Here is a 98,153-nt window from a genome sequence, read left to right on the forward strand (position 1 = left end):
GCCCCGTTCATCGTCTGCGCCGACGCCGACATCGACCGCGCCGTCGAGGGCGCGATGGTGGCCAAGATGCGCAACATGGGCGAGGCCTGCACCGCCGCCAACCGGATCTTCGTCGACCGTTCCGTCGCCGCGGAATTCGGCACCAAACTGGCCGAGCGCATGGGCGCGCTCGTGGTGGGTGACGGTGTCGCCGAGGGCACGCAGGTCGGCCCGCTCGTGGAGGACAAGGCCCTGGCCAAGGTGCGCGATCTCGTCGCCGACGCCGTCGAGCGCGGGGCGACGGTCATGTGCGGTGGTACCGCACCCGAGGGCCCCGGTCACTTCTACCCGCCCACCGTGCTCAGTGGCGTGAGCCCCGAATCGGACCTGATGGCGACCGAGATCTTCGGTCCGGTGGCGCCGCTCATCCCGTTCGACAGCGAGGACGAGCTGATCGCCATGGCCAACGACACCCCCTGGGGGCTGGTGGGATACCTCTTCAGTCAGGACATCGACCGCGCGCTGCGACTGTCGGCGGCACTCGAGGTCGGCATGGTGGGTCTCAACACCGGCCTGGTCTCGAACCCGGCGGCGCCGTTCGGCGGCGTGAAGGAGTCGGGCCTGGGCCGTGAGGGCGGCCGGGTCGGCATCGAGGAGTTCCTCGAGACCAAGTACCTGGCCATCCCCAAATCTGCTCCTGTGTCGGGCACCTGAGAGGCGAGAACCCGTGTACCTCGGATCCCAGCTCTTCACCGACGACGAATACGCCACCCGGCTCCATCGTGTGCGCGAACTGATGGAACAGCAGGGACTCTCGGCCGTCATCGTGACCGACCCTGCGAACATCTTCTACCTCATCGGCTACAACGCGTGGTCGTTCTACACCCCGCAGATGTTGTTCGTCCCCATCGAGGGCGAGATGGTGTTCTTCCTGCGCGACATGGATGCCCATGGGGCGCATCGCACCACGTGGCTCCCGGCCGACCAGATCGTCGGCTACCCGGAGAGTTACGTGCACCGGCCGCACGTCCACCCGTTCGACTGGGTGGCATGGGCTCTGCGGCAACGACATCAGATCGCCCCGGCGTCGCGGCAGGGCTCGGTGGGCCTCGAGATGGACTCGCACTTCTTCTCACCCAAGGCCTACCGGGCGCTGTACAACGCGATCCCCGAGTGGAAGCTCGTCGACAGTTTCGAGCTCGTCAACTGGGTGCGGTCGGTGAAGTCCGACGCCGAGATCCAGCTGATGCGGCAGGCCGGCATGGTCTGCTCGCAGGCCATGCGTGCCGCGATCGACACCATCGACGTCGGTGTGCGGCAATGTGATGCGGCGGCGGCGATCTCGCAGGCACAGATCACCGGCACCGACGACTTCGGCGGCGACTACCCGGCCATCGTGCCGATGATGCCGACCGGCGCCGCGGCCGACACCCCGCACCTCACCTGGCACCAGGGCACGTTCAACGACGACGAGGCCGTCGTGATCGAGCTGACCGGCGCGCACAACCGCTACCACTGTCCGCTGGCCCGCACGGTGTCGCTGGGGACGCCGAACAAGGATGTCGACTACGTGGCGGGCGCCACCGCCGAGGGCCTGAACAACGTTCTCGACGCCATCCGTCCCGGCGTGCCCACCCGTGAGCTCGCCTCCACGTGGAACTGGACGCTGGCGAAGTACGGGCTCGAGAAGCCCTCGCGTCTGGGCTATTCCATCGGGATTGGCTACCCGCCCGACTGGGGCGAGCGCACCATCAGCATCCGCACCGAGGACGAGACGATCCTCGCCGAGAACATGACGTTCCACATCGTGTGCGGGATGTGGATGGACGGCTACGGATTCGAGCTGTCGGAGTCGGTGCGCGTGAGTGCGACCGGCGTGGAGACGTTCACCAGCTTCCCGCGTGAACTGATCCGCAAGTGACCTGATTTCTCTCTCGATCGAAGGAGCACGCCATGACCGCCACCGACATCGCGAGGCACGCGCCGTCCCTGCCGCTCGCCGGACGCGCGAAAGACCTGGTGGGTTCGATGATCGACTCGTCGACGTCGCTCCTCGCGGCGCAGACCCACGACATCGTGCGCTTCGCGATGGGGTCGCCCGCCGACGAGGCGGTGCCGTCGGAGGAGTTCCGCGAGATCGCCGGGACGATCCTCGACGCGTCGTCGTTCACCTACGGCGCCACCGAGGGTGAGCCCCGCCTGCTCGAGCTCTTGGTGAAATACCTGGCGGGAACCCCGGATCCGTCGAGCGAGGACCGGCTCGTCATCACCACCGGCGGCATGCAGGGGCTCGATCTGGCGTGCAAGCTGTTCATCGATCCGGGTGATCTCGTGGTCGTGGAATCGCCGACGTACACCAACGGCAGTGCCACGGCATTGTCGTACGGGGCGCAGCTCCTCGAGGTCCCCGTCGACGACGAGGGCATGCGGGTCGACATGATGCAGGATCTGGTCGCCCACCACCACCGGCCCCCCAAGGCGATCTACACGATCCCCACCTTCCAGAACCCGTCCGGCGTCACCATGTCGCTCGAACGGCGAAAGGCGTTGCTGGAGCTGGCTCATCGGTGGGGCTCGGTGATCATCGACGACGACCCCTACGGCCTGCTGCGCTTCTCCGGCCAGGACATCCCGACCTTCCAGACGCTCAGCCCACAGGACCCGCTGCTGTTCTCGGTGCGCACGTTCTCGAAGATCCTCGCGCCCGGTTGGCGTGTGGGGTGGGTCGACGCCGATCCGTCGATCCGACAGCTGCTCATCAACGGCAAGCAGGCCATGGACACGTGTACCAACGTGCCCAACCAGCACATCGTCGCCGAGTACATCGCCCGCGGCGGCCTCGACGATCACCTCGCGTCGATCCGGGTGCTCTACCGCGAGCGCAAGGACGCGATGCTCGACTCCATCGCGCGACATCTCGGCGACCGTGTCACCACCACCAACCCCGAGGGCGGCTTCTTCCTCTGGCTCACGCTCGCCGGCGAGTTCGGCGAGATCGACACCCGGGAGCTGTTCGAGGTCGCGTTGGCCGACGGCGTCGCGTTCATCCCCGGCCCGGCGCTCTCGCCCGGCGGACGTTTCCGCAACGCCCTGCGGCTGTGCTTCGCCTCGAGCACCCCCGAGCGGATCGACGAGGGCATCAAGCGGCTCGCCGGCAGCCTTGAGAAGATGGTGGCGTGACCGACGCGCTCCCCCTGCTCACCGCACAGAACGAACGCGAACGCGCGGTGTGCGCGGCGATCACCGCGGAGTCGATCGTCGAGCTCACGCGCGCTCTCGTGGAACAACCGAGCGTCAACCCCGGCGGCACCGAGGCATCGACGGTGGCCGTCCTCGCCGAGGCCGCCCGTGGCGCGGGTGCCTCGGTCGACGTCGTCGAGGTGGCGCCCGACCGCCCGAACCTGGTCGCCACCCTGCCCGGCGGCGACGGGCCGGGACTGATGTTCCTGGGCCATTCCGACGTGGTACCCACCGGGCCGGGCTGGACCGCCGATCCGTTCGTGCCACGCGTGGTCGACGGCAGGATCATCGGCCGCGGGGCCACCGACATGAAGGGCGGGCTCGCCGCGATCGTCGTCGCCATGAACGCGTTGCGCGACGAGAAGCTCAGTGGCCCGGTGCGTCTCACATGCACGGTCGACGAGGAGGAGCACGGGATCGGTGTGCGCGACCTGGTGTCGCGGCCCGACGGGGTGTCGTTCCTCGGCTGTGTGGTGGCCGAACCCACGGGCCTCGACACCGTGATCGCCTGTCGCGGCGCGTCGTACATCTCGGTCGAGATCCGGGGTCGGGCAGCACATTCCGGTAGGCCCGCCGACGGACGTAACGCCATCAACGCCGCCGCCAGCATCATCGAGATCATCCGCGCCGACCACGACGCCATGCAGACCGAGCTCGACCCGCTGCTCGGCGCAGGCACCTGGAACGTCGGGACCATCACCGGCGGTCAGGGCATCTCGGCGGTCGCCCCCGATGCGTCGATCGGGATCGACCGACGACTCATGCCCGACGAGGACGCCGATGCGATCGCCTCCGCGCTGCGCGAGCGTGTCGCGGCCGAGGGGATCGACACCGACGGCATCGAGGTCGACATCGCGGTCACCATGCAGATGCCGGGCTTCCGCACCGCCGTCGACCACCCGCTGGTGACCTCGGCCGTCGAGGCCGTCCGCGACGCCGGAGGCACCACCTCGATCGGCGGCTGGACCGCGGCGTGCGACGGCGGGTTCGTCACCCGCGACCTCGGGATCCCGTGCATCGTCCTCGGTCCCGGCGACATCAACACCCAGGCACACCAACCCGACGAATCGGTCGTCATCGACGACCTCGTCACCGCCGCACGCGCCTACGCCCTCATGGCCCTGCGCCTGCTCTCCTGACCCCCCCGCCAGTTGGGCACCTAACGACCGCAGTTGGGCACGTAAAGCCTGCAGTTGGGCACGTAAAGCCCGCGGTTGGGCACGTGACGACCGCAATTGGGCCGACGTTCGCGCCAGCTGGGCCGACGTTCGGCGAACTCGCGTCGGGCAGACTGGAACCATGAGTTCATCGAACGACCGCATCGTGCACGATCCCGCCACCGTCGATCCGGGCGATTTCTACAAGTTGTTGACCGCATCGATCGTCCCGCGGCCGATCGCGTGGGTGTCGAGTCGCAGCTCTGACGGCATCGACAACCTGTCGCCGTACAGCTTCTTCTCGGTGTCGTCGACGAGTCCGCCGGTCGTGCAGTTCACCTCGGTCGGCGGCGCGAAGGACAGCGCGCGCAACGCCATCGACACCGGCCAGTTCGTGATCAACATCGTCTCGACGTCGTTGATGCACCTCGCCAACGACAGTTCGGCCGGGTTCGATTCCGACGTCGATGAATTCGTCGAGGCGGGCATCCCGTCGACACCGGCGACCGTCGTCGACTGTCTGCGCGTCGCCGACTCGCCCATCGCGATCGAGTGCCGCCTGCACAGGTCGATCGAGGTCGGCAACAGCGTCGTGATCATGGGCGAGGTCGTCGCGCTGACCGTCGATCCCGCGATCGTGGCCGACGACGGTCTGCCCGACTACGACAAGCTCGCCGCCGTCAGTCGCCTCGGCCGCATCGAATGGGGCATGCCGGGCGACACCGTCGACCTCGATCGCCCGCACTAGGGCCCACTCGACGCGAACGTCGGCCCACCTGCGGACGTTACGTGCCCAACCGCGGGCTTTACGTGCCCAACTGCGGGCTTTAGGTGCCCAACTGCGGGCGTTAGGTGCCCAACTGGCGGGTCAGGCGTGGGTGAGGGCCTTCTCGGCGTCGGTCTCCTCGCCGGGGATCTCGGTGCCGCGGATCGAGCATCCTGCGGTCTCGCGCAGGAACAGCAGGGCGACCATGCCGATCGCGCAGGCGATCATCATGTAGCCGGCCGGGAAGAGGTCCCAGCCGTCGTTGTTCTCCACGACGGCGTCGTTCACGAGCGGAGCGGTGCCACCGAACGCCGCGGTCGCGACGTTGTAGGAGATCGCGAAACCGGCGTAACGCACCTGGGTGGGGAACATCGCCGGGAACGTCGCCGAGATGGTGGCCAGCTGCGGGATGTAGAGCACACCGAGGACCACGAATCCGATGATGGCCCAGACGAATCCCTGACCCATCAGCCAGAACATGGGCAGCGCGAACACGAACAGGCCGATCAGCGACACCCACCACATCGGTTTGCGGCCGGTGCGGTCGGAGAGCCGTCCCACGAACGGGATCAGCGCCATCATCACCAACTGACCGATCAGCATGGTCACGGTGCTGTCGTTGCCCTCGAGCCCGATGGTGTTCTTCAGGTAGGTCGGCAGGTAGGCCAGAAGCGTGTAGTTCGCGACGTTGAGCGCGATCACCATGCCGAACATGATGATGATCGGCCGACGGTAGTCGCGGAGGAGGTCGACGAAGCGCGTCCACGCGGTGCCCTCGATCTCGCCCTTCTGCTCCATCTCGCGGAACACCGGGGTGTCCTCCATCTGGTTCCGCAGGTAGAGACCCACGAGACCCAGTGGCAGCGCGAAGAAGAACGGGATGCGCCAGCCCCAGGTCTGCATCTGATCGTCGGTGAGGTTCAGTTCGAGCACCAGCACGAACGCGGTGCCGAGCACGAAGCCGGCGAGCGTCCCGAACTCCAGGAACGACCCGTACTTGCCGCGCTTCTTGTCGGGGGCGTACTCGGCCATGAACGTTGCCGCGCCGCCGTATTCGCCACCGGTCGAGAAGCCCTGCACCACACGGAGAACGATCAGCAGGATCGGCGCCCACACCCCGGCGACGGCGTGCGTGGGCAGCACACCGATCAGGGCCGTGGCGATCGAGATGAGCATGATCGTCATGGCCAGCACGGCCTTACGACCGATCCGGTCGCCGATGGGGCCCCACACCATGCCACCCAGCGGACGCAGCGCGAACGACACCGCGAAGCCGAGCATGGTGCCGATGGTGCCGAGATCGCCCGGGAAGAAGGCCTGGGTCAGGTAGGTCGCGGTCGCGGCGTAGACGCCGTAGTCGTACCACTCGGTCGCGTTGCCGATCGCCGATGCACCGATCGCCTTACGGAGCAGGCGTTTGCCCTCCGGGGTCTCGGGATCCGGCAGGCCGGGAGCATCTCCGGCGGTCGCGGTCTTGGTGGTCATGTGATGCCTCCGGCGTCGGGAACTACGCGGGTCGATGTGCGCGCTCGGTGCGCGATGTCGGTGTCTGTGCGGTGTTCTGGACAGTCGGTGCGCGATGCTGCACACCCGAACAGGTGAGGCAACGGTAGCCGGTTCGCGGTGCTCACGAGGCGGATACCCCCGTCCTCGCAGGTAGATCGACCGGCCGCGACGGCGCGGCGACACCGATCACGGTGCATGCCCGGGCGGAACAGTCTGCGCGACCACCGCGGACTCGTCGGGCATGAGGCGCGCCAACCCGTCTCGCATGTGCGCGATCATCAGCTCGTCGGCTGTCGCGAGGTCACCGGCGACGATGGCGTGGACGATCTCGGTGTGCTCGTCGATGCGCGCCTGCGCCGACGCGTAGGTTCCCCGCATGGCGCCCAGGCACATCCGCGTCTCGACCAGGATCGTCTCGTGGATGCGCGAGAGTCGTGGACTGCGAGCACATTCCACGAGCTTCGCGTGGAAGGCCATGTCCGCGTCGGCGATCTCACGGCCGTTCGGATCGTCGGCGAACGCCTGCATGTGGTCGATCGTCGCCTCGAGAGCGGCGACGTCGGTGGGATCCCGCCGCGACACCACCTGCGCCAGCGCCGCCCGCTCGATCGCCGAGCGCGCCACGTACATGTCGTTGATGTCGTCGTCGTCCATCGAGATCACGAAGAGCCCACGATTGCGGTAGCTGACCAGCAACCCTTCCTGCGTGAGGCGCTGCATGGCCTCACGCAGAGGACCACGGCTCACACCGAGATCGGCGGCGAGGCCGGACTCGGTCAGCTGGGTCCCGGGCGCGAAGTCCCCCGCCGCGATGGCCGCACGCAGCTTGCGCGCGATGATCGCCGGCGTCGACTCCTGCACCAGCGGGTCGAGGACCCGTTTGCGGGTGCTCGGCCCTCCCTCGAGGTCAGTCATGGCCCGTCACATTCATGCACCGATGGTGCGAGCTGAATCGGTAGATTGTCAACAATCTACGTCGTAGCCGTCCGCGGTGCTCGCGGGGGCTCGGCGAGGGCGCCTCTATATTCGAGCGATGAGTGGATCGCACCGCCGGCACGCCTTCACCGACGACGCGCTCGGAGACCTCGACGCCACCGGGGTGGCCGCCGCCATCGCCGCGGGCGACATCTCGTCCGCCGAGGCCGTGGCCGCCGCCATCGCACGGGCCGAGGCCGTCAACCCGCACCTCAACGCCGTGCAGACACCCGACTACGACCGTGCGACGGCCTTCGCGCGCAGTCCGGGCACCGGGGTGTTCGCCGGCGTCCCGACGGTGATCAAGGACAACACCGACGTCGCCGGACTCGCGTCGAACCAGGGATCGCTGGCCGTGAACGCCACGCCCGCGAAGCGCAACGCTGCCGTCACCGACCAGTACCTCTCGACCGGTCTCATCAGCCTCGGCAAGTCGACGATGCCCGAGTTCGGGTTCAACGCGAGCACCGAGTACGAGGATCTGCCGCCCACCCGCAACCCGTGGGACACCGAGTTCTCGGCCGGCGCGTCGTCGGGCGGATCGGCCGCGTTGGTCGCCGCCGGGGTGGTGCCGATCGCGCATGCCAACGACGGCGGCGGCTCCATCCGCATCCCCGCCGCGGCGTGCGGGCTCGTCGGCCTGAAGATGACGCGGGGGCGCGAGCTGCCCGACGCCCACGCGAAGGATATGCCGGTCAACCTCGTCTCCAACGGCGCACTGACACGGTCGGTGCGCGACACGGCACACTTCGCCGCACAGATCGAGCGGTACCGACCGGCGCCGTCGCTGCGACCGATCGGCCTCGTCGAGGGTCCGTCGCCGAAGCGACTGCGCATCGGGGTCGTGAACCGCTCGTTGAGCGAGTTCCCGGTCGACGAGGCCACCAGAGCCGCCGTCGCCGAGACCGCCCGACGCCTGGCCGATCTCGGCCACGACGTCCGCGAGATCGGACTGCCGCTGCCCGAACGCGATCTCATGCGGTTCAAGGACGACTTCATCCATCTGTGGGGGCTGCTGGCGTTCGGCGTGCAGAAATTCGGGTCGCGGGTGATGAGTCCCGATTTCGACGGCGACCGCACCGAGTCGCTCACCCGCGGACTGTCGAGCCAGTTCCTGCGCAACGCATGGCGCACACCGACCGCACTGTGGCGATTGCGGGCCGCCGAGGCGAAGTACGACAACAGCTTCGCCGATCTGGACGCGATGGTGTCGCCGGTGGTCGCGCACACGACACCCGAACTCGGATATCTCTCCCCCGCCAACGGTTTCGACGTCCTGTTCCCGCGACTGATCGCCTACGTCGCCTTCACCCCGCTGAACAACGCGGCCGGCGGTCCGGCGATCTCGTTGCCGCTGGGCCGCACCGCCACGGGAATGCCCTTGGGCGTGCAGATCTCGGCCGACCACGGCGACGAACGGACGCTCCTCGAACTCGCGTGGGAACTCGAGGCGGACCGGCCGTTCGCCCGGATCCAGGATCCGGTGTCCGAGGGGGCTTGACCCTCACACCGTGTGAGGGCTCACCGTGGGAGGCGTCATGATCACCATCGGAGACCTCGCCTCACTCGCCCGGGTGTCGGTGCGGATGTTGCGGCACTACGACGCGATCGGGCTGCTCACGCCCGCACACGTCGACCCGCACACGTCGTACCGGTACTACGACCTCGATCAACTGCGTCGGCTCAACCGGATCGTCGCGCTGAAGGACCTCGGGTTCACCCTCGAGGCCGTCGGACGCATCGTCGACGACGAGCTGACCGGTGACGATCTGCGGACCCTGCTGCGTACGCGGCAGGCCGAGATCGCCGCCTCGATCGCGGCCGAGGAACACCGCCTGGCGCGCGTGGCGGCGCGGATCCGCATCATCGAGAGCGAGAACGCAATGACCACCGCACACATCACCACCACCACCGTCACACCGGTCCGCCACGTGGGGCTGACCGCCGTCGCCGAGAGCGCGACGAGCGAGGCCGTCGGGCCGGTGATCCAGCCGATGTACCCGCAGATCATCGGGGCGTTGACCCAGGCCGGGGTGACGCCGACCGGTCCCAGCGTCGCCTACTACCGACCCGAGCCGACCGCCGGGGAGGAGGCGGTCCGGGTGCACGCCACGTTCCCCGTCGGCGACGCCGACATCGCCGGCCTGGCGACCATCGACCTCCCCGGCGGCGAGTACGCGTCGATCATCCACACCGGCTCGATGGACACCGTCGACTCGGCCTACCAGCAGCTCAACCGCTGGGTCACCGATCAGGGACTGCACCTCACCGGCGAGGGCCGCGAGATCTACCTCGAGATGTCCGACGACCCGGCCGACTGGGTGACCGAGGTGCAGGTCGCCTTCACCCGCTGAGGTCGGCGGTCACTTCTTCTTCGTGCCCGGGAGGACCCCGGCGTCGATGACCGCCTTCACGAACGGTCGCGTCGAGGCCATGAGGTCGTCGAAGTCGTCGACGTCGGCCCACGCTGCGGCCGCGGAATCGTCGGTGATCTCCTCGATGTCGGCGTAGAGCGCGGCGCCGGCGTCGGTGAGGGTGTCGGTGACCTTGCCGGCGTCGTCGGTCGAGCGCGACAACAGTCCGCGGTCCACGAGGCCGTCGGCGGCGGTGTCCCACTGCTCGTCGGACCAGCCGCGTGTCAGCTGCGACATCCGACGCCCGAGACCGCGTTTGCGGATCGCCGGGTCGGGGTGTCGGGCCTCGTGGAACACGACCGCCTCGAGCCGGTCGAGAGTCGCGCCCACCAGTGCGGCGATGTGGCCGTCGCCGCGCCACTCACGCAGGATCGCGACGGCGTGCCACAGTGCGACGGCCGGGTCGTCGGGGCGAGATACGTGCGCCCACGCCGAGGCCAACGTGCGACCGGCCATCGGTGCGCGGGCGGCGATCGCATAGAAGCGGTCGGCGAGTGCGGTCAGTGTCGCGGGGTCGGCGGCGTCGCCGTAGACGTGTGCGAGCGACTCGGCCAGCATCGCGTCGCGGCGTCGCGCCACGTGGTCGAGTCCGACGGCCTTCGCCGCCTCCCACCCGGGGTGCACGATGCCCTCGCTGAAGTTGTAGAACGCCGCCGAGACCACCGACGGCACGCACTCGCCGAGCGGCGCCCCGCGGGCACCGACGTAGAACGCGTAGGCGTCGAGTCCGGTGTCGGCCTGGGCGGCGCCGAGCCCCGGGTTGAAGTAGCACAGCACGTGCATCGGTTCGAGCGTCTCGTAGGCCGTGCGCGCACGTGCTCGCGCGGTCGCGTCGAATCGGTGCGCCATCTGCAACTCCTCGTGCCAGCATGAGTGGGAACCACCTCACGGTAGCCACACCGCCTGCCGCGACGCGCTCGACCTCACACGAAGGGCCTTTGTGACCACCACCCCCACACAGCCCGCCTCTCTCGGCGCGAACCTCAAGCCGCGTCACATCACGATGATCTCCATCGCGGGCGTGATCGGCGCAGGACTGTTCGTCGGGTCGGCGACGGCGATCAAGGAGGCCGGCCCCGCCGTTCTCATCTCCTACGGCCTCGCCGGCACGCTCGTGGTCCTGGTGATGCGGATGCTGGGCGAGATGGCGACCGCCAACCCCGACACCGGCTCGTTCTCGGTGTATTCCCAACGTGCACTGGGTCGTTGGGCCGGCTTCTCGGTCGGATGGCTCTACTGGTGGTTCTGGGTGCTGGTGATCCCGGTGGAGGCGACCGCCGCGGCCGACGTGCTCAGCCGACTGATCGGCAGCGAGCAGTGGGTGTGGGCGCTGGCCGTCACACTGCTGCTCACCGCGACGAACCTGGTCAGCGTGGGCAACTACGGCGAGTTCGAATTCTGGTTCGCGCTGATCAAAGTCGTTGCCATCGTGGCGTTCATCGCGATCGGTCTCGTCGCGATCTTCGGCATCTTCCCCGGCTCCGACGTGAGCGGGGTGAGCAATTTGTGGCAGCCCGACGGGTTCTTCGCCAACGGCTACTCCGCGATCGTCGCCGCCATGCTGACGACGATGTTCTCGTTCATGGGCACCGAGATCGTGACCATCGCCGCCGCCGAGTCCCCCGATCCACAGAAGGGGATCAGTCGCGCGGTCAACTCGGTGATCTGGCGGATCTTCCTGTTCTACATCGGCTCGATCTTCGTGGTCGTCGCGCTGGTCCCCTACGACCGCCTCGACGACGGCTCGTATCAGACGGTGTTGCAGGCCATCGGCATTCCCGGTTCGGCGCGCATCATGGACATCGTGGTGCTGACCGCCGTCGCGTCGTGCCTGAACTCGGCGCTCTACACCGCCTCGCGCATGCTGTTCTCGTTGGGCGAGCGCAACGAGGCGCCGTCGGTGGTCCGTCGCCTCACCCACAACGGTGTGCCGTGGGTGGCGGTGCTGGCGTCGATGGTGGTGGGTTTCCTCGCCGTCATCGGCAACTACGTGTTGCCCGACAAGATCTTCGGATATCTCCTCGCCACCAGCGGCGCCGTGGCGCTGTTCGTCTACCTCGCCATCGCGGCCAGCCAGTTCGTGCTCGGACGACAGATGCGCGCCGCAGGCGAACAACCACCGGTACGGATGTGGCTGTTCCCGTATCTGACCGTCGTGGCGATGGTCTTCATCGTGGCGGTGCTGGTGCTCATGGTCTTCGACGACAACCAGCGTGAGCCGATCTTCTTCTCGGTGATCTCGGCGGTCATCATCGTCGCGATCGGTGTGTGGCATCACCGCCGCTCCGACGCCCCGAAGGATCTCGTGTCGGGGTCGACCCGTGGCTGACCCCGAGGCGCGGCCGGTACACCGCTACGTCAGCGGCGACCCCCGACGGTTCCTCACCGACGCCCTCGCCGGCTTCGTTGCCGCGCATGACCACATCGCATGGGAATCCGACCCCGGCTTCCTGTACCGGACCGATCGCGAGGGCGGCGGGGTGGCGCTGGTGTCGGGCGGCGGATCGGGTCACGAGCCGATGCACTCGGGACTGATCGGCGCCGGCATGCTCGACGCCGCCTGCCCCGGGCTGGTGTTCACCTCCCCGAACGCACTGCAGGTCGCCGCGGCGACACGACATGTCGATCGTGGCGACGGTGTGCTGCACATCGTGAAGAACTACACCGGCGACGTCATGAACTTCCGTGTCGCCCGTCGTCTCGTCGGGGGTGACGTCGAGACCGATCACGTCCTCATCGACGACGACGTCGCCACCGACTCCGACCACGACGGTCCCGGTCGTCGCGGTACCGGTGCCACCGTGATCGTCGAGAAGGTCTGTGGCGCAGCCGCTGCGCGCGGCGACAGTCTCTCCGCGGTCGCCGATCTGGGTCGCCGCGTCGCGGCCGGTGCCCGCAGTTTCTCGGTGGCGTTCGCGCCGTGCACCGTCCCGGGCGCCGACCGTACGAGTTTCGACCTCGCGCCCGACGAGATGGAGTACGGGGTCGGGATCCACGGCGAGAGCGGGGTCGACCGGATCCCGCAGCAGCCCGTCGACGAACTCGTCTCCGGCATGCTGGGGCGCATCCTCGACGCATTGGCACCCGACGACGGTGAGCCTCTGATCGTGTTCGTCAACGGGTTGGGGTCGACCCATCCACTCGAACTCGGCGTGGTGTTCGACCAGGTGGTACGACAGCTGACCGCGCGTGGTCTCGAGGTGCGGCGCAGCCTCGTCGCGACGCTGGTGACCGCGCTCGACATGGCCGGCTTCTCGCTCACCGTGGTGCGCTGCGACGACGAGATCGTCGAGCTGTTCGACGCCCCCACCGACGCCCCGGGATGGCCCGCGCGCACCGCCACGACGTCGGCGCAGCCGGTCGATGTGACGTTCGCCGAACCCGACGACGCCGCCGACGACGGACCCGAATGTGTGTGGCTCAGTGCGTTCGTCGAGCGTGTGCAGGGCTCGATCGACGAGCTCACCGACCTCGACCGACGCGCCGGTGACGGCGACTTCGGGGCGAACATGTCTGCGGCACTGGATCATCTGCACCTGCCGTTGCGCGGGTCGGAGGCATCGGTCGCCCGGGCATTGAGCACTTCGTTCCTGGTGCGTTCCGGGGGCACCTCGGGAGCGCTGTTCGGTACCTTGTTCGCCGAACTGGCCACCGCCGCCGCCGCATCCGACGGTGCCGATGTCCTGGCGAACGGCGTGGCGAACGCCCTACGCGAGATCACCGACCTCGGTGGTGCACGCGTGGGCGACAACACCCTGGTCGACGCGCTGGCGCCGGCATCCGATGCCCTGGCCTCCGGGGCGTCGCTCGACGAGGTCGCCGCCGCGGCCGAGGCCGGTGCCGAGTCGACACGGGACCTGGTCGCGTCACGGGGACGCGCGAGCTACGTGGGCGACCGGGCGCGCGGCGTGGTCGATCCCGGTGCGCTCGTGATCGCCTGGTTGTTCCGCGCCGCCGCCGACCACCGGTGAGACCCCGACCACGGACCGGTGGCGACCCGGTCCGCGTCGCGGCGTGGCTGTGGCTGGTCGGCGGGGTGGTCTACGTGGTGTCCGAGGTGCTCGCGGTGGCCGCGTATCCCGGCTTCAGACTGGCGCGGGACTACATCAGCGCACTCGGCATCCCCGGCGACTCACCGCGGGCGACGACGATGAACGTCGGTGCGTTCATCGTGCACGGTGTCCTGTTCGCGGTGGCCGGTGTCGTCGCAGCCCGCGGTCTGAGCGGAACGCGGCGCGCGCGTGTCGCTTTCGCGGGACTCGCGGTGACAAACGGTGTCGGCAACGTTCTCGTCGGCGTGTTCCACTCGGGGACGAGTCCCCTGCACGGAGTCGGCGCGTTCCTCGCGATCGTGGGCGGTAACGCGGCGATCATCGTCGCCGGTGGACTGTTACGGACCTGGGGTGCCCCCGCGGCCCACTGCGTGGCGAGCCGCGCGGCGGGTGTGATCGGTATCGGCTGCTTCGTCGCACTGCTCGCGGCGAGCGGGGCCGACACCGGGATCGAGGGCGCCATCGAACGCGGCAGCGTCTACACGATCATCGGATGGGACCTCGTGACCGGCGTGGTCCTGCTGGTCAGCGGGCGTCGAAGCCCATCACGCGTTTCGGCCGCCGCACGACGGGGCACTATGGAGAGATGACTGATATCTCGGGCAAGGTGTACGTCGTCGTCGGTGCCAGTGGAGCCCTCGGTTCGCGGATCGCGCGGTCGTTGGCCGAGCAGGGTGCGACGCTGACGATCAGCGGCCGGTCGACCGAGACGCTCGACGGGCTCGGCATCGACGGCGCCCACGTGGTGGCGGCCGATCTGCGCGAACCCGATGCCGCGCGCACCGTGATCGCCGAGGCGAAGGCGGAGCACGGCCGGATCGACGGCGTCGTGAACGCGGCGGGCGTGGCGGCCTTCGGTCCGGTGGCCGACATCGACGACGACACCGTCGACGACCTCGTGCTCATCGACTTCCTCGGCCCCCTGCGCCTGCTGCGTGCCGCGCTCGGCGAGATCGAGGAGGGCGGTGTCATCGTCGGCATCAGCGCGGTCCTCGCCGAGCAGCCCGTCGCCGGGATGGCGACCTACTCGGCGGTCAAGGCGGCCGCCTCCACCCTCTATGTCGCGGCGGCGAAAGAGGCGCGGCGCAGCAAGATCCGCGTCGTCGACGTCCGGCCGCCACACACCGAGACCGGGCTCGTCGACCGCGCCATCGCGGGCGATCCGCCGAAGATGCCCGAGGGCTTGAGCCCCGACACCGTCGCCGACCGCGTGATCGCAGCGATCACCGGTGGCGAGCGCGAGGTCGCCAGCTCCGACTTCGGCTGACGGCTACCTCCGCAGCGACGACCGTGCGACGGGGAAATCGAAGTAGATGTTCGGGAACCGTTCGGGCTTGTAGGTGAAGTGCCACCACTCGTAGGGATACGGGGCGAATCCCTGCTGCACCAACCCGTTGAGGAGCAGGACGCGGTTGCGCAGCTGTTGACCCTGGACGCGGGAGTCGAGCGGCCACGCGAGGGTGTTGAAGCAGTCGAAGCCGGTGCCCATGTCGATCGAGTTGTCTCCGAATCGTTTCGCCTGCGGCGCGGTGCAGTCGACGAGCCGTTGTCCGCGGACGTAGGGCGGGGTCGGACGGGCCGGCAGGCGGACGAGGGTGAGGTCCATGGTGCTGCCGCGACTGTGGCCGGACTGCTCGGCGATGTAGCCGTCGCGGAACAGGTTCGACTTGTCGACGCCGGTGTAGAACTCCGCCTTCATCCGTTGATCGTCGAGCCGCTTCGCCCACGCGACGAAGTCGTTCACCGCGCGCTGCGGGCGGTAGCAGTCGTAGACCTTCAGCGAGTAGCCCTGCAGGAGGAACTGCAGCTGCGCACGGTGCAGTCCCTCGGCCGCCTCGCGGGTGAGGATGCACATCGGCGCGCGGTAGCCGTCGACCGGATCGCCGGTGAAGTTGTGCGGTGTGAAGTACCGGATCTCCTGCAGGATCGTCGGATCGACGTCGCTCAGGGCGACGAAGTCGCTCGGGGCCCGTGTGGTCGAGGGTGTCGCGGGTGCGGCCGACGCGGTCGGCACAGCCGGCGAGAGCGCGACGAGAACGGCGGCGCCGAGGCCGAGGAGTCTGGATCTCATACCTCCGATTACCTCACGAACGAGGTGATGGGCGCCGACTTCGGCCGAAAACTGCCCCGAGACCGGTGCCCGAGGGGAATGGTCCCTCGGACCGTCGACCGGGGGCAGGTGTCAGTCGACAGCCGGCAGCACGTCGGTGATCGGGGTGTTCTGGCCGGCGGCGAGCCACCACATGCCGTCACGGCGGACGAGCACGTACATCGCCATCTCCGAGAAGGCGCCGTTGATGGCACGCCTGCGGATCTGCGCGATCACGACGTCGTCGGTGGGTGCCGAGGCCTGCGCGAGTTCGAAGGCCGAGGCCGGAGACGCCGGCGTCCCGGTCAGCTGGGTGCGATGGATGGCGTTGAGGCTCGCGAAACCCTGCAGAACCCGGCCTTTCGGCGAGCCTCAGAGGACGTCGCCGGCGAACACACCGTCGTAGGTGTCGGCGTCCCCGGTGTCGTGACCGCGCTGGAGGTGGTCGATGAGGTCTTCGATCGCGTCGCGGTGTTCGCCACTGTCGAGCGTCGGGCGCAGGGTTCGGTTCTTGTCGATGTCCATGGTCGAGACGGTAGGACCTCAACCGCGCTTCGGGTCAAGACTGCCGTCGACCGATGAGTTCCGGTAGCCCGGCGAGTCGATACATGGGTACCCGTTCCCCAGCGAAAGGCAGACCCATGTCCATCGAGCATCTGCTCGCCGTGGTGCCCGTGGCCGACCTCGCGACCGCGAACAGCTGGTACGAGAAGCTCTTCGGCCGACGCGCCGACAACAACCCCATGCCGAGCCTGGTCGAGTGGCAGGTCGTCGACCACGCGTGGGTGCAGGTGTTCGTCGACGTTGACCGCGCCGGATCGGGCCTGCTCAACCTTGCGGTCGACGACATCAACACTCAGATCGCCGAACTCGCCGATCGAGGAATCGACGCCGGCGAGATCCAGACCGTGACGAAAGGCGTTCAGCTGTCGAACATCAAAGACCCGGACGGCAACGCGATCACCCTGATCGGCCGGTTTCGTGTGGCGTACTGAGACTCAGATGTCCTTGACCGCAACGCGGAACGCGTCGTAGGTCGACTGCAGCGCCTCGGCACGCGCGGCCTGGCTGCCCACCTGCGAACCCGCACCGCACAACTTGTCCATGGCCAGGTGCATCAGCGACAACCACACGGTCGCGATGACGCGGACCTGCATGTCGTCGGTGCTCGCGCCGGTGCGCTCGGCGATCTTCTCGCTCAGGCGGCGGAATTTGATCTCACCCATCTCGGCGCTGCGGCCACTCACCGACGGCGACGACTGCGCGATGCGGTTCATCACCTCGAAGCGGTTGAGGTCGAGGCTGGAGATGTCTGGACACCCACCGCACATCACCGACAGGTGCGCGTCGAGCAGGGCCTGGAATTCGTTGCCGGTGCGCGGCTGGGCGTCCATCGCGGCCGCGACCGCGGCGACCATGTCGTCGATGGGGGCGAGGATGACGTCCTCTTTGGTCGCGAAATAGCGGTTGAACGTGCGCGGTGAGATGTCGGCGGCGTCGGCGATCTGCTCGACCGTGGTCGCGTCGAACCCCTGCGAATCGCACAGTTCCAGCGCGACATCGATCAACCGAGCCCGCGTCTGTACCTTCTTGCGCTCGCGCAGACCGGCTCTGGCCTGCGGATTCTCGGTATTCACCACTGTCACGAGCCCCATCGTACCCGTCCGCTCGCGACAAACGCCGCAAACCGTCAAATGTCACTTGCTGCCTTCTGACACTTGACGCCACGTGTCTGACACTGCCACTATTACCGAGCGCCGCCCGGCACACCCTCTCCAGATTCGAGGAATCGTGGCAATCACCAGTCGCCCAGAAGTCGACAACACAGAACTCGACCGCACCGACCTCGTCGACACGACGCAGGCCGGCACGTCGACCAGCAACCGCAAGTGGTGGGCTCTCGGCATCATCGCCCTGGCCCAGCTGATGGTCGTGCTCGACGCGACGATCATCACCATCGCCCTCCCCTTCGCGCAGACCGATCTCGAGATCTCCGACGCCAACCGCCAGTGGGCGCTGACCGCCTACACACTGCTGTTCGGCGGGCTGCTGCTGCTCGGTGGCCGGATGGCCGACTACCTCGGGCGTCGCAGGATGTTCCTGATCGGCCTCGTCGGCTTCGCGTTGTCCTCTGCCGCAGCAGGTCTCGCGTGGAACGGTGCCTCATTCTTCGCCGGCCGTGCCCTGCAGGGTGTCTTCGCCGCGATGCTCGCACCGGCCGCCCTGTCGCTGATCACCGTCACGTTCACCGAACAGAAGGAACGAGCACGGGCGCTGGCGGTGTACGCCGGGGTATCCGGTGGTGGTGCCGCGATCGGCCTCATCGCCGGCGGCGCGCTGACCGAATTCTTCTCGTGGCGTTGGACGTTGCTCGTCAACACCCCGATCGCGCTGGTTGCCGCCATCGGCGGACTGATCCTCGTGATCAAGGACAAGCCCAGTGCTCGCACGGGTGGGTACGACCTGCCGGGCGCGATCACCGTCACCGCCGCACTGGTCAGCCTGGTCTACGGCTTCACCAAGGCCGCCGAATCCGGTTGGGGCGCAGCATCAACGGTGTCGCTGCTCGTCGCCGGTGTCGCGCTCCTCGCGGTGTTCATCGCCATCGAGACGCGGGTGTCGAACCCGCTGCTGCCGTTGCGTATCCCGGGTGAGATCAACCGCGGTGGCGCCTTCCTCATCTCGTTCATCGTGCCCATCCCCATGTTCGCGATGTTCCTGTTCCTGAGCTACTACTTCCAGAACACCCTCGGCGAGACCCCGTTGCGCACCGGCGTTCTCTTCCTGCCGTTCCCGATCTTCATCGTGATCGGCGCGGGCGTGGCGAGCTCACTCCTGCCGAGATTCGGTCCGCGTGCACTGCTGGTGGGTGGATCGGGCCTGGCCACGGCGGGCCTGCTGTACCTGGCCCAGCTCGACACCGACTCGACGTGGCTCGTGAACGTGCTCCCCGCGATGATCCTCATCGCAGCGGGCATGGGCCTGGTGTTCGTCTCGATGCAGACCGTCGCACTGCACCGTGTCGACGCCGACGACTCCGGTGTGGCCAGCGCCCTGGTCAACACCACCCAGCAGATCGGTGGGTCGATCGGGTTGGCGCTGCTCAGCACGATCGTCGCGCAGGTGTTCGCCGACCGCCCGAGCCTGAACACCCCGGACGGCCAGAAGGCGGCCAACATCTACAGCTACGACGTCGCCTTCTACTCCGGCGCCGGCTTCATGGCCGCCGCGTTGGTGGCCGCGCTGGTGTTCATCCGGATGCGCAAGCAGGATCTCGCCGACGAGTCGCCGGATCCGTTGCTCGTCGGCTGACGTTCGGTCGCCTTCATTGCTGAGAACTGCCCCGAGAGCAGCGTCCGAGGGAACATTCCCCTCGAACGTCTGCCTCGGGGCAGTTTTCCGCAGCTGGGCTATTCGACGTGCGGCTGACCGGTCGAGGCGCTGGTGCCGCCGTCGACGGTGAGCATGGTGCCGGTGATGTAGCGGGCGTCGTCGGAGGCCAGGAACAGCACCGCGGGCGCGACGTCGTCGGGCTCGCCGGGGCGACCCAGCGCGATGCGGTTCACGAACGGCGCCAACGCCTTCTCGTCGCGGCCCATGCCCTCGGTCATCTCGGTGAGGGTGAAAGCCGGACCGACCGCGTTGATCCGCACGCCGCGGCCGCCGTAGTCCAGGGCCAGGGATTCCACGAACCCGTTGACCGCGTGTTTGGTCGCGTTGTAGGCCGCCTGACCCCAGTCGCCGGCGATCCCGGACACCGACGACACCGCCACGAGGTTGCCGCCGGTCTTGACCAATTCGGGGAGCGTTGCCTGCGCGACGTGCACGAAACCGTCGATGTTGACCCCGCGCATCAACGCCCAGCTGTCGTCGGACATCTCGGTGACGTCGCCACCGCCGTCGTGGACGCCGGCGTTGCTCACCACGATGTCGATGCGGCCGAACCTGTCGAGGGTCGCCGCGACGAGCGCGTCGACGTCGGCCCGCTGCGCCATGTCGGCGGTGACGACGAGGGCGCGGTCATCGCCGGCGTCACCGACGGCCTCGTCGAGGGGTTCGCGTCGGCGGCCGGTGGCCACGACCTTCGCGCCGTTGGACAGGAACGCGCGAGCGATGGAGCGCCCGATACCGGTTCCGGCGCCGGTGACGACGACGACCTTGTCGGCGACTGCGTAGGTGTTGGTGGTCATGCGCTGCGTACGCCTCCCTCGACGTGGATGGTCTCGCCGCTGACGAATCCGGCGGTCAACAACCATGTTGCCGCATCGACGATGTCGGTCGTCGCGCCGACGCGGCCGGCGGGGATGCTGCCCGCGACGCCGTCGAAGAGTTCAGCGCGGTCGGAGTCGGGCATACCGTCCCATGTGCCGGAGTCGATGATGCCCGGCGAGACGGCGTTGACCCGGATGGGCGCCAGCTCCTTCGCCAGGTGGCTCGCGGCGAACGACACCGCGCCGTTGGTGATGCCCATGATCGCCTTGCCGGGCGACGGCTTCCACGCCGCGACCCCGCAGAACAGGACGATCGAGCCCGACGCGGCCATCGCCGGCGCGAAATGCTTGGCCAGCAACAGCGGACCGATCACCTTCGCCTCGAAGGCGGTGACCGTGCGGTCGTGGTCGAGGTCGGCGACGGCCACGTTGTGGTGCGCCGCGGCCAGCGACACGATGTGGTCGACCGCGCCGAGGTCGGCGGCCGCCGAGGCGATGGTCGCCTCGTCGGTGACGTCGATCGCGATGCCGCGGGCGTTGTCGAGGCCTGCCGCCGCCTTCGCCGCGGCGTCACCGTCTCGGGCACCGATGACCACGTGTGCCCCGAGTTCGGCTGCGCGCGTGGCGATCGCGAGTCCGAGATTCCTCGCTCCGCCGACCACCAGGATGGTCGCTCCGGTCAGATTGTCGCTCATGGGTGTCCCCTGTCGATGTCGTCGTAGACTTGCACCGGAGACGGTATGGATTTGATACCGGTATCTACAACGAAACCGACCCCCACCAGGAGGGACGCCATGTCGAAGGCCTACACCGTGATGGCGCCGACCTGTCCGAGCCGCGTGGTGCTGCACCGCATCGGGGCGCGGTGGACGGTCTTCGTGGTCACCGCGCTGGCGCAGGGCCCTATGCGTTTCAGCGAGCTCAAGGCCCACATCCAGGGCATCACCCCAAAGGTCCTCACCGAGACCCTGCGGGCGCTGCACCACGACGGGCTCCTCGAGCGCACCGACTTCGGCGGTCAACCGCCGCACGTCGAGTACGCACTCACCGATCTGGGCCGGTCACTGCTCGAGCCGTTGGCCGCCGTCCGGGAGTGGGCAGAGACCCACGTCCCGGACGTGCAGGCGGCCAACGCCCGACACAGCAGCTAGCCCAGGCTCGAGCTAACCCAAGATCAAACTCTCGCCGTCGGCGGAGACGTTCACCGGCACGACGTCGCCGTCGTGGATGTCCCCGGCCAGAAGTCCTCGGGCGAGCGAGTCGCCGATCGACTTCTGCACCAGCCGGCGCAGGGGCCGAGCACCGTAGAGCGGATCGAATCCTCGTGCGGCGAGCCACTTCTTGGCGTTGTCGGACACCTCGAGGTCGAGGCGTCGCTGCGCCAGCCTGGTCTTGAGCTGACCGATCTGGATGTCGACGATCGACGTCAGCTCGTCGGGATCGAGCCCGTCGAAGATCAGCACGTCGTCGAGCCGGTTGATGAACTCCGGTTTGAACGCCGAGCGCACCGCCGCCATCACCTGCTCCTCGCTGCCACCGGCACCGAGATTCGAGGTCAGGATCAGGATCGTGTTGCGGAAGTCCACCGTTCGCCCCTGGCCGTCGGTGAGGCGACCCTCGTCGAGCACCTGCAGCAGGATGTCGAACACGTCGGGGTGGGCCTTCTCGATCTCGTCGAACAGCACCACCGTGTAGGGACGGCGGCGCACCGCCTCGGTGAGCTGGCCACCCGACTCGTAGCCCACGTAGCCCGGAGGGGCACCGACGAGCCGTGCGACGCTGTGCTTCTCACCGTACTCGCTCATGTCGATACGCACCATCGCGTGTTCGTCGTCGAACATGAACTCCGCCAACGCCTTCGCGAGCTCGGTCTTGCCGACGCCCGTAGGTCCGAGGAACATGAACGAACCCATCGGACGGTTCGGGTCGGCCACACCGGCGCGTGACCGCCGCACCGCGTCGGACACGGCCTCGACGGCCTTGCGCTGACCGACGACGCGCGCACCGATCTCGTCCTCCATCCGCAGGAGCTTGGCGACCTCACCCTCGAGCATGCGGCCGGCGGGGATGCCGGTCCACGCCGAGACGACCTCGGCGACGTCGTCGGGGCCCACCTCCTCCTTGAGCATCACCGATTCGCCTACCGAGGCGCTCTTCTCGGCAGCGACCGCGAGTTCCTTCTCCAGTGCGGGGATCTGGCCGTAGCGCAGTTCGGCGGCACGGCCGAGATCACCGTCGCGTTCGGCGCGTTCGGACTCACCGCGCAGCGCCTCGAGCTTCTCCTTCAGATCACGGACACCGTCGATGGCCTGCTTCTCACCCTGCCACCGCGCCGAGAGTTCGTTGAGCTTCTCGCGCTGATCGGCCAGTTCGCGACGCAGCTTCTCGAGGCGCTGCTTCGACGCGTCGTCGGTCTCGTTCGACAGTGCGACCTCCTCGACCTCGAGACGACGCACGATGCGTTCGACCTCGTCGATCTCGACCGGACGCGAGTCGATCTCCATGCGCAGACGCGATGCGGCCTCGTCGACGAGGTCGATCGCCTTGTCGGGCAGGAACCGTGACGTGATGTAGCGGTCGCTGAGCGACGCCGCGGCCACCAGGGCCGAGTCGGTGATGCGGACACCGTGGTGCACCTCGTAGCGCTCCTTGAGCCCGCGCAGGATCCCGACGGCGTCCTCGACCGAGGGCTCACCGACGTAGACCTGCTGGAACCGGCGCTCGAGGGCGGCATCCTTCTCGATGTACCTGCGGTACTCCTCCAGCGTCGTCGCACCGACCAGTCGCAGCTCACCGCGGGCGAGCATGGGCTTGATCATGTTGCCCGCGTCCATCGCCGAGTCGCCGGTCGCGCCGGCACCCACGATGGTGTGCAACTCGTCGATGAAGGTGATGACCTGTCCGGCAGAGCCTTTGATCTCCTCCAGGACGGCCTTCAGTCGTTCCTCGAACTCGCCGCGGTACTTCGCGCCGGCGACCATCGACGACATGTCGAGGCTGACGACGGTCTTGTCGCGGAGGCTCTCCGGCACGTCGCCGGCGATGATGCGCTGGGCGAGGCCCTCGACGATGGCGGTCTTGCCGACGCCGGGCTCGCCGATGAGCACCGGGTTGTTCTTGGTACGACGGCTGAGCACCTGCACCACGCGGCGGATCTCGGTGTCGCGGCCGATGACCGGATCGAGCTTGCCCGCGCGGGCCTGCGCGGTGAGATCGGTGGAGTACTTCTCCAGCGCCTGGTAGGTCGACTCGGGGTCGGGTGAGGTGACGCGGGCACTGCCGCGCACGGCGACGAACGCGTCACGCAGGGCCTGCGGGGTGGCGCCGACATCGGCGAGGAGCTTCGCGACGTCACCGTCGCCGGTCGCGAGACCGACCACGAGATGCTCGGTCGAGACGTACTCGTCGCTCAGCTCACCGGCGAGCTGTTGCGCAGCGGTGATCGCCGCGATCGTCTCGCGGGTGAGTTGCGGCGCGGAGCTGCTGCCCGACGCCGTCGGCATCCGCGACACGAGGTTCGCGGCCTGGGCCTTCACCGACGCGGGATCCACACCGACCGCGCGCAGCAGCGGCGCGGCGATACCGTCGGGCTGGTCGAGGAGTTCGACCAGCACATGTGCCGGGCGGACGTCGGGGTTGCCGGCGGCGGTGGCCGCCTGCACCGCGGCCGACAGCGCGGCCTGGGTCTTCGTGGTGGGGTTGAACCCGCCGGAGTTGGGGTTGGTCATGGGCTCACCTTTCTTGAGTGAGGTACGTGCAAGTTCAGTGGTCTGTCGGGCTCTCGCAGCCCGTCACAGACCTCAACGCCTTCTCACTTGAGTCTGTTCCGCTCAAGTATGCGGATCTGCACCCGTTCGCGCAACAACGGCCCGCCGCACCTCGCTCAGCCCGCCGCGAATCGGCTCACTTCGATCCGCGTGCCCACGTCATGCCCCACCCGTAGGCCTCGTCGAGCTTGCGCTGGCCACCGTTGATGTAGCGGACCTCGCGGGTGATGCTCAATTCGCCGTCGCGGACCTCGAGCATCGCGATGGCGCAGGTCATGGCGGTGTTGTCGGCACTGTCGAGACGGACCTCCACCTCAGTGCCTCCCGGTGGGAACAGCGTCACCACGCCGTCGGCGGCCGACCAGTTCGGCGTGCCCTCGTAGATGAACGCGAAGACCAGGATCCGACGGAACTCGGCGAGGTGGGACAGGTCGATGAGGAGGTTCTCGCCGCCGGACACGGTGCCACTGCGGTCATCGCCGTCGAGCAGGATCCACGGCGATCCGTTCAGGCTGCCGAAGGAGTTGCCGAGCGCCTGCACGACGCTTCTGCTGCCGTCGGCGAGTTCGTAGAGGCAACCGAGATCGAGATCGACGCCGGTCTGTTTGCGGAACAGTCCGCCCTTCGCGGCGCCGCGACTCCAGTTCAGGTTGATGCGCATGGTGCCGCTCGGTTTGTCGCGCACCTTGGCCAGCGAGATGGTCGGTGCCGACTTCGTCAGCGTGATCTTGCCCAGGTTCACCGGCGGCGTCGCGGGAGGCGGGCTTGCGGGAGGCGGGGCCACCGGTGGCGCGGAGGCGGCGGGCGCGTCTGACGCTCACCCCGTGCTCGGTGACCAGGGCCGTGAAGCCGGCGTCCCAGCCGGCCGAGACATTGCGGACCTTCCACGCGTCGCCGCGGCGGTAGATCTCGGTGAGGACGGCCGCGCGTTCGGTGGTCAGGCCCTCGGCGGGCAGGTCGAGGGCTCCGATCGTGACCGACAGTCCGCGCACGTCGGCCAGCGTCCCGGGCGCCGAGTCGTCGAGAACCACGGCCAATCGCAGTGTGTGCACGTCGGTCGGCACAGCCGTGAGATCCACCTCGACGGCGTCGGTTCCCGCGAGTCGTACTGCACCGCCCGGCGCCACCGGGTTGTTGAAGAACACGAAGTCGTCGTCGGAGCGGACCCGGCCGGCCTCGGTCACCTGGAACACCATGAGGTCGCACGTCCCCGCCGACGGTCCCGACACCGTCGCCGTGAACCGGCGTTCGTCGAGTGGGGCATTGGCACCGCGGCTCAGCGTCGTCATGCCACGACCGTAGCCGCATCGGTCAGTTGTCCGAGGCGGCAGACGGTTTCGTCGCCGATGGCGACCCGGAACCGGTTCCGGCCGAATCGGGCGTGGGTGCGCACGGGTCTGCGTCCGGTTCGTGCGTCACGGTAACGACTGGCGAGGTCGCAGCGACACTGGTGGTACAGCACCGTTCCGCACACCCCGGAGGCATCGTGAACATTCGCGCCATCGCACCCGTCGTCGTAGGCCTCGCGGTCGCCGCTCTCGCCGGATGCGGATCATCCGACGACAGTGCCGCCACCGCGACATCGGCGGTCACCGTGACCCGCACGGTCACGCCGTCGGCCCCGTCCACCACCGTGCCGACGCCGGTGGTCACCGAGACGGTGACCAGCACCGGCGATGCACCCACCGACGACTCCGACGACAACGCGGCCCAGCCGGTGCGCTCGGCGCCGACGGCCACGAGTTCCTTCGTGGGTCACTACCAGGCACACGACGCAGACATGGACATCACGCGGGACGGGACCGGGTGGATGGACCTCGGCGATGGCGCGGCGAACTACGAACGCTGGCGGACGGCGTGGTCACCATCGGGATCCTCCATCACCGTCCGACTGGTCCGCCGCGACGAGCTACGAGGTGTCGGCATGAGCGGAACCGTGGGCCAGGGCACCACCTTCAGCGCGACGTTCACCTCCGGCTCCCAGGGGATCACCATCCTGCACATGACGAAGGGAGGCCAGAAGTACGTGGACTGGTGCGATGTCAATCGCTTCGGCGGCGCCTACGAGTGTGGAGCGTGATCACGAGCCACCTCCCCTCAGGCCGCCACCGACTCCGTGGTCTGTTCCGAGCGCGCGGTCACGGCATCGACCACGGCGATGAGCAACCCGACGCCGACGAGAGCGGCGGCCACCGACAGGCCGAGCTGGAAGGCCGGCGCGAAATCGCCGCGCGAGTCGGCGATCTGGGCGAAGAACACCGCTCCGACGAGAGCGATACCGGCGGCGGATCCGATGCGCTGACCGGTCTGCAACACGCCGCCGGCGATGCCCGCGCGCTTCACCGGCACGTCGTCGAGGGTGAGGGTGACGTTCGGCGAGATCACGAAACCCGAACCGACGCCCGCGATCAGCAGCGGGACGGCCGCCGCCCACCCGACACCGGACCCGGGGACGATGACCGACGCGACGACCGCGCCGATCATCCCGACCAACACCATCGCCAGCCCGACGGCGACGAGGCTGCGACCGAATCGACCGACGATCGATCCTCCGACGCGCGCCGACACCGCCGACCCGATGGCGAACGGCGTCACCGCGAGGCCGGCCTGCAGGGCCGAATAGCCCAGGCCCTGTTGCACATACAGCGTGTAGACGAAGAAGATCGTGGTGAACCCGGCGAAGTAGACGGTGCCGATGACGCAGCCGAGTGTGTAGGAGCGCATCGAGAACAGCGAGAGATCGACGAGCTGCTGGTGCCCGCGTGCACCCTGACGCCGCTCCCACAGCACGAACGCCGCCAACAGCAGTGCGGCCGGGATGAACAACAACCACTTGGCCGACCCCGGCCACTGCTGCTCCTGCACCAGCGGCAGCATCACCGCGAGCACACCGAGGCCGAGGAGCACGACGCCGACCGGATCGAACGACGACGCGCGTAGTGGCTGCAATGTCCCTGCGTCACGCGAGGGCAACAGCTTGACCGCGGCGACGAGTGCGACAGCGCCGATGGGCACGTTCACCATGAACACGTAGCGCCATCCGTGCTCGACACCACCGAGTTCGATGAGCACCCCGCCCAGCAGCGGACCGACGGCGGTCGAGATGCCGATGGTCGCGGCGAACAGGCCGAAGGCCTTGGCGCGCTCGGCGCCGCGGAAGAGCTGCTGGATCAGACCCGACACCTGCGGGCTGAGGATGCCGCCGGCGAGGCCCTGCACGAGGCGGGCGATCACCAGGGTGAGCGGCCCGGTCGCCAACCCGCACGCCGCCGAGGCGACCACGAAAAGGATCAGTCCGACGATGAAGGTGGTCTTGCGGCCACGCGCGTCGCCGATGCGACCGGCCGGCACCAGGAACAGGCCGAACGCGAGCGCGTACCCCGACACCACCCACGACAGGTCGGCCGAGGACGCACCTATCCCCTTCTCGATCGACGGGAGCGCCACGTTGACGATCGACACGTCGAGCAGGGTCATGAAGCCGACCGCGAGGCAGACCGTCAGGGCGGTCCACCGACGCGGATCCGGTTCGTGGTCCTCGGCGGGTGCGGGTCGGGAGGTCATGGTGTCGTGCAACACCGATGTCCGTTCTGGTCTTCCCGACCACTATTGCACGGCTCGAACGGCGGGTCACATGGTGGTGCGGCCGTCGATGCTCTCGCGGATGATCTCGGCGTGGCCGGTGTGCTGGGCGGTCTCCGACACCAGGTGGATCAGCACCCGGCGGATGCTCCACGACGCCCCCGGGGTGTTCCACGGCGCCTCGGGCAGCGGGGTCGACCGGGACAGATCGCCGGCCGAGGCGATGACGTCCTCGGTGCGTGCCGCGACGGCGGCGTACTCCGACAGGACGGATTCGCGCGAGTCGCCGGGCAGCATCTGGAATTCATTCTGACGATCGATCGCCCACTGCGGGTACGTGTGCGCCGTGCCCGAAATCAGGTCGTCCCAGGTCACGCCGTCGGGAAGCACGAGTTCCATGCCGGAGGTGCCCTCGACCACGAACCGCATCCACGCGGCCTCGGTCGATGCGACGTGCTTGAGCAGCCCACCGAGGCACAGCGCGCTCGCGGTGGGGGCCAGGCCGAGTTGCTCGTCGCTGAGGCCCTCGACGGTCCCGATGAGGAAGGCCCGTGCCTGCGCCAGCTCGGCGAGCAGTTCGCCGCGCTCGTCGATGGTCGTGGCGGTGGTGTCGATGGTCATGGCGGCTCCCTGCGTCTCGGTGATGATCATGGTCTCGGTGGTGGTCATGCACAGAGCTTCACAGCAATTGCGGACAGCCACGGTCCTCGACTTTCAGGGATGCCGATCGGCTTTCACGGGTGCCAGACGGGTCAACATCGTGACCGCATCTCGGCTCCCGACGGGCGCGAAGAAGTCGTGATCGATCGCCTCGACCACGGCGACGGCCTCTCGTGCCAGTCGCTCGCCGGAGGCCGTGGGTCGCACCGATCGCGCCCGCGCGTCGATCGGGTCCGGTCGACGCTCGACGAGGCTCCGGGACTCGAGTGCGCGCAGCACCTGCGACGTCATCATCGCGTCGGTGCCGGCGTGATCGGCGATGCGACGCTGGGTGGGCGGCACCGGCTCGTTCTCGGCGAGCCACCACGTACTCGCCAACAGCACGAACTGCACATGGGTGAGGCCGAGGGGTCGCAGCGCGGCGGTGATCGCGCGCTGCCAGGCGAGCGTGACCCGCCACAGCAGCAGTCCGGGACTCTCCGCGGGCGGGAGGCTCTTTTTCACCGGCCCTCGACGACACGTGCGAGTCCGTCGATCACGGCCCCGAAATCCGACGACACCCCGGCTCCGACAGCGGCACAGGTGTCGTCGTCGGCGCCGGTGACCTCACACCGGTAGGTGATCCGCGTCCGGTCGCCATCGGTCTCGGCGGTGTGTCGAACCCGGACCGCGACACCGGCGTCGGGGATCTCGGTCAGGTCCTCGTACCCGCGACCGGGCTCGACCCAGGCGATCTCGAACGGCAGCGACGAGCCGTCGCCGAACACCATCTCCGCCCGCGCCCCGGGCGCGAACGCGTCGGTCATCTCGATGCGCGCGACGTCGTCGTTCCACTCCGACCAGGTACCGACATCGGCCCACCGTGCGTACAGCGCATCCGGTGACGCCGTGCTCTCACCGGTGATCTCGACACTCCACATGACCGCTCCTTCGTTCGGCAGTTTAGTATGCGCGCATACTATAACAGACTTCGCCGACACCGCATTCCCGTCGCAGGCCTCAGGGCGCACAATCGCCGACATGACCGATCGCGACACCGGGGACCGTCACCTGAGCCGGCGCATAGAGGCCGAGGCACTGCCCGCCTGGCGTCGCATCACCGAGGGCGAGCCGCGGTGGGCGGCCGCGGTGGCCATCGTCGCCGTCATCGCCCTGCAACTCGCACTGCCGCAACGACTGAACCTGTCGTCGCGGTACCTGCTGCCGGGAATCGAGCTGGTGCTTCTGGCGATGCTGGTGATCGCGAACCCACTGCGGATCGACCGGGCGTCGCGGCCCCTGCGATCGGCGAGCCTCACACTGATCGCCGTCGCCAGCCTGGCCAACGCCTACGCAGCGGTGCGGCTGGTCACCGACATCATCTCCGGTGACCACAAGGTGTCGGCCGCGGCGCTGCTCGCCACCGGCGGCGCGGTGTATCTGACCAACATCATCATCTTCGGGCTCTGGTACTGGGATCTCGACCGCGGCGGTCCGGCCACCCGCGCCGCAGGCACCAGGCAGTACCCCGATTTCCTGTTCCCCCAGATGACGACACCCGACGTCTCCGACCCCGACTGGGAGCCCCGTTTCGCCGACTACCTCTATGTGTCGTTCACGAACGCGACCGCGTTCAGCCCCACCGACACGATGCCCCTCAGCCGCTGGGCGAAGCTGGCGATGATGATCCAGTCGGTGATCGCGCTCGCCACCGTGGCGATGGTGCTCGCCCGCGCGATCAACATCCTGAACTGACCGGGCTCACCCGATCACATCAGCACCACGTCGCGGGCCACGTCGGCGACCTCGTCGGGATCGATCCCCAGAACTCAGATCTCGATGACCGTGCCCGGTGTCGGCTGCTCCAGCGACACCTCGGTGAGACCGTCGGTGCCGAGGAAGTTGTCGGCCAGGCTCTTGCCGACGTCGGACAGCAGCATCTCGTGGATCGCGATGGACCGGCGCGGCGCCACTGCGCGGATGAAGTCGGCCGCTTCACCGATCTTCATCCATGGCCCGCTGATCGGGACCAACAGCACCTCGACGTCGGCCTCGGGGACCTCGTAGGAGTCGCCCGGATGGAAGATGCGCCCGCCGAAGAGATAGCCGACGTTGTCGATGACGGGGATGTCGGGGTGGATCACGGCATGGCGCTCGCCGTGCACGGTGACGTCGACGTCGCCGACGGAGAAGGAATCGCCCGCGGTGACCGTGGTGATGCGGTCGGCGTGGCCCTCGATCAGACCGGCGATCGACGGCGGACCGTAGAGCGGCAGGTCGGGTCGCGCGGTGAGGGCAGCGCCGATCTTCTCGACGTCGAGATGGTCGAAGTGCTCGTGGGTGATCAGCACGGCGTCGGCGGCGGCGAGCAGGTCGGCCGATTCCGAGCCGAACGCACCGGGGTCGACGAGGATCGTCGTCGATCCCGACTCGACGACCACACAGGCGTGGGTGTGCTTGGTCAGCTTCATGGCGGGCTCCTGACTCGGGCAGCGGTTCTGAGATGGGGCTGATCACGAAACTACACACGGCTTCGACGGGTCACGGGTTTGTCGCATTCATCGATGCCGCCACACCGCTGGGCGATACTGATGGCCGCCGTCGAGATCCGCCGGCGACGACAGATGTGGGGCACACATGAAGAAGCTGATCTTCGCCGCGATCGCCGCGAGCGCGCTGGTTCTGGCCGGATGTTCCGACTCCGACACCGGCAGTGCCGCCGACTCGGCGACGAGCGCCGCCAACAATGCCGCCGACGACATCGGCAGCGCCGCCTCGAAGGCCGCCGACTCGGCAGGCAACGCCGCATCGAACACCCGTGACGCCGGATTCGTCGCCGCACTGGGCGTCGCGAACCTGAAGTTCGGCAGCGACGACGACATGGTCAGCGAGGCCAAGGACGTCTGCGAGGACCTCAAAGGCGGCAAGAGCGCCTCCGAGGCCGCCGACAGCGTGAAGGACAAGTACAACGACGACGCCGGCAAGGCGCTCAACTTCGTCCGCACCGCGGTGCCGCTCTACTGCGCCACCGAGACCGGCAAACTGATCGGCTGATCGACCCCTCCCCATCGCCTCTGATCGTCGACGAGAATCGGCGCTTGACCCTCACGTTGCGTGCGGCTCTAGCGTCGGTCTCGTCGGCCGCACCCGGTGGCCGACTCAGGAGAAGGTGACGGGGGAGAAGGTGTTCGGAATGGGTGAGTCCGAGAAGCTCTATCGCGTCGGACAACTCGCGGAGCTGACCGGTCTCACGGTGCGTACCCTGCACCACTACGACGAGATCGGGTTGTTGAGTCCGTCGCGGCGCAGCGGTGCGGGATATCGCCTCTACGGCGGCGAGGACGTCACGCGGCTCTACGAGATCCTGGCGCTGCGGCAGCTCGGATTGTCGTTGGACCAGATCAGTGACGCGATCCACGGTGAGACATCGCTCGAGGCGATGCTCGTCGCGCACGCCGATCACGTCGACGCCCAGCTCGCGGCGATGCAGAAGCTGCAGATCCACATGGCGACCGTCCTCGCGACGGTGCGTCGCTCGCACCGACCCACCGACACCGACCTCCTCGACCTCATCAGGAAGGTGATGACAGTGGATGCACGAGTGGAGAACTACTTCGACGCCGATCAGCTCGCAGCGCTGGCGGTCCGTCGAGAAGAATTGGGCGAGGACCAGATCCGCGCGGTCGAGAACCGGTGGCCGTCGCTGATCGCGGAAGTCGATGCGGCGATCGCGGCCGGGACGGACCCGGCGTCCGACCAAGCCGGCGCGCTTGCGACCGAGTGGATGGGACTGCTGGAGCAGTTCCACGGCGGCGACCCCGGACTGCGGGACGGTATGTACCGCATGCAGGAGGAGAACACCGAGGAGATCCAGAGGAACTTCGGTGGCCCGACCCCGGAGCAGATCGATTTCATCCGTCGCGCCAACGATTCTCGTAGCTGACGGTCAGCCGCGGCCGGGTCGGTCTGTCGCGAGGAGGTCGTCGAGGGCGTCGGACGCCATGCCGAACCGCTTCAGGCGGTCCAACGGCATCGAGCCCATGATCGTCACGAGGTCGGTTCCCATGGCGGAACCACCCTCCGACGGACCGGCGGGCAGCATCCCTGCGATGGCCTTCCCGATGACGGGGTCGGCCAGGGCCTCGGCGAGGGTGGACTGCCAGGTGATCGGGACCGCGTCGTCGTCGCCGACGATGTGCACGGTGTCGGTGACGCGAAGGTCGCGACTCGATGCACCCACGGCGACAACGTAGTCGCCGTCCTCGACGGTCCAGTCGTCGCGGCGCACGTCCCAGTAGGCGAGGTCGGAGCGGTCGATCCGTATCGAGACGCGCTCGGAGACGCCGGGTTCGAGGAGAGACGTGGTCGCGAAGCCCTTCAGCTCCCGAGGTGGTCGGGTCACCCGCGAATCGGTTGTCGTGACGTAGACCTGCACCACCTCGCGTCCCGCCCGGTCACCGGTGTTGGTGACGGTGATCTCGACGTCGACGCCGGTCTCGTCGGCGGTGACCGACAGGTCGGTGTGGTCGAAGTCGGTGTAGGACAACCCGTGTCCGAACGGGAAGGTGACGTCGGACCCGCGGGCGTCGTACCCGCGATAGCCGACGTGGATTCCCTCGCCGTACCGGACATGGGAGTTCTCGCCGGGGAAATCGAGGTATGACGGGCAGTCCTGGAGGCGGACCGGCACCGTCTCGGTGAGGCGTCCGGACGGGTTGACGGCGCCGAACAGCACGTCGGCGATCGCGCCGCCACCGGCCTGGCCGAGCAGGGCGCCGTCGAGGATGGCCGGGACGACCTCGGCGATCGGCGCCAGGCGCAGCACGCCACCGTGGGCGAGCACCACGACGGTCCGCGGCTGCACCTGCATCACGGCAGACACGAGTTCCTGCTGATCGGAGGGGATCTCGATGTGTTCGCGGTCGAAGCCCTCCGACTCCTGGTCGTCACCCAGACCCAGGAACAGCACCGCCACCTCGGCATCGGCCGCGGCACGAACCGCCTCATCGCGCAGGGCCGTGGCGTCACCGGACCCGTCGGTGGTGAAGCCGTGCGCGAAGGCCACTGCGTCGGTTCCGGCCTGTGCGCGGATCTCGTCCACCGGGATGTCGACGCGGGTCGGGTTCACATGCGAGCTGCCGCCACCCTGGTAGCGGGGTGACTGCGCGAACGCGCCGAGGACGGCGATCGAGGTGCCCGGAGTCAGTGGCAGCAGATCGGCGTCGTTCTTGAGCAGCACGACGCTGCGGGCGGCGGCCTCACGGGCGAGGCGATGATGGGCGTCGAGGTCGGCAGCGGCGGGGTTCTCCCGTCCGCGCTGGACTCGGTGCGCCAGTCCGGCCACAGCCGCAGCCGCACGGTCGACCGCGTCCTGGGTCAACTCGCCGGCGCGGACGGCGTCGACGACCTCGGAGTCCACCGCGGTACCCGCTCCCGGCATCTCCAGGTCGAGACCGGCACGGACCGCGGCGACACGATCGCGCACCGCACCCCAGTCGCTGACCACCACGCCGTCGAAACCCCATGTCTCACGCAGGAGTTCGGTCAGGAGCCACCGGTTCTCGGCGGCGTGGACGCCGTTGATGCGGTTGTAGGAACACATGACCGTCCACGGGTGCGCGGTCCGGACGATGTGGGAGAACGCGCGGAGATAGACCTCGTGCATCGGGCGCGGGTCGATGTCGGAGCTCGAGCGCATCCGATCTGTCTCGGCGTTGTTCAGGGCGAAGTGCTTGAGCGACGTCCCGACCCCGACGCTCTGGACGCCCGTCACCCACGCGGCCCCGAGGACACCGGAGACCACGGGGTCCTCGGACAGGTACTCGAAGTTCCGACCGCAGCGCGGATCGCGCTTGATGTTGACCCCGGGCCCGAGCAGCACGTCGACGCGCAGCGCCCGCGCCTCACGGCCCAAGGCCTCCCCCACCCGGTGGACCAGGTCGGGATCCCAACTCTGGCCGAGGCCGACCGCCGGCGGGAAACACGTCGCGGGCTCACTGCCCGCGAGGCCGAGATGGTCGGTGGCGCCGGTCTGCCTCCGGACGCCGTGCGGTCCGTCGGTGAGGACCAGCGACGGCACCGCGCCGATCGCCTTGGTCGTCCAGAAGTCGGCGCCGCTCCCGAGGGCGGCCCTGTCCTCGAGTGACAGCTCAGACAGTGCGGGTTCGGTCATCAGGGCACCTCCACCTGCAACCCTACGGACGGACCCGTGTCGGGACCTGGTGCGTGGGGTGGTGAACCCGGCGTCGTCAGACGCCCAGTCCCGAACGCACCGAGTCGTCGATGGTGGAGTTGACGCCGCCCACGCGGTAGGACGCGCCGCGGTGGCGATCGGGCAACCGGTCGCCCTCGCCGAACAATTTGTGCCGCAACGTTCCCGGGGTGTACTCGCGCTCGTACGCGCCGCGACGCTCGAGCGCCGGGATGACGTGGTCGACGACATCACGGAAGGTGCCCGGGGTGACGGCGTAGGCGAGATTGAAACCGTCGACATCGGTCTCGTCGACCCAGCTCTGCAGCTGGTCGGCAATGCTCTCACCCGACCCCACGAGCACAGGACCCATCCCACCGATGCCACCCCAGGCCGCGATGTCACCGACGGTCCACTCCTTGCCGGTGTCGGAGGCCTGCTGGAACGATGCGACCGCGGACTGGATCGCGTTCGACTCGACGTTGCCGATCGGCTCGTCGAGGTCGTAGCTCGACAGGTCGATCCCCATCCATCCCGACATGAACACCAGCGACCCCTCGGCGCTGTTGTAGCTGCGGTACTCGGCGGCCTTGGCCTGGGCGGCCTCCTCGGTGGCGTCGGTGATGATGGTCAGCAGCGTGTAGATCCGTGCGTCGTAGGGCTTGCGACCGGCATCGACCAGCGCGGCCCGCACCCGGGAGACCGTCTCGCGCAGCAGTGGTTTGGTGGGAGCCGCGACGAAGATGGCCTCGGCGTTGCCCGCGGCGAAGGCGAGTCCCCGCGGTGAGGCGCCGGCCTGGTAGATCACCGGCGAGCCCTGCGGCGAGGGCTCGGAGACGTGGATTCCCGGCACCGAGAAGTGTTCTCCGCGATGGCCGATGTGGTGGACCTTCGCCGGATCGGCGAACACCCCGGCCTCGCGGTCGCGACGCACGGCGTCGCGTTCCCACGAGCCCTCCCACAGCTTGTAGAGCACCTCGAGGTACTCGTCGGCGTGGTCGTAGCGGGCGTCGTGGGCGAGTTGGTCGGTCTCACCCATGTTGCGTGCGGCCGACGGCAGGTACCCCGTGACCACGTTCCAGCCGATCCGCCCCTTGGTCAGGTGGTCGAGTGTCGACATGCGGCGCGCGAACGGGACGGGATGCTCGAACCCGGTGCCGGTGGTGATGCCGAACCCGAGGTGTTCGGTCGCGTACGCCATCGCCGACACCAGGAGCAACGGGTCGTTGACCGGCGTCTGCGCGCCCTGGCGGATGGCGGCCTCGTCGGTGCCGGCGTAGACGTCGTAGGTGCCCAACACGTCGGCGATGAACAGCCCGTCGAATCCGCCGGTCTCGAGCAGCTCTGCCAGCTCCACCCAGTAGTCGAGGGTGTTGTAGTCCCAGGATCGGTCCTGCGGATGACGCCACAACCCCGGGGACTGATGGGCGACACAGTTCATGTCGAAGGCGTTGAAACGGATGGGACGCGACACGGATGACTCCTCGATAGACAGACCTGGATCCATCGTGGAGGCAAGAGGAGGCCTACGCCACAGTTGCGCTCAGCGTGGGTCGGAGGACTGCTCGTCGAGGCGATATACCCGAACCGCGTTGTCGCGGAACACCTTGCGCAGCAGCTCCGGCCCACGCGGGGCCAGCACATCGAGGAGCGTACCGACGATGGTGGCGACGGTCGCATTCGGTTTGTCGATGGGGAAGTTCGATCCGAACATCAGTCGGTCGGGACCGAACAGATCGGTGGTGTGGGCGATGAGCGGCCCCATCATGTCGGTCAGCGTCGCCTGACTGCCGATGTTGCCCGACGACTGGTGGCCGTACCCGAGGAACGAGAAGGCGACCCCGGAGTGTTTCGCGACGACGTTGCGGCAGGCGGCGACCTCGGCCATCCCGTCGCGCCACCGGGCGAGGATGTCGGCGCGGGCGGCGGCGGTGTGACCGGTGCGGGCGCCCATCGGGCCGAACACGCCGACCGGGGTGGCGTAGTGGTCGAGGACGATCGTCGCCTCCGGGTACTCGCGCGCCAGCACGGCGACGTCGTGCAGTTGATGCGAGTAGACCCATGCCTCGAAGGACAGACCGCGCTCGGCGACCCGCGCGAAGCCGTGCAGGAAATCGCGCGACGCCAGCAGGTGGGGGGTGTCGGTCCAGTCGCGGACCTTCGGGTCGGGGTGGTGCGACGCCATCGTGCGGATCCCGCGGAACGGCGCCCGCTGCGCCGAGCGTTCGTGCATCGAGAGCAGCGCCCCGAGGTGGGAGTCGCGGGGTTGTGCGTGACCGACGATGGCCGCGAGAGCCGGGGCGCCGGCGACGCCGAAGGGCAGCGCGTCGATCCAGCGGGTCTCCCCGGCGGGCGCCATCGGATCCGACCCCTGCCACGACGCCTCGATGTGGACCGCCGAGGAGATCGGTGCGCCGGCGGTGGCCTCGACGTCGGCGACGTCGCGCAGATAGTGCTCGGGGAGATACGGCCGCAGCAGGAAGCGCGGGGTGAGCGCCATCTCGCGATCGGCCTGGTTCGCGAGACGGAAGAGTCGGTCGCCGACGGCGGGCGCGAAGCGGTAGACCCGCGCCACGCGGTTCGACTCCCGCGGGGTGGTGACCGGGTCCCACTGGTGCATGTGTGCGTCGACGATGCCCGACACCACACCGGCGAGTGCGCCGCGTCCCGAAGTCGCCGAACCGCTATCGTCCACCGACGCAAAGGGTTCCGAGACGCCGGTCGCGTGCTCGGTGTCGTCGTCGGATGGCTCCATGATGTGACTGTACTAACGTGGTGACGGCCCACGCGCGGTGGGCGCGGCGAGATCTGCGGTGAGAGACGACGAAGGGCGAGTTCGGCGATGGGTGGTCACACGCGCCGGGGACTGGCGCTGGTGCGTGAGCGGATCGAGGCCGAGCCCGACCGTTTCGTCGCCGACTTCTACACCCGCCTGTTCACCATCCGCCCGGCCCTGCGCGACCTCTTCGGAGCCACCATGGCCCACCAGCGCGCAGCCCTGTTCGGCGTGCTCGATCACGTGCTGGAGGTCTTCCCCGACACGGCCTCGCACGAGGATCTCGTCGCGCTCCTGGCACAGCTGGGTCGCGACCACCGCAAGTACGGGGTCGCGCCGGCCGACTACGACGTGTTCTGCAACGCCATGCTCGCCGAGATCTCGGCGACGATGGGCGACGAGTACGACCACGAACTCGCCACCATCACCACGCAGGCCCTGATGCTCACCACCGGCGTGATGCGTGGGGCGGCGCAGACCGCGCCGGGCCCGGCGACCTGGACCGCGCGGGTGGTCGAGAAGTTCCGCATGTCGCGCGACCTCGCGGTGGTCCGACTCGTCGCCGACCATCCGCCACCGCACGTGGCCGGCCAATACCTCGAGGTGTCGATCCCGCAGTGGCCGCGGGTGTGGCGTCATCTGTCGCCGTCGGTGCCCCCGAACCCGCACGGCGAACTCGAGTTCCACGTGCGGGCGATCCCCGGTGGGACGGTCAGCTCGGCGATCGTGGGCGAGACCGCCGTGGGCGACGTGTGGCGGCTCGCCCAGAGCCACGGGACGCTGACGATCGACCCCACACGCGAGTCTGTCCTCGTGGCCGGCGGCACCGGCATCGCGCCGATCCGGGCGTTGCTGCTGCAGATGGCCCGGCGCGCCGACACCCGACCGACGCGCCTCTACTACGGCACGCGCTACCCCGGTGAGCTCTACGAGGCGCCGAACCTCGCCCGCCTGGCCGGCACCAACCCGTGGCTGTCGGTGACGGTGGTGTCGGAGGAGGACACCAACCCGTGGTGGCTGACCCGCACCATCGACGCCGACGCGCTGCACATCCGCCATCGGATCGGCCGCCTCGACGACGTCGTCGGATCAGAGGTCGGGGCCGCGCTCGACGCGGGAGCCGCCCCCGACACCCAGGTGGTCATCGCCGGTTCGGCACCGATGATCGAGAACACCCGTCGCACCCTGATCATCGCCGGGGTACCCGGACGCATGATCGATCACGACCCGGTCTGAGCTGGACCCCTACGGCGCGAGCGATTCGCCGACCGGCGGTTTGGGCGATGTGGTCGTCGTGGAGGTCGTCGTCGTGGTGGTGGTCGTGGTGCTGGGCGGGGTCGTGGTGCGGGTGATGGTCCGCGGGGGCTGGGTGACGGTGACCGTGTCGCGCGGGGGCGGTGCCTGCTCGGCGGTCTCGGGGACCTGTTCGACGGGTGCCTCGGTGGTCGTCGTCGTGGTCGAGGGACGTCGCGAGGTGCTGCTCGGCGTCGACGACGTCGTCGTCGGCGCGCTGACCGTCTCGCTGACGACGGCCGGTGTGGGCGCGTCGTCGCCACCGGAGAGCAGCACGACGGCCACCACGATCGCGGCGAGGACCGCGGCGGCGGCCGCCGCGGCGCCGAGGATGAGCCATCGGTTGCGCGCACCGGCGCCCGTGCCGCGGTTCCGTCCGTGCAGGGCGGCGCCGTGGGCCGCCGAGAAGGTCGGCTCGTCGGCGATCTGGACGGGCAGCTGCGTCTCGTACTCCAGCGCCGGACCGACACCGGCGAGCGATGCCCCCGGACCCACCACGAGCACACCGCGCCGACCGGCGTCGGTGGTCGGCAGCAGATCGAACGCCGCGGCGACGGTGGCCGCGCCGGTCGGTTCGGTGACCGGTTCGCGCTCGCCACCGGCCGGCAGTTGCACGGCCCCGACCACGCTGGCCGATTCGGTGTCGACCGCCGCGATGGACAGTTCGTTGAAGGGGATCGCGTTCTCGGCGAGGTCGATGACGACGACCACGCCGCGCTGATCGGATTGCGCCGCAGCAACATTGGCGAAGGCGAACGGGGTGTCGGTGATGGTGGTGCGGGCGTACCAGTCCGGGGCGCCCGCGGTGCCGCCGGTGATGGTGTTGTGCAGTGCGACCTGCATGCTGCGAAGCGCGCACGCGACGGTGATCGACTCGACCTCGAAGGGTGCGGTCTCGACGAGCTGCGAGATCGCGTCGAACACCGACTCGGGTGAGTCGTCGGCGAGATCGACCACGTTGCGGGCCAGCACGTTGCCGGTGGAGACCTCCATGACCACCGAGGCGATCTGGAGATCGGTGACCGAGACTCCCAACACCTGAGCCATGACCGGGGTACCTCGTTCTCATCGGTGATCTGCCGTCGGTCCTGCGCCGACGCCGCTGTCCTGGCCGACCCTATCGTGGTGCCGTGTCGCGACCGCGGCACATCTGTGACGTCGTTACGCTCGGGTGATGTCCGACGTCCGCGATGAGTCCGACCACCCGGGGTCGCCCGACGACCGTCGGCCCGCGATCCGCCCGTCGACCGCAGCGGGATCCCGCGGTGACACGTCGCGTGGGGCCGAGGCGCCTCGTCCGCAGCGGCCGCAGGTCGCCGTCACACCGATGCGCGCCCCCGTCGACGACCGCCGACCGCGCGTGATCGACCTCGGCATCGTGGTGTGGGTGTTCACGCTCGTGGCGCTGGCGGCCACGGCCGCGCTCGTCGCCCTCGACCAGGGCGCCGCACGGTCCGAGCTGCGCCGATCGCTGGCCTCGGACAACCCCACGACGGCGCCGCGCGACATCGCCAACACCGTCGACATCGCGATGGTCGCCGCCGGCGGTGTCTGCGTGATCGTGCTGCTGCTGGTGATCTACGGATCGATCCGTCTGCGGGAACGCGTGATCGGCGGTCGCGGCACGCTCACGACGATGGGAGTCATCACCGTCGTCGGGTCGATCGCGTTCTGGACCGTGCTGTCGCCCGCGCGCGACGTGCTGAACCCGGCGGTGACGTTCCTGCCCTTCGTGGTGGCCGTCCTCGCGGCGGTCGCGACCGGACTCATGTTCACCGGCGACGTCACCCGCTGGTTGAAGGCCGCGCCGACACGCTGAGCGACCCTCGCGGTCGGGGTCTCAGCGCTCTGTCGTCAGGGCGGCGAGCACGCCTTCGGCGCTGCGTGCGGCGACCCCGCACGCCAACGCGGTGGGCCGGTCGAGCAGGGGATGCGTCGCCCGCGCCCGCCACATCCGGATCGCGTCGAGTGCCGCGGTGCGCACGGCCTCGGTGCCCGCGTCGGGATCGAGACCGAGCCGCACCATCGGATCGATGCCGACACCGCCGACGACGCGGGTCAGCTCCTCGAGGTGGTGTTCCGGCAGGTGGATGGCCCCGGCGCGTACCCGCCCGAGCAGACGCAGCTCGGTGAAGCCGTGGACGTCGGCGAGCATCCGGTGGACGTCGGCGGCGATGGCCGCGGACCCGGGGGCGTCGCTCTCGTCGAGGATGCGTCCGAGGGTGACCAGCGCGGTGTGGCTCTTGAGCTGGTCGGTGCGCTGACCGAACTGCACGTCGATGACCGCGCGGAGTTCGTCGAGCCCGCTGCGCTCGACGAGCTCGGCGGCCAGCGTGGGGCTGTCGGGACTGCCCAGTCGGATCAGGGTGACCGCCATGCGGACCCCGAACACCCCGAACCGGTCGAGGAGTGCCGCGCGGGTCTCCGCGACGACGGGCAGGTCGGTGGTCGGCGCGGAGAACCGGTCGGCCGACAGCATCGCCAGGGCGAGGTCGTCGGGTGCGACCGACGCGAGCGCGACCAGGGCGCGGTACTCGACCTCACGCAGGGTGCGGGCGCCGAGCGCCAGCAGTCCGGCGACCGGCACGACCGCCTGACACAGTCCGGTCCGTTCGAGTTCGGAGGCGAAGCGGGCCGCGACGTCGCGCGCCGACATCATCGCGTCCATGCGGCCCGCACCGATCTCGTCGGCCCGGGACACGACACCCACCACGCCCAGCGGACCCGATTCGCGGCCGATGGCCTGCCCGATGCGTCCCAGCATCGCGGTGTCGGTGTGGGTGAGCGAACGCAACAGGTAGACGACGGCGTCGGCGCCCGACTCCCCGTTGTCCGGGGTGAGCATGTCGACGGTCTGCGCCGAGATCTTCCGCGAGAGCGACGCGGTGCCCGGCGTGTCGATGATGGTGGTCGACTGCAGGGTGCGGGCGGGCCACGCGACGTCGAGGCGGTCGACGCGGTCGGCGGTGAGCGACCCGAAATCGAAGGTGAGCCGACCGGCGGGTCGCAGGACCGGGATGTCGATCCGGTGGTCACCGTCGTAGGTCGCGGTGACCGTCGGTGTGGTGCCGCGGCGGTACCAGGTGACCACGCGGGTGCACTCGGTCGCGTCGGTCGGTGCGATGTCCTGCCCGACGAGCGCGTTGAGCAGCGTCGACTTGCCCGCCTTCAGCGAGCCGGCCAGCGCCAGACGCAGCGGTTCGTCGAGGCGGTCGGCGCACTCGGTGAGCCTGCGATCGGCCCACGGGTCGTCGTGGTGGGCGGCGCGTGCGGCCTCGATGAGCGCCCGCGTCCGGTCGAGGGTGCTCACTGCTTCCGGTGCCGCGCGATCGATCGCGTCGGGGTGGGCTGGGGTTCGCCCTGGCCGGCCGGTGCACGCTGGTCGGCCGGCTCGGACCGCTCGGCCGCGATCGCACCGGGCGCGGGTTCGAGTTGGTTCGCGACGGTGCGCAGGGCACCGACGGCGTGCAGTTGCGCCTCGAGTTCGGCCATCCGCGTGGTGCGGTGCGCACTCTGCGCCGAGGCGGCCTCCTGCGCCGACCGCAGCGAATCGTTGACCGATCGCGCGGTCTGGTCGGCGACCGCGGTGAAGTGGTCGCGCAACGCGCGCTGGGTGTGGCGCAGTCGGTCGCGCGACTCCTTGCCGACCTGGAAGCTGACGTCGTCGGTGAACTTGCCGATGGCCTGGCGAGCCTTGGCCCGCCGCCCCTCGATGCGACCCTCCTTCTCGTCGCGATAGGCCTTGGTGCCCAGCAGGACTCCGGCTCCGACCGAGATGGGGTTGATGAGGGTGAGCCCGACGACGGTGGTCAGCAGACCGAACATGAGCACGCCGCCGTACGACCCGCGCATGCCGATGAGCATCTTCTGACCGATGCCGATACGGCCCGACTCGAGGTCGGAGAGTTCGGTGACGGTGTCGAAGACGCCGTCGAGATCGGAGATGTCGAGATCGGGCAGCACCACCTCGCCGGCGGCCGCGAAATGGTCGGCGACACGCTGCGCGAGCCACACCGTGCGCTGTTGCGCCCACACGAAGTTGTCGCCGACCGCGAGCCCGATCTGGTCGGCGAGCCAGTCGCTCAGCTGCGGCCAGTCCTTGCCGGGATCGCCTTCCTCGACGGCCTTCTCGGCCTCACGGGTCACCGCGCGCAACCGGTCGCGCAGGTCGTGGTCGATGTCGGAGGCGAGGTCGCCGATGCCGTCGGCGAGGGTCTGCTGCCACAGCGCCGAGGTGGTCTGCATCTGCGCGGCCGCGGCCTGCGCACGCTGTAGTCCGGCGACCGCGGCGGCCGCGGTCTCGGGATCGCGCAACGCGGCGAGCTCGCTGCCCAGGGTCAACGCCAGGTGCTCGGACACCGACCGCAGATCCGACGCGACCGAGGCCCGGGTCATGGTGTCGGCGTGGGCGACGACCCGCTCGCGCAGGTACGCGTAGAGATCCGCGAAACCCGATTCGGCGTTGAGGGCGTCGTCGTTGCGGCGCAACGCATGTGAACGCAGCACCGACGAGATCGACAGCAGTGGCACGTCGATGCCCTCGCGATCGAGGTGCGCACGGTCGGCGTCGACGACGGCTCGCCAGTGCGGGTAGAGGTCGGTCTTGCTGATCAGGCACGCCACCGTGGGGCACAGCGCGGTGACCTGCCGCAGGAAGGCGACCTCGGGTTCGGTGAACTCGGTGCCGGCGTCGGAGAGCACGAACACCGCGTCGGCGGTCGGGATGAGACCGAGCGTGGAGGCGGCATGGGGGTTGCCGTGGCCGCCGACCCCGGGGGTGTCGACGAGGACGAGTCCGTCGGCGAGCAACGCGCTCGGCGCGGCGATCTCGAGGCGCAGGACGGTACGACCGCCGGCGAGCGGGCTGCGCGGTGTGATCGCGTGGATGTCGGCCAGCGGGACGGGCACGCGGATCGGTTCGTCGGTCCCGCTGTCGAGGACCAGCTGCGCCGAGGGTTGCGCCGCGTACGACACCAGCGTCGGCACCGCGGTCGTCTCGTCGTCGCCGACCGAGCAGACGTCGACCCCGAGCAGTGAGTTCACGAACTGGCTCTTGCCCTGTTTGAGCGGTCCGACGACGACGATCCGCAGACGCGGGTCGGTGACACGGGTGCGGGCGCCGGCGAGGCGGTCGGCGAGGTCGTGGCGGTCGACACCGATCGCGATCTGCGCCATCTGCCCGAGGAGGTCGCCCAGCTGCTGCCCGGTGGACCCCGACGAGTTCTGTGGGGTCGGATCCTGCTGGGGGGATGAACCGTCGGATCCGGTCGGGATGACGTGCATGGGGAGTCGACGACCTCAAACTGTCGTGTCCACCGGCGGTGCCCGACCGCCGCATGGCCTGTCTGATCTGGGTGTTCTGTGTGGTTACCGGGTCCGCGAACCGCATCGGCCCCGCACGCAAGCGTACGGGGCCGACGCTGTCACACGGTCGTGGGCGGCAGTTCGGGGCAACCGCCCACCGTCGGTGACGAGCTCGCGGTGGTCTCGGTCAGGGCAGCAGGCCGTGTCCGAGGTCCAGATGGTGGTTCTGTGTGGCGGTGGCGTCGGTGTGCGACGCGGTGTCGGCGGTGCCGCCCAGGCCGGTCGACAGGCCGTCGGTGAGGCCGCCGGTCAGACCCGAGTCGTGCAGGGCCGACCCGTGCGCGCTGCCATCGGCCGCGGTGGACGACGTGGTCGCCGCGCCGAAGGTGTGGTCGGCGTCGAGACCCGACCAACCCTGGTGCGCGGTGAGACCGCTCGTGGCGCCGCCCGTGAGGCCCGCCGCGCCGCCGCCGGCGAGGCCGGCCGTGGTGCCGGTGAGACCGTGCAGCGCGCCGTCGACACCACCGGTGCCGGCGGCCGCGCCGAACGCGTCGCCGGTGAGCCCCGTGGTCCCCGCCGTCGAGCCCGCGGAGAGCGAGTGCACGGAGTCGAGCGCGCCCTGCAGGTTCGCGGTGGCGTCACCGCCGAGCGCGCTCTGGACGCCCGACCCGAGGCCCAGCCCGCCGGCGAGCGACGTGCCCGCCCCGGCGAGACCGTGCAGACCGGAGGTGGCCCCGGCGGCACCACCGGCGTCGAGCGCGGTGTTCGCCGCTCCGCCGATGGCGCCGTCGAGTCCTGCGGCCAGGTTCGGCGTGGGGTCCGATCCTCCGAGGCCGAGTCCGAGTCCGGTGGCGAGTGATCCGGCGAGGCCGGTGCCGAGCGACGCGGCGCCGGCGAGGCCGGCACCGGGGTCGGCGAGTCCGGCGACCTGGCCGCCGAGGTTGCCGCCGAGGTTGCCGCCGAGATCGCCACCCGCGGCGAGGGCCGTGGTGAACGCGGTGCCGAGGCCACCCGCGGCGTTCCCGTCCAGCGACAGGGCGCCGCCGAACGCCGAGCCGAGCACGCTGCCGGCGTCGAGTCCGCCACCGAGGCCGGCGAGGAGGTCGGTGCCCAGGCCGCCGGCGAGCGAGCCGCCGAGCGACCCCCCGAGAGATCCGTCGAACGCCGAACCGACGACGGCGCCGAGCGACGCCCCGAGGGCGGCAGCACCGCCGCCACCGAGTCCGAGGGCCGCACCGAGCGCGCCACCGAGGTCGGCGGTGCCGCCGAGCACACCGGCGAGATCGACGGAGCCACCGAGCGCGGTGGTGAACGCCGCACCGAGCTGCGACACGAGCGCCGGGTCGACACCGAGTCCGGCGGTGAGACCGCCGGCGAGCACCGAACCGACGTCGAGACCCAGCGACGGATCGATCGCACCCGCGGCCACGGCCGCGGTGACCGCGCCACCGAGGGCGGTGCCCAGTCCGGCGGCCGCGGATCCGCCGGCGCCGAGGGCGGTGGCGAGCGATCCGGACAGGTCGGCGGCGAGGCCGCCCGACACGAGTGCGGTGAGGTCGGTGGTCGCGAGGCCGCCGGCACCGAGCGCCGCGACGAGATCGGTCCCCAGGTCCGCGGCCGCGCCGAGGCCCAGGGCGCCGGTCGCGTCGAGTCCGACGGCGCCGCCGAGCACGGTCGACAGGGCGCTGCCGAGGTCGAGACCCCCGGCCAGGAGACCCGAGACCTGCGCGCCGAGCGCGCCGGAGAGCGCGGTGCCCAGGACGGCCCCGAACGATGCGCCGAGGTCGGCACCGAGGGCGCCACCGGCGCCGAGCGCGGTGCCGAGGATCGCCGACAGGTCGGTGGTGCCGGCGAGAACGCCGGCCAGGTCGACGCCGCCGCCGAGGACCGCGTCGAGCGCTCCTCCGAGCTGGCCGATCACGAGGCCGTCGACGCCGAGTGCGGCGCCGAGGCCTGCGGCGAGCGTCCCACCCACACCGAGTGCGAGCGAGGGGTCGACGGCCGCGAGACCGCCGAGGCCGGCCGCTGCGGTCAGCACCGATCCGAGTGATGCCCCCAGGCCTGCACCGAGCGTTCCGCCGGCCGACAGCGCGGCACCCAGGGCCCCGGAGAGCTGGGCGGCGATGTCGCCACCGAGGACCGCCGCGAGGTCGGTCGACAGGACGCCGCCGGCGCCGAGGGCCGCGGCGAGAGCGCCGCCGAGATCGACACCTCCCCCGAGACCCAGTGCGCCACCGAGGACGGTCGACAGGGCGGCGTCGAGTCCGACACCACCGGCGAGAAGGCCGGAGAGCTGGGCGCCGAGGACGCCGGCGAGTCCGGTGCCGAGCACCGCACCGAGGGTCGCGCCGAGGTCGGCCGCTGCGGCGCCACCGAGACCGACGGCGCCGCCGAGCACCGCTGCGAGGTCGGTGGTTCCCGCGAGCACCGCGGCCACGTCGACGCCCGCGCCGAGCAGGGCGTCGAGGGCGCCGCCGAGCTGGCCGACGAGGAGTCCGTCGAGCCCCAGTGCCGCGCCGAGCTGGCCGGCGAGTGCGGCGCCGGCGGACAGTGCGACGCCGCCGTCGAGCAGACCGCCGACGGTGACGAGGCCACCCAGTGCGCCACCGAGCGCGGCGCCGAGATCGGCGGCGACCGCACCACCGGCGCCGAGGGTGGCTCCGAGCGCACCCGAGAGCTGCGCCGCGAGACCGGTGTCGAGCAATGCCGCGAGGTCACCGGTGAGCAGACCGCCGGCGCCGAGGGCCGCGGCGAGCGAGCCACCGAGATCGAGGGCACCGGAGAGGTTCAGCGCCGAGGACAGATTGAGGGCCGACGACAGGTCGAGGGCACCGCCGAGGACGGTCGAGAGGGCCGCACCGAGACCGACACCGCCGGCGAGCAGGCCGGACAGCTGGGCGCCGAGGGCGCCGGAGAGTCCGGCCGCGCCACCGAGGGCTCCGCCGAGCACAGCGCCGAGCGCGAGACCGAGGTTCGCCGCGACCGCGCCACCGGCGTCGAGAACACCCGACAGGGCCGTCCCGAGCGCCACACCGAGGTTTCCGCCGCCGGCGAGGATCGCGGCGAGGTCGATGCCGTCGGCCGCGGCGAGCGCGGCGTCGAGGGATGCGGCCAGGGCGGCCGTTATGCCACCACCGAGACCGAGTGCGCCGGTGAGCGAGGCGGCCAGGGCGCCGCCGGCTCCGAGGACGGTGCCGAGGTCGAGCAGTCCGGTCACGTCGGTGACCGCTCCGAGCGCCGCGCCGAGCGCGAGACCGAGGTCGGCGCCGATCGCACCGCCGGCACCGAGGGCCGCGCCGAGCGCGCCCTGCAGCGAGGCCGTGAGCCCGCCGACGAGCCCGGCGACGACCGAGGCGTCGAGCAATCCCGTCAGAGCACCGCCGAGGCCTGCGGTGACGCCCAGGGCCGCTCCGAGAGCGCCGCCGAGCTGTGCCACGACACCGCCGAGCAGGTTCGCACCGAGGCCGAGTCCGCCACCGAGGACCGCGGCCAGGGAGCCCGCGACCCCGAGTCCTGCCGACAACGCACCGGCGAGATCGGCCGCGAGCGCGCCGCCGACGCCGACGGCACCGCCGAGCGCCGCACCGAGGGCTGCGCCGACGTTGGCGGCCAGCGATCCGCCGACGGCCAGGGCGCCGCCGAGCGCGGCACCGACGGTCGCCGTGCCGCCGGCGACCACGACACCGGCCGCGCCGAGCGCCGCGTTGATCGTTCCGGCCAGCTGCACACCGAGACCGGCAGCCAGGCCGAGTCCACCGGTGAAGACCCCGGCGATGGTGGCGCCGATGTTCAGGAGGCCGTTCGCGTCGAACACGGCGCCCAGACCGCCACCGACGGCCAGGGCCGCGTCGACGAGGGCACCGAGTGCGACACCGAGTGCGGCCGCGATGTCGCCGCCGACGGTGAGTGCGCCGGCGAGAGCGGCGGCCAGCGCGGCCGACAGCTGCGTGCCGATGGCCAGGTCGCCCAGGGCCAGGCTGCCCAGCGAGAGGCTCCCGAGGCCCAGGTCGATGAGGTTGTTCGCCGAGATGAGGTTGCTCAGGTCGATGCCGCCGAGCGCGATCCCGCCGAGATCGATGCTGCCCAGTGCGAGCGACCCGAAGTCGATGCCGCCCAGGTTCAGTCCGCCCAGACCGCCGAAGTCGATGCTGCCGAAGTTGATGCCGCCGAGGTTGACCCCACCGAGGTTGACCCCACCGAGGTTGACATTGCCCAGTCCGACGGCGACCCCACCGAGGCCACCGAGGGCTGCCCCGCCCAGACCGCCGACGCCGATCCCACCGAGACCGCCGCCCAGACCACCGAGCCCGCCCGCGGCGGGGGTTCCCGCACCGACGATGGACGCCAGTCGCGATCCGCCCGGGAACAGACCCGACTCGGCGACCGCCGGCGCCGCGGCGACGATGTCGGCGGGGCAGAGATCGCCCAGGCCGGCGGTGTCGAGGGCACACTGCGGGTCACTGAGGTATGCCGCGGCGGCCTTGTCGTCGCGCAGCAGGTTCAGGATGAAGTCGAGAACGGCGTTGGTGGGCATCGGGGCTCCTGGATCACTCGAGGTGGCGCGGTCGGCGCAACCTGACTGCTGACCACGCTAGGGGCGAGGGCACCCGGGCCCAACGGGGTGAAGCCCCCTGTCTCGTCGGGGGCATTAGGGGATCCCCCCGCGACCATCTCGAGGGGCCCGTCATGGGGTAACGCGGTGGGCCCCGATGGCGACAAGCGGGAGAAGAACCGGTGGGGTCACGACCCCACCCCAGCGACGAACGGGAGTCGACCTCATGGCCGGAGGCCACCACAATTCCACTGCCGGAGGCCACCACACGCCCGCTGCGGCAGCAGACACCCGCCGACCGTCGGGCCTGGGCATGAAGATCGGCGCCTCCATGTCGGTGGCTGTCTCGTCCACACCGTCGGGCACCTACGACGCGCTCGTGCGGCCCACCGCACTGGAGGTGGCGCCCGGTCGCGAACCGGTGCTGGCATCGGCACGGCAGGACGCCGGCGCCGAGGGCTCGGCGCGACTGTCCGGCTTCACCGAGCGCGTGGGCGACCCGGTGGAACTCGTCGCCGACGACGGCCGACGCTTCAGCGGCGAGGACCTCTACGCGACGGCGCTGGCGTGCCTGGCCGCGGAGTCCCGCTCGGACGCCACCAGTGTCGTCGTGACCTGCCCGAACGGATGGCAGCCCTACACCGTCGACATGGTGCGCGCCGCAGCCGACGCCCACGGCCTCTCCGACGTCACCTTCGTGCCCGAGGCCATCGCGAGCGTCACGGCGGCGCAGGCCACCGGCCGTGAGCTGCCGTCCGACGTCGTTGTCGTGTTCGACCTCGGCGGGTCGGCACTCGACATCACCGTCGTCCGCACCGGCGACGAGTCGCAGATCCTGGGCCGACCGACACGGTCGGAGGAGATCAGCGGCGACTCGTTCGACCAGCTGCTGCTGGCCCACGTGCTGCAGTCGGTCGACGCGGCCGACTCGATCGATCCGTTCGAACCCGCGACGGTCGAGGCGCTGACCGCACTGCGCCGGCGCTGCACGATCGCGAAGGAGACGTTGTCGGTCGACACCGACACCACCCTCACCGTCGACCTGCCCGGGCTGCACACCGAGACCCGACTGGTGCGCTCGGAGATCGAGTCGCTGCTGCACGACCAGATGTTCGCAGCGGTGTCGTTGCTGCGTGACGCGGTCACCGCCTCGGGCCACAGCCTGCGCGACGTCGGCGCCCTGCTGCTCACCGGCGGCGGCGCGGCGATGCCGCTGGTGACCGAGATGCTCTCCGGTGTCCTGCGGATCCCGGTGGTCGTCGATGCCGACCCCGCCACCACCTCGGCGTTCGGTGCCGCCATCCTGGCCGCCGAGATCGACGCCGCACCCGGGGCCCTCGACGCCATGCCCGCCAACGCCGCCGCGGCCGCAGCCGAGGTCGCAGGCGCCACGTCGAACGCCTCCGCCTCCGCCTCCGCCGAGACGGTCGTCTCCCGCACGGTCTCCCCCGCCCCGCGGACGCCGGTCGCCGCGACGTCGACATCGGGTCGTACCCGTCGGCTCGCGATCATCGGTGGGGTCGCGGTGGCGATCGCGCTCATCACCGCGGGCGGGTTGTCGGTCGGTACCGCGCTGAGTTCGTCGGAGAGCCCGGCCGCGACAACCGCGACCTCGGCCGCGACACCCGCGGCGTCGTCGCCGGCGGCTCCCTCGGCGGCTGCGCGATCCGGTGCGCCCGCCTCCGCGGCCCGGACGTCCGCCGCGAACGACGCCAGGTCGAGCGGCTCCTCGGACCGGACCTCGGGCGGCTCCACCTCCGGTGGCACCGGTTCGGGTTCCACGGGCTCCGGCTCGGGCGGGACGCAGTCCGGCGGCGCCTCGAACGGCGGTTCCACGTCCGGCGGGACCTCGAACGGATCGGGCGGGGGCACGAGCGGCGGTTCTACCGGGGGCGGCGCGACGAGCGGCGGATCGACCGGTGGATCGGGCTCGACGGGTGGCGGTTCTGGGTCGGGCGACACCGGTTCGGGTGGCGACACCGTGCCCGAGCAGACCTTCAACCCCATCCCCACCGTTCCCGCACTGCCGACGGTGCCCGGCCTCGGCGGCCTGTTCGGCCGCTGAGCGGCCCACAGCGCCAGGGCCTGCGATGACCGTGGATCGAGACCACAGCCACCGCGGCGAACTCGCCGCAATCGGTGGCGAGCGGTAACGGAAGGGTGTTCGATGGCGATGAGGAAGTTGACCGTGGAGTCACGACCGGCCGGGGGGTCGTCGTCGATACGTGCTCCCCAATCGGACGGAGCGACCCCCATGGCTGCTGGACTCGGTGTGAAGATCGGTGCGACGACCTCGGTCGCGGTGTCGGCGACACCGACGGGTTCCTACGACGCCCTGGTGCGACCGACACCTGCGGACGCGGCCTACGCGACCGCGATCGCCGATCTGGCCGACGAGTCGGGCTCCACCTCGAACGACGTCGTCGTCGCCGGACCCAACGACTGGCAGCAGTCGGAGAACGACGAACTGCGTGACGCCGTCACAGGGCACGGTCTCTCCGACGTCCGCGTCGTCCCCGAGGCCCTGGCCAGCCTCGCCGCCGCCACCGCCGCGGGCGGCGAACTCGATCACGTCTCCGACGGTTCTCTGGTCGTCGTCTACGACCTCGGTGCCTCCGCGCTCGACATCGCCGTCGTCGAGACGGGCGAGAACCCCCAGATCGTCGGTACGCCCGTGCGATCGCACGAGATCAGCGGCGACGCGATCGATCAGCTCGTCGTCGACCACGTGCTCGCGGCATCCGGCGCGAACGCAGTCGACCCGTCGGATCCCACGGCCGCCGCCGCGATGGCCGGACTCCGCGCCGACGCCACTGCGGCGAAGGAAGCGCTGTCGACGGAGACCGACGCAACCATCGCCGTCGACCTGCCCGGCGCCGACTCGCAGGTGACCCTGAGCCGCTCCGAGCTCGAATCGCTCGTGCAGAACCAGATGTTCGCGTCGATGACGATGCTGCGCGAGGCGGTCACCGCGTCCGGACACCGCCTCCGAGACGTGGGGGCGTTGCTCCTCACGGGAGGCGGGGCCGCGATTCCCGTCGTCGCCGAGATGCTCTCGGGCGTTCTCCGCGTGCCGGTGGTCGTCGATTCCGACCCCGCCACCACCGCCGCCTACGGCGCGGCGATCCTCGCGTCGGGGTCGGGGGCCGCCGCGGTGCCCGCCACGGCGGCCGCTGCCGCCGGCGGCGCCGCGATGGCGAGCCGTATCCACACCGTGGCCGCGGCGACACCGGCTCCCAGCGCCGTCGACGAGATCGAGAACTCCGGCCGTCGGAAGCGGTTGGCGCTCATCGGTGCGTTCGTCACCGTCGCCCTGCTCTCCGCGGGTGGACTCGCGGTCGCCGCCTCGTTGAATTCGGGGTCCGATCCGTCCGATGCCGCCGTCGCCACCGCGATCAACCCGCTGGCCGATGCCAGCTCGTCGACCTCGGCCGCCGCGACCGCCGGTGTGCCCACCATCGTCGAATCGCGGATCACCACCACGCCGTCGGCCGGCCGGACCGATGGAGGCGCGCAGGCTCAAGCCCAAGCCCAGGCCCAGGCACAGGCACAGGCACAAGCCCAGGCGCAGGCTCGGGCTCAGGCGCAAGCCCAGGCGCAGGCTCAGGCGCGTGGCGGCAATCCCGCATCGGCCAACACCAACGCGGCTCCAGACAATTCCGGGTCGCAGGCAGGCGCTCCGACCGCGGGCGCAACATCTTCAGCTGCTCCCGCACCATTCGTCCCACCGGTCGTTCAGCCCGCGGTCATACCCCCTGGCAACGGCCCTCCGCTGACAGACCTCATACCGAAGCTGCCTAGCCTGCCCGGGATCCCCGGTCTGCCCTGACCCATTCTCGTCGATGACCGATCACGCCGTGGGCGGCGTCGCCCTCGCGGGAATGCCCGATGCGCATACCCTGCTGGCGGCACTCGCCGCCGACGAGCGTCGCGGGCACGTCGGCATCAGCGCGACAGCCGGGGGCGGGAAGACTCTTCTGCTGTCGTCGATCGCCGACTGTCACCGCAGCGCCGGCACGGTGGTGATCACCTCCGTGCCCGCGGCCCCGGACGCCGGGACCGCACTGGTGATCGATGACGCCCACGATCTCGACGACACGACGCTCGCGCGACTGGCCTCGATCGCCGCGACCGGTGAGGTCGCCGTCGCCGTCGGGGCCGAGCCCCGCGATCATCGACCACTCCTGCGAGATGTGTTCGCCGCGATCGGTTCTCACGGTCGTGTCGTCACCCTGCCCCCCGTCACCGCGACCGGGGTCGTCGAACGATCCGGACGCCGACTGTCACCTGCGGTGGCCACGGCGATCGCGCGGATGAGCGGCGGGAACCGTGCCGCGATCGACGCCGCGATCTCCGCGGTGACCACACAGGACGATGTCGACTCCGGGGCCCGATCGACGATCGGTGTCGCAGCCGAGGCCATCTCGGCGTATCACCATCGCGCACTGCGTCGCCTCGACCGCGCCACACTGCGCGTGCTGATCATCGCCGCCGCCGGTTCCACTCTCGACCCCGACGCCGTCGCCCAGACCTGCGACCTCGACATCGCGGCCGCGACGTCGGCCATCGACGCTGCTCGGGGATCGGGCTTCCTCGGCGACTCCGACACGTTTCTCGCCGATGCCGATCCCGCGCTCACCGCCGTGGTCGGCGCGCACCAGATCGCGACCACCCGCACCGCCCTGGTAGGGGTGCAACTGGCGCACAACGCACTTCCCCTCGAGCGGGCACTGTCGGCGGCGGGCGACGGGATGGTCGACCCCGCACTGGCCGAGACCCTCATCGACCATGCCCGGGCCGCCCGCGGGCACCGGGCGGTCACGATCTGGTCGGCGGCACGCGCGGCCGGCGCCGACCGGTCGGTCTGCGATCGGCCGCTGGCCGCCGCGGCACTGGCGGCCGATGACCTCGACACGGCCGACCGCATCGCCGACGAAGCGCTCGGCTCCGAGGACCGGGCCGCGGTCGCGACCGGCGTCCGCATCGCGGCCTCGGTCGCCGCCCGTCGCGGAACCTACTCTCGCGCTGCGCAACTCTTCCGCTGGTTGGGGTCCGACAGGGCCGGGACCGACGCCGCCGCCGGGGTCGTCGCCGTCATCGCCGCGGGTGACCGGACGTCGGCCGAGGAGTTCCTCGCCGTCGCCGAACACGCGCCGCCCACGACCGACAACACCGCCGCCGCGCAACTCGCCGCCGGCCTCCTGGCGTCGGTCACGGCTACACCCGCGACCGCGGTCGGCGCGGTGTTGCGCTCGGTGTCGGCCGCCACCGACCACCACCGCATCGAACCCGAGTCCGCCGCCGTGGTCGCCATCCTGTTGATGCTGCACACCGGGGACCTCGCCGGCGCGGCATCGGTGCTCGCCCGGCGCAGTACTCCGGCGGACGGTTCCGGCGACGCCCGCACAGACGCCCGACTGCTCCTCCTCGACGCGTGGACCGCCATGACCGCAGGCGATCTCACCCGCGCGGCCGCGCTGGCGTCGTCGGTGACGGTGGGGTGCCACCGCGAACGCCTCCTGATGCACGCTCTGCGTGCCGGTATCGCCCGCCGCCACGGCGATTCGGGGGCACTGGCCGGCGCGTGGCGTGACGCGCAGCCGGCAGTGGCAGAGGCCGAGGCCGACCTGTTCGCGCTCCTGCCACTGGGCGAGCTGCGGTTGGCCGCCGTGCGTTGCGGCGCCGCCGACCGCATCGCGCACCTCGCCGCCGAGGTCGACCGACTGCTCGCCGCGCTCGGCGATCCACCGGTCTGGGCCGCGGCGTGGCACTGGTACGGCGTCCAGGCGGCGATCCTCGCCGGGACCCCGGATGCGTTGGTGCCGCACGCCAGGGCACTCGGTACGGCCGCCGATGCGCACCCCTACGCCGCGGTTCTGGCGCGGGCGGGGCGGGTGTGGCTGCGCGTGCTGCAGGGTGACGATGCCGATCCCCCGTTGTCGGTCGACGAGATCGACCTCGCCGCACACGATCTGCACCGCATCGGCCACGGTTTCGACGGCGCCCGACTCGCCGCGGAGGGGGCACTGCGTGTGGACGACACCCGCTCGGCCACCTCCCTGCTACAGACGGCGCGCACCATCGGCGGAGCACCGTCAGCCGGTGCGTCGCCCGGTCCCGAGGCCCCCGCGGTCCCGGCACCCGGCGCGACCGGTGTCGCCACCCTCTCCGAACGCGAGGCCGAGATCGCGGAGAAGCTCGTGCTGGGCCTCACGTATCGCGAGATCGGGGCCGCGCTGTTCATCTCGGCGAAGACCGTCGAGCACCACGTCGCACGCATCCGACGTCGGCTCGGGTCGACCTCGCGTTCGGAGCTGCTGTCGACACTGCGCGCAGCCGGCTACGGTGCCGCCGCATCGCAACCCTGAAACGTCGACCCATCGAACGACGGCTCCGCGCGCTACTCGACGCCGTGTGATGCCGGTCGCCACGAACCCGACACCCGCGGGGTGCAGACAGGGTCCTGCGCGAAGCGCGAGCATGCGTCACATTCGCTGACCAGGTCGTGTCTGCACCCGATCACATGGGTGAGAAACTGTTCGGCGCGGAGCAGGCGTTGCCGCTGCTCCCGGAGGTGTTCGAGCTGCCGGGTCAACACCTCGGCTCGTCCCGCAGACCCACGATGGAGCACCTGCCGGATCTGCGGGAGGCTCATACCGATGCGCTGACATGCGCGCACCACTTCCACGCGTCGGACGTGCTCGTCGGTGTAGAGGCGGTGGCCCGACGCGGATCTGTCGGCGACCACCACCCCCTCCGCATCCCAATGCCTCAGGACGTGCTCGGCGACTCCGACCTGCTCGGCGACCTCTCCGATCCTCACCCTCACAGTTTTGCAGCTTGACCTCAGGTCGACCTGAACTCCTAGCGTCCCCGACCATGACCACGCCGATTCCGCCGCTGCCCGACCCTGTCCACGTCACCATCGACGGGACGTCCATCGCCACCTACGTGCTCGAGAACCGTGGACGCGCACCCGTCGGGGACGTCGTCTTCTGTCACGGCACGCCGTGGTCCGCACAGGTCTGGGCCGAGGTCGGCCGGGCGGTGAGCCATCATCGACGAGTGTTCCTGTGGGACATGCCCGGGTACGGCCACTCGGCCGGCGACGACGATGTCCGGATCGATCTGCCGGCGCAGATGTCCCGCTTCGCGACCCTGCTCACGACGTGGGGACTCGTCCGCCCACATGTCGTTGCCCACGACATCGGCGGTGCGGTCGCCCTTGGTGCGCACCTGCTCCACAGGGCCGAGTACGCCGGCCTGTTCCTCTGGGACGTGGTGACGCTGCACCCCTGGGGCTCAGCATTTTTCGCACTCGTACGCGCACACGGCGATGTGTTCGACCAGCTACCTGCAGCACTGCACCTGGCGGTGGTGGGCGCCTACATCGCGGGCGCCGCACACGGCCATCTGTCGGACGAGTGGCGCAGCGTGCTGACACGCAGCTGGTCGGGACGGTCGGGACAGCGACGCTTCTACCGCCAGATCGCGTCGCTGCATCCGGAGGACACACGACCCGTCGCCGAACGGCTCCACACCGTCCGGTGTGCCACCGCAGTCGGGTGGGGCGCTGACGATCCGTGGATCCCCGTGGAGCAGGCACATCGCCTGAGCGAACTCCTGCCGGGGAGGGGATCACCGGTCATCCTCGACGCCACCGGACATCTCACTCCCGTCGAGTCACCCGCGCACGTCACATCCGCGATCGACGAGTGGCTCGACGCCACCTGAGCCAGGGTCAGCGAGTGCGTTTGCCGCGGGGTTGCCAGACCACGAGGGCGCTGGTGCGCGGTACGGGGACGAGTTCGCCGCCGTGCCCGCGATGACGCAGATCGTTGCGGGCCGAGGCGAGTTCGGCCTCGAGTTCGCGGACGCGCTGGGCCAGCGCGTCGACATGGTTGGTGAGATCGATGATGCGTTTGATGCCCTCGAGATTCACGCCCTCGTCCTGCGAGAGGCGCTGCACCTCGCGCAGCAGCTCGACGTCACGCGCCGAGTAGCGCCGGCCGCCGCCGGCCGCGCGCTGCGGACGCACGAGGCCGAGGCGATCGTAGGTGCGCAGGGTCTGGGCGTGCATGCCCGCGAGCTCGGCGGCGACGGAGATCATGAAGACCTCGTCGTCGCCTCCGGCGGCCGATCGGCTCATCACTGATCACCCCATCCGTCCCTCGGCCGAAAACCACTGGCGCGCTCGGCATCGGCGTACTCGCGGAGCTTCTCGACGGCGGCGTCGTCGAGCTTCTTCGGCACCGCGACCTTCACCGTCACCAACAGGTCACCGGCACCGCCGGCCCGTTTGCTGACTCCTCGACCGCGTACCCGCAGCGTCCGGCCGTCGGAGGTGTTCGGCGGGATCTTCACCCCGACCGTGCCCTCCAACGTCGGCACCGACACCGTCGCGCCGAGCACCAGTTCGCCGAAGCTGACCGGTAGTTCGACCTTCAGGTCGTTGCCGACGCGCGTGAACACCGCGGGGCTCACCGTGACGGTCACGTAGAGGTCGCCCGACGGCGCGCCACGCAGACCGGCCTCACCCTGCCCGGCGAGACGGATCCGTTGCCCGTCCTCGACGCCGACCGGGATGCGGACGTTGATGGTGCGCGTCCGCACGGTGACGCCGTTGCCCGAGCAGTCCGAGCACGGCTCGTCGATGCGCGAGCCCGTCCCCTGGCAGTCGGTGCAGGGCTCACTGAACCCGAACGCACCCTGGTTGCGGCTCACGACGCCGGCACCGTTACAGGTCGAGCAGACCCTCGGGCTGGTGCCGGGTTTGGCGCCACTGCCGTGACATGTCGTGCACGGCGACGGCGACGTCAGTGACAACGACACCGTCGTGCCGAGCGCGGCGTCGCGGAACGACAACGTCGTCTGCGTCTCGAGGTCGTTGCCCCGGCGCGGTCGTGTCGCGGTCCGGGGTGCCCGGTTGAACAGGCCGCCGAACAGGTCACCGAACGCGCCGTCGCCGCCCGCGGTCGTGCCGGCGTTGCCGAACAGGTCACCGACGTCGAATCCGCCACCGGCACCGGGTGTCGCCCGACCACCACCGCCGGTGAAGCCGCCGCCGAAGCCGCCGCCCGCACCGTTGCCGCGGAATCGTCCGCCGGCGAAGGCGCTGCGCGTCTCGTCGTACTCCTTGCGTTTCGCGGGATCGGACAGCACGCTGTGCGCCTCCGACACGCGCTTGAATCGCTCCTCCGCCGCGGCATCGCCGGGGTTGGCGTCGGGGTGCAACTCCCGGGCCAGCTTGCGATACGCCTTCTTGATGGCGTCGGCCGAGGCGTCCGAAGCGACGCCCAGATCCTTGTAGAAGTCGTGCTCTAACCATTCCCTCTGTGGAGCCATAGGGCGTCACCTCCTCTTTCGTGAGAATCGTCGCCCCTGCGGGCGGAAAAGTTCTGTGTTTGTCGACATGGTGTCGCACCACCGACGCCCGCACCGCCGCGACGGACCCCGGAGGGGCGGTCGCGGCGGTGCGAGGTGGGTGTCACTTGCTCAGGCGTCGGCCGGGGTGCCGTCGGTCACGGTGACCATCGCGGTCCGCAGCAGGCGATCGCCGAGGCGATATCCCTGTCGGTAGACCGCCCCGATCACCGGGCTCGCGCCGTCGCCGTCGTGCTGCACGGCCTCGTGCAGAGCCGGGTCGAACGCGTCACCCTCTGCACCGAAGGCACTGAGCCCCTGCGCCGTCAGCGTGTCGACGATCTTGTCGGCGACACCGCGCAGCGGTCCGCTCTCGAGATCGCCGTGCGCACGCGCACGGTCGAGGTCGTCGAGCGTGGGCAGCAACGCGTTGATCAACGTCGCCTTGCCCTGCTCGACCGCACCCTGGCGTTCCCGCTCGGCGCGGCGCCGGTAGTTGGCGTACTCGGCCTGCAGTCGCTGCAGGTCGGCCAACAACTCCGCCTCCTTGGCCGACGGTGACACAGAATTCGGCTCCGCCGAGGCCTCCTCGGGCGTCAGCTCGGCGCCGTCGGCTGCACCGGCCTCGGCGGGATCGGCGTTCGCCGCCGCCTCGGCCGCTGCGGACACGTCCTCCGGGTTCACCTCCCCGAGGTCGACCGGATCGCCCGGCTCCTCCTGCGGTGTACCCGGCTGATCAGCCGTCACTTGTTCTCACCGTCGGTGTCGGCGGGCTCGTCCACGACCTCGGCGTCGACGACGTCGTCGGCACCGGCCGATGCACCCGGAGCGCCCTCGGCGCCGCCCTCGGCCGCGGCGTTGGCGTAGATCGCCTGTCCCAGAGCCTGCGACTCGGTGGACAGGGTCTCGACCGCGGTCTTGATCGCGGCGAGATCGGTGCCCTTGAGCGCCTCGTTGGCGCCGGCGATCGCGGCTTCGACCTTCTCCTTGGCGTCGGCGGGAACCTTGTCCTCGTTCTCCTTCAAGAACTTCTCGGTCTGGTTCACCAACGACTCCGCCTGGTTGCGGGTCTCGGCCTCTTCCTTGCGCTTACGGTCCTCGTCGGCGTGCGCCTCGGCGTCCTTGATCATCCGGTCGATCTCGTCCTTGCTCAGGCCCGAGCCGTCCTGGATCCGGATGGTGTTCTCCTTGCCGGTGCCCTTGTCCTTCGCGGTGACGTGCACGATGCCGTTGGCGTCGATGTCGAAGGTCACCTCGATCTGCGGGACACCCTGCGGCGCAGGCGCGATGCCGGCCAGCTCGAACGAGCCGAGCAGCTTGTTGTGCGACGCGATCTCGCGTTCACCCTGGTACACCTGGATCTGCACCGACGGCTGGCTGTCCTCGGCCGTGGTGTAGGTCTCCGACCGCTTGGTCGGGATGGTGGTGTTGCGCTCGATCAGCTTGTGCATGACGCCACCCTTGGTCTCGATACCGAGGCTCAGGGGTGTGACGTCGAGCAGCAGAACGTCTTTCACCTCACCGCGCAGCACACCGGCCTGCAGTGCGGCACCCACGGCGACGACCTCGTCGGGGTTGACGCCCTTGTTGGGCTCCTGTCCACCGGTGAGCTCCTTGACCAGCTCGCTGACCGCGGGCATACGGGTGGAACCACCGACGAGCACGACGTGGTCGATGTCGCCGACCGAGACGCCGGCGTCCTTGATCACGGCCTGGAACGGCGCACGGGTGCGCTCGAGCAGGTCCGAGGTGATCTTCTGGAACTCGCTGCGGCTCAACTGCTCGTCGAGGAACAGCGGGTTCTTGTCGGAGTCGACGGTGATGTAGGGCAGGTTGATCGAGGTGCTCTGACCGGACGACAGTTCGATCTTCGCCTTCTCGGCCGCCTCACGCAGACGCTGCAACGCCATCTTGTCCTTGGTCAGGTCGATGCCGTTCTGCGCCTTGAACTTGTCGACGAGCCAGTCGACGATGCGCTGGTCCCAGTCGTCGCCGCCGAGGTTGTTGTCACCGGAGGTCGCCCGGACCTCGACGACACCGTCACCGATCTCGAGCAGGGACACGTCGAACGTGCCGCCGCCGAGGTCGAAGACGAGGATGGTCTGCTCGGACTGGCCCTTGTCCAGGCCGTACGCGAGTGCGGCCGCGGTGGGCTCGTTGACGATGCGCAGGACGTTGAGGCCGGCGATCTGGCCGGCTTCCTTGGTCGCCTGACGCTGCGAGTCGTTGAAGTACGCGGGGACGGTGATGACCGCCTCGGTCACCTCGTCTCCGAGGTAGCTCTCCGCGTCGCGCTTGAGCTTCATCAGCGTGCGGGCGCTGATCTCCTGCGGGGTGTAGTCCTTGTCGTCGATCTTCTGCGACCAGTCGCCCTCGCCCATGTGGCGCTTGACCGAGCGGATGGTGCGGTCGACGTTGGTGACGGCCTGGTTCTTCGCGGGCTGACCCACGAGGACCTCGCCGTTGCGCGCGAAAGCCACCACCGACGGTGTGGTCCGCGAACCCTCGGCGTTGGCGATGACGGTGGGTTCTCCACCTTCGAGAACCGACACCACCGAGTTGGTGGTGCCGAGATCGATACCGACAGCACGTGCCATGTTTGTTGCCTCCTTGACGATGCCGCGCGGGGCGCGGCGTTGCTTTCTCCGTTTGCCGAAACCGGGATGAGCGTGCACCCGGATGTCCGTGAACCTCAGCGCGGATGACTCAACTACTACCCGTCGTCGAACAGGTCGTCAACTCACTTGAGTCGATCTCACTCAGGTTTCGAGGTGTCCAACGGCGTGGACCCGAGATCTGTTCCCGACAGCCGCGCCGTCCCGCCGGTATCGTCGGCGCCGATGATCGGTCCCCGTCTCCGCAGCCGCCGGCCGACAGTCGACCCGCGGGGCTTCGTCGCACTGTGCGGCGTGATCGCCCTGGTGGCCGCGATCGCGGTCGTGGTCGCCCTGCCCGTGACCAGCCAGGACGGCCGACATCGGCAGATGAGCCCGGCGTCGGCGGAGGCGTCGCGGACCGCAGCGGCACCGGCCCTGGCCGCGATGAACGCGGTCACGGTGCGCCGATACGTCTACCTCGACACCACCGCCGGCGATCCCGGTCAGGACTACGGCGACCTGTTCCTGCCGCCCGGATCGCACGCCCGGGGATCGCTCCCGTTGGTGGTCCTGGTGCACGGCGGTGGATGGAACTCGCGGTACGGCGCGGGGACGTTCGTACCGTTCGCGCGCACCCTTGCCGCGCGTGGGCTCGCCGTCTACAACCTCGAGTACCGCAGGCTGGGATCCGGGGGCGGATGGCCGACGACGTTCACCGACGTCGCCGCCGGTGTCGACTTCGTGCCCACCCTCCTCGCCGACAACCCCGCCATCGCCACGGCCGACAGCACCCTCGTCGGACACTCCGCCGGAGCCCAGCTCGCGGTGTGGGCGGGCACCCGGCGACCGAGCACGACGCAACCCCCACCCGTCCGCGCGATCTGGCGCCCGACCCGCATCATCTCCCTGGCCGGGCCCCTGAACATGCGAGCTGCCGCCGATACCGGCGACCGACGCGTGATCCGCGCGCTCGGGGGCACGCCGACGCAGGTACCCGACCGCTACCGGGCCGTCGACCCCATCGAGAACCTCGACCCGAGCGCGTCGATCACGGTCGTGCACGGCACCGCCGACACCGTCGTGCGTCCCAGCCAGTCGACGACATACGTGGAGGCACTCACCCGCGCCGGCGGACGTCCGCGGTTGGTGCTGCTGCCGAAACAGACCCATTCCGCGCTGGTCACCTCGACCTGGTCGGCGTTCCCCCGTGTCGTCGACCTCATCGTCTCGGCCGCCCGCGCCGTGCCCTGAGCGAAGCGATCGTGCACTGCCCTGAGCGAAGCGATCTAGCACTGCGCTGAGCGAAGCGAACGGGCACCGTTCTGACAGCCCGTTCACAGGTCCGCCCGCCATCCTGGAGACCATGACATCAGCCGACGACACCGCCGACCGGATGCGCTCGTGGCCCAGATCACGATTCTGGGTCTGTTCCGATGCCACTGGTAGCGTCGCGGCGATGCTCTCCCCCGCCTCGCGAGCAGATCGATGACGTCGACGCTCGCCGACGCCGCGCACCGACAGGCGACCGCACCGGTCGCCGAGTCGGCGCCGCGCACCCGTCGGGGGCATCTCCACCAGCTCGACTTCCTGCGCGGGAGCACGTTCCTGCTGGTCATCTTCTGCCACGTGTTGACGAACACGAACGCGTCGGACACCTCGTTCGCGACCAACGCGCTCGGTATGTGGGGGCACTTCACCCGCAACGCCTTCTTCTTCCTGACCGGGTTCGTGCTCATGTTCGGCAACTACGACAAGGCCGATTTCGCGTCGCTCCGGTTCTGGCGCCGCCGCCTGAAGCTCGTCGCGATCCCCTACCTCATCTGGTCGGTCGTCTACTGGGCGTTCTCCGTCGTCGCGGCGAGCGGTTGGTCGCAGCTGCCGTTCTCCCTCGACTCGCTCCTGAGCGGTCTGGCGTGGGGCACCGCGGGCTTCCACCTCTACTTCCTGTTCGTGATCATGCAGTTCTACGTCCTGTTCCCGGTGATCCTGTGGATCGTCCGGGCCACGAGGGGACACCACCTCGCACTGCTGGTCGTGAGCGGCGCGGTCCAGCTCGCGATCCTGTGGTCGCTCAACCACCTCAGCGCGCCGGAGGGCAGCTGGCTCTACGTCAACTGGTGGCACGCGTACTCCACCTTCATCCCGTACCAGTTCTTCGTGTTCCTGGGCGGGGTCGCGGCGGTGCACCGCGACCGCGTCGACGCGTGGGTCCGCGCCCACGGATGGTGGATCGTCGTCGGTCTCGTCGCGAGCGCCGTCTTCGCCTACGTCACCTACACCCAGCGCGTCGACAGCGGGCAGACCCCCGTCGACGCGGGCTTCGCACTCAACCCGACGCTGCAGCCGTTCATCTTCTTCGCCATCACTGCGCTCTACAGCGTCGCCGTGCGGTGGTCGGACCGCCGTGACCGCACGCCGCGGTTCAATCGCGTCGTCGCCTACGCCTCCAACCGGTCGTTCGCGATCTTCCTCGCCCACGTCCTGGTGCTGCAGCTGCTGATCCTGCCGCGCATCGACGTCACCTCGAAGGGCTGGTTCGAGCAACATCTGGGCGTGCCGTGGGCCACGATCGTGGTCTATGTGCTGACCGTCGCGATCACGCTCGTGGTCGCCGAGGTGCTGCGTCGCGCACCGTTCGCGCTGTATCTGACGGGCCGCCCGAGAATTCCGTTTCGCCGTGATCGCGCATCGGCGGCGTCGGAGCGGAAGGGTACCGAGCGAGCGCTCGAACCTACTCGCGGGTAACCAACATCACCCCAGGTGAGAACTTAGGTGAACCTTCGCTGCGCGCACCGGCCACCAGGCCTTAACGTTTAGGCAAGGACACCTGGGCATCGGCCGCGATCGCCCTGGAGAGAAAGGCCCCTCGCCTTGAGCGCCACGACGATCACGATCGGCTCCATCGCCGCACTCATCAGCCTCGGCTGCTGGGCACTGTTCTTCTCGGGTGTGTGGAAGATGATCCGCACCATCGCCCAGGGACAACGCGACCTCACCCGGCTGACGCCGGTCATCCCCCGCTTCAAGCAGATGATGATCGAGTTCGTCGCCCACACGCGGATGGTCAAGTTCCGCACCGTCGGCTGGGCCCACTGGCTGGTCATGATGGGCTTCGTCGTCGGCTCGCTGCTGTGGTTCGAGGCCTACGGCCAGACGTTCGACCCCGAGTTCCACTGGCCGCTGTTCGGCGACACCTTCGTGTGGCACCTGCTCGACGAGCTGCTGGGCATCGGCACCGTCGTCGGCATCGTCACCCTGATGATCATCCGCCAGCTCAACCACCCGCGGGTGCCCGAGCGGCTGTCGCGCTTCGGTGGGTCGAACTTCCGCGCGGCGTACTTCGTCGAGGCCGTGGTGCTGCTCGAGGGCCTCGGCATGATCTTCGTCAAGGCCGGCAAGATCGCGACCTTCGGCGAGGCCCACGTCGGCTCGGACTTCTTCACGATGCAGGTCGCGAAGATCCTCCCGGAGAGCCCGCTGCTGGTGTCGATCTTCGCCGCCATCAAGCTGCTGTCGGGCATGGTGTGGCTGGCCGTGGTCGGTCGTCGCATCACCTGGGGCGTCGCATGGCACCGCTTCTCGGCGTTCTTCAACATCTACTTCAAGCGTGAGGACGACGGCGGCGTCGCACTCGGTGCGGCCAAGCCGATGATGTCCCGCGGCGAGCTCCTCGTGATGGAGGAGGCCGACCCCGACGTCGACGCCTTCGGCGCGGGCAAGATCGAGGACTTCACCTGGAAGGGCTGGCTCGACTTCACCACGTGTACCGAATGCGGTCGCTGCCAGAGCCAGTGCCCGGCGTGGAACACCGGGAAGCCGTTGTCGCCCAAGCTGTTGATCACCTCGCTGCGTGACCACGGCTACGCCAAGGCGCCCTACCTGCTGGCCGGTGGACGCACCGATTCCGCCGGCGACGAGGTCGGTCTCGTCGACGCCGACGGCAACGTCGACCAGGCCCGACTCGACAAGATCCCGGCCGCCGCGCGCGCCGAGGCCGCACGTCCCCTCGTCGGACCCAGTGAGGGCGAGGGCGCCGGCGGCGTCATCGACACCGACACCCTGTGGAGCTGCACCAACTGCGGCGCCTGCGTGGAGCAGTGCCCCGTCGACATCGAGCACGTCGACCACATCATCGACATGCGCCGCTACCAGGTGCTCATCGAGTCCGACTTCCCGTCCGAGCTCGCCGGTCTGTTCAAGAACCTCGAGAACAAGGGCAACCCCTGGGGCCAGAACTCCAAGGACCGCACCAACTGGATCGACGAGATCGACATCGACATCCCCGTCTACGGCAAGGACGTCGACACCTTCGAGGGCTTCGAGTACCTCTTCTGGGTCGGCTGTGCCGGCGCCTACGAGGACCGCGCCAAGAAGACGACCAAGGCCGTCGCCGAGTTGCTCGACATCGCCGCGGTCAACTTCCTCGTGCTCGGCGAGGGCGAGACCTGCACCGGCGACTCGGCGCGACGCTCGGGCAACGAGTTCCTGTTCCAGATGCTGGCCCAGCAGAACATCGGCACCCTCGACGAACTGTTCGCCACCGCGCCGGCCCAGCCGAAGAAGATCGTCGTCACCTGTGCGCACTGCTTCAACGCGCTGGGCAACGAGTACCCGCAGGTGACCGGTGAGGACGGCCAGCCGGGGAAGTTCGAGGTCGTCCACCACACGCAGCTGCTCAACCGCCTCGTGCGCGACAAGCGACTGATCCCCGTGGCCCCGGTGGCCGAGGACGTCACCTACCACGACCCCTGCTTCCTCGGCCGCCACAACAAGGTCTACGAGGAGCCGCGCGAGCTGATGGCGGCGTCGGGCTCGGCGCTGCGTGAGATGCCGCGCCACGGCGAACGTTCCATGTGCTGCGGCGCCGGTGGCGCCCGCATGTGGATGGAGGAGTCGATCGGCAAGCGCATCAACCTCGACCGGGTCGACGAGGCCCTCGAGACCCTCGACGGGTCGGGCGAGAAGAACCAGAAGATCGCGACCGGCTGCCCCTTCTGCAAGGTGATGCTCAGCGACGGCACCACCGCCAAGACCAGCGGCACCGACCTGGAGAACAAGGTCGAGGTCGTCGATGTGGCGCAGCTCCTGCTGGAGTCGGTCACCCGCGGCGCCGCCGAGATCAAGCGCGGCGGACGCTTCCTCGGTCCGGCCCCGAGCGGAGCGGGCGTCAACGGCACGGTCGGCACCGCGACGCTCGACAAGACCGACGCCAAGGCGGAGGCGGTGACCGAGCAGACCACCGCGGCCGAACCCGCCGACGCCGCCGCGCAGGCGACCGGCACCGCCGTGAAGGAGAAGCCGAAGGTCGGACTCGGCATGGGCGGCGGCATGAAGCGTCCCGGCCAGGCCGCCAAGGCCGATGCACCCGCCAAGGACACCTCGGCGGAGTCGAAGGCCGCGCCCACCGAGGCGGCCTCGACCGCGGCCGCACCGGAACCGAAGGCCAAGGGCTTCGGCATGGCCGGCGGCATGAAGCGACCGGGTCAGGCCGCCAAGGCCGCACCGGCTGCCGAGTCGAAGGCGCCCACGCAGGCATCCGAGGAGAAGACCGAGAGCTCCGCCGACGCCTCGGCGTCCACCCCGGAGAAGACGGAGTCGGTGGCCGCACCGGAGCCCAAGGCCAAGGGCTTCGGCATGGCCGGCGGGATCAAGCGACCGGGTCAGGCCGCCAAGGCCGCACCGGCCGCGAAGGCCGAGTCGACCGCCACCGAGCCGCAGGCCGAGCCCGCCGAGGCGGAGCCCGCGAAGGCCGAGCCCGCACCGAGCGAGTCCGCGTCGGCCGAATCCGCTGCTCCCGCACCGGAGCCGAAGGCCAAGGGCTTCGGGATGGGCGCGGCGAAGCGTCCGGGCCAGGCGGCGAAGACGTCGGCACCCGCGGCGCCGAAGGCAGAGGCCACCCCGTCCGAACCCGAGAAGGCTGAACCCGAGAAGACCGAGCCCGCGAAGGCCGAGTCGAACGGTGCCGCAGAGCCGAACGGCAGTGCCGAGTCGAACGGTTCCGCAGAGTCGAACGGCAGTGCGGACTCGAACGGCAGTGCGGACTCGAACGGGAACGGCAGCACCTCCGGTGATGCGAAGGTGATCACCGAGACCGGCGCGTCGAAGGCAGCCGGCTTCGGGATCGCGGCGGGGAAGAAGCGCCCCGGCGCCTGAGAACCGTGGACGACCGTGTCGCCGCAGCCACCGTGTTGTGAGTTACACCAAAAGGTGACGCCAGGCAGTGGTCCACCGCATAGCGACCGAGACCGGCCGGTGCACACGCTCGTGTGCGCCGGCCGGTCTCGTCCTCGGTGGGGCGGCGACGCGCGTCGACGGTGACCGCGATCACGCGACCCGGCCGGACAGCGAGCGTATGTCGTTGCGGCACAACGGCTCCCGAACTCGGCGCGTGGTCACCGCTCTGTTGTCACCGACGCGGGCGGATGTCGTCACACGTGACGCGAACTCGATGCCGACCGCCCGCGACCACCCGGCTCGGTCGAGCGTGGCCGTCACCACATTGCGTCGATCTGCACGTTTTCGGCGGTCCGCACCCCGACAGGCCTGGCTATCATTTCGCGGTACGTTCGATCGACAGCGGGTGTCGCTGTCGTCATCGCGATCGACGAGAGGGGCACCGCGTGTCAGCGCAGCACGGCGTGCCCGGTTCTTCCGAGTCGGTCCCGACCCCCGTCGATCCCGGCGCGCACACCGATCTACAGCGGTCGGCCGTCTCGATCCCCGATGAACACCTCGCCGTGGTGGCGATCCGCATGGAGGCCGCCGACCGCATCGCCGCAGCGTTCGGTCCCGGTGCCGGATCGGCGGTGCGTGGGGCCACGATGACCGCTCTCGCCGAACTCGTCGGCGACCGCGGCGCGGTGCTGCGGGCGACCCCCGATCACGTCGCGATCCTCGTCGACTCCTCCGCTGCCGACCTCGATGACCTGGTGAAAGCCCTGAGCCGGCGACTGGCCACCACCATCGACGTCGACGACGTCTCCTACTTCGTGCAGACCCACATCGGGGTGGCGCTCCCCGGCGACGTCCCGCTCGATCACCCCGCATCGCCTCCGGCCGGCGTCGAGGCGACCGGTTCCCGCCGGGCCGACGACCTCATGCAGGCCGCCATCGCGGCGGTGCACTCGGCGTTCACCCGCGGAGCCCATCTGGCGTATGCCTCCGAGGTGTCGATCGCGGGCCTGCAGCGCGAGGTCGAGCTGGCCGCCGAACTGGCGACGGCGGTCGGCGAGGCGTTCACGCTGCATTATCAGCCGATCGTGATCGTCGACGGCCTCGAGGTCGTCGGCTACGAGTCTCTGTTGCGCTGGACGGTCGACAACCGCGTCCGCCTGCCGGACACGTTCCTCGATGCCGCCGAGGAGACGTCGCTCATCGTGCCGATCGGGCGGTGGGGGGTCGCCGAGGCCATCCGACAGCTCGCGCAATGGCAGACCGAGAGCGGCAATCCCGGGCTGTTCATGTCGGTGAACTTCTCCTCACAGCAGCTCTTCGACCGCGATCTCGCGGCCCACATCTCCGCCACCCTGGCCCAACACTCCGTCGCCGGCGAGACCCTGTGGATCGAGGTCACCGAGCGCGACATGATCACCACCGACTCCCCCGCGTCGGCCACCATCCACGAGCTCGCGGCACTCGGATGTGTGATCTGCGTCGACGATCTCGGGACGGGGTACGCCGCGTTGCGCTACATGGTCGACCACCCGATCAGCGTCGCGAAGATCGACCGGTCGTTGGTCGCCGACATGGGCGACGACCCGACCAAACGGAGCATCGTCGAGACGGTGTGCCGCCTGTCCGACGAGCTCGGCATCGTCAGTGTGGCCGAGGGCGTCGAGGACCGCGCCCAGGTGGCGTTGCTGCGGGAGGTCGGGTTCACCCACGCGCAGGGATACCTCTTCGGCCGTCCGCAGCCCGCCCCGTCGATCACCCCGCCCGTCGCACGCGTCTGACCGACCGCCGCACGCGTCTGACCGACGAGGTCGACGCCCGTGGCGTTTATCGCGTTGCGCGGGGTGCGATCATGGACCGGTGAGCAGACCGCGCGTACCCCACGTCACCACCACCCTCAAACCGCTCGAGCAGTCCGCGAAACTCCGCGACGTCTGCTACGAGATCCGTGGACCGGTACACGCGCACGCAGCACGCCTCGAGGCCGAGGGACACCGCATCCTCAAGCTGAACATCGGCAACCCGGCCCTGTTCGGGTTCGCCGCACCCGACGTGATCATGCGCGACATGATCCACGCGATGCCGTACTCGCAGGGCTACTCGGAATCGGCCGGCGTCCTCTCGGCCCGCCGCGCCGTGGTGACGCGCTACGAGACGATCCCCGACTTCCCGTACTTCGACGTCGACGACGTCTACCTCGGCAACGGCGTCTCCGAGCTCATCACGATGACCATGCAGGCCCTGCTCGACGACGGTGACGAGGTCCTCATCCCGGCGCCGGACTACCCGCTGTGGACGGCCATGACCGCGCTCGGCGGCGGGAAGCCCGTGCACTACCTGTGCGACGAGGCCAACGAGTGGAACCCCGACATCGCCGACATCGAGGCGAAGATCACCCCCCGCACGAAGGCCCTGGTCGTCATCAACCCGAACAACCCGACCGGCGCGGTCTACTCACGTGAGATCCTCACGCAGCTGGTCGATCTCGCGCGCCGGCATTCGCTGCTGCTGCTCGCCGACGAGATCTACGACAAGATCCTCTACGACGACGCCGAGCACATCAACATCGCGTCACTCGCCCCGGACCTGCTGTGCCTCACGTTCAACGGACTGTCGAAGGCGTACCGGGTGTGCGGATACCGCGCCGGATGGGTCGCGATCACCGGACCCAAGGACCACGCGAAGGGGTTCATCGAAGGGCTCTCACTGCTCGCGTCGACCCGCCTCTGCTCGAATGTGCCCGCGCAGCACGCCATCCAGGTCGCCCTCGGCGGGTATCAGAGCATCGACGATCTCGTGAAACCCGGCGGCCGCCTGCTCGAACAGCGGAACGTGACGTGGCAGAAGCTCAACGAGATCCCCGGGGTGTCGTGCGTGAAGCCGATGGGTGCGCTCTACGCGTTCCCGAAGATCGACCGCGAGTACTACGACATCCACGATGACGAACTCTTGGTGCAGGATCTGTTGTTACGCGAGAAGATCCTGGTCGTGCAGGGCACCGGGTTCAACTGGCCGACACCGGATCATCTGCGGATCGTGACGCTGCCGTGGTCGCGTGATCTCGTCGACGCCGTCGAACGACTGGGCAACTTTCTCGCCGGCTACCGGCAGTAGGGTGGGCGGCGATCCCGGGTCCCGGCGCGTCAGTCGCCCGTGGACACGCATCGCGAGACGGATGGGCGCCGGGATGTGTTGCCGCAGAACGGCGTGTTTGCGCACGTAGACCGGTATCTCCCACAGCGCCCAGGTGCCGGCGGCGAACACCGCGGAATCGCCGGGGTGCAGCACACGTGATGGGCAACCGTGGGCCGAGACGCGTACCGCGCCGTCGATGATGTGCACGGTCTCGTCCGCGGGGAAGTACCAGTCGAAGACACGCGCCGTGCAGTCCCACACCCAGGTCGTGGTGCTGCCGTCGCGGCTCGAATCGCACCGCGCCTCGCGCGCGACGGGTGAACCCGAACGGATCCACGCCGGGTTGACCGGGGAGACGACCATGTCGACGTCATCGGGCGTGTAGGCCCTGATCGGCGGTACGGCGGTCGGGTGACGGCGGGGCATCGCGGCTCTCTCGGTGTCGATGACAGGAGGGTACGCCACGGTATCGGATAAATCGGACGTCGGAAACTCTTGTGGTGTGTTCGTACGCCCGAGGCGAGTCATGCAGTTCACTCCACACTGGACATTCTCACTAGTGAATCTGTGACAAGATGTAACCGGCAACGCGGTTCGTGTGGGGACACGTGCGTTCCAGGGGGAAGGTGATCCGCGTCGTCGGGTCACGCAGTTCCATGTTTTGGGGGAGTTCATGAGCGTCAGGAATTTTCGCGGCGTGGCCGAGGTCGCTTCGCCGCCGCGACGTGTCCGTCGCGTGGCCTTCGGGCGGCAGCGCATCGACGCCGTCCTCGTCGTGCTCGAACTGGTCATCGTGACGATCCTGCTCGCCGCCGCCACGGAGCAGCGCTGGCCCGCGCCCGAGGCGGCGGTCTTCGTCGCCCTTCTCGGCACCGGAGGGCTCTACCGCTCGCGCCTGAACGCCTCTGCGCTGGAGGTACTTCCGCGTCTGGCCGGATTCTGCGTGCTCGCCACACTCGCCGTCGTCGTCGTGTTCGATCCGACGACACCGATCCTGCGGGCGGGTGTCGAGGCCCTCGGTGTGGCATCGGTGCTGTTCGTCGTGCGGGTCCTCTACTACGCGGTCGTGCGAGCGCGCCGCCGCAGCAGGCCCGCCATGCGTTCGCGCACCGCGATCGTCGGTGGCGGCATGGTCGCCTCGAAGATCCTGCAGAACCTCGAGCAGCACCCGGAGTTCGGGCTCGAACCGATCATCGTGGTCGATTCCGACCCGCTCCCCGAGATTGTCGAATGGGGCACACCGGTCACCGACGGCGTCGAGAACCTGCGTGAGATCGTGATGCGTCACAACGTCGAGACGGTGATCGTCGCGTTCAGCCGCACCACCGACCAGAACTACGTCTCGCCGCTTCGCCAATGCGACGACCTCGACTGCGAGATCTTCATCGTCCCGCGCCTGTTCGAGTTCGTGCACCTCACCAACGACATGGACCGCGTGCACACCATCCCGCTCGTCCACGTCCGCCGCAGCGCCCAGCGCGCATGGTGTTGGCACGCCAAACGTCTCGTCGATCTCGTCGTCTCGTCGCTGGCGCTCCTGCTGGTGTCCCCGGTCCTGCTCGTGTGCGCCCTGGCCATCGCGGTCACCGACCGGAGCGGACCGATCATCTTCAAGCAGCAACGCACCGGGCGCAACGGAACCCTGTTCCACCTGTACAAGTTCCGGTCGATGCGCCCGGTGTCCGCGGCGACCTCCGACATCGACTGGAGTCCCGACCGATCCCTGCGGCTCACCGCCATCGGTCGGTTCCTGCGCAAGACCTCGATCGACGAACTGCCGCAGCTGTGGAACGTGGTGCGCGGCGACATGTCGCTGGTCGGTCCGCGTCCCGAACGGCCGCATTTCGTCGAGCAGTTCGAGAGCACGGTGCCGTCCTACCAGCACCGTCACCGCGTGAACGTCGGTCTCACCGGCTGGGCCGCGATCAACGGGCTGCGTGGCGACACGAGCATCGACGACCGTGCGATCTACGACAACTTCTACATCGAGAACTGGAGCATCTGGCTCGACGCCAAGATCATCCTGCTGACCTTCAAGGCGATGCTGCGCGGCACCGGCTCCTGAGCCACCGCCGGTGAATGCGTGCCCGGGTCAGTCGATCTCGGCCAGCACGACCGCCATCGCGTGACAGTCGGTGTGCGACAGGGTCACGACGATCTCGCCCCACCTCTGCGACCGTGCGCGACGCGCCATCGCACCGTGGAGCCGTAGCGTCGGTGCGACACCGGCGCCGACGACCTCGATCTCGGTGGGGACCGTCGCCTCGTCGGTGACGGCGAGCGCCTTGATCACCGCCTCCTTCGCCGCGAACCGCGCTGCGAGTCGCGCGGTGTCACCGCGTGCCGCGGCGAGCTCACCCGCGGTGAACACCCGCGCCAGGAAGCGCTCACCGAACGCCTCCACCGATTCGGCGATGTCGGACAGCGCCACCAGGTCGCATCCGAGTGCGTGACTCACCGTGCCACCGCATCGACCAGGTCCCGCATGGAGCGTCGGAAGGTGCTGCGCGAGAACGTGTCCGCGTGCCGTGCGATACCGGCACGATCGAGGGCTCCGTCGTCGAACGACGTCATCGCCTCCGCGAGCCGGGCGACGACCTCGTCATCCGGGCCGCCCGGCACCAGGACGCCCGAGACGCCCGGCACCACCGTGTCGAGCGCGCCTCCTTCGGCGACCGCGATCACCGGGGTGCCGCTCGCCATGGCCTCCACCGGGACGATCCCGAAGTCCTCCACACCGGGCATCACGAGGGCGCGTGCGGTCTGCTGCAGTCGGGTCATCTCCGCGTCGTCGACGCGGCCGAGGAACGTGGTCCCCGGTCCGGCGAGGCTCTCGCACAACCCCTGCCACCGACCCGACCCGGCGACGACGAGTCGCACACCGGCGAGCCGGGCGGCCCGCACGGCGAGATCGGGTCGCTTGTAGGGCACGAGGCGTCCGGCGAGCAGGAAGAAGTCCTCCCGCGTCGCGTCGGGGTCGACGGTGAAGCGTTCGGTGTCGACGGGCGGGTGGATCACCACCGCCTCGCGGCCCCACCACCGTTCGATGCGGTCGGCGACCTCGGCGCTGTTGGCGACCACCGCCGTGAGCCCAGGTGCCGCACCGGATTCGGCGCGTCGCGCCACCGCCGCGAGTGCGGCCAGCGCGGCCCGTCCGGCCGGGCCCGAGGCCTCACCGGCACGCATCTCGCGGTCCCAGGCCCACCGGGCCGGGGAGTGGACGTAGGCGACGGTCGGGATGTCGCCGGCGGCGTGCGCGGCCGACACCGCGAAGGCGTGATGGCTGATGACGACGGCATCGACGTCGGCGAAGGAGCTGCGGCGCAGTGCGGTCGGGACGAGGGGCAACAGCGGTGCGTAGGTGCGTCGACCGATCATCCGGTGTGCCGCGTCGAGCCGGGACACGTCGACGCGTCCCCGCAGGACGTCGACGACGGCGTCGGGATCCGCGATCGGCACCCGCAGGTGCGCGTCGGGCCACTCGACGGCGAGTTGTTCGACGACGTGCTCGCTGCCCGCGATCTCGGTGAGCCGCTCGTGGACGAGCGCGATCCTCGACCCGCTCACGGGGCCATCGAGACGGTCACCGGCGCGGCGAGGTCGAGGCCGAGTACGCGCCCCCGGGGACCGCGCTCGTGGTCGGTCCCGGCCGCGGGGGTGAGCGCGACGTCGTAGGGGCGGCCGGCCGCGAGGTGGAACACCGAATCGGCCGGAGTCCATCCGGGGCAGTCGATCTCGACCCACCGCGCGGTGACCGCCGACTCCAACCGCACCGACCAGCAGCCGTCGACGACGTGGGCCGCCGCCTGCAATGTGCCCGCGGGGATCACGACGGCCTCGGTGGCGGGTCGCACCACGAACACCTCGCGACACCGCGGCGCCCCGTCGACGCTCAGCACCACCTCCACCGCGTCGGCGGTACGTGGCCCGAACCGGTGGGCGTCGGAGAGGTCACGGAAGACACCGGTGATCTCGCTGTCGTACAGCCGCACCGACCCGTGGGGGGCGACGGCGACCGCCGCGACGCCCTCGGCGACGACCGGCCCACCGTCGGTGGTCGCGCACAGCGACACCTCCCCCACCAGCGGCGTGGCGGTGTCGTTGACGACGTCGACCGCGATGCCGGCGAGACCCGCGTCGCGCACGAGCACCGCGACCGGAGCCCACACCCGGCGGAGGACCGACAGCGGCAGTTTGGGGTCGCCGTCGACGTCGATGAGGCCCCAACCCGCACCGGGTGCGGTGTCGGCCGCGGTCAGCACGAGCGCACCGCCGCAGCGGGGATCGGTGCGCCAGTGGGCGTGAGCGGTGGCCATCGCCTCGGCGACGGCGATGCGACCGAGCTGCAGGTGGCGCTCGGGGTCGCGGCTGCGGACCGCCGAGGGCTCCACGCCGAACAGTGCGGCGACATAGTGGTCGCGGACGTCCTCGAAATCCCAGGCCGAACCGCGGTCGCGGGGTACCGCGGCCTTCCACTCGGAAGTGTGCCCGGCGGCCGCCGCGGCGCCGAAGTGCCGCTCGACCGCCGCGGGCGACGGCGGGATGGAGAAGGCGAGACATTCGGCGGCGAAACGGACGTCGGCACCGACGACGTCGGCGACCGGGCGGCGGTATCCGCCCACGCCGAACCAGTGACTGACGCCGGTGTCGGGTCGGAGCGGGAACGCGTCGCTGCCGGGCGGGGCGCTCGGCGACGACTCGACATAGGGCAGACCGTACGCGGCGGCCCGGTCGGCCAGCGTGGTCTCGATGAGGGGCATCATCCGGCCCTCACGCGGGAGTCCGAGCATCACCGGTTGCTGCACCGTCTCACTCCCGCCGCTGACCACGGCGATCGACGGGTTGCCCGACACCGCCCGCAGCATCGTGTCGAGTTCGGCGTCGACGGTGCCGTCGAGATCGGGCGGCGGGTCGAAGGTGGCGAGCATCGTGTCCTGCCAGATGAGGAGTCCGAGTTCGGCGCAGACGTCGGCGAATTCGGCGTCCTCGGGCAACAGTCCGCCCGGGATCCGCACCATGGTCGCGCCGGCGTCGGCGAGCAGGTGCAGGCGCCGCCGGATCGCGGCGGGCACGTCGGGCACCGCGCCGGGACGCACCGGGGTCCACACGGCGCCGCGGGCGAAGATCGGGACGCCGTTGCCGACGAGGGTGAAGCCGCCGTCGGTGGTGTCGACGGTGAGCGTCCGGAACCCGACCGTTCTCGTGGTTGGTGCGCCGTCGGCGGTGGCCGCCGTCAGCCGGTAGAGGGGTTGTTCGCCGTACCCATGGGGCCACCAGAGTCGGGGCCGGGCCACGGTGAGCGTCGTGGTGAACGCCCCGTCGGTGACCTCCGCGGTCGTCTCGATCACCCGCCCGTCGGGATCGACGAGACGCACGGTCACCGTCGCGGTGTCCGCGCCGGTCCCGTCGGGGTCGAGGCAGCGACCGCGCACGGTGACGACACCCGTGGTCGGGTCGGCGTGGACGTCGAGATCGACGACCGCGGCCGCGTCGGTCGTCGTGACGCCGCGCCAGAACCCCACCGGGGCAGGCACATCGCCGTAGACCTTCGCGCGACCGAGCAGCGTGGTGCGCGCCCACCGCAGGCCCTGGGTGGCCACCAGCGACGACCGCCAGCGTCCGCGGGGGCGTCGCGTCGACGCCCATGCGGTGAGCGACCCGAATCGCACCACGATGCGGTGTCGACCCGGTCCGACCGTCGTCGCCACGGGCAGGAACATCGAGGTCACGGTCGCCACCTCGACGTCGTCGACGAACACCGACGCCGGAAAGCTCAACCCCTCGAACACGATTCGTGTGGTCGCGGCGACGTCGGTGTCGGTGACGAACCACCAGTCGAGGTCGTCGACCGAGGCGTCCGGCGGGCACAGCGCACGCCACCCGTCGACCGCGTCGACCACCGTCGGGCGCGGCATCGGTACGCCCCCGCCGAGGACGTCACCGGCGAGGCCGGTCGGGTCGATCACCGCGCCGGCGACGGTCGCCACCAGCAGACCTCCCGGCAGGGTCGTCGCGACGGCGCTCACCCCACGGAGGTGTCGACGATGTGCAACGCCGCGTCCCACGCGGTGGCCATCGCCGCCAGCGTCTCGCTCGGATCGACGGCGCGGCCGCGGGCGGCACGCGCCATCCGGAACTGCACCGACTTGGCCCCGGATGCCACCTCCAGGAACGGTTCCCGTGCCGCAGCCGCGCCCGTGGCACCCAGCGACTCGAGCCACACCACGACGTCGGCGGCGAGTTCGGCGGTCGAACCGCACTGGCGCAGCGTGGCGAACGCCCATCGGTGGAAGGTCTCGAGGCCGGCGTCGGGCAGCCACGCGACGGCGTCGCGAACCGAGTCCGCGAGCCGGTCGACCGGGTTGCCCGGGGCACGCCGATCGAGATGTGCGCGTACGAGTTCCAGGGCACGCTCGGGTGCCGCGGCGGTGACGGTGCGGCGGATCTGCTCGGTGTAGGGCGGCAACTCGGGGTGCATACCCGACCCGAGACCGAACACACCGTCGAAGTCCTCGCCCGTGAGGCGATGGGCGCCGGCGTTGTGCAGGTACACCATCTCCCGTGCGTCGCGGTCCACCGACAGTGGGACGATCGTGGTCTTCACGTGGCCGCTGCGGTAGTCACTGCCCGCGGTGTCGGGCAGCCACCAGCTATCCACCTCCACGGTGTGCATCAGTCCCCGCGCCGGCCCGCTCTCGACGGTCTCGAGCACCGGGCGCCACAGCGCCTCCTCGGTGACCTCGATGCCGTAGAGGACACGCAGGTCGTTCTGCTCGGGCTTGATGAACGTCCACTGCCCGCCGTCGTGGTCGGCGGCGAACACCGAGATCAGCGACGGCACCGGGTCGTGACCGAGCAGATGCAGGGTCTCGACCCACAGGTCGACATAACAGTTGGTCTCCGGCCAGACCCGCTCGGCGTCGGTGTGGATCCGGTGCGCCACATGATGTTCCGGATCGGCGAGCCCCGCCGAGGAGACCATCGGCGCGGCGGTCATGCCGGGACCAGCCTCCCGACGACCGCGGCGAGGTTGTCCACGGTGGCGAAGGTCGACTTCTTGAGATCGGTGTCCGGGAACTCGATGTCGAACTCGTCCTCGAGCGCGAGCATCACGTTCACGCTCGCGTGCGAGGTGAGACCCAGTTCATAGAGATCGACAGAACTGTCGACCGACATGGCGTCGACGGACATCTTCCCGTGTGACACGAGAATCCGACGGATCTGGTCCTGCATCGTGTACTTCCCCCTGAATCAGCTGTTGCCGTGAGTGGCGTTGCCCGGCCGGGTCTTCCGACCGGTGCGGTGTGACGTCGGGACTCCCCCGCCCCATGTGACGTCGATCGGGTCGCGCAGTGTGCTGCAACGCCTCACCGTCGATGAGGCATCTGCAACTCGTCAAACCTCGACCTTTGCGATACCGTACCGAGGAACGTACCGCAGCACCACGCGTCGGGTCCACGCGCGCTGACGAGACGTTCACCATCGCCGAGGTCGTCGCCGACGTCGCCGATGTGCACGGCCCACAGATCAATATTCCGATCACCCGGGGGGGTAAGTTCGGTGACAATCACCGCTGTACGCACGTCCGAAGCCGTCGAGGCACCTGATCCGACCAGCACGGTCGCGGTCGCCGCTGCCCACACCGACGACGTCGATCGCAACGCACGTTTCCCGTTCGAGGCCGTCGACGAGATGCGCTCGTCGGGACTGCTGTCCTGCTCACTGCCCGTCGAACTCGGTGGGCGCTCCACGTCGATCACCGACCTCTGCGCCATCGGACGCAAGCTCGGTGCGGTCTGCAGCTCCACGGCGATGATCTTCGCGATGCACCACACCCAGGCCCTGTCGCTGCGCTTCCACGCGACGTCGGGTGCGGCCGCCGAACTCACCCGTGCGATCGCCGAGTCCGACGCCCTCCTCGCCTCGGCGACCACCGAGATCACCACCGGTGGTGACGTCGGCAGCTCCACCTGCGCGGTCGTCGTCTCCAGGGACACAGCCGGGGGCGACACCGTCGTCCTCGACAAGAACGCGCCGGTCATCTCCTACGGCGAGTACGCCGACTACGTCTTCGCGACCGCGCGGCGCACCCCCGACAGCCCGAGCAACGACCAGGTGCTCGTCGCGTGTCCGCGCGCCGACACCCGGCTCGAGAAGACCGGTACCTGGGACGTTCTCGGCTTCCGCGGCACCTGCAGCCCCGGCTTCCAGCTCCACGCGCAGACCTCGGCCGCCCACGTGCTGCCCGTCGACTACGCCACCATCTCCGCGCACACCATGCTCCCCGCGTCGCACACCCTGTGGGCGTCGGTGTGGCTCGGCATCGCCGACGCCGCGATGGGCAAGGCCCGCGCCCAGGTCCGCTCGGCGGCCCGCAAGTCGCCCGGCGGATCGCCGCCGCCCCAGGCGGTGAAGTTCGCCGATCTCACCGTCGTGCACCAGCGTTTCGTGTCGTCGGTGGCCCGCGAGATCGAGCGCTACGAGGCGTTTCTCGCGAGCGGGGAGGAGCACACCACGGTCGGCTTCACCCTCGCCATGAACAACCTCAAGCTCGACGCGTCGACCACCATCGTCGACGTCGTCGTCGGTGCCCTGCAACTCTGCGGCATCAGCGGATACCGCGAGGACCACCCCGCATCGATGGGGCGCCTGCTCCGCGACGCGTTCGGCCCGCAGCTGATGGTGTCCAACGACCGCATCCGCGCCAACAACGCCCAGCTCGTGCTGGCCTACCGGGGGTGACGGACATGACCGTGATCACCGATTCGGGCACCGCCGAACCCGCCACCGCCACAACGACAACAACGACCACCGCACCGTCGGAGCTCGACCGGGCGCGCGCACAGTTCCGTGACGATCTCATCGACGCCGGGCTGCTGGTGCCCTCGGGCATCGACGGCCTCTACGGCCGCGGCGCGATGTTCGAGGACGTCATCGACGCGATCGACGAGGTCGTCGTCGCCGCCGGTCGCGCCGCGCACGCCGACGCGCCGCGCCGGCTGAGGTTCCCACCCGTGTTCCCGCGCGAGTCGTTCGAGAAGACCGACTACATCGCGTCGTTCCCGAACCTGACCGGCGCCATCTCGACCTTCACCGGCGACAACCGGGCACACCGCGCGCTGCTCGCCGACCGCGAGTCGGGTGTCGACTGGGATCACCACCTCGCCTCTGCGGGAACGATGCTCGTCTCGGCCGCCTGCCACCCGAGCTACTCCACGCTCACCGGCACGCTGCCCGACGGCGGTGTCCTGATGGACGTCTACGGGTACTGCTTCCGGCACGAGCCCGCCGTCGACCCCGCACGCATGCAGGCGTTCCGCATGCACGAGTTCGTGATCGTCGGGTCGCCGCAGCAGGCCGAGAACCACCGCGACAGCTGGGTGCCCCGGGGCCTCGCCGTGCTCGACCAGCTCGGCCTCGCCGCGCGCGACGTGCCGGCCAACGACCCGTTCTTCGGCCGCGCGGGAAAGATGCTGGCCGCCAACCAGCTCGACGAGAACCTCAAGACCGAACTCGTGGTGTCGCTGTACGGCGATCTCGACGACGGGACGGCCGTGGTGTCGTGCAACTGCCACCGCGACCACTTCGGCGAGACGTTCACGATCGCGACGGCCGACGGCGGTGTCGCACACAGCGCCTGCGTCGGATTCGGCATGGAGCGCATCGCCCTGGCGATGTTCGCCACGCACGGCCTCGACGTGTCCGCCTGGCCCGCGCAGCAGCGCGGCCTCATCGCCTGACCCGCGTCGACGGAGTCGAGACGAGAGTCCGATGAGCCTGCCCGACGAGACCCGACCGCCGATGGCGCCCGTCGCCACGACACGGGTGACCCGTTCCCAGTTCGAGTCGCGCATCGACGCGACCACGGCCGAAATGACCAGCACCGCCATGACTTCTGCACCGATCTCGTCCGTCCCGACCTCGACCGGCTCTCGCATCCCGCGGGCGGCGGCACCGCAAGCGGCCGGCGCGACGCCCGTCGAGGTCGCCGTGGCGTCCACACCTGTCGCCGCGTCGACCGGCGTCCACGACGTGGTGTTCGGCGCGCTGGCGCTGCGGCCCGGAGGCAGCGGCGTGCAGACCTACGCCCGTGAACTCGTAGCCGCGGCGAGCACCCTCGCGCCGGCGTTGTCGATGGCCGCGGTCGTCCAGAGCGACGCCGTCGGCGAGCTGCCCACCTCGGTCGAGCCGCTCACCCGCCCGGTCGGTTCCGGTGTCCGTCGGGCGTTCTCGGGTCTGCGACCGGTACGCACACCCGGTCGGGTCTTCCACTCCCTCGACGTCGACCTGCCGCTGCTCCGCGACGGGATCACCGTGTCGACGGTGCACGACCTCTCGGTGTTCGACACCCCGTGGGCGTCGTCGGCGCTGCGGTCCCGCGGTGAGCGCGCGCTGCTGTGGCGCGCGCTGAACCGCGCCGACGTGCTCATCGCGGTATCGTCGTTCACCGCCGAGCGGATCGCCGACATCTTCGGTCGTGGGGCGCACGTGATCCCCTTGGCGCCCGCGTCGTGGGCGACCCCGCCGAGCGCCGAGGCCGTCGCCGAGGTCCGCGCCCGCCTCGATCTCCCCGACCGCTTCGTCCTGCAGGTCGGGACGGTCGAACCGCGCAAGGACGTCGCGCTGCTGGCGCAGGCCTGTGCCGAGGCCGACATGCCGCTGGTGCTGGCCGGCGCCGGCTCCACCGGACCGGACGCACCGGCGTCGGCCCACGGCCTCGGCTACGTCGCGACCGCCGACCTGCCCGCGCTGTACGCCGCGGCCACGGTCACCGCGTACTGCTCGCGCTACGAGGGCTTCGGTCTCCCGCCGATCGAGGCGATGGCCTGTGGCGGCGCCGTCGTCGCCAGCGCGGTGGGCGCCCTGCCCGACGTCGTCGGCGACGGTGCGCTGCTCGTCGCCGGACACGGTCCGCAGGCCTGGGCGCGCACCCTGCGCGAGGCCGCCACCCCCGACACAGGAGCCCATCTGCGTGAGCGGGGCCCGATCGCGGCCGGCGCGCTGAGCTGGGAGGCCACCGCCGCCGCGACACTCGAGGTCTACGAGAGCACCCGGTGACCGCGACACTCGACACCCGCCCGGGAACAACCGGCGCAACCCAGGTGCCCGCGGTGAATCCGGGGGCACCGGGGTCGAGCTCGCCCACCCCGAAGGGGTCGATCGCCCGCAACATCGGCTCGATGTTGTTGGGACGCGTCTTCGTCGCCGCGCTCGGCTGGGCGGGCAGCATCGCCATCGCCCGATCGCTGGGCAGCGAGGAATGGGGCCAGTACTCGTTCGTCTTCGGTCTGCTCGGGTTGCTCAGCGTCATCACCGACCTCGGCGTCGGCCGTGTCGTGCTCAGCCGCCTCGTCGGCGACAGCGAGAGCGAGACGCGTCTCGTGGCGAGCTCGTTCATCGCCCTGCGCCTCGGACTGGGACTCATCGGGTACGCCGCGGCGGTCGGATTCGTCGTGCTCGCCGACTACCCGGGCGTGGTCGTCACCGCCACCGCCATCGCGGGGCTCGTGGTCGTCATCGCCACACCCAGCCATTCGCTCACCGTGCTGTACCAGAGCCGCCTCAAACTCACCGTCGTCTCGGTCATCGAGTCGCTGAGCCAGATCGTGCAGCTCGCGGCGACCGTCATCGCGGTCATCGTGGCGCCGGTCCTGCTCGTGGTCGTCATCCCGGCCGTCCTGTTCGAACTGGTCTCCCTGATCTCCAAGGGCGTCGTCCTCCACCGCGGCGGACTCGGCTTCCGCCCGGCCAAGCGCATCGAGATCTGGCGCTGGTCGGAGATGCTGCGCGAGGCGTTCCCGCTCAGCATCGGTTTCGCACTGACGGTGCTGCTGACCAAGATCGACATCCCGCTGCTGTCGAAACTCGACTCGTTCGACGCCGTCGGGCACTACGCGATCGCCTACAAGTTCTCCGACCTCGTCTCGATGATCGGGATCGCGGTGACCACACCGTTGGTGACGGTGCTCGTCGCCAGCTGGCCCGAACGGCTCGAGGAGTTCCGCGGCCGCATGCGCGACGCCGCCGTCCTCACCACGCTGCTCGGGGGCATGGCCGTGATCGGCATCTGGCCGTCGGCGGCACCCCTCATCCGACTGCTCTACGGCCCCGACTACGCCGACGCGGCCCTCGCGACGCGGTTGCTCGTGCTGGGCGCCGGCCTGAGCAGCTTCACCCTGCTCGGCGTCATGACCCTGGTCAGCACCGGACGCCTGCGCACGTTCCCGATCATCGCCGCATTCGGGTTGGCGCTCAACGTGATCGCCAACGTCGTGTTGATCCCCCGGATGTCGTTCGAGGGATCGGCGGTCGCGACCGTGGGCACCGAGATCGTCGTCTGCGTGCTGATCTGGGCCACGGTCCTGCGCGAGGTGGCCATCGGCGACCTCTTCCCGTGGCGCACCATGCTCGGATTGGTGGGGCTGATCGCCGTCCTCACCGCCGCCGCCGCGCTGCTCGCCCCCGCCGATTCGGTGGTGGGCATCGTGCTCGGTGCCGTCGGCGCCCTGGCCCTGCCGGTCGCGGCCCGGGTCGTCGGGATCACCGACAGCATCGACCCGCGCCGCATGCTCTCCGGCCCCGCCCCGACCGACTCGGGTCCGGATCCCACCGGTTCCGGCCCCCACGGTGATGGCCCCGACACGGTGGGACCCGACCTGGTCGACACCGCGACCGTCGTCGAGCCGACCTTCTTCGGCCCCGCGGCGACCCCGCTGTTCGGCACCGTGCACCGCCCGGTGTCCGGGGTGGCCCGGGCCGGCGTCGTGATGTGCCCGCCGCTGGGCAAGGAACAGATCGACACCACCCGCGGGGTGCGGATGCTCGCCGAGGACCTCGCGCTGTCGGGGATGGTCGTGCTGCGGATGGACCATCTGCACACGGGCGAGTCGTGGGGAGAACAGGATTCGCCCGACGCGGTCGAGAACTGGCTCGCCGGCATCGTCCATGCCGTCGACCACGTGCGTGGCACCGGGGTCGGCGAGGTCGTCGTCGTCGGGCTCCGTGCGGGCGGTCTGCTCGCCACCGCCGCCGCCGAACGCATCGACGGTCTCGCCGGTCTGGTGCTGTGGGATCCGGTGCTGCGGGGACGGACCTTCGTCCGCGGCCAGACCCAGCTGTTCCGGATGGCCGTCGCCGCCGATTCGGCCGGGTCGTCGCTGCGCGGCCACACCGACGACGTCGTCGACATCGTCGGGGCCGGGTGGCACCGGACGACCGCGCAGGCATTGTCGGCGATGTCGATCACCCTCGACTCGCTGCCAGACTGCCCCGTCCTGCTCGCGACGTCCGATGCCGATCTCGCGTCGGCGCCCGCCCGCGCCCTGCTCCACGACGAACGTCCCGCCGGGCGCGTCGAGGTGGTGCGCACCGTCGACCCGACCGCCTTCGTGACCCCGCCCAGCTTCCTGGTGGAACTGCCGCACGAGTCGGTCCACGCGATCGGCGCCTGGATCGATCAGCTGCTGCCCACCGAACCCCTTGTCGTGCACCACCGGACACGGTCCTGGGCCGTCGTCGACGGTGAGCCCGCGGGATCTGCGTCGGCGGAGGTGATCACCGAGATCGTCACCGCGCCGGACCGTCCGCTGATGTGGATCACCCGCCCGGCCCAGGGCATCGCCCACAGCGCGCTCGTGGTGCACTCGACGGCCGCCGACATCCGCACCGGACCCGCCCGGCTCTGGCGCGACCTCGCCGTCGAGGCCGGACGACTCGGCGCGGTCACCGTGCGCTACGACCGACGGGGCGTCGGTGAGAGCGGACGGGTCCGCCGTGCCGACGATTTCGCGCCGCTGCACTCGCCCACGTCGATCACCGACGCCCGGGAGGTCCGCGACCTCGCACGGTCGCTGACGCCGGGACCGCTGACCCACGTGGGGATCTGCTCCGGGTCCTGGTCGGCGTCGCGTGTCGCCCTCGACGTCGCCGACGACGCACCCGGACAACTCGACCGGGTGGTGCTGGTCAATCAGCTCACCTGGCGACGCGACGCCCCCGTGCTGGGCGGCGACGCCCCCTTCGGCCCCGAGGTCTCCGGCGCCGTCGACGACGCGGCACCGTCGCTGCGCGGTCGCCTCAAGCCGATCGTGGCGCGCTTCGCCCCGTACGCGGTGTTCGACGCGGTCGCCCGACTCGGCGTCATGCAGAGCCCACGCCTGCTGCTGCGCCCGCTGGCCAAGGCCGGGATCGAGACGCACCTCGTCTTCGGTAGCCGCGACTACGAGCACTTCCTGAGCCAACGTGGCCTACAGGCACTGAGCAGCGTCAGCCGCGGCGGTCGGGGCCCGTCGGTCCACGTCGCCCCGGGCGGCGACCACCCCGGATTCCACCCGGTGGTCCGCGAGGCGGTGCTCACCGAGTGCCTCCACGCGGTCGCCCTCGACGGTCGGGAGCAGTCATGACCGACAGTGGTGAATCGACCGTCTCCGACAGCAGTGAATCGGCCGTCTCCGACGGGGTCCTGTTCGTGACGCATTCGCCGCAGCGCTCGGGCGCGGAGTCGGTGATGCTCGACCTCGCCACCGAATGCCACCGTCGAGGGATGTCGGTGTCGGTGGCGTGCCCGGTCGGCCCGCTCTCGGAATCGTTCCCGCCGTGGGTCATCCACGTCGAGATCCCGCACCTCGGTCGCGACCACGGTAGTCGTACCCGCGCCGGCGCGGCGTGGGGGATGGCCCGGTCGATGGTGATCGCCGCGCGCACGTTGCGCGCCCACCGCGGCACCCCGATCGTCGCGAACTCGGCGCACACCCTGCCCGCGCTGCGCCTCGCCGGCGTGCGGTCGGTCGCCTGGCTCGTCCACGACCACGTGGTCAGCACGAAGACCCGGGTGTTCATCGCCGCGGGACGTCCGCTGCTCGACCGGGTGGTCGCGGTGTCCCCGACGACCGCGTCGGCCCTCGACGGTCTCGTGGACCACGTCGCGGTCGGCCGCCTCGGCGTCGACATCCCCGACACGGCTCCCACCGGCACGCCGACGACCGGTGCCCTGCGGGCCGGCACCCTGTCGGTGCTCACCCCGTGGAAGGGCATCGACGTCTTCCTCGAGGCGGTCGCCCGGATCGAGGACGCGACCGCTGTCGTCGCGGGTGAGGCCTTTCCCGGCGACGTCGGGTACGCCGCGCAGCTGCGCGAGCGTGCCGGACAGCCGGATCTCGCAGGGCGCGTGACGTTCCCGGGTCGGGTGCGTGCCGCCGACGCGTTGGCGGAGTGGACGGTGCACGTGTCGGCGAGCATCGCCCCGGAAGCCGGACCGCTGACCGCGATGGAGGCGATGGCCGCGGGCGTTCCGGTCGTCGCCACCGACCACGGAAACCCCAGCACCCTCCTCGCCGACCGGCGCGGGGTGTTGGTGCCCCCGGGTGATCCGGTCGCCCTCGCCGAGGCGATGTCGTCGATCGCCGCCGATCCGGTGGGCACCGCGGCGATGGTCCGTCGCGCGTACGCCCATGTCGCCGAGCACCACGATCGCCGCGAGACCGTCCCCGCGCTGCTCGACCTGCTCGTCGGCACGACACGCTCGAGTGCCCCGGACGCACACGCCGACGCCGTCGCGACCCCGTCGCGCGGCGGGGGCGGGGCGCGATGAACACCGGCGTCATGCATACGGCGACCTACGGTGTCGCCGGCATCGTGGGACTCGCTGTCGCGGTGTGGATCCTGATCCGACCCCAACGCGGTGTCCTGCTGTTCGCGGCGATCTCGCCGCTGCACTACATCCTGATCTTCGCTCTCGGCGCCGGGTTCCCGAACGGATGGAAAGAAGGCCTGTTGGGCTTCACCGCGGTGTGCGCGGTGATCCGGACGCGTTGGTCGGCGGTCCCGCGCTTCACCCAACCGTGGGCCTACCTGTTCGCCCTGTTGGCCGCCATCGGGATCGTCAGCGCCCTGGTGACTCTCCCGATGAACGTCGCGCTGTCACCGATCAAGATCACGTTCTTCTACGGACTGGTGTTCCCGATCATCATCTGGCTGCGTCCGCTCGACGCCGGCGATCGCGACCACCTGATCTCGATCATGATGCTGCTGGGTCTCGGCACCGGTCTGTACGGCATCTACCAGCAGGTCATCGGCGCCGATGCGCTCGCCGCCCAGGGGTTCGCCTACAACACCGACATCCGTTTCGCCGGCGGTCTGTTGCGGTCGTTCAGCACGTTCGGCCAGCCCTTCCCGTTCGCGCTCTTCATGATGCTCGTGCTCCTGGTGTGCGGATCGGTCGCCGCGGCGCAACCCCGCCGCCCCCGCAACCTGGTGTTCCTCGTACTCACCCCGATCTACCTCGTCGCGATGTCGACCGCCGTGGTGCGCGCCGCGTTCCTCGGGTTGCTGATCGGCCTGCTGTGGATCGGTTTCCATCGCTACCGGAAGCTGTTGACTGCTCTGGGGATCGGCGCCGTGATCGCCGCGGCGATCACGGCCGTCTTCTCCGGTCCGGTGCTCTCGACGTTCCTGTCGTCCAACAGTCTCGGCGAGCGCGGCACGGGCTGGAGCGACTCGATCACCTCGATCCTCGGTCACCCCTTCGGCATCGGACTCGGCACCACGGGTTCGGCCGCCGAGGTGGTGGCGAAGGCGACCCGATCGTCGTCGGCGCCGTATCAGCCCGACAACTACTACATCAAGGTGGCGATCGAGTTGGGTCCGTTGGCCCTGTGGGTCTTCGTCGGCGTGCTCGTCGTCGCGGTGCTGCACACCGTCCGAGCGTCGCGCGTCGCGACCGATCCGGTGGATCGCAATCTCTGCGTGGGCGTCTCGGCGGCCGCCGTCGCCGTCGCCGCCGCCGCACTGGTCTCCACGTACTTCGAGATCTTCCCCGACGACGCCTACTTCTGGTTGCTCCTCGGCGCTGCGGCGTCGACGGTCGTCGCGCCCCGCCGTGACACCACGAACGGCGACATCGGGACCGAGGGTCCTCACGACGCGGATGCCGCACCCGTCGACGGCGTGCCCGACACCACTACCCTCGTGCGGTGACCCGCGACAGATTCGGGGTCCGTCGACTGTTCGCCACCAGGCGACGACGGACCATGGTGATCGGTGCGCTGGTCGCGGTCGTCCTCCTCGTCGTGGCCGGCGGGGTCACCGTCGCCGTGATGCCCGCCCCGCTGGCCCGCGTCCTGGGCATCCACGACACCCAGGTGGACCACGCATGCGTGCCGGCGACGCCGCAGACCCCGCTCGGGGTCGCCGCGGGTAGCGGACTCACCACGCTGTCCGACGCCGACCTGGCGCGGACCCTCGACATGACCGCCGAGGGCGGTATGCGGTGGATCCGTTTCGACGTGCCGTGGAGTTCGGTGGAGGCCACACGCGGCCAGTACGACTGGGCCGCGACCGACCGTGTGGTCGACGCCGCGCGGGCCCGCGGTCTCACCATCCTCGGCATCGTCGACACGACACCCACCTGGGCGCGACTGCCGGGGGCGCTCGACAAGGATTTCTCCCTGCCGAACGACACCGCCGCGTTCGGCAACTTCGCCGGGCTCGCGGCGCGGCGCTACGCCGACCGGATCACCGCCTGGGAGGTGTGGAACGAGCCGAACATCGTCAACTTCGCTGCACCCGCACCCGATGTCGCGCTGTACGGCCGGATGCTGTCGGCGGCGTCGATCGCCATCCGCACCAATGCCGCACCGGGGGTCACGATCGTCACCGCCGGGCTCTCACCCGCCGTCGACGGGGGCGGAAACATCGCGCCCACACGGTTCCTGAGCACGCTGTACCGCGTCGCCGATTCCGCGTCGTGGGACGCCGTCGGCATCCACCCGTACAGCTATCCCTATCTGCCCCTGGACTCCTCGTCGAAGTCGTTCAACGCGTTCGCGCAACTGCCTGCGCTGTACGCGACGATGCGCCGCAACGGTGACGGCGCCAAGAAACTGTGGGTCACCGAGTACGGGGCACCCACGGGTGGCACCTCGAAGCAGAGGGTGTCCGAACAGTTCCAGGCCGATTCGCTCTGGTCGGCCATCATGTCGACCCGGTCCCGCGGACACTTCGGCCCGTTCTTCGTCTACAGCCTGCGCGATGCGGGCACCGACACCTCCGACGTGGAGGACAACTTCGGGTTGCTGCGCAACGACTTCAGCCCGAAGAAGGCCTACGGCGCGGTGCGCGCCGCCGCCGACTGCCGCTGAGGCGGCGCATCGCTGCTGAGAACTGCCCCGAGAGGACAGTCCGAGGGGAATATCCCCTCCGACTGTCGCCTGGGGGCAGATTTCAGCAGTCGAGCCTCACCGACGCCGCGGATCGCGATGTCCACACAGACGACCGCCGCTGAACCGACAGGCGGTTCAGCGGCGGTGGTGCGCTGCGTGCGGACGTCTCAGCTGTGCGTCGACTGGGGCATACGCTCGGACTCGTCGATGCTCTCGGAGTCGGAGTCGGAGTCGGAGTCGGAGTTCGTGTCGGTGCCGGCGTCGTCCGAGAAGCTCTCGGCTGCAACCTCGTCCGACGACTCGGCCTCATCGGACTCCGCGTCCTGATCGGCCTCGACATCCTGTTCCGCCACCGCGTTCTCGTCGGGCACCTGCTCCTCGACGGACGCGGGGTCCTCGTCGGCCCCGGCAGGCTGGTCGACGGCGTCGACGTGCTCCGCCACCGAATCCTGCTCCGGCACAGGCGTCTGCTGCACCGGGGCGGGGTGCACCTGCGTCCCGTTGGACCGGGCTCCGTTGGACTGGGCTCCGTTGGACTGGGCTGCGTTGGTCTGGGCTGCGTTGGTCTGGGCTCCGCTGGTGGCAGGGGACGGGACCGCCGCCATGCCGTTCGCACCCTCGGGGCCGAGGGGGCGGTAGGGCAGGTATCCGGCGGCGGGATCGTTCGGGGTGATCGGTGGGGGCGGTGCGATCGGGGCGGACGCCGGGGCCGACGCCGGACCCGCGGGCGCCGACCCGGTGGCGGGGGCCGCCGAGGCGCGCACCGGCGCCGCGGCCTCGGAGGGCTTGCGGAACGCGACCGCGAGACCGCCGGGCAGACTGAAGCTTCCGCGGCCGCTGGGCGCGACCACGAGGATCGACGGGATGTTCCACGCCGCGAGTGTCTCGAGCGCCTTCGCCACGCGGGCGCGCTCGACCTGACCGTCACGGACCACCACGACGGCGAGCGAGTGGTCGCGCTCGTCGGGGGTCCAGTCGTCGTCGTCGATGTCGCGACCGTCGACCCGTCCGTGGACATGCGCGACGATGCGGGCGACGACGCCGCGGACCTGCTCGGAGGCGACGATCAGCACCGGACCCGACACACGTGCGACGGCGGCCAGCGTCGAGGTCGAGATCTCCTCGCCGCGACGCGGGATGTCGACGACGGCGTGCGCGCGACGACCGATGCGTCGCGACCACTCGCGGTTCACCGATCGGCCGAGGAACGACCGGGCCAACACGAGCAGTTCGGCCGCGAGGATCAGCGCGAGGAGCCCGGCCACACCGGCGATGGCGATCGGCGGGATGCTCGCGGCCTTCGGTCCACCGGCCGGCTGCGACAGCAGGATGAGACGTTGGGTGGCCGCGGTGATCGGCTGTGTGGCCGAGGCCGCGGTCTGCTGCTGCTGCTGGAGTTGACCGATCTGCGACTTGAGTGCGGCGAGGATCCCCGCCGCGGGTCCGTCGGCGGTGATGACACCGTCGAGTTGCGAGGTGAGCGACTGCAATTGGGTGGTGAGCGCCTGCAATCCGGTGCTCATGCCGTTGCTCGCCGGCGCCGAGGCCGCCGACTGCTGGCGCTGGACGTAGGTCGAGTCGAGCGTCGAGACGACGGCCTTGGCCAGGGTCGAGGCGTCCTGCGCCGAGCCGGCCTCGGCGGTGACGTCGACGATGCCGGGCACCGTCGACGCGGCGACGACGATGTCGGCCGACAGCTGCGACGGATCGAGGCGCAGGCCCGAGGTCTTGGCGATCTGCGCCAGGACCTGCTGGTCGGAGGCGAGCGCGACGAACGGGCCCGCCGCGGTGGCGGCGTCGGTCGAGGTCGGGCCGGACTGACCGCTGGCCGCGGCACCGGGTGTGACGATCTGCGCGACGACGGACGCCTGATAGCGCTGCGCGGAGGCCGACTGGTAGCCGAAGACGCCCAGTGCCACCACGATCGCGATGACGATCGCGATGTGCGCCACCTTCAGCAGTCCGCGCAGGTGCCCGAGAAGATCTACGGTGGGCTCGTTGCCCATCGACGGCGTGCGTGTGTTTTGCTTCATGCGAACATCTACTCCCCCTGCAACACGCCTCCCCAGCGGTTGCTCCCCGTGCCCCCTCCCCGAGGGCGATCGGTCATACCGATCCACATGATACTGCACGCTGGCGAAGGGGGTGTTCACTCCAGTCGTGTATCGGCACCGACCGCCGACGACGCCGACGGCGAACGACTTCTGAACACCACGATCTCCGAAGACAGACACGAGGACATGATGCAGCTCACACTTCGATCACGGTGGATGCGACTGGTGATGACCGCGGCGACGGTCGTCGGTGTCGCGACCACCGCCGCGGCCCCGGCCGCCACCGCCGCCGGATGCGCACCCTCGGTGGGTGTGTCCCCCGGCGCGTCCGTCTACGGCTACTCCGACGCCGACCTGAACCAGACGTTCGCCCAGATGCGTGCCCTCGGCGCGACCTGGACCCGCATCGACATCGCCTGGAGTTCGATCGAGGCCAACCGCGGCGTGTTCACCTGGGGCACCACCGACCGGGTGGTGAACGCCGCACGCGCACAGGGACTCAAGGTCCTCGGCATCGTGGCCTACACACCGCGATGGGCGCGCGCGGCCTCGCCGGTCGACTCCGACAAGGTGGTGCCGGCGAACCCCGCCGACTTCGGCGCGTTCGCCGCCCGCGTGGCCTCGCACTACGGGAATGCGTTGTCGGCGTACGAGATCTGGAACGAGCCGAACCTGCAGGCCTTCTTCATGCCTCGTGTCGACCCGGGCAGGTACGTCCAGCTGCTCGCCGCGGCGAGCACCGCCATCCGCCGCGTGAACGGCGGCGCGCTCATCGTCGGGGGTGGTGTCACCGGTGCGGGTAACGGCGGCGGCAACATGAACCCGGTCGATTTCGTCAGCGCCATGTACGGCTCGGGGGCGGCGCCGTTCCTCGACGTCGTGTCGGTGCACCCGTACAGCTATCCCATCGACCCCGCCGACACCCGGCCGAACCCGTACAACTACTTCAACGCGATCCCGGCGATCCGCGCGACGATGGTCGCCGGCGGTGACGCCCGCAAGTCGATCTGGATCACCGAGTTCGGGGCGCCGACCGGTGCCGGCACCAACGCGGTCAGCCCGGCGGCGCAGTCGGCGATGATCGTCCACGGCGTGGCCCGGGCCGGTCAGTTCGGCTATGTCGGCAACGTGTTCGTCTACTCGCTGCGCGACACCGGACCGAACGTCTACGACCGCGAACAGAACTTCGGACTCCGGTACTCCAACGGCAGCCCGAAGCCCGCGTACAACGATCTGCGCGGCTACCTCGCACGATGCGGAGCGCCGCGCTAGCGGGTTCTCGAACACGATTCGTGCCCCAAGTACCTGTAACTGGGTGTAACGTGCAGATCCGTGGAGTCATCCGAACGTGATCTGTGGCGGCGTCGCACCGTCACCCGCGACGGTGTGCAGCTGGCCGTCTTCGAGGCCGGCGACACCGACGCCCCGACCGTCGTGCTGGTCCACGGGTGGCCCGACACCCACCACCTGTGGACCCACGTGGCGCCGATCCTGGCCCGGCGGTACCACGTGGTCGCCTACGACACCCGCGGCTACGGCGAGAGCGACGCACCCTCGGGCGACGCGCCGTACCGGCTGGCCGAGCTGGCCGCGGACCTGTTCGCGGTCATCGACGCCGTCTCCGACGTTCCCGCCCACGTCGTCGCCCACGACTGGGGTTCGGTGCAGACGTGGGAGGCGGTGACCACCGCGGGCGCCGACGACCGGATCGCCTCGTTCGTCTCGGTCTCGGGTCCCAACCTCGACCACCTCGGCACCTGGGCGCGCGAGAAGCTCGCACGCCCCACCCCGACGGCACTGCGGCAGGCGCTGTCGCAGATCGCGTCGTCGGCCTACACCGTGATGTTCCAGCTCCCCGTCGTGCCGAAAGTGTTCTTCGGTGCCCTCGGATGGGCGCCGGTGTGGCGCCAGTTCCTGCACCGCGTCGAGGGCACCGGCACCGGCGACGTCGCCGTGGGCCCCACGCTGCACCACGACATGATCTCGGGCCTGCGCTACTACCGGGCCAACATCCGCGCCCACCTGTTCTCGCCGGACGCCCGGTCGACGACGGTGCCGACCCTCGAGATCGTCAACACCCGCGACATCGCGCTGCGGAGCGCCATCTTCGACAACACCCCGCGCTACACCGACGGCCTGTGGCGGCGCGACCTGCCGACCGGACACTGGCTGCCGTATTCGCGCCCGGAGCTGTTGGCCGAGAACGCAATCGACTTCATCGAGTCCATCATCAGCGGGGAACCGAGCGCGACCGTCGCCCGCGCACGCGTCACCGGCGACACCCGCGGCGCGGTCGAGGGGACGCTGTCCGTCGTCACCGGCGGTGGCAGCGGTATCGGCCGCGAGACGGCCCTGCTGCTGGCCGCCGAGGGCGGCGAGGTGGTCATCGCCGACATCGACCTCGGTGCCGCGCAGAAGACGGCCGACGAGATCACCGGCTCCGGCGGCACGGCACGTGCCTATGCCCTCGACGTCGCCGACAGCGACGCCTTCGCCCGGTTCGCCGCCACCGTCGCCGAGGCCCACGGTGTCCCCGACATCGTCGTCAACAACGCCGGGATCGGTCTGGCGGGTGCACTCCTCGACGCCACCGACGCCCAGATCCGGCGGCTCGTCGACATCAACCTCGTGAGCGTGGCCACCGGCAGCCGCGAGTTCGGCAGGCTGATGGTCGCCCGCGGACTCGGCGGCCAGATCGTGAACCTCGCCTCGGCGGCCGCGTTCACCCCCCAGCGCGGGCTCGGCGCGTACGCGGCCACGAAGGCCGGTGTGCTGCTGCTCAGCGAGTCGTTGCGCGCCGAACTCGCCGAACACCACATCGGTGTCTCGGCGATCTGCCCCGGCATCGTCGACACCAACATCATCTCCGCGACCGAGTTCGCCGGCGCCACCGGCGACAACCAGGAGCGACTGCGCGACCGGATGAACGGCATGTACCGACGCCGTGGCTTCACCCCGGACCGTGTCGCGGTGGAGATCCTCGACGCCATCACCCGCAACCGTGCCGTCGTCCCGGTGACCATCGAGGCCTCGGTGGGATACCGCGTGTACCGATTCCTGCCCGCACTCTCGCGCCGCATGGCGCGGACGTCGTTGTTCTAGAGGAGTTCGCCATGACCGATCTGTCCACGCGGGTCACCCACGACCCCCACGCCGACCCGGGCCCCGTCACCCTGCACGCACGCGACGTGGCGTTCGACTTCGAGAAGACGCCGCTGCACTGGATACCCGGTCACCCCATGGCGTCCAACGTGATCAGCATGCTCAACCTGCTGCTGCCCGAGGGCGAGCGGTGGTTCGTCGCCACCTACAACGAGGCGTTGCCACTCGTCGCCGACGAGGAGCTCGCCGCCACCATGCGGGGGTTCATCGGACAGGAGGCCATGCACGCCGAGGCCCACGACAAGGTGCTGTGGGACTTCCTCGACCGCCACGGCCTCGATCCGCGGCCGTTCCAGCGGCAGATGCAGTGGTTGTTCCGGAAGGTGCTCTCCCCCAAGACCTCGTGGACCCCCGACGCCCAGCGCAAGGACCTCGTGGAGCGGCTGTGGCTGATCGCGGCCATCGAGCACTACACCGCGATCCTCGGTGACTTCGCGCTCAACAACACCTGGCGCGCACACGGTTCGGACCCGGCCATGACCGATCTGTTCACCTGGCACGGCGCCGAGGAGGTCGAGCACCGCTGCGTGGCCCACGACGTGGCCGCCTACTTCGGCGACGGCTACCTCCGCCGCGGCCGTGCGATGTTCATGGCCCTGTCGGGTCTGTTGCTGCTGATCCACCGCGGCAGCCGCTTCATCGCCAAGAGCGACCCGTACCAGAAGTACTCCTACCGCCGGATGTGGACCGAGTACGCCCGCGGTGCGCGTGCGGGCGTGCTGCCGACGCTGCGGTCGATCGTCTTCGCGACGTTCAGCTACTTCAAGCCGACGTTCTATCCCGACCAGATCGGTTCCACCGCACAGGCCGTCGCCTACCTCGCCGCCTCGCCGGCGGCACGCGGCGCGGGGCGGTGAGCTCCGAGCGCGCGGCGCATACGGAGAGAGCCGGGCGCATGGAGGTCGGCGACCTCGAGCAGACCCCGGCACACCTCTACGGCCGCTACCGCCACGATCCGGCGATGAAGGCGGTCGAGATCCTCAGCCGCGCATACCCGTTCTTCGTGCGGTTCATGCGTGAGCCCCACATCCCGCCGCCCGACGCGGGTATCACGACGGTGCGGATCACCGAGCGCACGGTGGTGGCCGAGGACGAGAACGTGGTGTCGCTGCGGTTCGAGTCGCTCGACGGCGGCGAGCTCACCCCCTGGTACCCCGGCGCGCACCTCGATCTGCTGTTGCCGTCGGGGCGGATGCGGGAGTACTCCCTGTGCGGCGATCCCACCGACCGCACCCACTACCGCATCGCGGTCCGTCGCATCCCCACCGGCGGCGGCGGGTCGATCGAGGTCCACGACACCCTGCGCGTCGGCGACACCCTGGAGATCAAGGGGCCGCGCAACGCCTTCCCGCTGGCCCTGCCCGGCCGCGGATCCCCGGCACAGCGGCTGAGGTTCATCGCCGGCGGTATCGGGATCACACCGATCCTGCCCATGGTGGCCGCCGCCGACCGGCTCGATCTCGACTGGTCGATGATCTACACCGGCCGCAGCGCCGACTCGCTGCCCTTCATCGAGGCGCTGCGCAGCCACGGTGACCGTGTCACCATCCGCACCGACGACGACGGCGGGATCCCGACGGCCGACGAGCTCCTCGGCCCGATCGCGCCGAAGACCGCGGTGTACTGCTGCGGGCCGGTCCCGATGCTCGAGGCGATCCGCACCGCGATGCGCGATCTCGACGACACCGAGCTGCACTTCGAACGGTTCAGTCCCCCTCCCGTTCTCGACGGGCACGCGTTCGAGGTGACGTTGGCCTCCACCGGGGAGCGGGTTCCGGTCTCGGCCACCGAGTCGACGCTCGCCGCGGTGCGGCGCACCCGGCCGGCGGTCCCGTATTCGTGCCAGCAGGGGTTCTGCGGGACCTGTCGGGTGCGTGTCACCGAGGGCGTGGTCGACCACCGCGACACCCTTCTCACCGAGCCCGAGCGGGCCGCGGGCTGGATGCTCAGTTGTGTGTCCCGCAGCGACGGAACCGATCTCACGCTGGAGATGTAGCAGACACAGACGGAGCGGGGCGGTCGCGCAGGAACCACCCGCACACCGGAGCGGCGACGAGCACCGTCACCACGGCCACCCACACCGACTGGTGCAGACCGTCGACGAAGGCGTCGCGCACCGCCGCCAGGACCGGCTCGGAGAACTGCGCAGGCACACTGCGCGCCACCTCGACCCCGGCCATCACCGAGGTCTCGGCGGCGGCGCGGGCCGGCTCGGGCAGCGCGGCCAACGTCGGTGCATCGGCGACCGCGGCGGCGTAGACGCTCGACAGAGCCGAACCCAGCACCGCCACACCCAGTGCGCCACCGAACTCGCGGGTGGTGTCGTTGACCGCGGCACCCGCGCCGGACTGCGCCGGCGGCAATGCGTTCATCACCACGTGGGTGCACGGGCCGGAGATGAGGCCCAGGCCCGCGGCCATCAGGCTCATCGACCAGACGATGAGACCCCAGTAGGAGCTGGTGATCCCGGCCGACTCCACCAGCGCGAACCCGCCGGCCATCATCACCGCGCCGGTCGCGGAGACCACCGCGACCCCGAGGCGCCGGACCAGCACCATCGCCACCGGCGAGACCACGGCCAGCACCACGGCGAACGGCAACGTGTGCAGGCCGGCCGACAGCGTCCCGTAACCCTTCACCGCCTGGAAGTACTGCGTCACGAGGAAGATGAAGCCGAACAGCCCGAAGAACGCCAGCGCGATCATCGTCGACGCCGCCGAGAACTGTCGGTTCCGGAACACCCGGACGTCGAGAATCGGATGGGCGGAACGGGATTCGCGCCGGACGAACACGGCGACCAGAACCAGGGCCGCGACGATGCCGCCGAGGGTCCGGGCGTCGGTCCATCCGTGGTTGGGCCCCTCGATGACCGAGTAGATGAGCAACCCCATGCCTGCGACCGACAGCGCGAGCCCGATCACGTCGAACGCACCCGACTCCCGCGCCGTCGCGCCCGCGGGCACGAGGGCCACGACGGCGACGGCCACCAGGGCGGCGAACGGCAGGTTGACCCAGAAGACCGAGGCCCACGAGTAGTGCTCGAGCAGCCACCCACCGAGCACCGGGCCGATCGCGACCGCGACACCGGTGGTCGCCGCCCACACACCGAAGGCCGCGGCGCGTTCCCGCGCGTCGGCGAAGATGCCGGTCAACAGGGCCAGCGTCGCCGGGAACACCAGAGCGGCGAACACACCGAGACCGACGCGGGACGCGATGAGCATCCACAGCGACGTCGACTCGGCGGCCACCACCGACACGACCGCGAAGCCGGCGATGCCGACGAGGAGGGCACGCCGACGCCCGAATCGGTCGCCGAGGTGCCCACCGGTGATCAGCAGACCGGCGAACGCGAGGGTGTAGGCGTCGACCACCCACTGCAGACCCGAGTTGCTCGCGGAGAGATCACGACTGATGGTCGGCAGCGCGACGTTCACGATCGTGTTGTCGATCATCACCATCAGGGTCGCCAGGCACAGTGCGCCCAGCGCCCACCATCGGCGGGACGATTCGACCGTGGCGATCGGGTCCCGGTCGAGTTCGGGGACCACCGCGGTGGACGGGGACGAGAGTGCATCGGTCATGACTACCTCCTGGTACGTCGTGCCACTGTTGTAGTACAGCGTTCTATTTAAGAAGAACATCGTTCTAGTAGGCTGTCAAGATGGCTGCCAAGAGAACCCCGGCCGCAGATGTCCGGGCCGCACTGATCGCCGCGGGTCATCGCGTTCTCGTCGAGCACGGTGTCGCGGGCCTCACCGTCCGCGCGGTCGCCGCGGAGGCCGGTGTGGCACCGATGGGTGTCTACAACCACCTCGACGGCAAGGACGGACTGCTCGGCGCCATCGTCTCCGACGGGTTCGACCGCCTCCGCGCGTATCTCACCGCCGTCGTCGACACCGACGCCCGCGCCCGCTTCCGTGCGTCGGGTCGCGCGTATCGCCGCTTCGCACAGGACAATCCGACGCTCTACCGGCTGATGTTCTCGCCCGACTGCGATCTCGGCGGCGAGGCCGGACTGCTCGCGCTGTCGTCGCTCACCGAGATCATCCGGTACTCACAGGCGTCGGGCATCGTGCGGCCCGACGACCCGTTCGAGCTCACCCTGTCGGTGTGGTCGTGTGTGCACGGCGCGGTGAGCCTGGAACTCGACGCGTCGTCACCGATCCCGATCGACCGCGACGCCGTCTACGAATCCGTCCTCGACGTCATCGAACGGGGCGTCGCCCCGAGCTGAGCGGTGGGCGTGGGCCGGCACCTGCGGTCAGGGCAACAGGATGGGCGGCAACCCCGGGATGGGGTTGGGGATGCTGCGCCGACGCGGCGGCGGCGGGGCCGCGCGTCGGGTCGGTGCGCTCCGTTGCCCTGTCTGCTGCTGGGCCACGGTCGGCGGCGGCGGGGTGTAGCGCAACAACGGGGCCTGGGCGGAACGGGTGTCGAGCGGTGGCCGCGAGGTCGGCGCGGGGCTCACCGGGACCGTCGAGGTCTGGGCGACCATGCCCTGCGCCGCGGCCGCCGGGCGCTCTGAGTCGCCGTCGCCACCGAGCCACGACAGTCCGACGATGAGTCCACCGACGACGGCCGCCCCGATGACCGCGGCGACGCCGACGAGGACACGTCGGTGGTCTGCGCCGGATCCATCGGTCGACGCGCGGACCTGGTGCGCGGGCGGCGTGTAGTGCCGCGGGCCGGGTGAATGCATCACGTCACGATTTTCCTGCACGGGGGCCGGTGTCCGCTCGCCGAGATCGCCGGAACGGTAGACGTCCTGTTCGCCGGTCGCGCCGACGAGCGCGTACGGGGACGGGTCCGGGAGAAAGCTCCCGGTCGGCATGCGGCCCCCCGGCACGAGGCTGTCATCGCCCTGTTGTACCGCATGACCGCGGTGTCCGGACGGCGCGGGTAGGACCTCGATCGGCGGCGGCACCGGCGCCGTGAACGGGCCCGGGGGCGCCGCGGGAACCGCCACGACGGGGACCGGGGCCGGCGGCGGCGGGCTCGGCATCGGGGGTGCCGGGACGGGT

The 98,153-nt window shown here is 69.9% G+C and carries 77 protein-coding genes and 3 pseudogenes (1 of these 80 running past the window's edge); 42 read left to right on the forward strand and 38 right to left on the reverse strand.

From position 1 onward, the window contains the following. The 5 genes from TU34_RS18945 to TU34_RS18965 form a co-directional block, all read left to right on the forward strand. Positions 1-693: the final stretch of an NAD-dependent succinate-semialdehyde dehydrogenase gene (locus TU34_RS18945; RefSeq protein ID WP_045824446.1), read on the forward strand. Its footprint begins 792 nt before the window's first position; only the last 693 of its 1,485 coding nucleotides appear in the window; the start codon falls outside the window, past its left edge; it ends in the stop codon at positions 691-693. Between the two features lie 13 nt (positions 694-706). Beyond that, the gene (locus TU34_RS18950; RefSeq protein WP_045824447.1) at positions 707-1,900 is read left to right on the forward strand and encodes a M24 family metallopeptidase; all 1,194 of its coding nucleotides are present in this window, start codon (positions 707-709) and stop codon (positions 1,898-1,900) included. 32 nt (positions 1,901-1,932) lie between these two features. Continuing rightward, positions 1,933-3,159, forward strand: coding sequence for an aminotransferase-like domain-containing protein (locus TU34_RS18955; RefSeq protein ID WP_045824448.1), 1,227 nt, complete (start codon positions 1,933-1,935; stop codon positions 3,157-3,159). Between the two features lie 14 nt (positions 3,160-3,173). Next, a complete protein-coding gene (locus tag TU34_RS18960; protein WP_045824538.1) occupies positions 3,174-4,358 on the forward strand; it encodes a M20 family metallopeptidase in 1,185 nt (394 codons plus the stop codon). Between the two features lie 160 nt (positions 4,359-4,518). Next, positions 4,519-5,124: a flavin reductase family protein gene (locus TU34_RS18965; protein ID WP_045824449.1), complete on the forward strand. Its 606-nt coding sequence runs from the start codon at positions 4,519-4,521 to the stop codon at positions 5,122-5,124. Positions 5,125-5,244: 120 nt separating this feature from the next. On the opposite strand, the gene TU34_RS18970 is transcribed toward TU34_RS18965, so the two are convergent. Both TU34_RS18970 and TU34_RS18975 read right to left on the reverse strand, forming a co-directional pair. Further along, complete coding sequence (locus tag TU34_RS18970) at positions 5,245-6,627, reverse strand: MFS transporter (RefSeq protein WP_045824450.1); 1,383 nt, start codon at positions 6,625-6,627, stop codon at positions 5,245-5,247. Between the two features lie 207 nt (positions 6,628-6,834). Then, positions 6,835-7,563 carry a GntR family transcriptional regulator gene (locus TU34_RS18975; protein ID WP_045824451.1) on the reverse strand — a complete coding sequence of 243 codons (729 nt, stop codon included), beginning with the start codon at positions 7,561-7,563 and terminating at the stop codon, positions 6,835-6,837. A 118-nt stretch (positions 7,564-7,681) separates the two neighbouring features. On the opposite strand from TU34_RS18975, the gene TU34_RS18980 reads away from it, so the two are divergent. Together TU34_RS18980 and TU34_RS18985 are read left to right on the forward strand one after the other, a co-directional pair. Continuing rightward, positions 7,682-9,124 (forward strand): amidase, encoded by a 1,443-nt coding sequence (locus TU34_RS18980; protein ID WP_045824452.1) that lies wholly within the window; start codon positions 7,682-7,684, stop codon positions 9,122-9,124. Between the two features lie 37 nt (positions 9,125-9,161). Continuing rightward, positions 9,162-9,977, forward strand: coding sequence for a MerR family transcriptional regulator (locus TU34_RS18985; protein WP_045824453.1), 816 nt, complete (start codon positions 9,162-9,164; stop codon positions 9,975-9,977). Positions 9,978-9,986: 9 nt separating this feature from the next. Here TU34_RS18985 and TU34_RS18990 read toward each other — a convergent pair whose 3' ends face one another. Then, complete coding sequence (locus TU34_RS18990) at positions 9,987-10,886, reverse strand: SCO6745 family protein (RefSeq protein ID WP_045824454.1); 900 nt, start codon at positions 10,884-10,886, stop codon at positions 9,987-9,989. Positions 10,887-11,040: 154 nt separating this feature from the next. Between TU34_RS18990 and TU34_RS18995 the strand changes: the two genes are divergently transcribed. From TU34_RS18995 to TU34_RS19010, 4 genes are read left to right on the forward strand one after another with little or no spacing between them, the layout of a single operon-like run. Next, on the forward strand, positions 11,041-12,366 hold the full coding sequence (locus TU34_RS18995; protein ID WP_203225496.1) for an amino acid permease: 1,326 nt from the start codon (positions 11,041-11,043) through the stop codon (positions 12,364-12,366). Next, positions 12,359-14,008, forward strand: coding sequence for a dihydroxyacetone kinase family protein (locus TU34_RS19000; protein ID WP_045824456.1), 1,650 nt, complete (start codon positions 12,359-12,361; stop codon positions 14,006-14,008). Before TU34_RS18995 ends, TU34_RS19000 begins: the two co-directional genes overlap by 8 nt. After that, the gene (locus TU34_RS19005) at positions 14,005-14,679 is read left to right on the forward strand and encodes a DUF998 domain-containing protein (RefSeq protein WP_045824457.1); all 675 of its coding nucleotides are present in this window, start codon (positions 14,005-14,007) and stop codon (positions 14,677-14,679) included. Before TU34_RS19000 ends, TU34_RS19005 begins: the two co-directional genes overlap by 4 nt. Then, complete coding sequence (locus TU34_RS19010) at positions 14,676-15,356, forward strand: SDR family NAD(P)-dependent oxidoreductase (protein WP_045824458.1); 681 nt, start codon at positions 14,676-14,678, stop codon at positions 15,354-15,356. Before TU34_RS19005 ends, TU34_RS19010 begins: the two co-directional genes overlap by 4 nt. Positions 15,357-15,359: 3 nt before the next feature. On the opposite strand, the gene TU34_RS19015 is transcribed toward TU34_RS19010, so the two are convergent. From TU34_RS19015 to TU34_RS24385, 3 genes are all read right to left on the reverse strand, one after another. Further along, positions 15,360-16,160, reverse strand: coding sequence for a M15 family metallopeptidase (locus TU34_RS19015; RefSeq protein WP_045824459.1), 801 nt, complete (start codon positions 16,158-16,160; stop codon positions 15,360-15,362). Positions 16,161-16,271: 111 nt separating this feature from the next. Then, on the reverse strand, positions 16,272-16,415 hold the full coding sequence (locus TU34_RS24380) for a hypothetical protein (RefSeq protein ID WP_238981380.1): 144 nt from the start codon (positions 16,413-16,415) through the stop codon (positions 16,272-16,274). 135 nt (positions 16,416-16,550) lie between these two features. Continuing rightward, a complete protein-coding gene (locus TU34_RS24385; RefSeq protein WP_238981381.1) occupies positions 16,551-16,703 on the reverse strand; it encodes a hypothetical protein in 153 nt (50 codons plus the stop codon). 116 nt (positions 16,704-16,819) lie between these two features. On the opposite strand from TU34_RS24385, the gene TU34_RS19025 reads away from it, so the two are divergent. Then, complete coding sequence (locus tag TU34_RS19025; protein WP_045824460.1) at positions 16,820-17,173, forward strand: VOC family protein; 354 nt, start codon at positions 16,820-16,822, stop codon at positions 17,171-17,173. A gap of 3 nt (positions 17,174-17,176) precedes the next feature. Here TU34_RS19025 and TU34_RS19030 read toward each other — a convergent pair whose 3' ends face one another. Then, entirely contained in the window at positions 17,177-17,824 is a 648-nt protein-coding gene (locus TU34_RS19030) for a TetR/AcrR family transcriptional regulator (RefSeq protein ID WP_238981382.1), read from the reverse strand. 145 nt (positions 17,825-17,969) lie between these two features. Here TU34_RS19030 and TU34_RS19035 point away from each other — a divergent pair, with 145 nt between their 5' ends. Then, a complete protein-coding gene (locus TU34_RS19035) occupies positions 17,970-19,490 on the forward strand; it encodes an MFS transporter (RefSeq protein WP_238981383.1) in 1,521 nt (506 codons plus the stop codon). A 98-nt stretch (positions 19,491-19,588) separates the two neighbouring features. Here the strand turns inward: TU34_RS19035 and budC are convergent, their stop codons facing one another. Together budC and TU34_RS19045 are read right to left on the reverse strand one after the other, a co-directional pair. After that, positions 19,589-20,368 carry a meso-2,3-butanediol dehydrogenase gene (gene budC / locus TU34_RS19040; RefSeq protein ID WP_045824462.1) on the reverse strand — a complete coding sequence of 260 codons (780 nt, stop codon included), beginning with the start codon at positions 20,366-20,368 and terminating at the stop codon, positions 19,589-19,591. Then, complete coding sequence (locus TU34_RS19045; RefSeq protein ID WP_045824463.1) at positions 20,365-21,084, reverse strand: SDR family oxidoreductase; 720 nt, start codon at positions 21,082-21,084, stop codon at positions 20,365-20,367. Before TU34_RS19045 ends, budC begins: the two co-directional genes overlap by 4 nt. Before the next feature lie 99 nt (positions 21,085-21,183). Between TU34_RS19045 and TU34_RS19050 the strand changes: the two genes are divergently transcribed. After that, positions 21,184-21,540 (forward strand): winged helix-turn-helix transcriptional regulator, encoded by a 357-nt coding sequence (locus TU34_RS19050; RefSeq protein WP_045824464.1) that lies wholly within the window; start codon positions 21,184-21,186, stop codon positions 21,538-21,540. A gap of 12 nt (positions 21,541-21,552) precedes the next feature. Here the strand turns inward: TU34_RS19050 and clpB are convergent, their stop codons facing one another. The 3 genes and pseudogenes from clpB to TU34_RS24395 form a co-directional block, all read right to left on the reverse strand. Further along, a complete protein-coding gene (clpB, locus tag TU34_RS19055; RefSeq protein ID WP_045824465.1) occupies positions 21,553-24,117 on the reverse strand; it encodes an ATP-dependent chaperone ClpB in 2,565 nt (854 codons plus the stop codon). Positions 24,118-24,292: 175 nt separating this feature from the next. Next, on the reverse strand, positions 24,293-24,898 hold the full coding sequence (locus TU34_RS24390) for a TerD family protein (RefSeq protein ID WP_338063014.1): 606 nt from the start codon (positions 24,896-24,898) through the stop codon (positions 24,293-24,295). 145 nt (positions 24,899-25,043) lie between these two features. After that, a pseudogene (locus TU34_RS24395) lies at positions 25,044-25,445 on the reverse strand (TerD family protein); the annotation flags it as partial. A gap of 197 nt (positions 25,446-25,642) precedes the next feature. Between TU34_RS24395 and TU34_RS19070 the strand changes: the two are divergent. Continuing rightward, entirely contained in the window at positions 25,643-26,236 is a 594-nt protein-coding gene (locus TU34_RS19070) for a hypothetical protein (protein ID WP_150116607.1), read from the forward strand. Between the two features lie 17 nt (positions 26,237-26,253). Here TU34_RS19070 and TU34_RS19075 read toward each other — a convergent pair whose 3' ends face one another. The 4 genes from TU34_RS19075 to TU34_RS19090 form a co-directional block, all read right to left on the reverse strand. Continuing rightward, a complete protein-coding gene (locus tag TU34_RS19075) occupies positions 26,254-27,720 on the reverse strand; it encodes an MFS transporter (RefSeq protein WP_045824469.1) in 1,467 nt (488 codons plus the stop codon). 66 nt (positions 27,721-27,786) lie between these two features. Further along, a complete protein-coding gene (locus TU34_RS19080; RefSeq protein WP_238981384.1) occupies positions 27,787-28,407 on the reverse strand; it encodes a DinB family protein in 621 nt (206 codons plus the stop codon). A 45-nt stretch (positions 28,408-28,452) separates the two neighbouring features. Continuing rightward, positions 28,453-28,902 (reverse strand): MarR family winged helix-turn-helix transcriptional regulator, encoded by a 450-nt coding sequence (locus TU34_RS19085; protein ID WP_045824470.1) that lies wholly within the window; start codon positions 28,900-28,902, stop codon positions 28,453-28,455. Next, entirely contained in the window at positions 28,899-29,318 is a 420-nt protein-coding gene (locus TU34_RS19090) for an SRPBCC family protein (RefSeq protein WP_045824471.1), read from the reverse strand. Before TU34_RS19090 ends, TU34_RS19085 begins: the two co-directional genes overlap by 4 nt. Positions 29,319-29,418: 100 nt before the next feature. Between TU34_RS19090 and TU34_RS19095 the strand changes: the two genes are divergently transcribed. After that, positions 29,419-30,132, forward strand: coding sequence for a DUF1345 domain-containing protein (locus TU34_RS19095; RefSeq protein ID WP_045824472.1), 714 nt, complete (start codon positions 29,419-29,421; stop codon positions 30,130-30,132). Between the two features lie 74 nt (positions 30,133-30,206). Here the strand turns inward: TU34_RS19095 and TU34_RS19100 are convergent, their stop codons facing one another. After that, positions 30,207-30,848 (reverse strand): MBL fold metallo-hydrolase, encoded by a 642-nt coding sequence (locus TU34_RS19100; RefSeq protein ID WP_045824473.1) that lies wholly within the window; start codon positions 30,846-30,848, stop codon positions 30,207-30,209. A 166-nt stretch (positions 30,849-31,014) separates the two neighbouring features. On the opposite strand from TU34_RS19100, the gene TU34_RS22480 reads away from it, so the two are divergent. Next, complete coding sequence (locus TU34_RS22480) at positions 31,015-31,431, forward strand: DUF732 domain-containing protein (RefSeq protein WP_052689053.1); 417 nt, start codon at positions 31,015-31,017, stop codon at positions 31,429-31,431. Between the two features lie 139 nt (positions 31,432-31,570). Beyond that, positions 31,571-32,320 (forward strand): MerR family transcriptional regulator, encoded by a 750-nt coding sequence (locus TU34_RS19110; RefSeq protein WP_045824474.1) that lies wholly within the window; start codon positions 31,571-31,573, stop codon positions 32,318-32,320. Between the two features lie 3 nt (positions 32,321-32,323). Here the strand turns inward: TU34_RS19110 and TU34_RS19115 are convergent, their stop codons facing one another. From TU34_RS19115 to TU34_RS19125, 3 genes are all read right to left on the reverse strand, one after another. After that, a complete protein-coding gene (locus tag TU34_RS19115; protein ID WP_045824475.1) occupies positions 32,324-34,549 on the reverse strand; it encodes a glycoside hydrolase family 3 C-terminal domain-containing protein in 2,226 nt (741 codons plus the stop codon). A gap of 76 nt (positions 34,550-34,625) precedes the next feature. Further along, positions 34,626-36,074: an LLM class flavin-dependent oxidoreductase gene (locus tag TU34_RS19120; RefSeq protein WP_045824476.1), complete on the reverse strand. Its 1,449-nt coding sequence runs from the start codon at positions 36,072-36,074 to the stop codon at positions 34,626-34,628. A gap of 36 nt (positions 36,075-36,110) precedes the next feature. Beyond that, positions 36,111-37,322 (reverse strand): amidohydrolase family protein, encoded by a 1,212-nt coding sequence (locus tag TU34_RS19125; RefSeq protein WP_082080440.1) that lies wholly within the window; start codon positions 37,320-37,322, stop codon positions 36,111-36,113. Positions 37,323-37,409: 87 nt separating this feature from the next. Here TU34_RS19125 and TU34_RS19130 point away from each other — a divergent pair, with 87 nt between their 5' ends. Beyond that, complete coding sequence (locus TU34_RS19130) at positions 37,410-38,579, forward strand: FAD-binding oxidoreductase (RefSeq protein WP_045824477.1); 1,170 nt, start codon at positions 37,410-37,412, stop codon at positions 38,577-38,579. Positions 38,580-38,588: 9 nt separating this feature from the next. Here TU34_RS19130 and TU34_RS19135 read toward each other — a convergent pair whose 3' ends face one another. After that, a complete protein-coding gene (locus TU34_RS19135; RefSeq protein ID WP_045824478.1) occupies positions 38,589-39,683 on the reverse strand; it encodes a DUF7159 family protein in 1,095 nt (364 codons plus the stop codon). A 127-nt stretch (positions 39,684-39,810) separates the two neighbouring features. On the opposite strand from TU34_RS19135, the gene TU34_RS19140 reads away from it, so the two are divergent. Further along, the gene (locus TU34_RS19140) at positions 39,811-40,455 is read left to right on the forward strand and encodes a hypothetical protein (protein WP_045824479.1); all 645 of its coding nucleotides are present in this window, start codon (positions 39,811-39,813) and stop codon (positions 40,453-40,455) included. Between the two features lie 21 nt (positions 40,456-40,476). Here TU34_RS19140 and TU34_RS19145 read toward each other — a convergent pair whose 3' ends face one another. The 3 genes from TU34_RS19145 to TU34_RS22485 form a co-directional block, all read right to left on the reverse strand. Further along, positions 40,477-41,946 carry a dynamin family protein gene (locus TU34_RS19145; protein WP_045824480.1) on the reverse strand — a complete coding sequence of 490 codons (1,470 nt, stop codon included), beginning with the start codon at positions 41,944-41,946 and terminating at the stop codon, positions 40,477-40,479. Then, complete coding sequence (locus TU34_RS19150) at positions 41,943-43,919, reverse strand: dynamin family protein (protein WP_065973643.1); 1,977 nt, start codon at positions 43,917-43,919, stop codon at positions 41,943-41,945. Before TU34_RS19150 ends, TU34_RS19145 begins: the two co-directional genes overlap by 4 nt. A 208-nt stretch (positions 43,920-44,127) precedes the next feature. After that, the gene (locus TU34_RS22485; protein ID WP_052689054.1) at positions 44,128-48,474 is read right to left on the reverse strand and encodes an IniB N-terminal domain-containing protein; all 4,347 of its coding nucleotides are present in this window, start codon (positions 48,472-48,474) and stop codon (positions 44,128-44,130) included. Between the two features lie 244 nt (positions 48,475-48,718). Between TU34_RS22485 and TU34_RS19160 the strand changes: the two genes are divergently transcribed. From TU34_RS19160 to TU34_RS19170, 3 genes are all read left to right on the forward strand, one after another. Beyond that, positions 48,719-50,557, forward strand: coding sequence for an Hsp70 family protein (locus TU34_RS19160; RefSeq protein ID WP_160298555.1), 1,839 nt, complete (start codon positions 48,719-48,721; stop codon positions 50,555-50,557). Positions 50,558-50,746: 189 nt separating this feature from the next. Further along, the gene (locus TU34_RS19165) at positions 50,747-52,321 is read left to right on the forward strand and encodes an Hsp70 family protein (protein WP_045824482.1); all 1,575 of its coding nucleotides are present in this window, start codon (positions 50,747-50,749) and stop codon (positions 52,319-52,321) included. Between the two features lie 13 nt (positions 52,322-52,334). After that, positions 52,335-54,860, forward strand: a complete 2,526-nt coding sequence (locus tag TU34_RS19170; RefSeq protein WP_052689055.1) for a LuxR C-terminal-related transcriptional regulator — start codon at positions 52,335-52,337, stop codon at positions 54,858-54,860. Between the two features lie 32 nt (positions 54,861-54,892). On the opposite strand, the gene TU34_RS19175 is transcribed toward TU34_RS19170, so the two are convergent. Then, a complete protein-coding gene (locus TU34_RS19175) occupies positions 54,893-55,321 on the reverse strand; it encodes a MerR family transcriptional regulator (protein ID WP_338063016.1) in 429 nt (142 codons plus the stop codon). A gap of 50 nt (positions 55,322-55,371) precedes the next feature. On the opposite strand from TU34_RS19175, the gene TU34_RS19180 reads away from it, so the two are divergent. After that, positions 55,372-56,226, forward strand: coding sequence for an alpha/beta fold hydrolase (locus TU34_RS19180; RefSeq protein WP_045824483.1), 855 nt, complete (start codon positions 55,372-55,374; stop codon positions 56,224-56,226). Between the two features lie 7 nt (positions 56,227-56,233). Here the strand turns inward: TU34_RS19180 and TU34_RS19185 are convergent, their stop codons facing one another. The 4 genes from TU34_RS19185 to dnaK all read right to left on the reverse strand — a co-directional run bounded on the left by TU34_RS19185 (position 56,234) and on the right by dnaK (position 60,452). After that, entirely contained in the window at positions 56,234-56,641 is a 408-nt protein-coding gene (locus TU34_RS19185; RefSeq protein WP_045824484.1) for a heat shock protein transcriptional repressor HspR, read from the reverse strand. After that, positions 56,641-57,837 carry a molecular chaperone DnaJ gene (gene dnaJ, locus TU34_RS19190; RefSeq protein WP_045824485.1) on the reverse strand — a complete coding sequence of 399 codons (1,197 nt, stop codon included), beginning with the start codon at positions 57,835-57,837 and terminating at the stop codon, positions 56,641-56,643. The genes TU34_RS19185 and dnaJ overlap by 1 nt, the downstream gene beginning before the upstream one ends. Positions 57,838-57,987: 150 nt before the next feature. Continuing rightward, positions 57,988-58,602, reverse strand: a complete 615-nt coding sequence (grpE, locus tag TU34_RS19195) for a nucleotide exchange factor GrpE (RefSeq protein WP_045824486.1) — start codon at positions 58,600-58,602, stop codon at positions 57,988-57,990. Further along, positions 58,599-60,452 carry a molecular chaperone DnaK gene (gene dnaK / locus TU34_RS19200; RefSeq protein ID WP_045824487.1) on the reverse strand — a complete coding sequence of 618 codons (1,854 nt, stop codon included), beginning with the start codon at positions 60,450-60,452 and terminating at the stop codon, positions 58,599-58,601. Before dnaK ends, grpE begins: the two co-directional genes overlap by 4 nt. Positions 60,453-60,695: 243 nt before the next feature. Between dnaK and TU34_RS19205 the strand changes: the two genes are divergently transcribed. The 5 genes from TU34_RS19205 to TU34_RS19225 all read left to right on the forward strand — a co-directional run bounded on the left by TU34_RS19205 (position 60,696) and on the right by TU34_RS19225 (position 69,737). After that, positions 60,696-61,703, forward strand: a complete 1,008-nt coding sequence (locus tag TU34_RS19205) for an alpha/beta hydrolase family protein (protein WP_238981385.1) — start codon at positions 60,696-60,698, stop codon at positions 61,701-61,703. Positions 61,704-61,937: 234 nt separating this feature from the next. Next, entirely contained in the window at positions 61,938-63,197 is a 1,260-nt protein-coding gene (locus TU34_RS19210; protein ID WP_045824488.1) for an acyltransferase, read from the forward strand. 126 nt (positions 63,198-63,323) lie between these two features. Beyond that, complete coding sequence (locus tag TU34_RS19215) at positions 63,324-66,605, forward strand: heterodisulfide reductase-related iron-sulfur binding cluster (protein WP_045824489.1); 3,282 nt, start codon at positions 63,324-63,326, stop codon at positions 66,603-66,605. Between the two features lie 467 nt (positions 66,606-67,072). Next, positions 67,073-68,404, forward strand: coding sequence for an EAL domain-containing protein (locus TU34_RS19220; protein WP_160298556.1), 1,332 nt, complete (start codon positions 67,073-67,075; stop codon positions 68,402-68,404). A 79-nt stretch (positions 68,405-68,483) separates the two neighbouring features. Further along, positions 68,484-69,737 (forward strand): pyridoxal phosphate-dependent aminotransferase, encoded by a 1,254-nt coding sequence (locus TU34_RS19225; protein ID WP_045824491.1) that lies wholly within the window; start codon positions 68,484-68,486, stop codon positions 69,735-69,737. Between the two features lie 153 nt (positions 69,738-69,890). Here TU34_RS19225 and TU34_RS24655 read toward each other — a convergent pair. Then, positions 69,891-70,019 (reverse strand): annotated as a pseudogene (locus TU34_RS24655) (cupin domain-containing protein); the annotation flags it as partial. Between the two features lie 412 nt (positions 70,020-70,431). Between TU34_RS24655 and TU34_RS19235 the strand changes: the two are divergent. Continuing rightward, positions 70,432-71,823, forward strand: a complete 1,392-nt coding sequence (locus TU34_RS19235; protein WP_045824493.1) for an exopolysaccharide biosynthesis polyprenyl glycosylphosphotransferase — start codon at positions 70,432-70,434, stop codon at positions 71,821-71,823. 27 nt (positions 71,824-71,850) lie between these two features. Here TU34_RS19235 and TU34_RS19240 read toward each other — a convergent pair whose 3' ends face one another. From TU34_RS19240 to TU34_RS19260, 5 genes are read right to left on the reverse strand one after another with little or no spacing between them, the layout of a single operon-like run. Next, positions 71,851-72,216, reverse strand: coding sequence for a holo-ACP synthase (locus TU34_RS19240; RefSeq protein ID WP_045824494.1), 366 nt, complete (start codon positions 72,214-72,216; stop codon positions 71,851-71,853). After that, positions 72,213-73,325 (reverse strand): glycosyltransferase, encoded by a 1,113-nt coding sequence (locus tag TU34_RS19245; protein WP_045824495.1) that lies wholly within the window; start codon positions 73,323-73,325, stop codon positions 72,213-72,215. The genes TU34_RS19240 and TU34_RS19245 overlap by 4 nt, the downstream gene beginning before the upstream one ends. Then, complete coding sequence (locus TU34_RS19250; protein WP_052689056.1) at positions 73,322-75,784, reverse strand: glycoside hydrolase family 2 protein; 2,463 nt, start codon at positions 75,782-75,784, stop codon at positions 73,322-73,324. The genes TU34_RS19245 and TU34_RS19250 overlap by 4 nt, the downstream gene beginning before the upstream one ends. After that, positions 75,781-76,755, reverse strand: a complete 975-nt coding sequence (locus tag TU34_RS19255; RefSeq protein ID WP_238981386.1) for a DUF1839 family protein — start codon at positions 76,753-76,755, stop codon at positions 75,781-75,783. The genes TU34_RS19250 and TU34_RS19255 overlap by 4 nt, the downstream gene beginning before the upstream one ends. Further along, entirely contained in the window at positions 76,752-76,991 is a 240-nt protein-coding gene (locus TU34_RS19260; protein ID WP_045824496.1) for an acyl carrier protein, read from the reverse strand. Before TU34_RS19260 ends, TU34_RS19255 begins: the two co-directional genes overlap by 4 nt. A 327-nt stretch (positions 76,992-77,318) precedes the next feature. Here TU34_RS19260 and TU34_RS19265 point away from each other — a divergent pair, with 327 nt between their 5' ends. The 7 genes from TU34_RS19265 (at position 77,319) to TU34_RS19295 (ending at position 87,895) form a co-directional block, all read left to right on the forward strand. Further along, the gene (locus TU34_RS19265; protein ID WP_238981387.1) at positions 77,319-78,500 is read left to right on the forward strand and encodes an acyl-CoA dehydrogenase family protein; all 1,182 of its coding nucleotides are present in this window, start codon (positions 77,319-77,321) and stop codon (positions 78,498-78,500) included. 5 nt (positions 78,501-78,505) lie between these two features. Next, a complete protein-coding gene (locus TU34_RS19270) occupies positions 78,506-79,498 on the forward strand; it encodes an amino acid--[acyl-carrier-protein] ligase (RefSeq protein ID WP_045824551.1) in 993 nt (330 codons plus the stop codon). A 394-nt stretch (positions 79,499-79,892) separates the two neighbouring features. Beyond that, the gene (locus tag TU34_RS19275) at positions 79,893-80,816 is read left to right on the forward strand and encodes a glycosyltransferase family 4 protein (protein ID WP_052689065.1); all 924 of its coding nucleotides are present in this window, start codon (positions 79,893-79,895) and stop codon (positions 80,814-80,816) included. After that, positions 80,813-84,160, forward strand: coding sequence for an oligosaccharide flippase family protein (locus TU34_RS22490; RefSeq protein ID WP_052689057.1), 3,348 nt, complete (start codon positions 80,813-80,815; stop codon positions 84,158-84,160). The genes TU34_RS19275 and TU34_RS22490 overlap by 4 nt, the downstream gene beginning before the upstream one ends. Continuing rightward, on the forward strand, positions 84,157-85,347 hold the full coding sequence (locus TU34_RS19285) for a glycosyltransferase family 4 protein (protein WP_052689058.1): 1,191 nt from the start codon (positions 84,157-84,159) through the stop codon (positions 85,345-85,347). Before TU34_RS22490 ends, TU34_RS19285 begins: the two co-directional genes overlap by 4 nt. Positions 85,348-85,358: 11 nt before the next feature. Beyond that, positions 85,359-86,732, forward strand: a complete 1,374-nt coding sequence (locus TU34_RS19290; protein WP_160298557.1) for an O-antigen ligase family protein — start codon at positions 85,359-85,361, stop codon at positions 86,730-86,732. After that, positions 86,729-87,895, forward strand: a complete 1,167-nt coding sequence (locus tag TU34_RS19295) for an endo-1,4-beta-xylanase (RefSeq protein WP_082080445.1) — start codon at positions 86,729-86,731, stop codon at positions 87,893-87,895. The genes TU34_RS19290 and TU34_RS19295 overlap by 4 nt, the downstream gene beginning before the upstream one ends. 188 nt (positions 87,896-88,083) lie before the next feature. Here TU34_RS19295 and TU34_RS23965 read toward each other — a convergent pair whose 3' ends face one another. Further along, on the reverse strand, positions 88,084-89,949 hold the full coding sequence (locus TU34_RS23965; protein WP_160298558.1) for a hypothetical protein: 1,866 nt from the start codon (positions 89,947-89,949) through the stop codon (positions 88,084-88,086). Between the two features lie 210 nt (positions 89,950-90,159). Here TU34_RS23965 and TU34_RS23970 point away from each other — a divergent pair, with 210 nt between their 5' ends. The 4 genes from TU34_RS23970 to TU34_RS19320 are packed head-to-tail and all read left to right on the forward strand — an operon-like array spanning position 90,160 to position 95,128. After that, positions 90,160-91,242 carry a cellulase family glycosylhydrolase gene (locus TU34_RS23970; RefSeq protein WP_045824557.1) on the forward strand — a complete coding sequence of 361 codons (1,083 nt, stop codon included), beginning with the start codon at positions 90,160-90,162 and terminating at the stop codon, positions 91,240-91,242. Positions 91,243-91,302: 60 nt separating this feature from the next. Beyond that, positions 91,303-93,072: an SDR family oxidoreductase gene (locus tag TU34_RS19310; RefSeq protein ID WP_238981388.1), complete on the forward strand. Its 1,770-nt coding sequence runs from the start codon at positions 91,303-91,305 to the stop codon at positions 93,070-93,072. An 11-nt stretch (positions 93,073-93,083) separates the two neighbouring features. Next, complete coding sequence (locus TU34_RS19315) at positions 93,084-93,989, forward strand: metal-dependent hydrolase (RefSeq protein ID WP_045824499.1); 906 nt, start codon at positions 93,084-93,086, stop codon at positions 93,987-93,989. A 38-nt stretch (positions 93,990-94,027) separates the two neighbouring features. Further along, entirely contained in the window at positions 94,028-95,128 is a 1,101-nt protein-coding gene (locus tag TU34_RS19320) for a PDR/VanB family oxidoreductase (RefSeq protein WP_045824500.1), read from the forward strand. Here the strand turns inward: TU34_RS19320 and TU34_RS19325 are convergent. Continuing rightward, entirely contained in the window at positions 95,112-96,713 is a 1,602-nt protein-coding gene (locus TU34_RS19325) for an MFS transporter (protein WP_082080448.1), read from the reverse strand. The two genes, TU34_RS19320 and TU34_RS19325, sit on opposite strands and share 17 nt — an antisense overlap. An 80-nt stretch (positions 96,714-96,793) precedes the next feature. Between TU34_RS19325 and TU34_RS19330 the strand changes: the two genes are divergently transcribed. Next, entirely contained in the window at positions 96,794-97,366 is a 573-nt protein-coding gene (locus tag TU34_RS19330) for a TetR/AcrR family transcriptional regulator (protein ID WP_045824501.1), read from the forward strand. A 27-nt stretch (positions 97,367-97,393) separates the two neighbouring features. On the opposite strand, the pseudogene TU34_RS19335 reads toward TU34_RS19330, so the two are convergent. Next, positions 97,394-98,153 (reverse strand): annotated as a pseudogene (locus tag TU34_RS19335) (hypothetical protein); the annotation flags it as partial.

This window comes from Williamsia herbipolensis (assembly GCF_000964005.1).
Taxonomy (GTDB): Bacteria; Actinomycetota; Actinomycetes; order Mycobacteriales; family Mycobacteriaceae; genus Williamsia_A; species Williamsia_A herbipolensis.

Excerpts from the sequence above, each read along its gene's own strand:
- TU34_RS18955 (WP_045824448.1), top strand. The coding sequence starts at position 1,933 with ATGACCGCCACCGACATCGCGAGGCACGCGCCGTCCCTGCCGCTCGCC.
- TU34_RS18965 (WP_045824449.1), top strand. The coding sequence starts at position 4,519 with ATGAGTTCATCGAACGACCGCATCGTGCACGATCCCGCCACCGTCGAT.
- TU34_RS18970 (WP_045824450.1), bottom strand. The coding sequence starts at position 6,627 with ATGACCACCAAGACCGCGACCGCCGGAGATGCTCCCGGCCTGCCGGAT.
- TU34_RS18975 (WP_045824451.1), bottom strand. The coding sequence starts at position 7,563 with ATGACTGACCTCGAGGGAGGGCCGAGCACCCGCAAACGGGTCCTCGAC.
- TU34_RS18980 (WP_045824452.1), top strand. The coding sequence starts at position 7,682 with ATGAGTGGATCGCACCGCCGGCACGCCTTCACCGACGACGCGCTCGGA.
- TU34_RS18985 (WP_045824453.1), top strand. The coding sequence starts at position 9,162 with ATGATCACCATCGGAGACCTCGCCTCACTCGCCCGGGTGTCGGTGCGG.
- TU34_RS18990 (WP_045824454.1), bottom strand. The coding sequence starts at position 10,886 with ATGGCGCACCGATTCGACGCGACCGCGCGAGCACGTGCGCGCACGGCC.
- TU34_RS18995 (WP_203225496.1), top strand. The coding sequence starts at position 11,041 with ATGATCTCCATCGCGGGCGTGATCGGCGCAGGACTGTTCGTCGGGTCG.
- TU34_RS19010 (WP_045824458.1), top strand. The coding sequence starts at position 14,676 with ATGACTGATATCTCGGGCAAGGTGTACGTCGTCGTCGGTGCCAGTGGA.
- TU34_RS19015 (WP_045824459.1), bottom strand. The coding sequence starts at position 16,160 with ATGAGATCCAGACTCCTCGGCCTCGGCGCCGCCGTTCTCGTCGCGCTC.
- TU34_RS24385 (WP_238981381.1), bottom strand. The coding sequence starts at position 16,703 with ATGGACATCGACAAGAACCGAACCCTGCGCCCGACGCTCGACAGTGGC.
- TU34_RS19025 (WP_045824460.1), top strand. The coding sequence starts at position 16,820 with ATGTCCATCGAGCATCTGCTCGCCGTGGTGCCCGTGGCCGACCTCGCG.
- budC (WP_045824462.1), bottom strand. The coding sequence starts at position 20,368 with ATGACCACCAACACCTACGCAGTCGCCGACAAGGTCGTCGTCGTCACC.
- TU34_RS19045 (WP_045824463.1), bottom strand. The coding sequence starts at position 21,084 with ATGAGCGACAATCTGACCGGAGCGACCATCCTGGTGGTCGGCGGAGCG.
- TU34_RS19050 (WP_045824464.1), top strand. The coding sequence starts at position 21,184 with ATGTCGAAGGCCTACACCGTGATGGCGCCGACCTGTCCGAGCCGCGTG.
- clpB (WP_045824465.1), bottom strand. The coding sequence starts at position 24,117 with ATGACCAACCCCAACTCCGGCGGGTTCAACCCCACCACGAAGACCCAG.
- TU34_RS19075 (WP_045824469.1), bottom strand. The coding sequence starts at position 27,720 with ATGACCTCCCGACCCGCACCCGCCGAGGACCACGAACCGGATCCGCGT.
- TU34_RS19080 (WP_238981384.1), bottom strand. The coding sequence starts at position 28,407 with ATGACCACCACCGAGACCATGATCATCACCGAGACGCAGGGAGCCGCC.
- TU34_RS19090 (WP_045824471.1), bottom strand. The coding sequence starts at position 29,318 with ATGTGGAGTGTCGAGATCACCGGTGAGAGCACGGCGTCACCGGATGCG.
- TU34_RS19095 (WP_045824472.1), top strand. The coding sequence starts at position 29,419 with ATGACCGATCGCGACACCGGGGACCGTCACCTGAGCCGGCGCATAGAG.
- TU34_RS19100 (WP_045824473.1), bottom strand. The coding sequence starts at position 30,848 with ATGAAGCTGACCAAGCACACCCACGCCTGTGTGGTCGTCGAGTCGGGA.
- TU34_RS22480 (WP_052689053.1), top strand. The coding sequence starts at position 31,015 with ATGAAGAAGCTGATCTTCGCCGCGATCGCCGCGAGCGCGCTGGTTCTG.
- TU34_RS19110 (WP_045824474.1), top strand. The coding sequence starts at position 31,571 with ATGGGTGAGTCCGAGAAGCTCTATCGCGTCGGACAACTCGCGGAGCTG.
- TU34_RS19115 (WP_045824475.1), bottom strand. The coding sequence starts at position 34,549 with ATGACCGAACCCGCACTGTCTGAGCTGTCACTCGAGGACAGGGCCGCC.
- TU34_RS19120 (WP_045824476.1), bottom strand. The coding sequence starts at position 36,074 with ATGGATCCAGGTCTGTCTATCGAGGAGTCATCCGTGTCGCGTCCCATC.
- TU34_RS19125 (WP_082080440.1), bottom strand. The coding sequence starts at position 37,322 with ATGGAGCCATCCGACGACGACACCGAGCACGCGACCGGCGTCTCGGAA.
- TU34_RS19130 (WP_045824477.1), top strand. The coding sequence starts at position 37,410 with ATGGGTGGTCACACGCGCCGGGGACTGGCGCTGGTGCGTGAGCGGATC.
- TU34_RS19135 (WP_045824478.1), bottom strand. The coding sequence starts at position 39,683 with ATGGCTCAGGTGTTGGGAGTCTCGGTCACCGATCTCCAGATCGCCTCG.
- TU34_RS19140 (WP_045824479.1), top strand. The coding sequence starts at position 39,811 with ATGTCCGACGTCCGCGATGAGTCCGACCACCCGGGGTCGCCCGACGAC.
- TU34_RS19150 (WP_065973643.1), bottom strand. The coding sequence starts at position 43,919 with ATGCACGTCATCCCGACCGGATCCGACGGTTCATCCCCCCAGCAGGAT.
- TU34_RS22485 (WP_052689054.1), bottom strand. The coding sequence starts at position 48,474 with ATGCCCACCAACGCCGTTCTCGACTTCATCCTGAACCTGCTGCGCGAC.
- TU34_RS19160 (WP_160298555.1), top strand. The coding sequence starts at position 48,719 with ATGGCCGGAGGCCACCACAATTCCACTGCCGGAGGCCACCACACGCCC.
- TU34_RS19165 (WP_045824482.1), top strand. The coding sequence starts at position 50,747 with ATGGCTGCTGGACTCGGTGTGAAGATCGGTGCGACGACCTCGGTCGCG.
- TU34_RS19170 (WP_052689055.1), top strand. The coding sequence starts at position 52,335 with ATGACCGATCACGCCGTGGGCGGCGTCGCCCTCGCGGGAATGCCCGAT.
- TU34_RS19180 (WP_045824483.1), top strand. The coding sequence starts at position 55,372 with ATGACCACGCCGATTCCGCCGCTGCCCGACCCTGTCCACGTCACCATC.
- TU34_RS19185 (WP_045824484.1), bottom strand. The coding sequence starts at position 56,641 with ATGAGCCGATCGGCCGCCGGAGGCGACGACGAGGTCTTCATGATCTCC.
- dnaJ (WP_045824485.1), bottom strand. The coding sequence starts at position 57,837 with ATGGCTCCACAGAGGGAATGGTTAGAGCACGACTTCTACAAGGATCTG.
- dnaK (WP_045824487.1), bottom strand. The coding sequence starts at position 60,452 with ATGGCACGTGCTGTCGGTATCGATCTCGGCACCACCAACTCGGTGGTG.
- TU34_RS19205 (WP_238981385.1), top strand. The coding sequence starts at position 60,696 with ATGATCGGTCCCCGTCTCCGCAGCCGCCGGCCGACAGTCGACCCGCGG.
- TU34_RS19210 (WP_045824488.1), top strand. The coding sequence starts at position 61,938 with ATGACGTCGACGCTCGCCGACGCCGCGCACCGACAGGCGACCGCACCG.
- TU34_RS19235 (WP_045824493.1), top strand. The coding sequence starts at position 70,432 with ATGAGCGTCAGGAATTTTCGCGGCGTGGCCGAGGTCGCTTCGCCGCCG.
- TU34_RS19255 (WP_238981386.1), bottom strand. The coding sequence starts at position 76,755 with ATGACCGCCGCGCCGATGGTCTCCTCGGCGGGGCTCGCCGATCCGGAA.
- TU34_RS19260 (WP_045824496.1), bottom strand. The coding sequence starts at position 76,991 with ATGCAGGACCAGATCCGTCGGATTCTCGTGTCACACGGGAAGATGTCC.
- TU34_RS19270 (WP_045824551.1), top strand. The coding sequence starts at position 78,506 with ATGACCGTGATCACCGATTCGGGCACCGCCGAACCCGCCACCGCCACA.
- TU34_RS19275 (WP_052689065.1), top strand. The coding sequence starts at position 79,893 with ATGGCCGCGGTCGTCCAGAGCGACGCCGTCGGCGAGCTGCCCACCTCG.
- TU34_RS19285 (WP_052689058.1), top strand. The coding sequence starts at position 84,157 with ATGACCGACAGTGGTGAATCGACCGTCTCCGACAGCAGTGAATCGGCC.
- TU34_RS19290 (WP_160298557.1), top strand. The coding sequence starts at position 85,359 with ATGCATACGGCGACCTACGGTGTCGCCGGCATCGTGGGACTCGCTGTC.
- TU34_RS23965 (WP_160298558.1), bottom strand. The coding sequence starts at position 89,949 with ATGAAGCAAAACACACGCACGCCGTCGATGGGCAACGAGCCCACCGTA.
- TU34_RS23970 (WP_045824557.1), top strand. The coding sequence starts at position 90,160 with ATGCAGCTCACACTTCGATCACGGTGGATGCGACTGGTGATGACCGCG.
- TU34_RS19315 (WP_045824499.1), top strand. The coding sequence starts at position 93,084 with ATGACCGATCTGTCCACGCGGGTCACCCACGACCCCCACGCCGACCCG.
- TU34_RS19320 (WP_045824500.1), top strand. The coding sequence starts at position 94,028 with ATGGAGGTCGGCGACCTCGAGCAGACCCCGGCACACCTCTACGGCCGC.
- TU34_RS19325 (WP_082080448.1), bottom strand. The coding sequence starts at position 96,713 with ATGACCGATGCACTCTCGTCCCCGTCCACCGCGGTGGTCCCCGAACTC.
- TU34_RS19330 (WP_045824501.1), top strand. The coding sequence starts at position 96,794 with ATGGCTGCCAAGAGAACCCCGGCCGCAGATGTCCGGGCCGCACTGATC.